Source organism: Stenotrophomonas sp. S39 (genome assembly GCF_016624665.1).
GTDB lineage: Bacteria > Pseudomonadota > Gammaproteobacteria > Xanthomonadales > Xanthomonadaceae > Stenotrophomonas.
Genome location: NZ_JACVTT010000005.1, coordinates 1 through 86,010 on the forward strand (window position 1 = coordinate 1; position 86,010 = coordinate 86,010).

The 86,010-nt window shown below is 68.2% G+C and carries 80 protein-coding genes and 2 pseudogenes; 49 read left to right on the forward strand and 33 right to left on the reverse strand.

Annotated elements, in window-relative coordinates; all coding sequences use genetic code 11:
* The first annotated feature begins 108 nt into the window (after window positions 1-108).
* Both IAE41_RS02960 and IAE41_RS02965 read left to right on the forward strand, forming a co-directional pair.
* Window positions 109-948: an OmpA family protein gene (locus IAE41_RS02960; protein ID WP_200732022.1), complete on the forward strand. Its 840-nt coding sequence runs from the start codon at window positions 109-111 to the stop codon at window positions 946-948.
* Between the two features lie 106 nt (window positions 949-1,054).
* The gene (locus IAE41_RS02965; protein WP_200732023.1) at window positions 1,055-1,357 is read left to right on the forward strand and encodes a hypothetical protein; all 303 of its coding nucleotides are present in this window, start codon (window positions 1,055-1,057) and stop codon (window positions 1,355-1,357) included.
* A gap of 90 nt (window positions 1,358-1,447) precedes the next feature.
* Here IAE41_RS02965 and IAE41_RS02970 read toward each other — a convergent pair whose 3' ends face one another.
* Window positions 1,448-3,220, reverse strand: coding sequence for a chloride channel protein (locus IAE41_RS02970; RefSeq protein WP_234458267.1), 1,773 nt, complete (start codon window positions 3,218-3,220; stop codon window positions 1,448-1,450).
* A gap of 62 nt (window positions 3,221-3,282) precedes the next feature.
* A complete protein-coding gene (locus tag IAE41_RS02975; RefSeq protein WP_200732025.1) occupies window positions 3,283-5,358 on the reverse strand; it encodes a TonB-dependent siderophore receptor in 2,076 nt (691 codons plus the stop codon).
* A 144-nt stretch (window positions 5,359-5,502) separates the two neighbouring features.
* Here IAE41_RS02975 and IAE41_RS02980 point away from each other — a divergent pair, with 144 nt between their 5' ends.
* Window positions 5,503-6,423, forward strand: coding sequence for a M14 family metallocarboxypeptidase (locus IAE41_RS02980; protein ID WP_200732026.1), 921 nt, complete (start codon window positions 5,503-5,505; stop codon window positions 6,421-6,423).
* Window positions 6,424-6,516: 93 nt separating this feature from the next.
* Here the strand turns inward: IAE41_RS02980 and IAE41_RS02985 are convergent, their stop codons facing one another.
* The gene (locus IAE41_RS02985) at window positions 6,517-7,368 is read right to left on the reverse strand and encodes a LysR family transcriptional regulator (RefSeq protein WP_200732027.1); all 852 of its coding nucleotides are present in this window, start codon (window positions 7,366-7,368) and stop codon (window positions 6,517-6,519) included.
* 157 nt (window positions 7,369-7,525) lie between these two features.
* Between IAE41_RS02985 and IAE41_RS22695 the strand changes: the two are divergent.
* From IAE41_RS22695 to betT, 4 genes and pseudogenes are all read left to right on the forward strand, one after another.
* Window positions 7,526-7,882, forward strand: a pseudogene (locus IAE41_RS22695) (SMR family transporter).
* A complete protein-coding gene (locus IAE41_RS02995) occupies window positions 7,879-8,199 on the forward strand; it encodes a multidrug efflux SMR transporter (protein ID WP_200732028.1) in 321 nt (106 codons plus the stop codon). The pseudogene IAE41_RS22695 and the gene IAE41_RS02995 overlap by 4 nt, the downstream one beginning before the upstream one ends.
* 67 nt (window positions 8,200-8,266) lie before the next feature.
* On the forward strand, window positions 8,267-8,647 hold the full coding sequence (locus tag IAE41_RS03000) for a VOC family protein (RefSeq protein ID WP_079222145.1): 381 nt from the start codon (window positions 8,267-8,269) through the stop codon (window positions 8,645-8,647).
* A gap of 135 nt (window positions 8,648-8,782) precedes the next feature.
* Complete coding sequence (gene betT / locus IAE41_RS03005; RefSeq protein WP_079222144.1) at window positions 8,783-10,762, forward strand: choline BCCT transporter BetT; 1,980 nt, start codon at window positions 8,783-8,785, stop codon at window positions 10,760-10,762.
* A 72-nt stretch (window positions 10,763-10,834) separates the two neighbouring features.
* Here betT and IAE41_RS03010 read toward each other — a convergent pair whose 3' ends face one another.
* On the reverse strand, window positions 10,835-11,812 hold the full coding sequence (locus IAE41_RS03010) for a zinc-binding dehydrogenase (RefSeq protein ID WP_200732029.1): 978 nt from the start codon (window positions 11,810-11,812) through the stop codon (window positions 10,835-10,837).
* 432 nt (window positions 11,813-12,244) lie between these two features.
* Here IAE41_RS03010 and IAE41_RS03015 point away from each other — a divergent pair, with 432 nt between their 5' ends.
* The 4 genes from IAE41_RS03015 (at window position 12,245) to IAE41_RS03030 (ending at window position 16,548) form a co-directional block, all read left to right on the forward strand.
* Complete coding sequence (locus IAE41_RS03015; RefSeq protein ID WP_200732030.1) at window positions 12,245-14,608, forward strand: ribonucleoside-diphosphate reductase subunit alpha; 2,364 nt, start codon at window positions 12,245-12,247, stop codon at window positions 14,606-14,608.
* A gap of 108 nt (window positions 14,609-14,716) precedes the next feature.
* Entirely contained in the window at window positions 14,717-15,757 is a 1,041-nt protein-coding gene (locus IAE41_RS03020; protein WP_200732031.1) for a ribonucleotide-diphosphate reductase subunit beta, read from the forward strand.
* Between the two features lie 13 nt (window positions 15,758-15,770).
* Complete coding sequence (locus tag IAE41_RS03025) at window positions 15,771-16,250, forward strand: flavodoxin (protein WP_234458272.1); 480 nt, start codon at window positions 15,771-15,773, stop codon at window positions 16,248-16,250.
* The gene (locus IAE41_RS03030; RefSeq protein WP_079222139.1) at window positions 16,222-16,548 is read left to right on the forward strand and encodes a thioredoxin family protein; all 327 of its coding nucleotides are present in this window, start codon (window positions 16,222-16,224) and stop codon (window positions 16,546-16,548) included. The genes IAE41_RS03025 and IAE41_RS03030 overlap by 29 nt, the downstream gene beginning before the upstream one ends.
* A 92-nt stretch (window positions 16,549-16,640) precedes the next feature.
* On the opposite strand, the gene IAE41_RS03035 is transcribed toward IAE41_RS03030, so the two are convergent.
* Window positions 16,641-17,972: an Nramp family divalent metal transporter gene (locus IAE41_RS03035; RefSeq protein ID WP_108759738.1), complete on the reverse strand. Its 1,332-nt coding sequence runs from the start codon at window positions 17,970-17,972 to the stop codon at window positions 16,641-16,643.
* 116 nt (window positions 17,973-18,088) lie between these two features.
* Here IAE41_RS03035 and mntR point away from each other — a divergent pair, with 116 nt between their 5' ends.
* Entirely contained in the window at window positions 18,089-18,559 is a 471-nt protein-coding gene (gene mntR, locus IAE41_RS03040; RefSeq protein ID WP_200732033.1) for a manganese-binding transcriptional regulator MntR, read from the forward strand.
* A 110-nt stretch (window positions 18,560-18,669) separates the two neighbouring features.
* Here mntR and fabR read toward each other — a convergent pair whose 3' ends face one another.
* A complete protein-coding gene (gene fabR, locus IAE41_RS03045; RefSeq protein ID WP_200732034.1) occupies window positions 18,670-19,329 on the reverse strand; it encodes an HTH-type transcriptional repressor FabR in 660 nt (219 codons plus the stop codon).
* Window positions 19,330-19,421: 92 nt separating this feature from the next.
* Between fabR and IAE41_RS03050 the strand changes: the two genes are divergently transcribed.
* Complete coding sequence (locus tag IAE41_RS03050) at window positions 19,422-20,492, forward strand: ferredoxin reductase (protein ID WP_234458271.1); 1,071 nt, start codon at window positions 19,422-19,424, stop codon at window positions 20,490-20,492.
* 12 nt (window positions 20,493-20,504) lie between these two features.
* The gene (locus IAE41_RS03055; protein WP_079222134.1) at window positions 20,505-21,653 is read left to right on the forward strand and encodes an acyl-CoA desaturase; all 1,149 of its coding nucleotides are present in this window, start codon (window positions 20,505-20,507) and stop codon (window positions 21,651-21,653) included.
* Between the two features lie 5 nt (window positions 21,654-21,658).
* Here the strand turns inward: IAE41_RS03055 and IAE41_RS03060 are convergent, their stop codons facing one another.
* The 5 genes and pseudogenes from IAE41_RS03060 to IAE41_RS03080 form a co-directional block, all read right to left on the reverse strand.
* Window positions 21,659-22,015, reverse strand: coding sequence for a tetratricopeptide repeat protein (locus IAE41_RS03060; RefSeq protein WP_200732036.1), 357 nt, complete (start codon window positions 22,013-22,015; stop codon window positions 21,659-21,661).
* A pseudogene (locus IAE41_RS03065) lies at window positions 22,012-22,589 on the reverse strand (flavin reductase family protein). The gene IAE41_RS03060 and the pseudogene IAE41_RS03065 overlap by 4 nt, the downstream one beginning before the upstream one ends.
* Complete coding sequence (locus tag IAE41_RS03070; protein WP_200732037.1) at window positions 22,589-23,215, reverse strand: superoxide dismutase; 627 nt, start codon at window positions 23,213-23,215, stop codon at window positions 22,589-22,591. Before IAE41_RS03070 ends, IAE41_RS03065 begins: the two are co-directional and overlap by 1 nt.
* Before the next feature lie 465 nt (window positions 23,216-23,680).
* On the reverse strand, window positions 23,681-25,204 hold the full coding sequence (locus tag IAE41_RS03075; protein WP_200732090.1) for a thioredoxin family protein: 1,524 nt from the start codon (window positions 25,202-25,204) through the stop codon (window positions 23,681-23,683).
* A gap of 99 nt (window positions 25,205-25,303) precedes the next feature.
* Window positions 25,304-26,278 carry a LysR family transcriptional regulator gene (locus IAE41_RS03080; protein ID WP_234458273.1) on the reverse strand — a complete coding sequence of 325 codons (975 nt, stop codon included), beginning with the start codon at window positions 26,276-26,278 and terminating at the stop codon, window positions 25,304-25,306.
* Between the two features lie 37 nt (window positions 26,279-26,315).
* Here IAE41_RS03080 and IAE41_RS03085 point away from each other — a divergent pair, with 37 nt between their 5' ends.
* Window positions 26,316-27,077 carry an SDR family oxidoreductase gene (locus IAE41_RS03085; RefSeq protein ID WP_200732039.1) on the forward strand — a complete coding sequence of 254 codons (762 nt, stop codon included), beginning with the start codon at window positions 26,316-26,318 and terminating at the stop codon, window positions 27,075-27,077.
* Between the two features lie 18 nt (window positions 27,078-27,095).
* Here IAE41_RS03085 and IAE41_RS03090 read toward each other — a convergent pair whose 3' ends face one another.
* On the reverse strand, window positions 27,096-27,545 hold the full coding sequence (locus IAE41_RS03090; RefSeq protein ID WP_200732040.1) for a GNAT family N-acetyltransferase: 450 nt from the start codon (window positions 27,543-27,545) through the stop codon (window positions 27,096-27,098).
* 55 nt (window positions 27,546-27,600) lie between these two features.
* On the opposite strand from IAE41_RS03090, the gene IAE41_RS03095 reads away from it, so the two are divergent.
* From IAE41_RS03095 to IAE41_RS03140, 10 genes are all read left to right on the forward strand, one after another.
* Window positions 27,601-28,542: a TIGR03571 family LLM class oxidoreductase gene (locus IAE41_RS03095; protein WP_200732041.1), complete on the forward strand. Its 942-nt coding sequence runs from the start codon at window positions 27,601-27,603 to the stop codon at window positions 28,540-28,542.
* Between the two features lie 107 nt (window positions 28,543-28,649).
* Window positions 28,650-28,961, forward strand: coding sequence for a DUF3817 domain-containing protein (locus tag IAE41_RS03100; protein WP_200732091.1), 312 nt, complete (start codon window positions 28,650-28,652; stop codon window positions 28,959-28,961).
* Between the two features lie 121 nt (window positions 28,962-29,082).
* Window positions 29,083-30,279, forward strand: coding sequence for an MFS transporter (locus IAE41_RS03105; RefSeq protein ID WP_200732042.1), 1,197 nt, complete (start codon window positions 29,083-29,085; stop codon window positions 30,277-30,279).
* Window positions 30,276-31,469 carry an isochorismate synthase gene (locus tag IAE41_RS03110; protein ID WP_200732043.1) on the forward strand — a complete coding sequence of 398 codons (1,194 nt, stop codon included), beginning with the start codon at window positions 30,276-30,278 and terminating at the stop codon, window positions 31,467-31,469. The genes IAE41_RS03105 and IAE41_RS03110 overlap by 4 nt, the downstream gene beginning before the upstream one ends.
* Entirely contained in the window at window positions 31,466-33,115 is a 1,650-nt protein-coding gene (locus tag IAE41_RS03115) for an AMP-binding protein (protein WP_200732044.1), read from the forward strand. Before IAE41_RS03110 ends, IAE41_RS03115 begins: the two co-directional genes overlap by 4 nt.
* Window positions 33,115-33,747, forward strand: a complete 633-nt coding sequence (locus tag IAE41_RS03120; protein ID WP_200732045.1) for an isochorismatase family protein — start codon at window positions 33,115-33,117, stop codon at window positions 33,745-33,747. The genes IAE41_RS03115 and IAE41_RS03120 overlap by 1 nt, the downstream gene beginning before the upstream one ends.
* A complete protein-coding gene (locus IAE41_RS03125; protein WP_200732046.1) occupies window positions 33,747-34,004 on the forward strand; it encodes a phosphopantetheine-binding protein in 258 nt (85 codons plus the stop codon). The genes IAE41_RS03120 and IAE41_RS03125 overlap by 1 nt, the downstream gene beginning before the upstream one ends.
* Window positions 34,001-37,888: a non-ribosomal peptide synthetase gene (locus IAE41_RS03130; protein WP_200732047.1), complete on the forward strand. Its 3,888-nt coding sequence runs from the start codon at window positions 34,001-34,003 to the stop codon at window positions 37,886-37,888. The genes IAE41_RS03125 and IAE41_RS03130 overlap by 4 nt, the downstream gene beginning before the upstream one ends.
* Complete coding sequence (locus IAE41_RS03135; RefSeq protein WP_200732048.1) at window positions 37,879-38,637, forward strand: 2,3-dihydro-2,3-dihydroxybenzoate dehydrogenase; 759 nt, start codon at window positions 37,879-37,881, stop codon at window positions 38,635-38,637. Before IAE41_RS03130 ends, IAE41_RS03135 begins: the two co-directional genes overlap by 10 nt.
* A gap of 148 nt (window positions 38,638-38,785) precedes the next feature.
* The gene (locus IAE41_RS03140; RefSeq protein ID WP_200732049.1) at window positions 38,786-39,232 is read left to right on the forward strand and encodes a transposase; all 447 of its coding nucleotides are present in this window, start codon (window positions 38,786-38,788) and stop codon (window positions 39,230-39,232) included.
* Window positions 39,233-39,376: 144 nt separating this feature from the next.
* Here the strand turns inward: IAE41_RS03140 and IAE41_RS03145 are convergent, their stop codons facing one another.
* The 4 genes from IAE41_RS03145 to IAE41_RS03160 are packed head-to-tail and all read right to left on the reverse strand — an operon-like array spanning window position 39,377 to window position 43,277.
* Window positions 39,377-39,757 (reverse strand): DUF2894 domain-containing protein, encoded by a 381-nt coding sequence (locus IAE41_RS03145; protein WP_200732050.1) that lies wholly within the window; start codon window positions 39,755-39,757, stop codon window positions 39,377-39,379.
* Window positions 39,747-40,385: an OmpA family protein gene (locus tag IAE41_RS03150; RefSeq protein ID WP_200732051.1), complete on the reverse strand. Its 639-nt coding sequence runs from the start codon at window positions 40,383-40,385 to the stop codon at window positions 39,747-39,749. Before IAE41_RS03150 ends, IAE41_RS03145 begins: the two co-directional genes overlap by 11 nt.
* Window positions 40,382-42,613 carry a DUF802 domain-containing protein gene (locus tag IAE41_RS03155; protein ID WP_200732052.1) on the reverse strand — a complete coding sequence of 744 codons (2,232 nt, stop codon included), beginning with the start codon at window positions 42,611-42,613 and terminating at the stop codon, window positions 40,382-40,384. The genes IAE41_RS03150 and IAE41_RS03155 overlap by 4 nt, the downstream gene beginning before the upstream one ends.
* Window positions 42,614-42,623: 10 nt before the next feature.
* A complete protein-coding gene (locus IAE41_RS03160) occupies window positions 42,624-43,277 on the reverse strand; it encodes a DUF3348 family protein (protein ID WP_200732053.1) in 654 nt (217 codons plus the stop codon).
* A 170-nt stretch (window positions 43,278-43,447) separates the two neighbouring features.
* Between IAE41_RS03160 and IAE41_RS03165 the strand changes: the two genes are divergently transcribed.
* Window positions 43,448-44,365, forward strand: a complete 918-nt coding sequence (locus IAE41_RS03165) for a M14 family metallocarboxypeptidase (RefSeq protein WP_108759760.1) — start codon at window positions 43,448-43,450, stop codon at window positions 44,363-44,365.
* A 91-nt stretch (window positions 44,366-44,456) separates the two neighbouring features.
* Here the strand turns inward: IAE41_RS03165 and IAE41_RS03170 are convergent, their stop codons facing one another.
* From IAE41_RS03170 to IAE41_RS03215, 10 genes are all read right to left on the reverse strand, one after another.
* On the reverse strand, window positions 44,457-45,083 hold the full coding sequence (locus IAE41_RS03170; RefSeq protein ID WP_200732054.1) for a hypothetical protein: 627 nt from the start codon (window positions 45,081-45,083) through the stop codon (window positions 44,457-44,459).
* A gap of 111 nt (window positions 45,084-45,194) precedes the next feature.
* Window positions 45,195-46,433: a hypothetical protein gene (locus tag IAE41_RS03175; RefSeq protein ID WP_200732055.1), complete on the reverse strand. Its 1,239-nt coding sequence runs from the start codon at window positions 46,431-46,433 to the stop codon at window positions 45,195-45,197.
* A 109-nt stretch (window positions 46,434-46,542) separates the two neighbouring features.
* On the reverse strand, window positions 46,543-46,929 hold the full coding sequence (pcaC, locus tag IAE41_RS03180; RefSeq protein WP_200732056.1) for a 4-carboxymuconolactone decarboxylase: 387 nt from the start codon (window positions 46,927-46,929) through the stop codon (window positions 46,543-46,545).
* Window positions 46,926-48,383, reverse strand: coding sequence for an NAD-dependent succinate-semialdehyde dehydrogenase (locus tag IAE41_RS03185; RefSeq protein WP_200732057.1), 1,458 nt, complete (start codon window positions 48,381-48,383; stop codon window positions 46,926-46,928). The genes pcaC and IAE41_RS03185 overlap by 4 nt, the downstream gene beginning before the upstream one ends.
* A gap of 57 nt (window positions 48,384-48,440) precedes the next feature.
* Entirely contained in the window at window positions 48,441-49,832 is a 1,392-nt protein-coding gene (locus IAE41_RS03190) for a cytosine permease (protein WP_200732058.1), read from the reverse strand.
* A 190-nt stretch (window positions 49,833-50,022) separates the two neighbouring features.
* A complete protein-coding gene (locus tag IAE41_RS03195; RefSeq protein WP_200732059.1) occupies window positions 50,023-51,492 on the reverse strand; it encodes an aldehyde dehydrogenase in 1,470 nt (489 codons plus the stop codon).
* 2 nt (window positions 51,493-51,494) lie between these two features.
* The gene (locus tag IAE41_RS03200; RefSeq protein WP_200732060.1) at window positions 51,495-52,538 is read right to left on the reverse strand and encodes an LLM class flavin-dependent oxidoreductase; all 1,044 of its coding nucleotides are present in this window, start codon (window positions 52,536-52,538) and stop codon (window positions 51,495-51,497) included.
* A 1-nt stretch (window position 52,539) separates the two neighbouring features.
* Window positions 52,540-53,457 (reverse strand): flavin reductase family protein, encoded by a 918-nt coding sequence (locus IAE41_RS03205; protein WP_200732061.1) that lies wholly within the window; start codon window positions 53,455-53,457, stop codon window positions 52,540-52,542.
* Window positions 53,458-53,493: 36 nt separating this feature from the next.
* Window positions 53,494-54,288: an alpha/beta fold hydrolase gene (locus tag IAE41_RS03210; protein WP_200732062.1), complete on the reverse strand. Its 795-nt coding sequence runs from the start codon at window positions 54,286-54,288 to the stop codon at window positions 53,494-53,496.
* Entirely contained in the window at window positions 54,257-54,859 is a 603-nt protein-coding gene (locus IAE41_RS03215; protein ID WP_200732063.1) for an amino acid synthesis family protein, read from the reverse strand. The genes IAE41_RS03210 and IAE41_RS03215 overlap by 32 nt, the downstream gene beginning before the upstream one ends.
* A gap of 285 nt (window positions 54,860-55,144) precedes the next feature.
* Between IAE41_RS03215 and IAE41_RS03220 the strand changes: the two genes are divergently transcribed.
* From IAE41_RS03220 to IAE41_RS03230, 3 genes are all read left to right on the forward strand, one after another.
* The gene (locus IAE41_RS03220) at window positions 55,145-55,816 is read left to right on the forward strand and encodes a GntR family transcriptional regulator (protein WP_200732064.1); all 672 of its coding nucleotides are present in this window, start codon (window positions 55,145-55,147) and stop codon (window positions 55,814-55,816) included.
* Window positions 55,816-56,097 (forward strand): DUF1330 domain-containing protein, encoded by a 282-nt coding sequence (locus IAE41_RS03225; RefSeq protein ID WP_200732065.1) that lies wholly within the window; start codon window positions 55,816-55,818, stop codon window positions 56,095-56,097. Before IAE41_RS03220 ends, IAE41_RS03225 begins: the two co-directional genes overlap by 1 nt.
* A 251-nt stretch (window positions 56,098-56,348) precedes the next feature.
* Window positions 56,349-56,993 (forward strand): hypothetical protein, encoded by a 645-nt coding sequence (locus tag IAE41_RS03230; protein ID WP_200732066.1) that lies wholly within the window; start codon window positions 56,349-56,351, stop codon window positions 56,991-56,993.
* 334 nt (window positions 56,994-57,327) lie between these two features.
* Here the strand turns inward: IAE41_RS03230 and IAE41_RS03235 are convergent, their stop codons facing one another.
* The 6 genes from IAE41_RS03235 to IAE41_RS03260 all read right to left on the reverse strand — a co-directional run bounded on the left by IAE41_RS03235 (window position 57,328) and on the right by IAE41_RS03260 (window position 64,361).
* Window positions 57,328-59,523: a TonB-dependent receptor gene (locus IAE41_RS03235; RefSeq protein ID WP_200732067.1), complete on the reverse strand. Its 2,196-nt coding sequence runs from the start codon at window positions 59,521-59,523 to the stop codon at window positions 57,328-57,330.
* 113 nt (window positions 59,524-59,636) lie between these two features.
* Window positions 59,637-61,106, reverse strand: coding sequence for a M23/M56 family metallopeptidase (locus IAE41_RS03240; RefSeq protein ID WP_200732068.1), 1,470 nt, complete (start codon window positions 61,104-61,106; stop codon window positions 59,637-59,639).
* Window positions 61,103-61,486, reverse strand: a complete 384-nt coding sequence (locus tag IAE41_RS03245; protein WP_200732069.1) for a BlaI/MecI/CopY family transcriptional regulator — start codon at window positions 61,484-61,486, stop codon at window positions 61,103-61,105. Before IAE41_RS03245 ends, IAE41_RS03240 begins: the two co-directional genes overlap by 4 nt.
* Window positions 61,487-61,558: 72 nt before the next feature.
* Window positions 61,559-62,368, reverse strand: coding sequence for a trypsin-like serine protease (locus IAE41_RS03250; protein ID WP_200732070.1), 810 nt, complete (start codon window positions 62,366-62,368; stop codon window positions 61,559-61,561).
* Window positions 62,369-62,495: 127 nt separating this feature from the next.
* On the reverse strand, window positions 62,496-63,749 hold the full coding sequence (locus tag IAE41_RS03255) for an ectonucleotide pyrophosphatase/phosphodiesterase (RefSeq protein ID WP_200732071.1): 1,254 nt from the start codon (window positions 63,747-63,749) through the stop codon (window positions 62,496-62,498).
* Window positions 63,750-63,797: 48 nt separating this feature from the next.
* Complete coding sequence (locus IAE41_RS03260) at window positions 63,798-64,361, reverse strand: hypothetical protein (RefSeq protein WP_200732072.1); 564 nt, start codon at window positions 64,359-64,361, stop codon at window positions 63,798-63,800.
* Window positions 64,362-64,584: 223 nt separating this feature from the next.
* Here IAE41_RS03260 and IAE41_RS03265 point away from each other — a divergent pair, with 223 nt between their 5' ends.
* Window positions 64,585-64,911 (forward strand): hypothetical protein, encoded by a 327-nt coding sequence (locus tag IAE41_RS03265; RefSeq protein ID WP_079222095.1) that lies wholly within the window; start codon window positions 64,585-64,587, stop codon window positions 64,909-64,911.
* On the opposite strand, the gene IAE41_RS03270 is transcribed toward IAE41_RS03265, so the two are convergent.
* Window positions 64,908-65,312: a ribonucleotide reductase subunit alpha gene (locus tag IAE41_RS03270; RefSeq protein ID WP_108746825.1), complete on the reverse strand. Its 405-nt coding sequence runs from the start codon at window positions 65,310-65,312 to the stop codon at window positions 64,908-64,910. The genes IAE41_RS03265 and IAE41_RS03270 overlap by 4 nt on opposite strands.
* Window positions 65,313-65,505: 193 nt before the next feature.
* Here IAE41_RS03270 and moaA point away from each other — a divergent pair, with 193 nt between their 5' ends.
* The 19 genes from moaA (at window position 65,506) to IAE41_RS03365 (ending at window position 85,453) form a co-directional block, all read left to right on the forward strand.
* Complete coding sequence (gene moaA / locus IAE41_RS03275; RefSeq protein WP_200732073.1) at window positions 65,506-66,486, forward strand: GTP 3',8-cyclase MoaA; 981 nt, start codon at window positions 65,506-65,508, stop codon at window positions 66,484-66,486.
* 8 nt (window positions 66,487-66,494) lie between these two features.
* Window positions 66,495-67,508, forward strand: coding sequence for a bifunctional molybdenum cofactor biosynthesis protein MoaC/MoaB (moaCB, locus tag IAE41_RS03280; RefSeq protein WP_200732092.1), 1,014 nt, complete (start codon window positions 66,495-66,497; stop codon window positions 67,506-67,508).
* Window positions 67,505-68,758: a gephyrin-like molybdotransferase Glp gene (gene glp / locus IAE41_RS03285; RefSeq protein WP_200732074.1), complete on the forward strand. Its 1,254-nt coding sequence runs from the start codon at window positions 67,505-67,507 to the stop codon at window positions 68,756-68,758. The genes moaCB and glp overlap by 4 nt, the downstream gene beginning before the upstream one ends.
* On the forward strand, window positions 68,758-69,018 hold the full coding sequence (locus tag IAE41_RS03290; protein WP_200732075.1) for a MoaD/ThiS family protein: 261 nt from the start codon (window positions 68,758-68,760) through the stop codon (window positions 69,016-69,018). Before glp ends, IAE41_RS03290 begins: the two co-directional genes overlap by 1 nt.
* Window position 69,019: 1 nt before the next feature.
* The gene (locus tag IAE41_RS03295; RefSeq protein WP_200732076.1) at window positions 69,020-69,514 is read left to right on the forward strand and encodes a molybdenum cofactor biosynthesis protein MoaE; all 495 of its coding nucleotides are present in this window, start codon (window positions 69,020-69,022) and stop codon (window positions 69,512-69,514) included.
* Window positions 69,515-69,676: 162 nt separating this feature from the next.
* Window positions 69,677-70,225 (forward strand): molybdenum cofactor guanylyltransferase, encoded by a 549-nt coding sequence (locus IAE41_RS03300; protein WP_200732077.1) that lies wholly within the window; start codon window positions 69,677-69,679, stop codon window positions 70,223-70,225.
* Window positions 70,222-70,587 (forward strand): hypothetical protein, encoded by a 366-nt coding sequence (locus IAE41_RS03305; RefSeq protein WP_200732078.1) that lies wholly within the window; start codon window positions 70,222-70,224, stop codon window positions 70,585-70,587. The genes IAE41_RS03300 and IAE41_RS03305 overlap by 4 nt, the downstream gene beginning before the upstream one ends.
* A gap of 144 nt (window positions 70,588-70,731) precedes the next feature.
* Window positions 70,732-72,150 (forward strand): NarK family nitrate/nitrite MFS transporter, encoded by a 1,419-nt coding sequence (locus tag IAE41_RS03310; protein WP_200732079.1) that lies wholly within the window; start codon window positions 70,732-70,734, stop codon window positions 72,148-72,150.
* A gap of 71 nt (window positions 72,151-72,221) precedes the next feature.
* Complete coding sequence (locus IAE41_RS03315) at window positions 72,222-76,016, forward strand: nitrate reductase subunit alpha (protein WP_200732080.1); 3,795 nt, start codon at window positions 72,222-72,224, stop codon at window positions 76,014-76,016.
* A complete protein-coding gene (narH, locus tag IAE41_RS03320) occupies window positions 76,016-77,566 on the forward strand; it encodes a nitrate reductase subunit beta (protein WP_200732081.1) in 1,551 nt (516 codons plus the stop codon). The genes IAE41_RS03315 and narH overlap by 1 nt, the downstream gene beginning before the upstream one ends.
* Complete coding sequence (gene narJ / locus IAE41_RS03325; protein ID WP_200732082.1) at window positions 77,563-78,243, forward strand: nitrate reductase molybdenum cofactor assembly chaperone; 681 nt, start codon at window positions 77,563-77,565, stop codon at window positions 78,241-78,243. Before narH ends, narJ begins: the two co-directional genes overlap by 4 nt.
* Window positions 78,240-78,947, forward strand: coding sequence for a respiratory nitrate reductase subunit gamma (gene narI / locus IAE41_RS03330; RefSeq protein ID WP_079222084.1), 708 nt, complete (start codon window positions 78,240-78,242; stop codon window positions 78,945-78,947). Before narJ ends, narI begins: the two co-directional genes overlap by 4 nt.
* Before the next feature lie 3 nt (window positions 78,948-78,950).
* Complete coding sequence (locus tag IAE41_RS03335) at window positions 78,951-79,856, forward strand: peptidylprolyl isomerase (protein ID WP_200732083.1); 906 nt, start codon at window positions 78,951-78,953, stop codon at window positions 79,854-79,856.
* 24 nt (window positions 79,857-79,880) lie between these two features.
* The gene (locus IAE41_RS03340) at window positions 79,881-81,212 is read left to right on the forward strand and encodes a nitrate/nitrite transporter (protein WP_200732084.1); all 1,332 of its coding nucleotides are present in this window, start codon (window positions 79,881-79,883) and stop codon (window positions 81,210-81,212) included.
* Window positions 81,213-81,342: 130 nt separating this feature from the next.
* Window positions 81,343-82,557, forward strand: coding sequence for a coproporphyrinogen III oxidase (locus IAE41_RS03345; protein WP_200732085.1), 1,215 nt, complete (start codon window positions 81,343-81,345; stop codon window positions 82,555-82,557).
* Window positions 82,558-82,568: 11 nt separating this feature from the next.
* Window positions 82,569-83,345 carry a helix-turn-helix domain-containing protein gene (locus IAE41_RS03350; RefSeq protein ID WP_200732086.1) on the forward strand — a complete coding sequence of 259 codons (777 nt, stop codon included), beginning with the start codon at window positions 82,569-82,571 and terminating at the stop codon, window positions 83,343-83,345.
* Between the two features lie 19 nt (window positions 83,346-83,364).
* The gene (gene modA / locus IAE41_RS03355) at window positions 83,365-84,108 is read left to right on the forward strand and encodes a molybdate ABC transporter substrate-binding protein (RefSeq protein ID WP_200732087.1); all 744 of its coding nucleotides are present in this window, start codon (window positions 83,365-83,367) and stop codon (window positions 84,106-84,108) included.
* 3 nt (window positions 84,109-84,111) lie between these two features.
* A complete protein-coding gene (modB, locus tag IAE41_RS03360; RefSeq protein ID WP_200732088.1) occupies window positions 84,112-84,795 on the forward strand; it encodes a molybdate ABC transporter permease subunit in 684 nt (227 codons plus the stop codon).
* Complete coding sequence (locus IAE41_RS03365) at window positions 84,785-85,453, forward strand: ATP-binding cassette domain-containing protein (protein WP_200732089.1); 669 nt, start codon at window positions 84,785-84,787, stop codon at window positions 85,451-85,453. The genes modB and IAE41_RS03365 overlap by 11 nt, the downstream gene beginning before the upstream one ends.
* The last annotated feature ends 557 nt before the right edge of the window (window positions 85,454-86,010 follow it).

An 86,010-nucleotide genomic window follows, 5' to 3' on the forward strand; every position in this document is an offset into this window, starting at 1 on the left:
CCCCCCCCCCCCCCCCCCCCCCCCCCCCCCCCCCCCCCCCCCCCCCCCGCGGGGGGGGGGGGGCCCCCCCCCCGGCCCCTGCCCACCACATCGACAGGGGGAATCCCAATGACGATCCAACGCACCTCGCGCCCCGGCCCGTTCGCCGCGTCGCTCAGCCTGGTCCTGGTCGCCGGCCTGCTGGCCGGTTGCCGCAGCACCGCACCCGCCGGGGAATCGCCGGCTGCGGACACCCTGGTCAGCTTCCCCGATGCCAGCAAGGCATCACTGAAGGAAGGCACCTATCCCGACGTGGCCGACCTGCGCCGCTTCGCCCCTGGCATGAGCAAGCGCCAGCTGTACGCACTGCTGGGCACGCCGCACTTCAACGAAGGCATGTGGGGCGTGCGCAGGTGGAATTACCTGTTCAACTTCCGCACCGCACAGGGCGCGGAATACTTCACGTGCCAGTTCCAGGTGGAATTCGACGGCAAGGGCATCGCCCAGGGCGGGCACTGGAAGCCGCAGGCCTGCGCGGCCGTGCTGGACCCACCGCCACCGCCGCCGGTTGCAGCCGCGCCTGCGCCGCTGCCGGCCCAGCCGCTGCGCCTGTCCGCCGATGCGTTGTTCGGCTTCGACAGCGACGTGCTGAGCCAGGAAGGCCAGACGGCGGTGCAGGGCGTGCTCGCGCAGGTGCATGAAGCCAGCCAGGTGCAGTCGATCCAGGTGGTCGGCTACACCGATCGTATCGGCGGCGCCGACTACAACCAGCGGCTGTCGCAGCGGCGTGCCGAGTCGGTGCGGGTGGCACTGGTGCAGGGCGGGGTACCTGCACAGGCCATCAGCGCGGAAGGACGCGGCGCCGCCGACCCCCTCGTGGAGTGCACGCAGCGAAGCCAGCGCGAGCTGATCGCCTGCCTGGCGCCGAACCGCCGCGTACAGATCGCCGGTACCGCCCGGCTCGACTGAGCGCCCCCGCCGGCCCTGTCGGCGCCCGTGTTTCCCCCCTGATCCGCCGGCCGGCGTGGATGCGTCTCCCCCGTCATCTCCGCTTGCCGGCGGGCCAGGTCTTTCCATGGTGCACGCGATGAACGCCCAAGTCCTGCCCTTGTCCATGAAGACGGAAACCACAGTCAGCGTGTATGGCCAGCTTGGCAACCATTCGGTGGTGCGCCTTCCCGGCCGGCGCCTTCCCGGCCTGATCCTGCAGGCCGACACCGTGGCCGGGTTCCTCACCCAGCTGCAGGACGCGCAGGCCTGCCTGCGCAGCGGGCGCGCGCAACGTGCCGATGCAGAGATGGACATGCTGATCGACACGCTGCAGCAGTGGTACGCGCTGATCGAATCACGCCTGGCCGACGCCGGCGAGGCGCTCTAACGGCCGCAGGTTCTGCCATCCACGCATGGCGTGGATCTACTGAATCAACCGGATCCGTGGCAGTAGATCCACGCCATGCGTGGATGAACGTCAATCGCTGTCTTCGACGCGCTCGCCCATCAACTCGCGCTGGCGCTTGTCCAGCTCTTCGGCGTAGCGCTTGCGCACGAACGCTTCGGAGACCACCCCCAGCACCTGGCCATCACTGGCCACCACCGCCAGTTCGTCGGCCTGGGTCTGGTCGAAGCGCTGCATCACCGCCACCACGTTGGCGTTGGCGGCCAGCGCAACGTCGCGGTTCTCGGCATAGTCGCCCACCACCGCATCCGGCTTCACGCCATCGCCGTACATGCGCGGAATCTGCACGATGCCGGCGTAGTGGCCTTCGCTGTCCACCAGGATCACGCGGCCGCCCGAACCCAGCGGGAAGCGCTGGCGGAACGAAGCCGTATCAAGATCGGCCGGTGCGGTGGCCACGCCCTTGCGCATCATCCGCCCGGCGTTGAGGTTCTGCACCCAGCCCACGTCGCGCGCACTCTTGATGGTTTCCCCGCGCAGATGCATGCGCCAGGTGGAGAACGAATAGCCGAACCACTGCCGCACCAGCGTGCTGGACACCAGCACGGCGCTCATCACCACGCTGGTCAGCAGGAAGTCGTGGGTGCCTTCCAGCACCAGCATGGCCATGGTCATCGGTGCGCCGACCACGGCGGCCGCCAGCGCGGCCATGCCAGCCAGTGCGGCCGAAGTGGCATCGATCACCGGCACGCCGGTGGCCATCGCTAGCAGGCCGGCAAAGAGCGCACCGACCAGCGTGCCCATGAACAGCGAGGCGAAGAACAGGCCACCGCGGAAGCCGAAGCCCAGCGAGATGCCCGAGGCCAGGCACTTGAGGGTCAGCAGCGCACCGATCCAGATCAGCGGCAGGTGGGTGGTCAGGTCCAGATGCAGCGCGCCGTGGCCGGAAGACAGCACCTGCGGGCTGGCCATCGCCAGCGGAATCAGCAGCAGGCCGCCGAGTACCGGGCGGCCCCACAGCGGCAGCGGGCTGCGCTTGACCGTGCCTTCGATCGAAGCGATCAGGCGCATCACCAGGATGCCGACCATGGCGCAGCAGCAGCCGAGCAGGCCGTAGATGGCGTAGTCGGCGGCGCGCACGTCGATGGTGGATGCGGCCGGCAGCAGATAGGCGTCGATGCCGGCCTGGTCGGCCACGAAGGCACCGGCCAGTGCAGCCACGGCCACCGGCGCCAGGGCGGCGGGCGTGTAGGCACCGATCACGATCTCGAAGGCGTAGAACGCGCCAGCCAGCGGCGCACCGAAGGCGGCGGCGATGGCACCGGCCGAACCGGCACCGACCAGGATGCGCACGTCATTGCGGCGCAGGCGCATCACCCGGCCCAGCTGCGAGCCGCTGCCGGCGCCCATCTGCGTGTACGACGCCTCCAGGCCCACCGATGCGCCGCAGCCGTTGGAGATCAGGGTCTGGGTCAGCACGATCAGGTTGTCGCGCATCGACATGCGGCCGCCGTGCAGGGCGTTGGCCTCCACCGCATCGAGCAGCGGGCGCTTGAGGCGGGTGGCGGCCAGCGCGACCAGGCCGACCAGCAGGCCGCCCAGCGGCAGCACCAGCAGAGCGGTCCACGGCAGCGAGGGCAGGGAGCTCAGGCGGATGCCTTCATCCAGGCCGTACAGCGCGGCCTGCAGCCAGCGCGCCATGCCCGATTGCAGCAGGGTCAGGCCGCCGGCGAGCAGGCCGACCACCAGGGCGAGGGCGATGAACCACAGGTCGCTGCCGCGCAGGCGCAGGCGCAGGCCCTGGAAGGCCAGATGCAGGCGGGATGGCGAAGCGTGGGAGGACATGGTGGCGGCATGATACGCCGCCACCGTGATCGCTGCCCTCACCGCATCGGGCGGCTACGGGCTCAGAAGCGGTAGCGCCCCTGCACGTAGAAGGTGCGCGGCGCGGCCACCATGCGCCCGGCGTTGCCGTCGACATTGCGGGTGTACCAGCGCTTGTCGGCCAGGTTGTTCACGCCCAGCGCGATCTCGCTGTCAGCCAGCCCCGGCGCCTGCCAGGCCACCTGCGCGTTCAACAGGCGTACGCCCGGCACCCGGCCCACGCGCGCATCGGCGCTCTCGGCCCAGGTGTTGGCGGCATCGGAGAACTGCCCGCTCTGGTGGGTGCTGGAGACGTTGAAGGTCCAGGCGGCGAGGGCGTAGCGGGCGCCGATGCTGTCGGTGTCACGCGAGTAGAAGGGCACGTCCAGGCCGCGGTTGTCGCCGGACTGCTGGATCGCCTTGGTCCAGGTGTAGTTCGCGTACAGCTCGAGCCCGGCCAGTGCGCTGTCCTCGGCGAAACGGTACTCCAGCGCGCTCTCCACGCCCTTGTGGTCGGTGGCGCCGATGTTCTGGAAGGTGGGCGGGGTGATGCCCGGCACCTGCTGGATCTGGTTGTCGAAGCGCATCTTGAACACGGTCACTTCCGCGCGCAGGGCGCCGTCCTGCCAGCGCGCGCCCAGCTCGGTGGTCTTGGCCACTTCCGGGTTCAGCGGGTTGCTGGCGGTCTGCGAGTTCAGCTGGATGTTCTGCACCGGCCCGAACGAGGTGGTGTAGTTGCCGAACACGGTCAGCTGCGGGGTCAGCAGGTAGGCGATGTTGATCGACGGCAGCGCCTTGTCGTTGCGGCTGCTGAAGGTGGTGCCGCCGCCGGCCTGGCGGCGGTCCATGTCGATCCACTCCATGCGCACGCCCGGGGTGATGCGCCACTGGCCCATGGCGATGCGGTCGTCGACGTAGAAGGCGTGCGCATCGGTGGCGTTGTCGAAGCGGGTGATGGCGCTTTCCACGCCGGTGCGGCGGACCACGGTGTAGCTGCGGTCGTTGCCGCGCTCGCGCAGGAAGCGGTAGCCGGCGGTGATGTCATGCACCGTGCTGCCCCAGCGCAGGCGCTGGGTGTAGCGCGGCTCGATGCCCAGCACGCGGTAGTCACGCGGCTGCACGGTCAGCTGGGTGTTGGCGGCATTGATCAGCGAGCTGGCGCGGTTGCTTTCGTTGTAATACGCCAGCACTTCGAATTCGCTGTTGGCCGACAGGGTATTGGTGTAGCCCAGGTCGATGCCGGTGCGGTGGCCCTTCCAGAAATCGGTGGGGCGGGTGTTCTGGAACGGATCGGCCTCGTACTGGGCGCGGGTCAGGCCGCCCGGGGTCAGCGAGCGCACATCGTAGTACGACAGTTTCGCGCGCAGCTCCTGCTGCTCATCGATGGCATAGGCGAACTTCAGCGCGAGGTCGTCGAAGCGGTCATCGCTGCCCTGGCGCCAGCCGCGGCCGTCCTGGCCCGAGTACAGCAGGGCCATGCCCAGGCCGTTGTCACTGGTGCCGCCGAGGAAGGCGTTGTACTGGGTGCTGTCGCCACCGCCGTGGTCGTAGGCGGTGTAGCGCACGCCGGCTTCGCCGTGCAGGCCGGCCTCGGTGGGGATGGCGCGGGTGCTGAAATTGATGATGCCGCCGACGTTCTGCGGCCCGTAGCGCACCGCGCCGCCGCCGCGCACCACGTCGATGGACTCGATGTTGGACAGGCTGGTCGGGGCAAACGAGAGCTGCGGCTGGCCGTAGGGCGCCACTGCCAGCGGCACGCCGTCCAGCAGCACGGTCGAGCGTGGCGAGTAGCGGCCGGTCAGGCCACGCACGCCGATGTTGAGCGAGACCGAGCTGCCGGCCGTGCCCGAGTTGTCGGTGACCTGCACGCCGGGAATGCGGCGCATGGCATCGCCGATGCTGGCCGCGCCGCTGGCGTCGATGCGCTGGCGGTCGACCACGGTGCGGGCACCGGCGAAGCTTTTCACGCTGTCGTGCAGGCCGGTGCCCAGCCAGCTGCCGGAGACCTGGATGCTGTCCAGGGTGGTGGCGCTGTCCTGCGCAAAGGCGGTGGCGGACAGGCACAGGGTCAGGGCGGCGGCCAGGGGCAGGCGGGCCGGGGGCAGGATTCGGAAGGGCATGGAGGCGGGCGCGGAAGGGTCGTAAATGAGAATTATTGCTGATTCCATTCGCCAATGGAATGCGTCTTTCGGGGGTGGCGTGGCCGTGGCCTGAATGGCCCGGTGGTAAAGTGGAAGATTGTTTCCTGACTGCCGAGATCTGCCATGTCCACTGCCGCTTTCTATCCCGTCGGAACCCCTGGCCAGCCGTGGGGCACGGCGGAACGGGAGCAGTGGCGCGGCCGCCAGCAGCGCCTGCGCCGCTATGACCAGGAAGTGCTGCCGCGCATCGAAGCGCTGGCCGGCCGCTTCGAGAAGGTGGCCTATGGCCAGCTCGACTATGCCGGTGAGACCTACACCCTGTTCGCCTTGCGCAGCCACGACTGGAACCCGGCCCTGCCGGCGGCGCTGGTCACCGGTGGCGTGCACGGCTACGAGACCAGCGGCGTGATGGGGGCGCTGGATTTCCTGGAACAGCACGCGGCCGACTACGCCGGCAAGGCCAACCTGCTGGTGGCGCCGTGCGTGAACCCGTGGGGCTTCGAGCGCATCAACCGCTGGAACTACGATGCGATCGACCCGAACCGCAATTTCCGCGCTGATGGCCCGGCCCGTGAATCGACCGCCGTCATCGCGCTGATCGCCCCGTACAAGGGGCAGTTCGTGCTGCACATCGACCTGCACGAGACCACCGACAGCGACGAGAGCGAGTTCCGCCCGGCGCTGGCTGCGCGCGATGGCAAGCCGTTCGAACCGGGCCTGATTCCCGATGGCTTCTATCTGGTCGATGACAGTGAGAACCCGCAGCCGGCGTTCCAGCAGGCGGTGATCGCCGCGGTCGAGCAGGTGACCCATATCGCTCCGGCCGACGAAAAGAACGAGATCATCGGTTCGCCGGTGGTCGCGCACGGCGTCATCGAGTACCCGCTGGTGAAGCTGGCGCTGTGCGCGGGCATTACCGGTGCGAAGTACACCACCACCACCGAGGTCTACCCGGACAGCCCGCGGGCGACGCCGGAGCAGTGCAACGACGCGCAGGTGGCGGCGGTGCGCTCGGCGCTGGATTACGCGCTGGCCCACCGTTGACCGGTTGAAATCCTTCGCATCCACGCATGGCGTGGATCTACTGATGGGGAGTGCCGGCCGCTGGCCGGCAATCGCGGGACAACCTCCTCGCGATCAGCCCAATGCGTCGGCCCACCACAACGCGGCCGGCCCCGGCGGGCTGTCGCGGCGGCGCACCAGGTCGCTGTGGATGCGCCGCGGCCAGCCGGGCAGGCGCAGCTCCAGCAGCCGCCCGCGGTCATAGCGCTGCACCAGTGCCCGCGGCAGTTCAGCCCAGCCGATGCCGTCCTCGGCCATCTCCATCACCATCAGGTAGTCCGAGGCCGTCCACACCCGGCCAGCGGCGGCGCGTGCGTGGTCGGCCTGCGCGCTCAGCCGCACCTGCCGGTGCCGGGCCAGCTGCTGCGAGGCGCGCGTGCCGGCCCGTGCCAGCGGATGCTCGAGGGCCACGTAGATCGCCAGCTCGCTGTGGTGGGCCAGCGGCTGCGGCAGCAGCGCATCGGGATAGCGGTCCTGTCGCGGCAGCAGGCCCAGGTCGGCGCGCGCGCTGGCGACGATCTCCAGCACATCGTGGCCTTCGGCATCCAGCCATTCCAGCTCCACCTCGGGAAACGCCTCAGCAAAACGCTGCAGCACGCGTTGCGCCGGGTCGAGCTGGTAGACATCGGAGAACACCACGGTCAGCCGCGGCTCGACGGGCGCGGCCAGGCGTACGCTCAACTGCTGCAGGCGCTGGTCGGCGGCAAGGATCTCGTGCGCGTGGCCGAGCACCTCGCGCCCGGCCTCGGTCAGCTGCGGGTAGCGCGCGCTGCGGTCGAACAGGGCCACGCCCAGGTCGGCTTCCAGATGGGCGATGGCGGTGCTGACGGTGGACTGGGTCTTGCGCAGGCGACGCGCCGCTGCGGAGAACGAGCCAAGCGCAGCGGCCTCGACGAAGGCCTGCAGGGATTCGGGAGAGTAGGGCATCGATCCATCGCTCCTGTCGATGGAATCCATCTTTGGGTCAACGTAAAAGGCGATGATACTGCCTCCCGTGCCTACCACCTTCCTGCGGCAGGCAGCGCGCTTCCACGCACGGCGTGGATCTACCCTCCGGCTCCGGCGCGTCCACAAGGAGTTCCCCATGTCCCGCATTGTTCCCGCCCGTGGCGCGCTGGTCGCCTGGGCCTGCCTGACCGTGGCGATCGTCGCCGAAGTGGTCGGCACGTCGTTCATGGCCCACGCCGCCCGCGATGGCGGCCGGGTCGGCTATGCGGTGATGGCGGCCGCACTGGCCCTGTCGTATTACTTCCTGGCGTTGTCGGTGCGCCGCATCGCGGTGGGCGTGGCCTATGCCGTGTAGGAAGGCCTGGGCCTGACCCTGCTGACCGTGGTTGGTGTGTGGGTGTTCGGCGAGCACCTGTCGCTGCAGCAGCTGGCCGGCCTGGGGCTGGCGGTGGTCGGCATCGTCTGCGTCACCCTGGGGGAGGCGCACGCATGAACATGACCGCACTGTTTTTCGTGATCTGCTCGGCCCTGATCGACGTGGCCGCCAACATGATGGTGGCCCGATCCGATGGCTTCCGCCGCTGGCACTGGGGTGCCGGGGCCATCGTGCTGGTCTGGATCGCCTTCGCGATGCTGGGCCAGGCAGTGCGCCACATCGACCTCGCCACAGCCTATGCGTTGTGGGGCGCCATCGGTGTGATCGGCACGGCCACCTGCGGCCGCCTGCTGTTCGGCAACCGGCTGCGCCCCATCGGCTGGGTGGGCATCGCCCTGGTCACCGCTGCGGTCCTGCTGCTCAGCACCGCCTGAGCGGCGGCGATTGCGGCGCGCGGTGGTGTAGCTGACACTGCAGGCATCCCGCAATCGAGTGCCCGCCATGTTCAGCCACATCACCGTCGGTTCCAACGATCTTGCGGTCTCGCGCCGCTTCTACGATGCCTTGTTCGCCGCCATGGGCGGGCGCCCGGGCATGACCGACGAAGACGGCAAGCTGGTCTACATCAAGGAGGGGCGGATGTTCATCGTCACCCCGCCCATCGATGGCCAGCCGGCCTGCCACGCCAACGGCGGCACCATTGGTTTCGCGCTGCAGTCCCCGCAGGCGGTGCACGCCTGGCAGGATGCCGGCGTGGCCCAGGGCGGCAGCGCCATTGAAGCGCCGGCCGGTGTGCGCCACAAGGCGGGGCGCCAGTTGTACCTGGCCTACCTGCGCGATCCGGATGGCAACAAGCTGTGCGGTGTACACGTGATGGGCTGAGCGGCGCGGCGCGCGCGCGATAACACGCCGCACCTGTCCGCGGGCTGTCGTTGCAACCCCGCACTTCATCCTGCGTCCACTGCCGTTCATGCAGACTCGGTCGGCTAATCCCTGATCGACCGGAGATGGCTGCCGATGGAAGCACTGGAGCCTCAACACACCCCGGTGCGCACTCTCCGGCCCGTCTTCGCCTTCGCGGCGATCGTTGTCGTTGCCTTCGCACTGTTCGTCAGCCTGTTCCCGCTGGGGGCCGGCCGCCTGCTGCTGAAGGCGCAGGACTGGGCCGCACTCAACGTCGGCTGGTACTACCTGCTGGCGATGACCCTCTACCTGGTGTTCGTGGTGGGCGTGGCGCTGTCCAAGTACGGCGGCATCAAGCTCGGCGCCGACCACGACGAGCCGGAATTCAGCTATCTCTCGTGGGCCGGCATGCTGTTCGCCGCCGGCATCAGCATCACCCTGTTCTTCTTCTGCGTTTCCGAGCCGCTCACCCATTACCTGCAGCCGCCGCAGGGCGATGCCGCTGCTGGCGAGGCAGGCGCGCGGCAGGCCATGCAGCTGCTGTTCCTGCACTGGGGCCTGCATGGCTGGGGCGTGTTCGCGCTGGCGGCCATGGCGATGGCCTACTTCGCCTACCGCCACAACCTGCCTCTGGCGCTGCGCTCGGCGCTGTACCCGCTCATCGGCAAGCGCATCAACGGCCCCATCGGCTACACCGTGGATGCACTGGGCATCGTCGCCACCGTGTTCGGCATCGGTGCCGACATGGGTTTCGGCGTGCTGCACCTCAACGCCGGCCTGACCCACCTGTTCAACGTGCCGCACTCCAACCTGGTGCAGATCCTGCTGGTGGCCAGCATGATGGGCGCCGCCGTGGCGGTGGCCGTGTCCGGGGTGGAGAAGGGCGTGCGCTGGATGGCCAACATCAACATGCTGCTGGCCATCGCGCTGGTGCTGTTCATGCTGTGCGCCGGCCCCACCCAGTACCTGCTCAGCACGCTCATGCAGAACCTGGGCGATTACCTGGGCAGCGTGGTCGGCAAGAGCTTCGACGTGTACGCCTATGGCGGCCGCCCGCAGTGGCTCGGTGGCTGGACGGTGTTCTACTGGGCCTGGTGGATCGGCTGGGCGCCGTTCGTGGGCCTGTTCATCGCGCGCATCTCGCGTGGCCGCACCATCCGCGAATTCGTGTTCGGCGTGCTGCTGATACCGCTCGGTTTCACCCTGGCGTGGCTGTCGATCTTCGGCAACAGTGCGCTGGACCAGGTGCTGCACCATGGCCAGCAGCAGCTGGCACAGCTGGCGGTGGATGATCCGCCCACGGTGCTGTACGCGCTGCTGGATGGCTACCCATGGAGCCGGGTGGTGATTGCGGTGACCGTGCTGGTGAGCTTCATCTTCTTCGTGACCTCGGCCGATTCGGGCGCGGTGGTGCTGTCCACGCTGTCCTCGCACGGCGGTGCGCCCGAGGACGACGGCCCGCGCTGGCTGCGCGTGTTCTGGGGCACGGTCATCGCGGTGCTCACCGCAGGCCTGCTGCTGGCCGGCAGCATCGATGCGCTGAAATCGGCGGTGGTGCTGGCATCGCTGCCGTTCTCGGCGGTGCTGCTGCTGATGATGTGGGGCCTGACCCGCGCCTTCAGTGACGAATCGCACCGCGAGCGCGCGCAGCAGTTCCGGCCATCACCGCTGATCGGCGATGACCGCCACCACCAGGGCTGGCGCCAGCGCCTGAGCCAGGCCATGCACTTCCCGGTGCGCGACCAGGTCTACCGCTTCATGGACGATACGGTGAAGCCGGCGATGGAAGCGGTGGCCGAGCAGCTGCGCGGGCAGGGCTGGGATGTGGCCACGCGCTTCGAGGCGGGCGACATGGAACTGTCGGTCAACCACGGCGAGCAGCAGGATTTCCTGTACCGGGTGATCCTCAGCGGCTACCTGACCCCGTCCTTCGCCGCCCAGCAGCTGCGCAACCAGCGCTATTACCGCGCCGAAGTGCATCTGTTCGAAGGCAGCCAGGATTACGACCTGGTGGGCTACAGCCGCAAGCAGATCATCAACGACATCATCAGCCAGTACGAACGGCACCTGCAGTTCCTGCATCTGAGCCGTTGATGGGTGGGTGCGGACCGTTGGTCCGCGCCTCCGTGTAGAGCCGAGCCCACGCTCGGCTCCACCCTCGAGCGATCAGACCCGCAGCAGCACCTTTCCGCCGCGCCCCGGCTGCGCGCTTGTGGTGGCCGCGGCCTGGATGTCGTCCAGCGCGAAGATGCCGTCCACCGGCAGGGTCAGCTCACCGCTGGCCGCGCGCTGCAGCAGTTCGCCCACCAGCCGGCGCTTGTCTTCCACCGGCATCGCCTGGCTGACCTTGCTGCCCCAGAAGCCCTTCACCGTGGCTTCCTTGTAGATCAGCCCGCTGGCGGGAATGCGCATCGCCTCGCCACTCATCACGCCGAACGAGACCAGGGTGCCGTGCAGGCCGAGCAGCTCGACCAGATCGGCGCTGGCATCGCCACCGATGGAGTCGACCGCAGCGGCCGCCTGTGCCTCGCCCGTGGCCGCGCGCACGCGGTCCTTCCAGCCGTCCTGCGAGGTATCGAACACATGGTCGATGTCGAGGGCCTGCAGCTGCGCGACCGCCTTGGCATTGCGCACCAGGTTGGCCACGTTGACCCCGCGCGCGCGCGCCAGCATCGCCAGCGACTTGCCGACGGCGCCGTTGGCGGTGTTCTGCACGATCCACTGGCCGGCCTCGACGTGCAGGAATTCCAGCAGCATCAGGGCGCTCAGCGGCATTGCGATCAACTGTGCTGCGGTTTCATCGGCGATGGCGTCCGGCATCGGGATGACCATGCGCGCCGGCGCGATGAACGCTTCGGCCCAGGTGGCATGCACCGACGCAGCGGCGACACGCTGGCCGACCTGCAGGCCCTGCACGCCTTCGCCGAGGGCATCGACCACGCCCAGGGCTTCGCTGCCGCCTACTGCCGGCAAGGTCGGCTTGTAGCCATACAGGCCGCGCACGGTCAGCAGGTCGTGGTTGTGGATGGAGGCAAGCGTGGTGCGGATGCGTACCTCGCCGGGGCCGGGCTCGGGCAGGGCGACATCGGCGATGGCAAGGACGGTGGCGGGATCGCCGAAGGCGGTGTACTGGGCAGCACGCATGGGGGACTTCCGGTTGAAAAGGAGGTTGTAACCAACTGGGGATGGCGGCGCCGTGGACAAGGCGCCGGTGGTGCAACACGGCATCCTGCGACGGATCGTCGCGGCATGTCGTGATTACCGCATCTTGTGTTGACGGCTCGATCCATCCCCACTATGTTGTGGCCGTCACCCCCGGTCAGCCGCCGCCGCCGGACATGCAGCAAACGTCCCGCGGCCCGCCCCTGAAGGCTTGCCGTGTCGACGCGGCCGCCATCGTGCGGACACAGGTCGCCCCCACGGCCCGGATACCGGCCGCAGGCGCAGGCTATCGCCGACGACCTCGTGTTCCCGCGCTTTGGCATGCATCCCCGATCGCCCCGTGCGCCGGTATCGCGTGCAGGGCCGCCATGGCATCGACCGCCACCGCGCGTGCGAGCCTGGAGTTCCACCACCATGACCGACAACACCTACCGCACGGCCGATCTGGCCGGCGCCGGCGACGCTTTGCGCGCTGCGGGCGAGCACGTGCCGACCTGGATCACCAAGGAAGCGGGCAACCGCCGGCTGCCGTTCGACGCCGGACGCCTGCAGCGCAGCATCGACAGCGTGCACGCCGAGTTCCCGCAGCTGGACGTGGGCGACTACCGCCGCGTGGTGCAGGCGATGGTCGAGCGCAAGCCCAGCATCAGCGCCGATGACCTGGTGGACCTGCTGATCCGCGAGGCCGAATCGCGCGTGGACCTGGTGGCGCCGGAGTGGGAGCAGTTTGCCGCGCGGCTGTACCTGCGCCGGCTGTACAAGCGCGCCAGCCGCAACCGCTTCTACGATGTCAGCCTGAAATACGGTTCCTACGTGGGCCTGCAGGAAAGCCTGGCCGACCGCGGCGTGTACAGCAACGACATTCTGCGCTGCTATTCGAAGGACGAACTGCAGCAGGCCGGCCAGATGATCGAGCCCGAGCGCGACCGCCTGTTCGCCTACAACGGCCTGTACCTGCTGGCCACGCGCTACCTGGCCAGCGACCGCAGCCGCGAGGTGTACGAACTGCCGCAGGAGCGCTGGCTGACCATCGCGCTGTACCTGATGCAGGACGAGAAGCCCAGGGAGCGTCGCATGCAGCTGGTGGGCGAGGCGTACTGGGCGCTGTCCAACCTGTACATGACGGTGGCCACGCCGACCCTGGCCAACGCCGGCAAGGTCGGCGGGCAGCTCTCCAGCTGCTTCATCGATACGGTGGATGACAGCCTGCAGGGCATCTATGACTCCAACACCGATATCGCCCGGGTGTCCAAGCACGGTGGCGGCGTGGGTGCCTACCTCGGCTATGTGCGCAGCAGCGGCGCGCCGATCCGCGGCGTGCCCAATTCCTCCGGCGGCGTGGTGCCGTGGATCAAGCAGCTCAACAACACCGCTGTGTCGGTCGACCAGCTGGGCCAGCGCAAGGGCGCGGTGGCGGTGTATCTGGACATCTGGCATCGCGACATCGAGGCCTTCCTCGATCTGCGCCTGAACAATGGCGACCAGCGGCTGCGCGCGCATGATGTGTTCACTGCGGTCTGCGTGCCTGATCTGTTCATGGAGGCGGTGGAGCGTCGGGCCGATTGGTACCTGTTCGACCCGCACGAGGTGAAGCAGGCCAAGGGCTGGTACCTGCAGGACTTCTACGACGAGACGCGGGGTGCCGGCAGCTTCCGCGACCGCTATGCCGAACTGGTGGGCGACGAACGCATCAGCCGCCGCACGGTGCGTGCCATCGATCTGTTCAAGCGGATCATGGTCAGCCAGCTGGAGACCGGCAACCCGTTCCTGTTCTACCGCGATGAAGTGAACCGCAAGAACCCGAACAAGCACGCGGGCATGGTCTATTCCAGCAACCTGTGCACCGAGATCCTGCAGAACATGAGCCCGACGCGGATGATCCAGGAGATCGTCAGCGGCGACCAGATCGTCACCACCCGGCGTGCCGGCGATTTCGTGGTCTGCAACCTGTCCTCGATCAACCTCGGGCGGGCCATCACCGCGCCGGATGATCTGCTGGCCAAGGATGTGCTGGAGCGCCTGATTCCCATCCAGGTGCGCATGCTCGACAACGTCATCGACCTCAATGCACTGCCGGTGCCGCAGGCCACCATCACCAACCGCAAGTACCGCGCCATCGGGCTGGGCACCTTCGGCTGGCATCACCTGCTCGCGCAGCAGGGCATCCAGTGGGAGACGGCAGAGGCCGAGACGCTGTCGGACACGCTGTTCGAGCGCATCAACTTCCTGACCATCCAGGCCAGCCTGCAGCTGGCGCGCGAAAAGGGCAGCTACCCGATGTTCGCTGGCAGCGACTGGCAGACCGGTGCCTATTTCCGTGACCGCCGCTACGAAGGCGCGGCCTGGGACAGCCTGGCCCGCGACGTGGCCACGCATGGCCTGCGCAACGGCTGGCTGCTGGCGGTGGCGCCGAACATGAGTACCGCGCAGATCGCCGGATCCACCGCGTCGATCGACCCGATCTACAGCGCGTTCTACTACGAGGAAAAGAAGGATTTCCGCCGGCCCGTGGCCGCACCGGGGTTGTCGCTGGACACGTGGCCCTACTACGAGAAGGGCGCCTACAAGGTCGACCAGTTCGCCAGCGTGCGGCAGAACGCCCGCCGCCAGCGCCACGTCGACCAGGCCATCAGCTTCAACCTGTACGTGCCCAGCACCATCCGCGCCAGCACGCTGCTGGAGCTGCACCTGAGCGCGTGGCGCGTGGGCCTGAAGACCACCTACTACGTGCGCTCCAACGACATCGACATCAGCGAATGCGAGTGGTGCTCCAGCTGATCGCTGGGACTGCTGTAGAGCCGAGCCCATGCTCGGCTCAAGCGCATCGCAGCCGAGCGTGGGCTCGGCTCTACACATGCAACGCATGCAATCCGAAGGCAGACGACCATGGCAACCCCCCTCGACCGCATCAAGATCCTCGAACCGCGCCATCCCAACCGCAGCACCGGCATCATCAACGGCCGCACCAGTGGCATCCTCAACTGGAACGACATTCCGTACCCGTCGTTCTATCGGGCCTACAAGGAGCTGTCGACCAACTTCTGGATCCCCGACGAGGTGGACATGAAGCTGGACGCGCGCCAGTACGGCGAGCTGTCCGGGCGCGAGAAGAATGCCTATGACTCGATCATCGGCCTGCTGGCCACGCTCGATTCGCCGCAGACCCGCTTCATCTACAACGTGGCCGAGTACATCACCGACCCGGCCGCCCATGCCAACGCGGCGATCATCGGCCAGCAGGAAGTGATCCACAACGAGAGCTACAGCTACGTACTGGCCTCGATCACCGACCTGCCCAACCAGAACCGCGTGTTCGAACTGGCGCGCACCCATCCGACCATCATCAAGCGCAACGCGCCGATCATGGGGGCGTATGACGATTTCATGCGCGAGAAGACCGCCGAGACCCTGCTGAAGTCGCTGATCCAGTCGTCGATCCTGGAAGGCATCAACTTCTATTCCGGCTTTGCGTACTTCTACAACATGGTGCGGCAGAACCGCATGACCGGCACCGGCAAGATCATCAGCTTCATCAACCGCGACGAGCTGGCCCACACCAAGTTCATCAGCGAGCTGATCCGCGCCATCATCGGCGAGAACCCGGAGCTGCAGACCAACGAACTGACGGCGTATGTGCACCAGGTCTTCGAGCACGCCATCGAGCTGGAAACCCAGTGGTCGTCGGAAGTGCTGGACGGCATCGACGGCATCGACGTCGAGGAGATGACCCGCTACGTGAAGTACCGCGCCAACAAGATGGCCGGCATGCTGGGCATCGAGCGCCTGTACAGCGACACCACCGACAACGTGATGCCGTGGATCAAGGCCTACGCCGACAACTTCACCGAAACCAAGACCGACTTCTTCGAGATGCGCAATGCAAGTTACAAGAAGACCAACGTCGACAACGGCTTCGACGACCTCTGAGCCGGGCGCGGCGCTGCGCATCCTGCTGGTGGTGGCCTCGTTGAGCGGCAACACCCGTGAGCTGGGCCGGCACATCCAGGCGCGCTGCCAGGCGGCCGGGCATGTGGTGCACTGGCAGGAGGCCGATGACCTGCGCGCAGCCGCGCCGCTGGCCGCCGATGAAGCCGACCTGGTGCTGCTGGGCTGCTGGACCGACAACGCCGGGCGGACGCCCTCGGAGATGAAGGCCTGGGTGGCCGGCATCGCCGAGCGCGGCCAGCGCCCACGCCAGCTGGCGGTGTTCGGGACCGGCGAAACGCAGTGGGGGCAGGAGTACTACTGCGGCGCCGTGCACCGGTTGATCCGTTACTTCAACAGCAGCTACCCGCCGCTGGAAATCGAACAGATGCCGCATGGGGAACGCCACGCCGCGGTCATCGACGCCTGGACCGATACGGTCCTGGCCCACTACAGGAGCACCTGCGATGCAGATCATCGACGCCACCACGCCTGAGCAGTTCCAGCAGCTGCTGGCCGAGCACCCGCGGGTGCTGGTGGATTTCCACAAGGACCAGTGCCCGGGGTGCCGGATGCTGGAGATGTCGCTGCACCGCGTGGCCAACAGCGTGGCAGGGCAGGGCACGACGCTGCTGCGCGTGCAGCTGGAGGTGCTGGGCGAAGCATTCTTTCGCGAACTGGGGCTGCGGCAGACGCCGACGCTGTCGTTGTTCCGCGATGGTGACGAGCGCCAGCGCCTGCCAGGATTCCAGTCGCCGCAGCAGATAGAAGCCGCGATCGCGATGCATCTGTAGAGCCGAGCCCATGCTCGGTTGCCTGTCGCGCGGTGCGTGATGAGGCGCCATCCACGCATGGCGTGGATCTACTGGGGCCACGCTCCCTTTCGCTACGCGCCGGCGAAGGTATCCACAAGCAGCTTGACGTTCAACGTGACGATCACCACGGCGATCACCCAGGCGATGCTGCCCAGCCAGCGCGGGGCCACCAGCGCGCCCATCGTGGCCTTGTCGGTCACGAGCCGTACCAGCGGAATGATTGCGAACGGCAGCTGCATCGACAGCACCACCTGGCTCAGCACCAGCAGCTTCACCGCGCCCTGGTCCCCGAACAGGAGGATCACCACCACCACCGGGATGATCGCCAGCGCCCGGGTGATCAACCGGCGCAGCCACGGGGGCAGGCGCAGGTGCAGGAACCCTTCCATCACGATCTGTCCAGCCAGGGTGGCGGTCACCGTGGAATTCAGGCCTGAAGCGAGCAGGGCCACCGCGAACAGGGTCGAGGCCAGGCCTACGCCCAGCATCGGTGCCAGCAGCTGATGCGCCTGCTCGATGTCCTCCACGTCGAACCGGCCGTTGGCATGGAAGACGGCAGCCGCCAGGATCAGGATGCTGGCATTGATGAACAGGGCCAGGGTCAGCGCGATGGTGCTGTCGGTCACCGCCCAGCGCAATGCGCTGCGACGCCCTTCATCGGTGCGTGGATACGCGCGTGTCTGCACGATGGACGAGTGCAGATAGAGGTTGTGCGGCATTACCGTGGCACCAATGATGCCGATGGCGATGTACAACGCATGAGGATCGGTAACCACCTGCGTGCGCGGGATGAAGCCGCCCAGCACCTCCATCACCGGCGGCGCCGCCAGTGCGATCTGCACCAGGAAGCAGCCGAAGATGATCATCAGCAGGGCGATGACGAAGGCTTCCAGGGCGCGGAAGCCGCGGTTCATCAGCAGCAGCACCAGCAGCGTGTCCAGTGCGGTGATCACCGCGCCCCACAGCAGCGGCAGGTCGAACAGCAGCTTCAGTGCGATGGCGGTGCCGATCACCTCGGCCAGGTCGCAGGCGATGATCGCTGCTTCGCACAGGCCCCACAGCGCGAGGTTTACTGGTTTGGGATAGCGCGCGCGGCAGGCCTGGGCCAGGTCCATGCCGGTGGCGATGCCCAGCCGCGCCGACAAGGCCTGCAGGATCACTGCCATCAGGTTGGAGATGAGGATGACCGACAGCAGCAGGTAGCCGAAGCGCGAGCCGCCGGCCAGGTCGGTGGCCCAGTTGCCCGGGTCCATGTAGCCGACCGAGACCATGTAGCCGGGGCCGATGAAGGCCAGCAGACGGAACCACCAGTGGCCCTTTTCGGGTACGGCCACCGAGGCGTTGAGCGCGCCGAGACTGGCTGCAGGGGCGGCCGGGGAGTCGGTGGGCGCGACGGTATTCATGGCTGCAATATAGCCACTGCTATATCCATTAGCAATGTGAAACAATCGTCTTTGCTGCGTCACTGGTCCAGAATTCAGGTTCAGATCCGGAATACCTCGGCAGGACAGGCACACGCGTGGGCAAGACAGGCGCTTCGACATCGGCAAAGAACCCCCCCTTGATCGAGGCCGAGCGCCAGGTCGAGAGCTTCCGGCAGGTGCGCGAGGCACACCGGATGGAGCTGGTCGAGGACTACGTGGAGCTGATCTCCGACCTGCTGGCCGATGGCGGCGAGGCGCGCCAGGTCGACATCGCTACCCGCCTGGGTGTGGCGCAGCCGACGGTAGCGAAGATGCTGCGGCGCCTGGCCCGTGATGGCTGGGTGGTGCAGCGGCCGTACCGGGGCGTGTTCCTGACCCCGGAAGGCGAGGCGCTGGCCCATGCCAGCCGCGAGCGGCACCAGACCGTGGAGCGCTTCCTGCTGGCGCTGGGCGTCGACCCGGACACGGCGCGACGCGATGCCGAGGGCATCGAACACCATGTGAGCGAGCAGACGCTGGCGCTGTTTGAAGCGTTCGTGCGCAAGGCCGAGGGCGGGGCGAGCTGAGGTTTTGGCAGGAGCGGTAGTGCCGGCCGCTGGCCGGCACAGTAGATCCACGCCTTGCGTGGATGAATTCATTCGGTATCTGACAGATTTCATCCACGCATGGCGTGGATCTACCTGCCGCGGCGGAACGCGGCCGGGCTGCGGGCGCCGACGATGATCATGCGGATCATCGTGGAAATCTGTTCGACCAGCTCCGGGTCTTTCTCCGGCGGCTGGTCCATCGCGGTGGCGCCCATGGCAAACACCAGGCGGGTGATGGCGGTGGCCACCAGTTCCGGCTTGTAGAGCTTGGCGCCGTCCAGCGCGGCCAGGCGCACCAGGTCGTGCTGCAGCTCTTCTTCGAAATAGTGCAGTTCGCGTTCAACCGCGTGCTTGAAATCATCCGAGCCCACCGCGCCTTCGCGCAGCAGCACGTGCAGCAGCTTGTCGTCTGCGCGCAGCTGCTCCATGAAGGTTTCCACCGATACGCGCACGACGCTGGCCGCACTGGACGTGGCGCGCTGGCGCGCTTCACCGATGATCGTGCGCAGTGAGCGGCCGGCCACGTCGATAAGCGCCACGGCCAGTTCGTCCATGTCGCGGAACTGCCGGTAGAAGCTGTTCGGGGCAATGCCCGCTTCGCGCGCGACTTCGCGCAGGCTCAGCGTGGACAGGCTGCGGTGCGGGCCGATCAGTTTCAGCGCGGCGGCCAACAGATCCTCGCGGCTCACCGTACGGCGGGCCGGGCTGTTGGCATCTTCGGGCGGCGACAGAACTGTGGCGGCGGCCATGGCACTTCCGGAGGGGCAAGGCTGAATCATACCCAATCCGGAGCAATATACACATGTATACACAGGTGTATGTGCGGCCGTATAGTGCGCCCATGAGCGCTGTGATCCGTCCCTCCCTGTTTTCCCCGTACCGCTGGCTGTCGCCGTCGCTGTTCGATTTCTGGGCGGGCCAGCTGAATCCGTTGTGGACCCTGCGCGAGCCCCTGGCCCGCCTGGTCCGGCGCGAGCCGGCCGGCGAGGGCGCCGCCACCCTGGTCCTGCGCTGCAACCGGCACTGGGCCGGCATGCGCGCCGGCCAGCACATCACCCTGGGCGTGGAGCTTGAAGGGCGCGTGTTGCGCCGCAGCTACAGCCCGACCGCGCTGGGTCGCCGTGAGTTGGCCATCACCGTCAAGGCGGTCGAGGGCGGCGCCATCAGCCAGCACCTGGTCCACCACGCCAAGCCGGGCGATCTGTTCCGCCTGGACGCGGCCTTTGGTGACTTCCACATGCCCGCCGCCGCCCCGGTGCTGCTGCTGGCCGCCGGCAGCGGCATCACGCCCATGCGCAGCCTGCTGCGCGAGGCCTGCCGCCGCCCGCTGGCCGCGCCAGTGGACCTGTTCTACTGGGAACGCAACGCCGCCGCGTTCCAGTTCCGTGAGGAACTGCAGGCGCTGGCCGCGGCCACCCCGAACCTGCGCGTGCACCTGCTGACCACCCGCGAAGGCGAGGTGCCGGCCGCGCGCGTCACCACCCATTCGCTGGCCGTGCCCGGCGACGACACCCCGCTGGCCCAGCGCCACGTGCTGGCGTGTGGCCCGGATGGTTTCGTGGCGGCTGCACGGCAACGCCTGGTGCACCAGGTGGCCGGTTTCCAGGCCGAGGCCTTCACCCCGCCGGCACCGCTCGGCGATGCCGACAGTGCCGGCGAGATCGCCCTGACCCTGGCCCGCAGTGGCCGCCAGCTGAAGGTCGCGCGCGGCCGTTCGCTGCTGGAAAGCCTGGAAGCGCAGGGCATCAAGCCCAAGCACGGCTGCCGCATGGGTATCTGCAACAGCTGCACCTGCGACCGCGTCAGTGGCACCACCCGCCACCTGCGCACCGGTGAAATGCAGTCCGAAGCGGCGCAGCCGGTGCGGATCTGCGTGAGCGCACCGACTACCGACCTGACTTTGGATCTCTGAGGACCTGCTGCCATGACCCGCGCTTCCGACCGTGCCCTGAGCCCCGCCGAGATGAACGCCTTCGGTGCCGAGCTCGACGCGATCCGTGACCGTATCCTGGGCAGCCTCGGCGCCTCCGACACCCGCTACATCCGCCGCGTGGCCGCCGCCGTGCGCTGGTCGGGCGTGCTGGGCCGTGGCCTGCTGTTCCTGGGCGCGTTCTCGCCGCTGTTCTGGGCGCCCCTGCTGTGGCCGGCCTGCATCGCCGGCACCCTGCTGCTGGCGCTGGCCAAGATCCTGGAGAACATGGAGCTGGGCCATAACGTGATGCACGGCCAGTACGACTGGACCGGCGACCCCAAGCTCAACGGCAACACCTATGAGTGGGACATCGTTGCCACCGGCGACAACTGGCGCAAGACCCACAATTTCCGCCACCACACCTACACCAACGTGCGTGGCATGGACGATGACATCGGCTACGGCCTGCTGCGCATCTTCCCGGAACAGCGATGGTCGCCGTTCTACCTGCTGCAGCCGATCATCGCGCCGATCTTCGCGCTGCTGTTCCAGTGGGGCGTGGCTGCACAGGACCTGCGCCTGGGCCGCTGGTTCAAGGGCCGCATCAGCAGCCGTGCGATGTGGCTGCAGACCCGCCCGGTGGCACGCAAGATGCTGCGCCAGGTGCTGAAGGACTACGTGTTCTTCCCGCTGCTGGCCGGCCCGTTCTTCCTGCCGGTGATGCTGGGCAACCTGGTCGCCAACGGCATGCGCAACGTCTGGACCTACGTGATCATCTTCTGCGGCCACTTCACCGCCGAATCGGAAACCTTCCCGAAGGAATGCCTGCGCAATGAGTCGCGCGGCCACTGGTACCTGCGCCAGCTGCGTGGTTCGTCCAACATCAGCGGTGGCTTCATCATCAACGTGCTGTCGGGCAACCTCAGCCATCAGATCGAACACCACTTCTACCCGGACCTGCCGGCCAACCGCTATGCGGCCATCGCCAAGGAAGTGAAGGACATCTGCCGCCGCTACGGCCAGCACTACAACAACGGCTCGCTGCCGCGCCAGTTCGCCCAGGTGGTCTGGCGCATCCTGCGCCACGCCTTCCCGAGCAAGCCGCGCCGCCTGCCGATGCCGGACATCATGCCGGCACCGGCGCCCGCCAACGCGGGCTGAGGCCTTCAGCTGGCCTTGGCCAGCGCTGCTGCCGGCAGGCCGCCGTCCTTCGGGGCGCGGTCCAGCCGGCGCAGGAACACCTGCATTTCCTTGCGCGCCTGCTGGTCGCCCTTGCTGCCGGCCACGCTGAGCCCGCGCTGCCACGCTTCGCGCGCCGCCTGCGGCTGGCCACTGGCCAGCCAGGCCTTGCCGAGCAGCTTCCACGCCGCCGAATAGTGCGGATCCAGCGCCACGCAACGCGCCAGGTGGGTGGCCGCATGCACCGGCTGTCCGGCATCCAGCCAGCTCTGGCCCAGGCCGAAACGCAGCAGCGCGCTGTCCTTGCCGCTGGCCAGCAGGGTCTCCAGTGCTTCGATGTTCATGGCTTTACCTCGTGCAGGTGCTCAAGCGGCCCGGGGAGGAAGCGGCCGCGGTGGAACAGCAGGGGGGCGCCGCCGGCGTCGTGTGTGCCGATGATGCGTCCAGCCAGCAGCAGGTGGTCACCCACCGGCCACTGCGCATGGCGGCTGCAGTGCAGGTGGGCGACCGCACCGGCGATGCGCGGGGGTCATCGTGTCCGCCATCGAGCAGTGCCACATCCGTGAAGCGATCACGCACGGCCGGATCGGCGAAGCGCCGGGCCAGGGCTTCCTGGTGTGCGCCGAGGATGCTGAGCGTGAAGCGCGTGGCACGCTGGAACACCCGCAGGCTCTGCGCGTGCAGGGCCAGGTTCCACAGCACCAGCGGTGGCTGAAGCGATACCGGCACGAACGAGTTGATGGTCAGTCCGTGCGGCGTGCCCCGTGCGTCGCGCGCGGTGACGATGGCCACGCCGGTCGGGTAGTGGCCCAGCAGCCGGCGCAGCGCGCGCGGCGGCAGGTGGACCGATGGGGCCGGCGCCGGGGCAGGGAAGACCCCTGCCCACGGCCCGGCGTAGGCAGCGCCATCGGCGTCCATCAGCCGTGTGCCTGGCGGTAGCGACGGCCGACCTCTGCCCAGTTGATGATGTTGAAGAACGCGCCGATGTAGTCGGGACGGCGGTTCTGGTAGTGCAGGTAGTAGGCGTGTTCCCAGACATCCAGGCCGAGGATGGGGGTGTTGCCGGACAGGCCCGCGGCGGCACCCATCAGCGGGCTGTCCTGGTTGGCGCTGCTCTCGACCTGCAGGTGACCTTCGCGATCGCTGGTCAGCCACGCCCAGCCGCTGCCGAAGCGGGTCTGTGCGGCTTTGCTGAAGGCATCCCTGAAGGCCTCGAAACCACCGAGATCGCGCCCGATGGCTGCCGCCAGCCCGGCGTCCGGCGTGCCGCCGCTGGGGCTGAGCACGGTCCAGAACAGGCTGTGGTTGGCATGGCCGCCGCCGTTGTTGCGCACCGCGCCGCGCACGGACTCGGGCAGCGCATCCAGGTCGGCAATCAGCGCTTCCACCGGCGTTTCGGCGATGCCGGCCTGTTCCAGTGCGGTGTTGAGGTTGTTGATGTAGGCCTGGTGATGCTTGCCGTGGTGGATCTCCATGGTGCGCGCATCGAAGTGCGGTTCCAGGGCGTCGTAGGCGTAGGGGAGGGCGGGAAGCGAGTACGGCATTGCAACAGTCTCCGTGGGGAAGGCCGGGGGCCTCGGGAGGACTGTTATCGCACCTCAACTTTGGTTGAGGTCAAGGGGGAATGGAAGGCGTGCGCTGTCAGCGCCTTGATTCCTTCCTTGGTGCAGGGGCGGATGGGTCAGCGCAGGACACGCCGTAATCCCCCCTCCGGGGTCCGGCCCAGCCGCTGGCGGCTGTGCGTTCGGGCGCTTGCGAAGCAGTGCTTCGCAGGCAAAGCGCCCTCACCCATGGGGGCTCCATGGCGCCAACGGTCCTGCGCTGACCCATCCGCCTCTGCCGGACAGTTTCATGCGCCGGCGCGGAGGCGGATTCAAAAGCAAAAGCAAAAGCAAAGCAGATTGGTAGTGCCGGCCGCTGGCCGGCAACTCAGCCATCCGTGACTGCCGGCCAGCGGCCGGCACTACCAACCGCTACGCTCGCCGGGCATGGCCCGGCGCTACCATTGATCAGCTCAACCAGCCCTTGCACGCGCTGTCGATCTGCTCGCCACAGGCCTGCTGCATGCGCTGCTGCAACCGCGCAAGTGTGTCCGCACCCTGGTGCTTGCTGCCCCAGGCCTTCAGCTGCACCGCCAGCCGTTCGAAACGCTGTTTGGTGCGCTGGTGGTAGCCCGACGGCTGTGCCTGCAGCTCGGCAATCAACGCGTCGGTGGCCTGCTCGATGCCCGGTGCATCGTCGGGGGCCAGGCGCAGCAGGCCCTCCACGTACAGCACGCCCCACTGCACGCGCGTGGCTGGGCCCTGTGCGCCTTCGTAGGCACGCTTCAACCACTCCAGTGCCCCCGCCGTGTCGCCGCGCTTCTCGGCCAGCTCAGCGAGTTCGGGCATGTAGTAGTAGGGTTGCTCGCTGCGCTTCAACTCGGCCAGCAGCAGGGTCTCGGCGCCGGCGTCGTCGCCGACTTCGCGCAGGGCATGGACCGCGCTGCTGATCGTTGCCTGCCGCGCGTGCGCATCGGTGGCCGCAGCATCGGCAGCAGCCACGCGCTGCTTCACGCGCTGCACCAGCGCTGCGGGCAGCGCGCCTTCGGGCTGCTGCTGGCGGGCCAGCGAGACTTCGGTCAACGCACGCGACAGTGCATCGTCCGCACGATTGCCACGCTCGGCATCGGCGCGGTCCAGCGCCAGCAGCAACTGCTGGCCCAGCGTGTTGCTGCTGGCCGGGCCTGCGCTCGCCTGCTTCACCAGCGCAGCGCCGGCATAGCCCAGCAGCTCGCGGTTGCGGCGCACTTCGGTGGGTTGTGCCAGCACCGCCTGCAGCAGCTCGCGCACTTCGGTCGGCGGCGTCGTCGGCTTCTCCGCGGTGGCCAGCGCCAATAGTGCGAAGCGACGCTGCAGGGCGGCATCGGGGGCGGCCTTGGCCAGCTGGCGCAGCACGTCGTCGGCCTTGCGCTGGCCGGCCAGGCGGTTGGCATCCACCTCCCAGCCGTAGTCACCCAGCACCTGCCAGTCCTCGGCGCCGAGCTTGCCCGGCGTGGACAAGGCGGTGGCCAGGGTCTCGGCCACCGCGCTGCGGCGGCTGGCGGCCACGGTGAGCGTACGGGTCAGTTCGGCCGCGTCGTTGCCGCCGGCCACGCGGGTGATCTCGTTGCGCTGCGGGTCCAGCACGATCAGGGTCGGGTAGCCGCGCACGCCGAAGCGCTCGCCCCAGGCCTGCGCACCTTCCTCGTCACCGTCCAGGTAGACCGGCACGAATTTGCCGGTCAGGGCGATGAAGGCGGGATCCTTGAACAGGCCGGCCTTCAGCTGGTTGCAGGGCGGGCACCACACTGCGCCCCAGTACAGCAGGACCGGCTTGCCGGTTTCGGCGGCCTCGTTGAACGCATCGTCGACATCGCCCTGGCGCCAGGCAATGGCCGTGGCCGGAGCGGCCTCGGCGGCCCTCGCGCTCGCTACCGGTGCCTGCGCGGGGGAACAGGCGCTCAGCGCGGTGGCCAGCAGCAACAAGGGAAGGGCAGCGCGCATCGGCAGCATCTCGAAGGAACGGGAGTGAAGCGCCATTGTAGGAACGCCGCCCGCCATCGCTGATGCAGTTTGCTTATGTCCGGCTTGCTGCGTGGTATATGCCGCCGCTCAGTGCGACGGGTGTACCTCCGCCGCGAGCAGCCCGGCCAGCCAGGTCATGAATGCCTCGACCCGCCGCGGCAGGTGGCGGCGTTGCGCATAGACCAGGTTCACAGGCATCGGTTCGGCCAGGTAGTCGGGCAGTACTTCCACCAGGCGACCGTCACGCAGCGCCTCGCGTGCACCCATTTCCGGCACCTGGATGATGCCGAGGCCGGCCAGGGCGGCGGCACTGTAGCCGTCGGCGCTGTTGACCGTGAGCGCGCCGCGCATCGGCCAGGTCTGGTAGCGCTGGCCATCGAAATACTCGAAGCCGGGCGACCGCTGGCCGAGCGTGCCCACGTAATGCACCAGCCGATGCTGGTCGAGGTCGGCCAGTTCGCGCGGGGTACCGTGGGCGGCGAGGTAGCCCGGGCTGGCCACGTTGAGGATGCGCATCTGCCCCAGGGGGCGCGCGATCAGGCTGCTGTCGTCCAGCGTGCCGACCCGCAGCACGCAGTCGAAGCCCTCGCGCACCACGTCCACGCGGCGGTCGGTGGCGCTCAGTTCGACCTCCAGCCCCGGGTGCAGGGCCAGGAAGGCCGGCAGCTGCGGGATGACCAGGTTGCGGGCCATGCCGCCGGGCATGTCCACCCGCAGGCGGCCGCTGAGCTCGCTGGTTTCGCGCCGGAACAGGCTCTGCAGTTCGTCCATGTCGTCGAGCAGGTGGTGCGCGCGCTGCTGCAGCTGGGCACCGTCGGCGGTGAGATGCACGCGGCGGGTGGTCCGGTGCAGCAGCTGCGTGCCCAGTTCGGCTTCGAGCCGGGCGATGGCCTGGGAGACGCTGGCCTTGGGCAGGCCCAGGCTGTCAGCGGCGCGGGTGAACGAACCCAGTTCGGTGACGCGCAGGAAAACGCGCAGGGTGTCGAGGCGGTCCATCGATTGTTCGCCTGGCTTGAACAGTAAAATCAGGATCGCGCGATGTATGCGCGCAGGCAATCCCAATAGTCTGGCCACACTTCCTCCCAGACAGGTGCCCGCCATGACTTCTCCTTCCCGCGTCGTCCTCATCACCGGTGGCAGCCGCGGCCTTGGCCGCAATGCGGCACTGGCCCTGGCGGCCGACGGTGCCGATATCGTGATCACCTATCGCTCGCAGGCCGACGCCGCTGCGCAGGTCGTGCAGCAGGTGCAGGCGCTGGGCCGCCGTGCGTTGGCGCTGCCGCTGGACATGGCCGACAGCTCGGTGTTCCCGGCCTTCGCCGCGCAGCTGCGTGACGCGTTGCAGGCGTGGGGTGTCACCGCACTGCAGGGCCTGCTCAACAATGCCGGTGAAGCGCTGTACGCACCGATCGCCGAGACCACTGAAGCGCAGTTCGACCACGCCGTGGCCGTGCACCTGAAGGGGCCGTACTTCCTGACCCAGGCACTGCTGCCGCTGATCGCCGATGGTGGCCGCATCCTCAACGTCTCCAGCGGCCTGGCCCGCTTCTCGCTGCCGGGCAGCTCGGCCTACGCGATGATGAAGGGCGGTATTGAAGTGTTCACCCGTTACCTGGCCAAGGAGCTGGGTGCGCGCGGCATCAGCGCCAACACGCTGGCGCCGGGCGCGATCGAAACCGATTTCGGTGGTGGCCACGTACGTGACAACGCGCAGGTGAACGCCATGGTCTCGTCGATCACCGCGCTGGGTCGCCCCGGCCTGCCCGACGACATCGGTCCGGTGGTGGTGGCGCTGCTGTCGCCGTCCACGGCCTGGGTCAACGGCCAGCGCGTGGAAGCCTCCGGCGGCATGTTCGTCTGACCGCTCGCGGGCGGCGTGTCATGGGGCGGCGAGGCTCAGCGGCTGGTAGACCAGTCCGTTGAACTCGCCGGCCTCGCCGTCGATCACGAAGCCGTAGCGCTGGTAGGTCGGCACCGCATTCAACGAGGCGCGCACGCTCATCGCCGGTGCGCGCAGCAGCGGCAGGACGGCGCGGAACAGGGCATGGCCGATGCCCTGGCCCTGGCAGGCAGGATCGACGAACAGCATTGCCAGGTGGCGGCCTTCCTTCAGTTCGACCACGCCGACCAGGGTGCCGTCCTGCTCGGCCACCAGGATGTGGTTGTCACCCTGCAGCCGCTCGGCGAATGCGCCGGTGGCAGCCACCTGCATGAAGGTCTGCACGCCCTGTGCGCTGAGCGACGGGGCGACGGCAGCGTCGAAGGCGGCGATGCAGATCGCGCTGATCGCGGGCAGATCGTCGGGGCGGGCCGGGCGGATGGCGTGCATGCAGTGTTCTTTCCATGATGACGTGCGGGTGCATTGCACACGATAAGCTCGCCGCATGAACCACTTCAATGCGGCCCATGCCCGGGTATTCCCACAGCGCGGCCTGAGCTTGGGGCTGATGACGCCGGTCGCCGCGAACGGCCTTGCCGACGTTGCGGAAGCGCAACGCATCGCACGCCTGGCCGACGATCTCGGTTTCGCCGCGCTGTGGACCCGCGATGTGCCGCTGATGGTGCCGCAGGGGCCTGATGCCACCGCAAGTGCGCTGGATGATCCGTTCCTCTGGCTTGCGCTGCTGGCCGGTGCCACCACGCGCATTGCGCTGGGCAGCGCGGCCATCGTGTTGCCGCTGCGGCATCCACTGCACGTGGCCAAGGCGGCGTTGAGCCTGGACCGGATCAGCGGTGGGCGCTTCGTGCTCGGCCTGGGTTCGGGTGATCGGCCGGAGGAGTTCGCGGCGTTCGGCGAAGACCTGGAGGGCAGGGCAGCCACGTTCCGCGAGCGCTGGGCAGTGCTGCGTGCGGCGTTGTCGCCGGACGACAGCGAGCGGGCGCGCGTGCGCGACGTGAGCGGTGGATTCGACGTGCTGCCAGCGCCGCACGCGCGCATCCCGATGCTGGTGGTCGGTACGGCACGGCAGAGCCTGCAGTGGATCGCCCGCGAAGCGGAGGGCTGGGCCACCTACCACCGCGAAGAAGCAGCGCAGGAAGGGCGCATCGGGCTGTGGCAGCAGGCGCTGGCGCAGGGCGGTGGTGCAGCCAAGCCGTTCGTGCAGTCGATGCTGCTGGACCTGCAGGCCGATCCGCGCGCCCCGGCAGAAGCGCTGCCGCTGGGCCTGAAGGTCGGCCGCGATGGCCTGCGGGCTTATCTGCAGCGCGTGCATGCCCAGGGCGTGGGCCATGTGATGTTCAACCTGGCCGGCAATGGGCGGCCGGTGGACGAGGTGCTGCGCGAGATCGCAGCGGTAGGTGTCGACGTTGGCGGACACGCTGTCTGATTGCGCATTCGCCGGGCATGGCCCGGCGCTACCGGTAAACGCCTGCATCTGCGTATCATTCGCGTTTGATCCTGCTGCCGGAGCTGCGCGTGACCCGACGTAATCCCATGCATCCGACCGGGCGTGTCTTCGCCGTGGTCGCCTTCATCGAAGCGCTCACCTGGGCCGGGCTGCTGGCCGGCATGTGGCTCAAGTACGGGCCCTATGAGAACGTCGCTCTGGTCAAGGTGTTCGGTCCGCTGCATGGCGCGGCCTTCCTGGTTTACGTGGCGGTGACGCTGTTTGCCGCCGTCCGCCTGCGCTGGCCGTGGTGGGCCAGTGCGCTGGCGCTGCTGGCGGCCATTCCGCCGCTGGTCACCCTGCCACTGGAATGGTGGTTCCGCCGCCGCGGCCTGCTGGAACTGCGCACACTGGGCTGAGACGCTGCGTTACCCATGCGTTCAAGCGAATGGGTATCAAATGCAAATACGAGCCGTTATCATTTAAGGATGCCATCACCCCTGCCGGGGCGGCGCCTTCTTTAGAAACGGCTGGTGTTCCATGCATGCACGTCCCGTCGTCGCCGGTCTGCCGGCCCTGGTCCTTGCCGCCCTGATCGGCACCATGGCGATGATGTCGTTCGTGGCGGTGATCGGTCCGGTGGTGCGCCTGCTCGGCCTGTCCGAATGGCACGCCGGCCTGTCGGTCACCGCCGCTGGCGTGCTGTGGATGCTGGCCGCCCGTCCCTGGGGACGGCTGAGTGACCGCATCGGCCGCAAGCGCGTGCTGCTGCTGGCCATGGCTGCCTACACGGTGATCTACATCGGCCTGGCGGTGTTCATCGACGTCGCCCTGCAGGTGGTTCCGCCCGTGCTGGTCTCGGTACTGGTGCTGGTCGGCGCGCGTGGCTTGATCGGGCTGTTCTATGCGGCTGTCCCGCCCACGGCGGCGGCGTTGATCGCCGACCAGGCCCCCACCGGCCAGCGTGCGCAGTTCATGGCGCGGCTGGGCAGCGCCAATGCGCTGGGCATGGTGCTGGGCCCGGCTGCTGCGGGTTGGCTGGCCTACCGCAACCTTTCCCTGGCGCTGTACGTGGCGGCGCTGCTGCCGCTGTTGTCGCTGGCGCTGATCGCCTGGCGGCTGCCGGCCACGCCGCCGGTGGCCGCTGCACAGGCGCGTGCGCGCGCACCGATGTCGCGGCTGGATGCACGCCTGCGCCTGCCGCAGCTGGCGGCCTTCCTGGCAATGGTCTCGGTGACCATCGCGCAGGTCACCGTGGGATTCTTCGCCATTGATCGTTTCGTGCTGGATGCCGCTGCGGGCGCGCGCATGGCCGGCATCGCACTCACCGCCGTCGGCGTGGGCCTGATCCTGGCGCAGGTGCTGGTAATGAAGCTGGAGGTGCATCCGCGGCGCTGGATCATCATCGGCGCCCTGATCGCCGGGCTGGGTTTTGCCGCAGTGGCGGCGGTGCAGCAGCCCTGGCAGCTGCCGGCCACCTACGCAGTGGCGGCGTTCGGCATGGGTTTCGTTTTCCCGTCCTTCCAGGCACTGGCCGCCGATGCGGTGGAGCCGCACGAACAGGGCGCGGCCGCCGGCACCGTCGCTGCCGCGCAGGGGCTGGGCATGGTGGCCGGCCCGATGCTGGGCACGGTGCTGTACCGCGCAGGCGCCAGCCTGCCGTATCTGCTGGTGGGCGTGCTGCTGTTGCTGCTGTGCGGCCTGGCCATGGCCCATCGCGCGAAGGAGACCGCATGAACGATTCGCTGATGCAGGGCGCGTGGCCGGACGCTGCGCCGACACCTGCCCACCACACCGACGAAGCCGCGCTGTTCCTGCTGCAGCACGCCGACCAGCAGATCCACGCACGCGGCTGCCGCGCCAGCCTGCCGACCGGCGCGCTGGCCAGCCTGGCCGAGCGCGTGCAGGCCTTCTTTGCCCAGCAGCGGGGTGGTCCGGGGCTGTTGGTGGGCGCCGTGCCGTTCGAGCCGCGTGCGGACGATGCGCTGTACCAGCCCGAACGCATGTTGCCGGGGCTGCACATGGCGCCTCTGCACGCGCCCGCCCTGCGCGGGGCATTGACCGCCGAGCCGACTGCGCAGGCCTACGCCGCTGCCGTGGCGACGGCCGTGGAGGCGATGCGCGCACCGTCGGCCACGCTGCGCAAAGTGGTGCTGGCGCGCAGCCTGGTGGCGCACACCGAGCAGCCACTGGCGCCGGACACGTTGCTGGCGCGCCTGGGTGCCGATCCGTCGGTGGCGACCTATGCCGTGCCGCTGCCGGTCGAACACGGCCACGCGCCGGCGTGGCTGGTCGGCGCGACGCCGGAACTGCTGCTGCGCAAGCGCGGCGCCCAGGTGCTGTCGCATCCGCTGGCCGGCTCTGCCCGCCGCAGCAGCGATCCGGCCGAGGACCAGCGCGTGGCCCAGGCGTTGCTGGCTTCGCGCAAGGACCACGATGAACACCGCCACGTGGTCGAGGCCATCGTTGACGGCCTGGCGCCCTGGTGCCGTCGCGTCGAGGCGCAGGCGCAGCCGGTGCTGCACGCTACCGCCAGCATGTGGCACCTGGGCACGCGCATCCATGCAACGCTGAAGGATGCATCGACGCCCGCCGCCACGCTGCTGGCCGAACTGCACCCGACGCCTGCGGTCTGCGGAAGCCCGCGGCAGGCCGCGCTGCAGCGCATCCGCGAACTGGAGCCGGTGCCACGCGGCTTCTATGCCGGCGCGGTCGGCTGGCTGGACGCGCAGGGTGACGGCGACTGGTACGTGGCCATCCGCTGCGCACGCCTGCAGGGCACGCAGCTGCGGCTGTTCGCCGGTGCCGGCATCGTCGCCGACTCGCAGCCGCAGGCTGAAGCAGCCGAGACCGGCGCGAAATTCACTGCCTTGTTGAACGCCCTGGGTGTGCACGACCCGGCGGCCCTGATCGAGCCCCAGCCATGAATCCCATTGAATCCGCTCGGCTGCCGCTGCAGCAGGCCTGGCCCGAAGCGCGCGTTGCACGCTATCGCGCTGCCGGCCACTGGCGCGGCGAGACCTTCCCGGCCTTCCTGCGCGAGCGGGCAGAGCAGTACGCCGATGACATCGCGGTGGTGGCCGGTGACGTACGCCTGAGCTACGCACAGCTGTGGCACGAAGCCGGGCGCATCGGCGCCGGCCTGCTGGGGCAGGGCCTGCAGCCGGGTGACCGGGTGCTGGTGCAGCTGGGCAACACCGCCGGTTTCATCACCACCGTATGTGGGCTGTTCCGTGCCGGACTGGTGCCGGTGTACGTACTGCCGGCCCACCGTCTCACCGAACTGGTCCACTTCGCCCGCAAGGCCGAAGCCAGCGCCTACATCACCACCGATGTGCACGAGGGCTTCGACCATCGTGGCCTGGCGCGCGCGCTGCAGGCGGAAGTGCCCGCCGTGGCGCGCGTGGTGATCGATGGCGAGGCGGACGGGTTCATCGCACTGGACGCGCTGCAGGGTGACCGCAGCCAGCTGCCGTCCGACCCGGACCCGCAATCGGTGGCGTTCCTGCAGATTTCCGGTGGCAGCACCGGGCTGTCCAAGCTGATCCCGCGCACCCACGACGACTACATCTATTCGTTCCGTGCCAGCAACGCGATCTGCGGCATCGACCGCGACAGCGTCTACCTGGTGGCACTGCCGGCGGCGCACAATTTCCCGATGAGCTCGCCGGGGTTCTTCGGCGCGCTGTACGCCGGCGCCCGCGTGGTGCTCAGCCCCGGCCCGGGCCCGGATGCGGCGTTTCCGCTGATCGCCCGCGAGCGCGTGACCTGCTGTGGCCTGGTGCCGCCGCTGGCGCTGCTGTGGGCGCAGGCGGCGGCGACCAGCGCGCACGATCTGTCCAGCCTGCAGGTGCTGCAGGTGGGCGGTGCCAAGCTGGTGCCTGAGGCGGCGCGAAGGGTGATCGATGGCCTGGGCTGCACCCTGCAGCAGGTGTTCGGCATGGCCGAGGGCCTGGTGAACTACACGCGGCTGGATGACCCTGAAGAACTGATCGTGGCCTGCCAGGGCCGGCCGATCAGCCCGGATGACGAGGTGCGCGTGGTCGATGACCACGACCAGCCCGTGGCCGAGGGCGAGGTGGGGCATCTGCTCACCCGCGGCCCGTACACCATCGGCGCGTACCACAACGATGAGGTGGCCAACGCACGGGCCTTCACCGACGATGGCTTCTATCGCACCGGTGACCGCGTGCAGCAGCTGCCGGGCGGCTACCTGGTGGTGCAGGGCCGGGCGGGTGACCACATCAACCGTGCCGGCGAGAAGATCTCCGCTGAGGAGATCGAGGACCACCTGCTGGCCCATCCCGCCGTATTCGACGCGGCTGTGGTGTCCATCCCCGATGACTACCTGGGCGAGCGCAGCTGCGCCTTCGTCATCCAGCAGGGCGAGCCGATCAAGGGTCCCGCGCTGAAGGCGTGGATGCGCGGCCGCGGCCTGGCGGCATTCAAGGTGCCCGACCAGGTGGTGTTCGTGGACAGTTTCGATACCACGGCGGTCGGCAAGATCAGCCGCCGTGAACTGCGCGCGCAGCTGCGCGCGCGTCATCTGCAACAGACAGGAGGAACGCGCTGATGGCGCTGCCCCGCATTACCCCGTACGCCCTGCCGACCGCCGCCGAACTGCCGGCACCACGCGGCCCGTGGCGCCCGCAGCGTGATCGCATCGCGCTGCTGGTGCATGACATGCAGCGCTACTTCCTCGCTGCGTTCGACGCCGGTGCCGAGCCGCTGCAGCCGGCGGTGGCCAACATCGCGCGCCTGCTGGCGCACTGCCGCGCACACGGAATTCCGGTGTTCTACACCGCCCAGCATGGCGACCAGGACCGGCGCGACCGCGGCCTGCAGGCGGACCTGTGGGGCCCGGGCATGCGCCGCAGCGACGAGCATGAGCCGATCATCGATGCGCTGGCCCCGCAGGCTGGCGAACACGTGCTGGTCAAGCACCGTTACAGCGCCTTCCAGCGCAGCAACCTGGAAACCCTGATGCGCGTGCGTGGCCGCGACCAGCTGCTGGTCACCGGTGTGTATGCGCATATCGGCTGCACGGCCACGGTGGCCGAAGCGTTCCAGCGCGACATCGAAGCCTTCATCGCCGCTGATGCGGTGGCCGACTTCTCGCGCGCCGACCATGACCAGGCCCTGCACTGGATCGCACGCACCAGTGGCGTGCCGATGACCACCGAACAGCTGCTGGAGGTGCTGTGATGACCACGACGAACGACGTGCTGGACCTGGAACGCATGCGGGCCGACGTGGCACGCGTGCTCGACTGTGCGCCGGCCGACATCGGCGACGACGACAACCTGATCGACCTGGACCTGGATTCGATGCGCATGCTTGGCCTGGTCCTGGCCTGGGGCAACACCGGGCTGCCGCTGGAGTTCTCGCAGCTGGCCGAGCACAGCACGCTGCGCCAGTGGTGGGCGGTGGTGCAGACGCTGCAGGCGGCGCAGCGGGCATGACCGCTGCGGGGCTGGCCACGCCGGTGGCGCTGACCGAGGCGCAGTCGGGCCTGTGGTTTGCCCAGCGCCTGGCACCGGACAATCCTTCGTTCAATACGGCCCATGCCGTGTGGATCGAGGGTGCGCTGGACGTGGCCGCCTTCGTGGCCGCCGCCAACCAGGCCGCCGCCGAAGCACAGGCCCTGGCGCTGCGCTTTGCCGAGGGCGAGGACGGGCAGCCCCTGCAGTGGCACGACGCGGCCCACGTACCGCTGCTGGCACTGCACGATCTGTCCGCGGACGCCGATCCCGCCGCCTCGGCGCGGGCGGCGATGCAGGCCGACCGGCTGGCGCCGGTGGATCCCACCCGCGACCGCATCAGCCAGCAGGTGCTGTTTGATCTAGGGGGACAGCGTTGGGTCTGGTATCTGCGCGTGCACCACCTGGCTGCCGATGGCTATGGCATGGCGTTGTTCAGTGATCGCGTGTGTGCGCTGCATGCAGGCCGCGGCGGCGAACCGTTGCCGCCGCTGGCGGGCGTACTGGCCGATGATGCCGCCTACCGTAGTGATGCGCGTCGCGAGCAGGCGGGCCAGTGGTGGCGCGAGCAGTTGCGGGGCGCACCGGCCGCTGCGGGCCTGGCCGGTACGGTGGCGGCGGGCAGCGATGCGCTGCGCTGGGTGCAGCCACTCGGTGCTGCGTTCCGCGACCTGCTGCTGCAGACCTCGGTGCGCTGGCTGCAACCGTGGCCGGACGTACTGGTCGCGCTGTCGGCCGAGTACCTGCGGCGGATGAGTGCCGTCGAGGAAGTCGTGCTGGGCGTGCCCTACATGGGGCGGCTGGGCAATGCTTCGGCGCGGGTGCCGTCCATGGTGATGAACGTGCTGCCGCTGCGGGTGGCGGCGGGCGAGGGCAGCGTCGAGGCATTCGCGCGCGGTATCGGCCGGCAATTGAGCCAGGGGCGCAGGCAGGGTCGCTACCGGGGCGAGCAGATGCGCCGCGATCTCGGTCTGGTGGGCGTGCAGCAGCGCCTGCACGGCCCGCTGGTGAACGTGCAGCCGTTCTACAAGCCTCTGGCGCTGCCCGGCGTTGAGGCCACGCTGGAGGTGCTGTGCACCGGCCCGGTCGATGACCTGACCCTGGGCTTCCGTGGCGACGGACAGGCGCTGCTGGATCTGGAGATCGAAGCCAATCCCGCGCTCTACAGCCTGGATGACGTGCAGGCGCACGCCGTGCGGCTGCAGCATTTCGTGTCAACGGCACTGCAGGCGAACGACATCCGCGAGGTGCCGCTGGCGACGCCGGACGAGGCGCAGCGCGCCGTACACGGCTTCAATGCCACCGACCACGCGTTGCCGGCGACCACCCTGGTGCAGCTGCTGCTGCAGGGCATGGATCGCGATCCGCAGGCAACGGCCCTGGTGTTCGGCGATACCACGATGGACCACGCCACGCTGGAAGCACGCAGCTTCGCATTGGCCGCGCAGCTGCACGCGATGGGCATACGCCCTGGCGACATTGTCGCGGTAGCGCTGCCGCGCTCGCTTGAGCTGGCCGTCGCGTTGATGGGCGTACTTCGCGCCGGTGCCGCCTACCTGCCGCTGGACCTTGCCCATCCGGATGAACGGCTGGCGCGCATCCTCGCATCGGCGCGGCCGGCCTGCGTGCTGGCCGAGGCCGACGTGCAGGCGCGGCTGGGCGATGTCACGCTGCTGCCGCCCTCGCAGTGGACCGCGCTGAGCTTCGCCGCGCCGTGGGCCGATCCGGCGCCGGGCGATGCGGCCTATGTCATCTACACCTCCGGCTCGACCGGTGAACCCAAGGGCGTGGTGATCGAACACCAGGCCATCGTCAACCGCCTGCTGTGGATGCGCGAGCACTACGGGTTCGCCGCGGATGATCGCGTGCTGCAGAAGACCCCGGCCACCTTCGACGTGTCGGTGTGGGAATTCTTCCTGCCGCTGCTCTGTGGTGCCACCCTGGTGCTGGCCGGGCCGGACGCGCATCGTGACCCGACCGAGCTGGCGCGGCTGATCCGCAGCCACGACATCACCACCGCGCACTTCGTGCCGTCGATGCTGGATGCCTTCCTCGCGGCACCGGCTTCAGAGGGCCTGCGCCTGCGCCGCGTGTTCACCAGCGGCGAGGCCTTGGACGCCACGCTGCGCGATCGTTTCCACGGCCGGGTGCATGCGGAACTGCACAATCTGTACGGGCCGACCGAGGCGGCGGTGGATGTGAGCTGGTGGCCGGCCAGTGCCGGCGATCGCTCGCGGCCGGTGCCGATCGGCTTCCCGGTATGGAACACGCGCCTGTACGTGCTGGATGCACGCATGCAGCCGCTGCCGGTCGGCGTGGCCGGTGATCTGTACCTGGGCGGTGTGCAGCTGGCGCGCGGCTATCTGGGCCGCGATGACCTGACCAACGAGCGCTTTCTGGCCGATCCGTTCCTGCCCGGGCAGCGCATCTATCGCACCGGTGACGTCGCGCGCTGGCGCGGCGATGGCGCGGTGGAATACCTGGGTCGCAGCGACCACCAGGTGAAGCTGCGCGGCCTGCGCATCGAGCTGGGCGAAATCGAGGCTGCGCTGCGCGAGCTGCCGGGCATGGACCGGGTGGAAGTGCTGCTGCGGCAGGATGCACCGGGCGACGCGCGGCTGGTTGCGTACGTGCCCTCTGCATCTGCCGACGCAGCGGTGCTGCGCAGCCATCTAGCCACGCGCGTGCCGGACTACATGCTGCCTTCTGCATTCGTCGGCGTGGATCATTGGCCGGTGACGGCCAACGGCAAGCTGGACCGCGGTGCATTGCCTAAGCCGCCGGACGAGCACGTCGGCGGACTGGCGCCGCGCACGCCGCTGGAGCATGAGCTGGCCGCGCTGTTTGCACAGGCGCTCGGCCGCGCGACGCCCGTTGCCGTGGACGCGGACTTCTTCAGCCTGGGCGGCGATTCGCTCTCGGCGGTGCATCTGCTGCTGGCCATTGAACAGCGCTGGCGCTGCGACCTGGGCCTGGGCGCGCTGTTCGCGCAGCCGACGGTGGCCGCATTGGCCGCGCGCATCGCCGAGCCACCCGCGTCGGCCGACCACGCGCTGGGGCCGGTGATCGCACTGGCGACGGCGGAAAGTGCATTGCCGCCGCTGTTCGTGGTGCATCCCGCCGGGGGCATCGCCTGGAACTACCGGACGTTGGCGCGTGCGCTGCAGCCGGCGCGCACGGTTCATGGCCTGCAGTCGCCGGCCTTGGACCCACGGCAGGCCATGCCGTCGAGCATCGAGGTGATGGCCAATGACTACGTGCAGCGCATCGCCACCCTGCAGCCGCAGGGGCCGGTACACCTGCTGGGCTGGTCGGTGGGTGGCATCCTCGCCCAGGCCATGGCCGTGCGCCTGCACGAGATCGGCCGCGAAGTGGGTGAGCTGGTGCTGCTCGATGCGTATCCGAGTGAATGCTGGCGGGCGGAGCCGGAGCCCGATGCCATGGCCGCGCTGCGTGCACTGCTGGCCATCGCCGGCCATGACCCCGACGCACATCCGGAACTGGACAGCCGCGAGCGCATCCTGGCCTTCCTGCGCCGTGGTGGCAGCGCGCTGGGCAGCCTGCCGGATGTGGTACTTGATGGCGTGGTGCGTGCGGTGACCGGCACCAATCGCTTGATCCGCGAGCATCAGCATCGGCCCTTCGACGGCACGCTGGTGCATGTGCGGGCAGGGCGCGACCACCAGGCACGGCCGCAGCTGCAGTCGGCGTTGTGGATGGCCCATGCACGCAGGGTGCAGGCGCTGGAGCTGCCGTTCCTGCACGCCGAACTGACCGGCCGCGATGCGGTGGCGCAGCTGGCGCCGTGGTTGTCGGCGCGGTTGCGGCAGTGGGATGAACAACAGGAGATCGCAGCATGCAGTTGACCGGTTTTGAAGGGCGCGTGGCGCTGGTGACCGGCGCCGCCGGTGGCATTGGCGCGGCCCTGGTACGGCTGCTGGCCGATGCGGGATGCACGGTGGTGGCGACGGACTACCAGCGTCCAGGGGTGCAGGCCGCGCGGGTACGGGCATTCGCGCTGGACGTGACCGACAGCGCGGCGGTGGATGCGCTGGTGGAGCAGGTGGAGTCGGGCGTGGGCCCAATCGCGCTGGCCGCCAGCGTGGCCGGCGTGTTGCATGTGGGCGAAGTGGCTACGACCGGCGATGAGGACTGGCGGCGCGTGTTCGCGGTCAACGCCGATGGCGTATTCCATGTCGGCCGCGCGCTGGCGCGGGTGATGTCACCGCGGCGCCAGGGGGCGATCGTCACCGTCAGTTCGAATGCGGCCGGCGTGCCGCGCCATGGCATGGCCGCCTACGCGGCATCGAAAGCCGCAGCGACCATGTTCACCCGCTGCCTGGGGCTGGAGCTGGCGCCGCTGGGCATCCGCTGCAACATCGTCGCGCCCGGATCGACACTGACGCCGATGCAGACCGGCATGTGGGAAGACGCGCACGGCGCCGAGCGGGTGATTGCAGGCAACCTGCACACCTACAAGGCCGGCATACCGCTGCGCAAGCTGGCCACCCCGGAGGACATCGCCCACTCGGTGATGTTCCTGCTGTCCGAACAGGCCGGTCACGTGGCGATGAGTGACCTGTACGTGGATGGCGGCGCCACCCTGCGCGGTTGAGCGCCTGTAGAGCCGGCCGCTGGCCGGCAACCGCGATCTGGTAGTGCCGGCCGCTGGCCGGCAACCCCGATCAGTTCCAGACAATTCCGAACCTCCGTCACGGCAGACCCCGACGTTCATCCCTCAACTGCCTGGCCCATGATGTGCCATGAGCAGCCATCGCCTCCGCCTCGGCCGCCGCTCGATCACTGGCCAGGCCTACGTTCTGACAACGACCACCCATCAGCGCCGCCGCCTCTTTGAAAGCGCGGCGGCGGCAGCCTGCGTCATCGAGCAGTTCCGATACATTGAAGAGAAGGGGCTGGTGCGGTCGTTCGCCTGGGTCGTCATGCCGGATCACGTGCACTGGATGTTCCAGCTGCAGGCGTCGGAGCTTGCTGACATCGCCCGCCGGCTGAAGTCATCCAGTGCGCTGGCGCTGAATCGACTGGCCGACCGGCGCAGTACGATATGGCAGTCAGGGTATTTCGATCACGCGGTGAGAGCCGAGGAGTCGCTGGTGAAGCAGGCGCTGTATATCCTGGGGAACCCGATCCGGGCCGGTCTCGCCAGGCAGATCGGCGAGTATCCGCACGCGTGGTCGATGTGGACGTAATGCCGGCCAGCGGCCGGCACTACCACGGCGCTAACTGTTGCATCGCGGGGCGGGAGGTAGTGCCGGACGCCGGCCGGCAACCGCAGCGAGGCGCGTGATAGTGAGCAGCTGCCGGCCAGCGGCCGGCACTACCGAGGCAAAGGCCTAGACGCCGGTGCGGGGCTTGCGCGTGCGCTTGGGCTTTGCGGCATCGCCGCCGCTGGCGGCACCGTCCTGCAGCGCCTGCAGCCAGGACAGCGTGTCGATGTAGTCGATGAAGTGGCGCAGGTAGCCGGGGCTGGTGGCCTGCATCGTGTCCAGCATGCGCTGCACCAGCACGGCCGAGTTCAACGGGCCGCCATCGGCGGGTGCCTCGGCACGCAGCGAGCGGCGCACCTGCAGTTCGCTGCGCAGCTCGGACCACTCGCGGCGCACCTGGTCCAGCATCGGCACCTGCGGGTAATGCGGCAGGCTGCGCGAGCCGGCGTCGAGGTCGCGCACCAGGCCGCGCAGATCTTCCAGCGGCGAGGATGGCTTACGTGCCATCAGCGGCCTTCGGCTTGGGAATCGGCGCGATTTCCACGCGGCGGTTGCGCGCGCGGCCTGCTTCATCGGCATTGGAACTGACCGGCTGCTCGCTGCCGAATGCGGCGGCAAACACGGCATCGGCCGGTACGCCGTCGGCGATCAACGTGCGGGTCACGGTCAGCGAACGTTGCGCGGACAATTCCCAGTTGTCGGCGAAGCGGCGGTTGCCATCGCGGATCGGCGCGTCATCGGTGAAGCCGCTGACCATCAGGATCTCTTCGCGCGTGCCCAGGTACGCCGCCAGCGGCGCCGCCAGGCTGCGCAGCAGCTCCTGGCCTTCCGGCTGCAGCTGGTCCGAGTTGAGGGCGAACAGCACGCTGCCGCTGATGCCGATGCGGCCGTCCACCAGGGTCACCCGGCCGGCGGCCAAGGGGCCGGCCAATGCCTGTTCCAGCGTCTGCAGGCGCTGGGCTTCGGCCTGGCGCTGCTTCACTTCCTGGTCCAGCCGCTGCGACAGCTCCAGCTGCACCGCCACCACGCCGACCAGGATCAGCACGAAGGCGCCCAGCAGCACCGACATCAGATCGCCGAATGCGGCCCAGATCGGGGCGTGCGAGCCGCCGTCGACCTCCAGTTCGTCACTCATGCGCTACCGGCCTTGCCACGGCGCGTGGCCAGCTGCTGCAGTTCTTCCATCACCTGCTTCTGCGACAGCAGGCTGAGGTCGACCACCTCGCGTGCCTGCGCCACGTAGTAGGCCAGCTGCTCGTCGCTGCGGGCCAGCGAGGCGTCCAGGGCGCCGCCAATCTGTTCCAGGCGCCCGGACAGTTCGGTCGATGCGGCGCCGAACTGTTCGACGGCGGCGCCGAAGGTGCCGGCCAGCTGGCCGACCTCCGCTGCGCTGCCACTGAGGTGGCCGGCGATGCCGTCGAGCTTGCCGGTCTCGGCAGCAATATGGTCGGTGAAGCGGCTGCCGACGCGTTCCAGCAGCTCGGCCGAGCCGCCCACCAGTGCGTCCACGGCGCTGCGCTGTTCGTGCGAAGCGTGGTTGATCGCTTCCAGCAGGGTCTGCACGGTGGCCAGCAGGTGGCCGCGCTCTTCCAGCATGGCATTGTCGCGCACCAGGCTTTCAGACAGGGTGCTGCGCAGTTCGTTGATGACCTCGGCTGCGGCCTTGGGGGCGTCGGCGGCGGTCTGCAGCAGGGTGGAGACCTCTGCCAGAGTGGCGCTGGCCTGTGCGCGGCCGTTCTCGCCGATCTGCTGCGCCGTGCTGGCCAGGGTCGCGCAGACCTGCTGCTGGCGCTCGGCCAGGCCCTGCGCGATGGCTTCCAGTGCGCTGCTCCACTGCTGCAGGCGCTGCTCATCACCGGCCTGCAACTGCGACTGCAGGGCCACGTGTGCCTGCTGCAGTTCCGTGGCGACCGCATCCCAGCGCGCCTGGCGCTGCTGCTCGCGCGCATCCAGGCCCGCCTGCAGTTCTGCATGAGCGCTGGCGGCCGCAGCCTGTGCCGCCTGCCAGTGCTGCGAACGCAGTGCTTCGTGGTCCTGCAGCAGCGACTGGCTGGCACTGTGGCGCTCGTCCAGGGCCTGCAGCAGTGCCTGTGCCTGCGTGTCCAGCTGTGCGCCCACTGCCTGCAGCGACTGTTGCTGGCGTTCCAGCAGCGTGGTGTTCAGTGCGTGCTGCTGCTCGGCAGCACTGCGCCATGCGTCGGCCGCGCCAGCGGCATCGGCCTGCAGGCGATCGCTGATGCGTGCGATCAGCGTTTCGGCCTGCGTGCCCTGGCCATCACTGAAGGCCTGCAGGTGCTGACGCAGATCGGCCACCAGCGCCTCCTGCGCCCGGGCCTGCTCGGCCACGACCTTGGCCCAGCTCGCCTCGGTGGCAACGCGGCTGCGCTCGAAGCCATCGTTGAGGCCGGCCAACTGCTGCTGCACGGCCTGCTCGACACGCGCATGCAGGGCCTGGCCATGGGTTGCCAGGCCGGTCAGCGTGGTTTCGGCCATCGGCTGCAGCGCGCCACCAATGGCGGCCGCACTGGCTTCGGCACCTTCGCGCAGCGACTGCTGCAGCGAAACCGCCAGGCGTTCCTGCAGGGCCTGGCTCTGGGTGAGGAACTCGGACTGTCCGGCCAGCAGCCGCTCGTTGGCGGCAGTGCTGTGCTGTTCGAAGGCGCTGGTCATCGCCTGCAGGCGGTCCACCAGCGCGGGCAGGGCGGCCGACTGCGCCTGCAGCAGGCGCAGCGATTCGGCGCGCTGCCAGGCCTGCGAATACGGATGCAGCTCACCGGCGATGGCGCGGTCCAGCTGCTGTACCACCTGCAGCCGGTCGCGGCGCAGCAGCGCCGACAGCAGGCCGAGCATGGCCGAGCTGGCCACGCCGGCAATGGAGGTGCCGAACGCTACGGCCAGGCCCTGCACGGGCGAGGCCAGCGAGCCGCGGATGGCGGCCATGTCGGTCGCGCTCTGCAGGGCAAGGCCGGTGCCGCGCAGCGTATCCATCATGCCCAGCAGGGTGCCGAGCATGCCCAGCAGCACCAGCAGGCCCACCAGGTAAGGGGTCAGCACCGGGCCGGGCAGGGCGATGCGCTCGCCTTCCACGCGCAGGCGCACGGCATTGCGCAGGCCCACCGGCACGCGCTCCAGCCACGGCGCCAGCGATTCCTTCGCCGTGCCCAGGTCGTTCAGTGCAGCGCGCAGCCCGTTGCTGGCCTGGCGGTAGCGGTACAGCTCCACGCCGCCGGCGATGTAGCAGGCCGCGATGATCGCCGCCACGGCCGCGCCCAGCGGGTGCACCGCCACGTAGCCGATGCCGATCCAGCACACGGCCAGCAGGCCGACAAGGAATACAACGACATGGAAAGCAGTTCTGGACATGGTGTTCCGGTCAGTGGGAGCGCAGGGCTGCAAGCAGCCCATGGATCGGGTGGAAACGCAGTTCGAGCTCGGCCAGCAGCAGGCTGCGCATGTCATTGCGGAATGCCGCGCGCCAGCCGGGCTGGCCGTGCACGCGTTCGAAACGGGCGCCCAGCACCGTGGGCACCGTCGCCAGCAGGCTGTGCTCGCGCGGGGTCAGGGTCTGTTCCATCACCGCATCGACCTCGGCCAGCCGTGCCAGTTCGGGCGAGGCCTGCACCAGCTGGTCGCGCAGGCGGCCGCGCAGGCGCCCGGTGGCGGTCTGGATGGCCTGCTGCAACACACGGTAGCGCTGGCGCAGCGAGGCGAAGTTGGCCTGTGCGGCGACCTCGGCCAGGTCCAGCAGGCGCTCGGCCTCGGCATCCTCGCCGATGGAGGCCAGCAGGCTGGCCTCGGCCTGTGCGCAGTCGGCCAGCAGGTCGTCCACCGCCTCGGCGGCCTCGCCCGCCTCGGGCAGGCGGCCGTCCAGCGCCCCGGAGAGGGCCACGGCACGGCTCCAGTCCACCCACTGGCCGAGGCGATCGGTCAGGGCGGGACTGCTGGCCGGCATCGCACCGTCGCTGAGACGGGCAAGCAGGCGGAGGAAGTCCGGTCCACCGAGGACCGGCTGCGCGGCGTTCGCCATCAAGTAGCCAGGGGCCAAAAACCGTTGATTTTACAACCAGATGACCGCCGCTGGATGAAGGGGCCGGGCCATCCCCCGTGGGCAGGCACGGGGAGGGTCTCGGCCCGCGCCGGCAGACGGCTTAGAATGGTCGGCTGCACTAACGCAACTGGACCCTCTGGAGCTTCTGCATGACCCTCGCGCCGTTCTATCCCATCGGTACCCCCGGCCAGCCCTGGGGCGATGCTGAACGCGCACAGTGGCGGGCCGCCCAGCAACGCCAGCGCAGCTACCACGACGACGTGGTGGCCGCGCTTGAGCGCCTGGACGACGGTTTCGACGTGATCCAGTACGGTCAGCTCGACTATGCCCCGGATCACTACCCGCTGTTTGCCGTGGTCAACCATGACTGGAACCCGGCGCTGCCGACCGCCCTGGTCACCGGCGGCGTGCACGGCTATGAAACCAGCGGCGTGCACGGTGCGCTGCAGTTCCTCGAACAGCAGGCCGAGCGCTACCTGGGCCGGATGAACCTGATCGTGGCGCCGTGCGTCAGCCCGTGGGGCTACGAGCGCATCCAGCGCTGGAACCCGAATGCGATCGACCCCAACCGCAGCTTCCGTGACGGGGGCCTGATCGAGGAAGCCGCCTCGCTGATGCGCTGGGTGGCCGAGCGCAAGGCGGACATCCGCGTGCACCTGGACCTGCACGAGACCACCGACAGCGACCTGCACGAGTTCGATCCGGCACGCTGTGCCCGCGATGGCAAGCCGTTCGAGCGTGACACCATCCCCGATGGCTTCTACGTGATCGGCAACAGCGAGGATCCGCAGCACGGCTTCCAGAAGGCACTGATCGAGGCCGTGGCCCCGATCACCCATATCGCCCCGGCCGATGCCGAGGGCAACCTGGTGGGCCTGCCGCTGCAGTCGCCGGGCGTGGTCTGGGGCGAGTCGCGCTCGATCGGCGCGTGCGCCGGCTTCACCGATGCGCGCTATGCCACCACCACCGAGGTATACCCGGACAGCCCGCGCACCAATCCGCAGGAATGCAACGACGCCCAGGTGGCGGCGGTGTGCGCGGGCCTGGATTACGCACTGGCCCAATGACGTAACGCCGGGCTCGCTCGACTGCTGTTGGAGAAGCAGTCGAGCAAGCTCGACTCTACCCAAGCAGAGCCATGCCCGGCGGCGCTGCGGATCATCCCTTCTGGCGCTGCTCCTGGATGGCCTTGTCCAGTGCATCCAGGTCATCGGTAGACGACTGCAGCCACTGCGCATACGCAGGGGTTTCGACGAAGCCTTCGCCGCGCAGCACGGTGTCCAGGTCCGGGTTGTCATTGCTGGCGTGCTGCAGGAAGCCCGCCATCAGGCCCGACAGGCGGTGCGCGGCTTGGAAAGCAGCCTGCGGCGATCCCGCCGGCTCCACGATGGTGCCGAGGAAAGCCGCGTAGGCGGCGTGATCGACGTCGAAGTCATCGCGGTTCTTGAACGCCTCTGCACTCAGCTGTGCTTCGCCCGAGCTGTGGCGGGCGAAGCCCCAGGTCCAGATATCGAGGAAATGCAGCGCTTCCAGCTTCTGGCGTTCTTCCGTGCTCAGATCGATCGCGCCGGACAGGGCGTACTCCATGGTGGCGGCCGAGAAGGCTTCGGTGCCGGAGTTGGCGTGGAAATCGCTGAGGCTGCGCAGCGCATCGGGTTCATGCGGGTCGAGCTGCAGCGCACGGTAGATCACGCGCGCGCCTTCGATGTGGCGGCCCTCGGCGATGAAGATGTTGAGGGCGTGGCTGGCCAGCTGGGCGGCGTTGAGTTCGGCGAAGGTCGTCATCGGGGTGGGAAAGGGAAAGGGCGGTCCGATGGTAGGTGCAGTGTTTCGCCGCAACAAGGGCCATACCCGGCCGCGCAGTAGATCCACGCCATGCGTGGATGTTCGATTGACTCAGAACCGGTAGCCGATGACCGTGAACAGCGAGGTCTTGTAGCGGTCATCACCGCCCTCCGCGGCGCCGCTGGTGTACTGCCCGGCACCCACGAACGGATCGTTGCGGCCAACCAGCAGCTCGCTGGATACGCGCAGGCGGCCATGCGTCCATGCGCCGCCCAGGGTCAGGCGCTGGCTGTCCTTGAAGTCGGCTTCGTCCTTGATGAAGCGTGACAGGCTGGCGTACAGATCGACGTCCTGCCCGCCCAATGTCACCGGGCGACCCACTTCGGCGAACACCACCGTGCCCTTCGTGGCGATGTTGTACGACGCATCGAAACCGCCCACGGTGATCACGTGCGTATCGCGCGCTGCCGGCAGGCTGATGTCCTGCCGTGCCACCAGCACCTTGCCGCGCCAGCTGCCGTTGCCCACCTTGATGCTCGCCGCCAGCGCGCGGCGCTCACCGTCACCCTGCGGCGTCCCGCTTTCATCCTGCAGCCGGGAGGAAAGGCCCGAGACGGCGGCCGAGACCGTGATGTCATCGTGCCTGTACAGATCCCAGTCGAGCGTGGCCGCCACCAGGTCGCGTTCCGAGGTGCGGGTGCCGTTGGGCACGTAGCTGTCGCCCTGCACGAAGGCCGTGGAGTAGCGCGCCCCATCGCGGCTGATGCCCTTGCCGTCCGGCGTGGAGGTGGGGTAATAGCCGGCGGCCAGGCGGTAGCCCTGGCCATCATGGCGATAGGTGATACCCGGTGCGTACACCTCTTCCAGGCCGACGACGAAGCCGATGCTGCCGAGCACCTGTGCGCCCCAGTACTGCTCATCCAGCACCACCGGCTGCAGGCCCACCGCCACCCGGTCACCATTGGCGAAGCGGCGCCCGGCGTACGCCTGCAGCGGGAAGCTCACTTCGCCGGGGTAGTTGCGGTAGCCGCCCGCATGCGAGTACAGCACGCTGCCGCCGTAGAAGCGGTACTGCGCCGAGGCGAAATAGTCCCTGCCGTCATAGTCGGCCTTCAGGATGAGCGTGTCGAAGGACAGATGGTTGGAGGTGCGGCGGGTGCCGTCGCCGTGTGCGTCGTTGAAGCGCACATCCCAGCGGCCGCGCAGGACACCGCCAAGTGTCCAGCCGGTGTGTGCCGGTGCAGGCGTATCGACGGCCTCGGCGGGGGTTTCGGCATGTGCAAGCGAGGCACACGCCAGACACAGGGCCAGGACAAGAGGCGAACGGACGAAACGGAACGCAGGATGCATGGCAGGTTCCCAGGCAGGAACAGCAGGAAAGTGGACCATCGGGCAACAGGGCGCCCACCGCGCCGCAAGGCACGGGCAGGGCGCAATGATGGAGAGGTGCGGTCGGGTGTTACGTCTCGGTAGCGTCGAACTCGCCGATGGCCTCGCGGGCCACGCGGAAACTGTCGACCGCAGCGGGCACGCCGCAGTAGATCGCCACCTGCAGCAGCACCTCGCGGATCTTCTCGCGGCTGACGCCGTTGCGCAGTGCGCCCTTGACGTGGATCTTCAGCTCGTGCGGCCGGTTCAACGCGGAAATCATCGCGAGGTTGATCAGGCTGCGCTCGGCCAGGGCGAGGTCGCTGCGCGCCCACACCGTGCCCCAGCAATACTCGGTCACCAGTTCCTGCAGCGGCTGGCTGAAGGCATCGGCCTGCGCCAGGGCGCGATCCACATACTCGTCACCCAGCACGTGGCGGCGGATCTGCAGGCCTTTCTCGAAGCGGGAATCGCTCATGCGCTGATGCCTCCGAACAGGGTGTACTTGATGTCCAGGAAATCCTCGATGCCGTAGCGCGAACCCTCGCGCCCCAGCCCGGACTGCTTGATGCCGCCAAACGGCGCCACTTCATTGGAGATCGCAGCGCGGTTGATGCCGACCATGCCGTAGTCCAGCCGTTCGCTCATGCGCCAGGCGCGGCCGAGGTCGCGGGTGTAGCAGTACGCGGCCAGCCCGGAATCGGTGGCGTTGGCCAGGCGCACGGCCTCGGCCTCATCGTGGAAGCGGAACACGGCGGCCAGCGGGCCGAAGGTTTCGTCGGTCGCCACCTGCATCTCGGCGGTGGCATCGACCAGCAGGGTCGGCTGGTAGAAGCACTCGCCCTGCGCGCCGACGGCGCCGCCCAGCAGCACGCGCCCGCCCTTGGCCACCGCATCGTCCACGTGCGACTGCACCTTGGCGACAGCGGCGGTGTTGATCAGCGGGCCGATCTGCGTGCCCTCGGCTTCGCCCGCGCCCACCTTCAACGCGGCGATGCGCGCACGCAGTGCCTCGACGAAGGCATCGTGGATGGCGTCGTGCACGAGGAAGCGGTTGACGCAGACGCAGGTCTGGCCGGCGTTGCGGAACTTGGCCAGCATCGCGCCATCAACCGCCGCTTCGAGATCGGCATCCTCGAACACGATGAACGGCGCGTTGCCGCCCAGCTCCAGCGACACCTTCTTCACTGTCTTCGCGGCCTTGCCGTACAGCATGCGGCCGACCGGCGTGGAGCCGGTGAAGGTGAATTTGCGTACCTCCTCGCTGTCGAAGAACGCATCACCGATGGACGCGGCATGGCCGGTGACCACGCTGAACATTGCCGCGGGCACGCCTGCCTGCAAGGCCAGGTCGGCCATCGCCAGCGCGGTGAACGGCGTTTCCGCCGCCGGCTTGACGATGCATGGGCAGCCGGCGGCCAATGCCGGGGCGACCTTGCGGGTGATCATCGCGGCGGGGAAATTCCACGGCGTCACCGCCGCCACGATGCCGATCGGCTGGCGCGTCACCATGATCCGCGCATCGGGGTAGGGGCTGGGAATGATGTCACCGTAGACGCGCTTGGCTTCCTCGGCGAACCATTCGACGAAGCTGGCGGCGTAGACGATCTCCGCGCGGGCCTCGGCCAGCGGCTTGCCCTGTTCGGCGGTCAGCAGGCGCGCAAGGGTTTCGGTGTTTTCGATCAGCAGGCGGTGCCAGGCCTTCAGCACGCGCGAGCGATGCTCGGCCGTGGTGGCACGCCAGTCGGCCCAGCCGGCGCTCGCTGCCGCGATCGCGCGCTCGGTTTCGGCACCGCCCAGGCGCGGCACCGTGCCCAGCGGCTGCTGGGTCGCCGGGTCGAGGATTTCATCCACCTCACCGCTGTCGGCGGTGATCCATTGCCCAGCCACCAGCGCACGCTGGTGGAACAGCGCGGACGTTTCAACGTTCATGCATACCTCGTGGTTCGTGTCGGGCGCGGGCACCGGGGTACCCGCGCCGGTGGGGGTTCAGGTGGCCGCGACACTGGCGCCCTGGGGCGCACGCACGGCCAGCAGGTAGTAGGCGAGGGCGCTGACCAGCAGGCCGATCACCCAGGACACATCGACGCCACCGAACAGCTGCGCCCACGCGCCTTGGAAGAACGCGTTGCTGATGAACGGCACCTGGGCGATGGCGCCCAGCAGGTAGGCCAGCAGGGCACGGCCATTGAACAGGCCATAGCGGCCCCCATCGCGGGCGAAGATCGAGGCGATGTCGTAGCGCCCGCCGTTCACCACGTAGAAGTCCAGCAGGTTGATCGACACCCACGGCGCCAGGATGAACAGCAGCGCGAACACCGCGTTGATGAAGATCTCGATGAAGTTGGCCGACGCCCACAGTGCGCACAGCGTGGACGCCGCCAGCAGGGCGCACGACAGGGTGATGCGGGCCAGCCGTGCCGGCGTCCACGCGGGCGAGAACGTCTGCAGCGAGGTGACGCAGGACAGCACCGCGCCGTACAGGTTCATCGCGTTGTGGCCGATGATGTTGACCAGGAACAGCACCATCAGCACATAACCGAACCAGCCGGTGTGCAGGCGTACCGCTTCCATCGCATCGGTCTGCTGGCCACCGCTGACCGCCAGCATGCCGAAGGTGAAGGCCAGGATGGGGCCCAGTGCAGCGCCCAGGTAGGTGTAGATGAAGGGCCGGAACACGCCGACGCTGCGCGGCAGCGCACGCGAATAGTCCGAGGTGTAGGGCGAGAAGCTGATCTGCCAGACGCAGCAGATGCCGAACATCGAGAACCAGCCGGCGGGCGAGAAGCTGCCATGGCTGAAGGCTTCGGTGCCCAGGCGCGGCACCATGATGGCCAGGCCGATGGCCAGCGCGCCGCCCATGAACCAGATGCCGATGCGGTTGAAGCCGTGGATGAAGTTGTAGCCGATGATGCCGATGGCCGTGGCCAGCGCCGCACCGATGATGGTGGCCAGCGGCAGCGGCACCGCCGGGATGACCGTGTGCAGGGTCTTGCCGGACAGGATGATGTTGGAGATGAAGTAGCCCAGGTAGATCAGCGTGGTGAAACCCACCACCAGCAGCGAGCCGAAGCGGCCGAACTGCGCGCGGCTCTGGATCATCTGCGGGATGCCGGCCAGCGGGCCCTGGGCCGAGGCAAGGGCGAGAATGGCGGCGCCGAACATATGGCCGGTGACGATGGCCAGCAGCGCACTGGCGATGTCCAGCTTGAAGGTCAGCACCGACATCGCGCCGGTGATGACCGCCAGCGGGGCGATGTTGGTACAGAACCACAGGGTGAACAGGTCACGGGGGTTGCCGTGGCGTTCCTGCTCGGGGATGTAGCCGATGGAGTGGCCCTCGATGGAGAAAGCGCCATCCTGCTTGCTTGCATTGCTCATGGGCGGATTTCCTTGGCCTGCCGGTCGCCCGGCAGGCGTGCATCGGGATCGGTCGCGCGCGCCCGGCTGTGCAGGGGCGCAGGAACGATCCGGTCATGGAACCGGGCTGCGCGACCTCGCCCATCGAGGGGGGGGAGGCGAGGGCGCGCGGGCCGGAGGCGGGAACGGGTGTGGGTGCCGGGCGCGGGGCCTAGCGCATCACGAACGGGTCATCCATGGGGACATCGGACGTACGCAGCCACACCGTCTTGGTCGTGGTGTATTCCAGGGCGGCCGCTGCGCCGCCCTCCCGTCCATGGCCCGAAAGACCGAATCCACCGAACGGCGCCAGCGGTGAAATCGCACGATAGGTGTTGATCCAGACCACGCCCGAACGGATTGCCCGGCTCAGCCGGTGCGCGCGCGTCAGGTTGCGGGTGAAGATGCCGGCAGCCAGGCCGAAGGCGGTGCTGTTGGCCTTGCTGATCGCTTGGGCTTCATCGTCGAACACATCCACCGACAGCACCGGGCCGAACAGTTCGGTGGTGATGCTGTCGGCCTGCGGGGACGCGCTGCAGTCGACGATGGTGGGCGGGAAGTAGATGCCGGCGCGGTCGCTGCGGGTACCGCCGCAGAGCACGCGGGCGCCCTGGGCGACCGATGCGGCCAGCACTGCTTCGATGTTCTGGCGCTGGCGCTCGGTGCACAGCGGGCCGAACTCGGTCGCCGCGTCATCGGGGGCGCCGATGCGGATGGCTGCCACTTTCTCCAGCAGCCTCGCAAGGAAGGCATCCTTGATGCCCGCCTGTACCAGCAGGCGCGAACCGGCCACGCAGCTCTGCCCGCTGGCCGCGAAGATCGCAGCCAGTTGTGCGTTCACCGCGCTATCCAGGTCGGCATCGTCGAACACGATGAACGGCGATTTCCCACCCAGTTCCAGCGAGACGCGGGCCAGGTTGCCGGTGGTGTTGGCCACGATGTGGCGCGCGGTGGCCGGGCCGCCGGTGAAGGCCACCTGCGCTACCTTCGGGTGGCTGCTCAGCACGGCGCCACACTCGGGACCGAAGCCGGTGATTACGTTGACCACGCCCGGCGGGAAACCGGCCTGGTGCAGCAGCCGGGCAAACGCCAGCAGCGGACCGGGCGCTTCCTCGGACGCCTTCAGCACCACGGTGCAGCCGGCCGCCAGGGCTGGGCCCAGCTTCACCGCCGACAGGAACAGCTGGCTGTTCCAGGGCACGATGGCGGCGACCACGCCGATCGGCTCACGGCTGATCCAGACCTGCATGTCCGGCTTGTCGACCGGCACGAAGCTGCCTTCGATCTTGTCGGCGATGCCGGCGTAATAGCGGTAGTACTCGGCGATATAGGCGATCTGGCCGCGGGTTTCGCGGATGATCTTGCCGGTGTCGCGGGTCTCGATGGCGGCCAGTTCCGGCGCCGCCTGCTCCAGCAGGTCGGCCAGCCGGTACAGCAGCTTGCCGCGCTGGGAGGCGGTCAGCGTTGCCCAGGCCGGATCGTGCAGGGCACGGTCGGCGGCCTCGACCGCGCGTTCCACCTGCTCGCGGCGCGCCTCGGGCATGGTCGCCCAGGGCGTGCCGGTGGCCGGGTCGATGCTTTCAAACGTACCGGCACCGGCTTCAAAACGGCCGTCGATGTAGAGCTCGAACGGGCTGTCCATGGTCATTCCTGGGCGAAGGCGGGCATGACGTCGTTGATCATACGCAACAGCGAGGCCTTCTTGCGCTCGAAGGACATGCCGGTGTCGATCCAGAACGAGTACTCATCAAAGCCCATGGCCTCGTAGGCCTTCAGGCGGGCGATGACTTCCTCGGCCGGACCGATCACATTGTTGCTGCGCATCGCCTGGGCCGAGTACATCGGGTGGGCGGCAATCTCCTCATCGCTCAGCTTGGCGATCAGGCCCTGGCTGATCGGGCGTTCGTTCTTGAACCACGCGCCGAAGTAGTTGTAGAACACGTTGATCTCATCGGCAGCGATCTGTGCATCGGCTTCCGAGTCAGCCACGTAGGTGTGGCGCAGCAGCATGATCTTCGGGCGCGGCACGTCGCTGAACTTCTCGCAGGCCGCGTTGAAGTGGCCGATCAGCTTCTGCACTTCGTCATCGCCGAAGTGCAGCGGGGTGACCTGCACGTTGCAGCCGTTCTGCACGGCGAATTCGTGACTGTTGGGGTCGCGCGCGGCCACCCAGATCGGCGGGTGCGGCTGCTGCAGCGGCAGCGGCGCGGAGGTGGTGCTGGGGAAGGACCAGAATTCGCCCTCATGGGCGTAGTCGCCCTTCCACAGGCCCTTGATGGCCGGGATCAGTTCGCGCATGCGCTGGCCGGCGCCCCAGGCATCCATGCCCGGCACCATGCGCTCGTACTCGAACGAGTAGGCGCCGCGGGCGATGCCCAGGTCGAGGCGGCCGTTGGAGATGATGTCGGTCATCGCCGCTTCGCCGGCCAGCTTGATCGGGTGCCAGAACGGGGCCACCACGGTGCCGGTGCCCAGGCGCACGTTCTTCGTCTTGTTGGCGATGTCGGCCAGGTTGAGCAGCGGGTTCGGCGCGATGGTGAAGTTCATGCCGTGGTGCTCGCCGGTCCAGATGGCGTGCATGCCACCCTCGTCGGCGATCTGGCACAGCTCGATCATCTCGTCGTACAGCTGCTTCTGCGACTGCTGGTCCGAGACGCGTTCCATATGGATGAACAAGGAAAACCGCATTTCAACTCTCCCTTCCAATCAGTTCTTTGACCACACCGCAGGTGTGGTTGCCGTAATAGGTGCCGTAGGTCTTCAGCGCGCTCTCGCGGCAGTAGCGCTGCAGCATGCTCTTGACCGCTGCATCGGCGATGTCCAGCGCAGGCACGTCGGCCAGCGCCACGTACCGCCCATCCCGCGCGCTCGCCTCGGGCGTGCTGCACAGGAACGTGACGAACTGCCGGTGTGTGTCGGTGTCCGTATAGACGGAGTACACGAAGCTCGGCGAGGCACCGGGCTGATGCCGGGCAAAGATGCGTTCCAATGCGTTGTCTGCACCCTCGTTGCCGATCTCGACGGTGGGCAAGGCCCAGCCGCCTTCCGGCGCTGGCACCAGCAGCAGGCTGTCGTCGTGGGCGATGATCGCGCTGATCAGACCCTTGGTATCGGCCATGACCTCGGTGGCCACCTTGGCGGGGGTGAAGTAGCCACCGCGGTAGTAGCCCAGCCCGGGCAGGCCGGCCGTATGGAAGTGCTCCACCTGCCCGATCAGGACGGCATGGTCACCCGCCTCCACCACCGTGTGCATGGTGCAGTCGAACCACGCACTGACCGCGTCCAGGATCGGGCTTCCGAGAGCGCTGTTGGTCCAGGACACCGCGGCAAACCGATCCGGATTGCGCCGGGCAAAGGTATTCGATGCGTCGGTCTGTGCCTCGGACAGAATGTTGATGGCAAAGCGCTTGGCGCCCACGAAGTTGTCGTAGTTGCCCGATGCATTGGCGATGCTGACCAGCAGCAGCGGCGGATCGAGCGACACCGAAGCGAACGAGTTCGCGGTGAAACCGATCGGTTCACCGTCTGCGGTGGTGGACGTCACGATGGTGACGCCGGTCATGAACGAGCCGAAGGCTTCCCTCAGCTCTTTTGGATCGATAGCCATATGTTCCCTCCAACCGATGGCCTGGAATGTGTGCTGCTAGTTCGTTGTGGTGCCCAGCCATTCCGCCAGCGCCGCGTTGACCTTGGCGGGGGCGGTCAGGTTGACCATGTGGCGTTCGTGCGGGATGACCACGGCCTTGCCGTTGCGCGCCAGCGCCGCCATCGACAGGGCCATGGCCGGCGTCGAGTTGGCATCTTCCGCGCCGGTCAGTGCCAGGGCAGGGCAGCCCACTTCCGACCAGCGTTCGGCGTAGGTCACATCGCCGCGGGCGAAGGCGCGGTAGGCATCGGCATAGCCCTGCACATCCACGTTCTCCAGCCACGAGCGCACGTCCTCCACCAGTGACGCCTCGGTGGTGCCTTCGTCGAACCAGCGCTGCAACGGGGTTTCCACGTCCACCCGGCCAGTGGCCAGTTCATCCGAACGGGTCACCACCGCGTGGCGTGCGGCATCGGTACGCAGGTGTACGCCATTGATGACCGCCAGGCGGCGCACCAGGTCCGGCCGCTCGATGGCCACGCCGGCGGCGATCAGGGCGCCCATCGAGTGCCCGGCCAGGTTGACCGGGCCCAGCTGCAGGGCGCTGATGAACTCCACCATCCACGCCACGTAGTCGGTCAGCCCGGGTTCGCCCGGCAGGCGCGTGCTCTGGCCGTGGCCGGGCATGTCCACCGCGATGACCCGGTACTGCTGGGCGAAGGCGGCGATCTGCGGACCCCAGGCGGCGGCCTGCATGCCGACGCCGTGGATCAGGACCAGGGGCTCTCCCGCCCCCTGGTCCAGGCAGTGCGCCTGTTGGTTACTTGACAGCCGCAGGGTTCGAGACGTCATGGCCGAGCTCTTTCAGGTCCTGGTAGCGGTCACCGATGCGGTGGTGCGGGCGGCCGGCGGTGGCCGCGCCCAGCACGACCACCAGCTCATCGGCAGCCGGGGCATCGGCAATGGCGAACTGCACGGTCAGGTAGTGCGAACGGCGGCCTTCGTCGTTCTTGTCCATCATCGGCAGCACGATCGGCGCATTGGCCGGGCCGCGGGTGTTGGTGAAGGCCAGGTAGGACTTGGCGCGCACCGCGTTGCGGTAGATGTTGCCGAAATGCAGGGTGTGGATCAGCGCCGAGGCGTGTTCCAGCTCGCCGTCCAGGCCGACCACCGCGCTCTTGCCGAAGGCCTCCACCGCATCGCCCGAACCGACCTCGCCCAGGATCAGGTCGGTCAGGTGCTGGCTCAGCTGCGGGCCCAGCGCCCGGATCTCCGGCGACAGGTCCTCGACGTAGCCACGGCCGGCCCACGGGTTACGGATCACGGCCGCGGCGGCCACCATCTTCAGCGGCGTGGCAGCGTCGCGGCCCCCGTCCACATGCACGGTCTCCACGTGGAGAACGGTCTTTCGTATCAGGCTCATCTGGTCCTTCCTCGCCGCCGCTGGCGGTCACAATGGTGGTGTACGGTATGTTGGTATACCATTGGCAGCGACGGTATCACGCTCCAAAATCGGCTTGCAATATGTCTATGCGCATTCATTTTTCGCCCGCGACCAAAGTCGCAGGCAAGGGTGGTGCGACGGGGACGAGGCGGCCTGCCGGGGTGCGCTATTCATGATCCGTGGTTGAATAGCGTGGACGTACATGAGCTTCCGGCAGCGCGCCCGCCACCGCGTGGCTGCCACCTAAAGGGATTGCGAAACACGATGAACCTGAGAATCGACCACTCGCCGGTCACCCTGCGCGAGAAGTGCCTGGAAAAGCTGCGCAACGCGATCATCACCGGCTATTTCCCGTCCGGTGCGCGCCTGGTCGAGCGCACCCTGTGCGAGCAGCTGGGTGTCAGCCGCACGGTGGTGCGCGAAGTGATCCGCTACCTGCAGGCCGAGGGCCTGGTGGAAGTGCTGCCGCAGAAGGGCCCGATCGTGGCCGTGCTGAACTGGGACGTGGCCAGCCAGGTCTACCGCATCCGCCTGGTACTGGAGCAGAGCGCCGTGGCCGACTGCGTGCGCAACCTCACCGACGACACCACCGCGCAGATCCAGAAGGCGCTGGAAACCCTGCGCACATCGTATGGCACCCCGGATATCGCGCCGGTGCTGGAAGCTTCTTCAACGCTGTACGAAACCATCTTCCGTGCCGGCAACAACCACATCGCCTGGGAAATCGTGCAGCGCCTCAATGGCCGCATCAGCCGCCTGCGGGCGATGACCCTGACCCACGTGGACCGCGAAAAAACCGGCTTTGAACGCATCAAGGCCATCTGCGATGCGATCTGCGTGCAGCGCGACGAAGCGCTGGCGCGGCAGCGCGTGGCCGAACACATCGGCGAGGCCGAGGCGATTGCCCATGCCTTGCTCGAACAGGAGCAGAAGTAATGGCCGCCTATTGGATTGCCCACGTGCAGGTACTGGATGCGGAGAAGTACAGCGGCTACACCGCGCTGGCACCGGCCGCCTTTGCGAAGTACGGCGCGAAGTTCCTGGCCCGTGGTGGCCGCTCGGTGGTGCTGGAAGGCGATCTGCCCGACCGCCACGTGGTGATCGAATTTGCCGACCTGGAAACCGCCCAGGCGTGCTATGCCTCGCCCGAGTACCAGCAGGCCAAGGCCAGGCGCGAAGGGCACTGCATCGCCAGCGTGGTGATCGTCGAAGGCTGACCACGCTTTTGTAGAGTCGAGCCATGCTCGACTGCTGTTGGTGACCCAGCCGAGCATGGCTCGGCTCTACAACATCCACGCCGCGCGTGGATGGCCGCGGACGCAGCCGAGCATGGCTCGGCTCCACCAGGTTCAGTAGATCCACGCCATGCGTGGATGCCCACGAATCCCGTGGCCGCCGACCACTTCACAACCCACAAGCACCGCAACCGCGACCATGGGCCATCCCACGCCCACGAGTTCCACCGAGGATGCTGCAGAACCTGCTCCATTTCGCACCGCTGCTGACTGCGGTGATGACCTGCGTGACCGCCCTGATCTGGGTGGTCTACCTCAACTTCTTCCTGCGCAGCTACCGCCGCCAGCAGCGGCCGTCGATCCTCATCACCTCCGGCGCCGGCCGGCACCTGGATGCGCACTGTTTCGTGACCAACCTCGGCCTCGAGCCGGTGTACCTGCTGGACGTGGTGATCGACCTCATCGAGCCCGACGGCAAGGTCGTACGCGCGGTCATCCCTGAGCGCACCGAGCACTGGAGCAAGGGCGCGCCCGGCGAGGACGAGGACATCCGCCGCGCCACCAACGTCGGCCCGCTCAGCAGCGGCGGTGAGCGCGACCTGGGGCGGTTCCGCACGCTCATCGACCGCGCCGGTACCGAGAACCCGGACATCAAGACCGGCAACGCCTTCACGAGTCTGGAAATCACGGTAGTGATTGTCACCGCCAGCCAGGCCGAGCTGTGTGGTGCCTCGCGCTGCTACCGCATTGAATATGGTGACGATGGCGCGCCGAAGTTGAAGGCACGGACCATCAAGGCTGCACAGCTGCAGGGGTATTTCGCGCGGCGGAACCTGACCCGGTTGTTGACCACGCAGTTGGAAGGCTCGCGCCGGTAACGTCGGGCCATGCTCGACGGCTCCGCTTTTGTAGAGCCGAGCCATGCTCGGCTGGTTCGCGCAGACCGCAGCCGAGCATGGCTCGGCTCTACAGAGGAGCGGAAGGCAGCCGAGCATGGCTCGGCTCTACAGAAGAGCGAGGAGCAGCCGACTGCCTGCAGATCGCGTCGCTTTCGCAATTCTTGCATTGCTGCTGCGCCGCTCGAACGCATGCCGCCGCAGGGCCCCCACTATGCGTGCAAATTGCGACACGGATCGGTGTTTCGCAGTGTCCCTCCACCGCATCGCCAAGGCATTCGCGACAGCGCATTACCCGTCAGCACAGCGGCCCGCGTTACAGCGGCAGCTCCCACTGCAGCCGTACGCTGGGGACCGACTGCCGCGCGCTGCGAACCACCTGGGTGCCGCCATCGTCGAAGCGCAATTGGCCGCTCTCGCTGTCCCGGCCGAGCAGGGTGCTGCCGGTCAGCCGTAGCTTGCCACGCCCGTGGGTGCTGTACTGCACCCACGCCTCAAGCTCGCGCCGGTAAGCGGCGATGTCGATTTCGCCCAGACTGTAGCGGATGCGCCCGCCGCTGCGGTAGGTAAATGCCAGACCGCTGCTCCAGCGCGGGGTGATCCGGTAGTCCAGGGCCGCGCTGGCAGTGAACGGCACCTGGTCCTGGATGCGGTTGTCGGGCCCGGGGACACCGCGCACCCGTGACTGGTTCCACGTGGCGTTGCCGCGCAGTTCGATTTCAGGTGCATCGGGCAGCACGCGGGCCAATGGCATCTGTCCGTCGAGTTCGATACCCCAGGCAATGGCGCGGCTGCCGTTGACCGGGGTGGCGACCCAGCGCCCATCACGCAGCAGGGTTTCGGTGCGGATGGGTGAATCGATGCGGCGCAGGTAGCCGCCGATGCTGCCTTGTGTGCCTTCGCGGCCGTGCAGCTCCCAGGCAGTGTCCAGGCCCCAGGCCAGTTCCGGGCGCAGCGCCGGGTTGCCGATCTCGTCCGGGTTCAGTGCGCGGTTGTTGGTGGAGGTGTAGGGCCGTGGCACCAGCAGACGCAGCTCCGGCGCGCGGAAGGTGCGGCTGACGGAGACGCGCAGCTGGTCCTTGCCCTTGGCCCGCTTCCACAGCCCCTGCAGCACCGGGGTGAACACGCTGGCGCGATTGCGCACGGGGGCAAAGTCACGCCCTTCGCTGGTGGTCTGCAGCCGCTCCCAGCGGCCGCCGAGGTAGAAGGCGCTGTGCTCGCCCAGGGCGAACTCATCCTGCGCGTATACCGCAACACGCTGCAGGCGTGCATTGAAGGAGAGATCGCTCGTTGAACCGGCTGCGCCATCGAAGCCCTGCAGCTGCTGCAGGCGCGATTCGCGACGGTCGTCCAGGCTGCCTTCGGCGCCGACCTGCAGGGTATGGCGGCCGCGCGCAGGCAGGGTCCATTGCGCGCGGCTGCTGCTGCCCAGGACATGCAGTCGCGCATCGGTGTGATCGATCAGGTTGTCCTGCCCATCCTGTGCCTGGCCCTGCTCGCGGAAGCGATAGTTTTCGCGGTTGCCGTCCACGGCGCCGCGCACCGTGAGGGTGCCGCCGCGCTGCAGCTGGCGGGTCCATTCCGCGCTGGCCTGCCCTTGGTCCAGGCGCAGGCGCGTGCGCTGGCGGTAGTGCGGCGTGCGCAGGGCGGGTCCACGCAGGGTGTCCCAGTCGATCACCATGTCGCGACGGAAGTCGGACGCATCCAGCAGTGCCTGCAGCGAAACCGTATCGTCCGCCGTGGCATTGAGGGTCATCGAGGGTGACAGCGAAACGTTGTCGCGGCGACCGGTGGCGCGCAGCTGGCTGTGCCGCAGCAGCAGTGGCTGCCCATCGGCGTCCCAGGCCTGTTCGCTGCCGTGCTCTTCCACCAGGAACGCGCGTCCGGTGGCGGTTGCCGTAAGTGCATGGTCGACCCGCGCGCCTTGGTGCGTCTGCCGCCAGCTGGCCGTGGGCGTGCTGCGTGACTGGCTCCCGGCCCAGGACAGGGTCAGGCGTTGGCTGTCCTTGGGTGCGGTGGCGCGGGTGACGATGTTGAGGGTGCCGGCGATGGCGCCTGTTCCGTGATCGACGGTGGGCGCACGCAGGATCTCGATGCGTTCGATCTGATCGGTGGCCAGCGAATCGAGGCTGAACCCGGCGGGGGCGCGCTGGCCATCCAGCAGTATCTGGGTGTAGCCGCTGCCCAGCCCGCGCAGCGATACCGCGCCCGGGCGTCCCGGTGCGCCGCTGGAGACGCTCAGGCCGGGCAGGCGCTTGAGCGCCTCCAGCAGATCGGTATCACCGTGGCGCCTAAGGGTTTCGTGATCGACGACGATGCGGCTGGCCAAATCATCACGCCGCGCGTCATAGCGCTGCGTCTGCACCTGCACGGCCTCCAGTTCGGTGGTGGCCGGCGCCGATGGTGCGGTCTGCGCAGCAGCGGTGGCGGCGGGCCAGAGCAGGCAGCCGATGGCGAGGCGGGTGCTGGCTTGCAGGCGGCGTGGCGGTCGCTGCGTGGAAGAGCCTTGCATTCTCGTTGGATTCCTTTCTGATGGCGAAGCGGCGGGCAGCAGCGGAGCCTCCCGCGGCCGGGCATCGAGTCACTTCGCTTCGGGTGGCAACGCGCGGCGGGCGCGTCAGCGGGTTACTGCAGCCAGGCCTGCGGATCGACGCGCGTGCCGCTGCGCAGCAGTTCCATGTGCAGATGGGGGCCGGTGGTGCGGCCAGTGTTGCCGGTGCGGGCGATGACCTCGCCCTTGCGCACGCGTTGACCGACAACCACCTCGTAGTCCTGCAGGTGGGCAAGCAACGTCTGCCAGCCACCTCCGTGGTCGATGACCACCACCGTGCCGTAGTTGGGGCCATCAGGGTAAGTGCGAGTGGCGGCGATGATCGTGCCATCGGCCGGCGCCTGCACGGCTGTGCCGCGTCGCGCTGCAAAGTCCACGCCACGGTGGGCGCGTTGGCGGAAGTCCGACGCATGGCCGAACACGCTGGTGACCCGCGCTTGGGCAACAGGCGCGGCAAAAGCGGGGGCCAGCGGCACAGTGGCTTCCAGCAGCTTGACCGATGCGGCCTGCAGCGGTACGGCCAGCGATGGCGGGACAGCGGTGGCCGCCGCCTGCACGGCAGCCAGGCAAAGGGTGGCGGTCACACCGGACGCGGCCAGCAGCAGCGTGATGGCCTTGCCGGGGCGGCGGCCTGCATCGCCCTGCAGCATGTGCCGCAGGCGCAGCTGGTGGCCGCCGGGATCGCGGTGTGACAGTGCGCTGGCAGGCCGCAGTGCAGTGGCATGGCGCAGCGTTTCCACGTAGGCCTGCGCCAGCAGGCGGCCATCGCCAGCGGCGGGCGCTTCGGCCAGCGCACGGGCATCGCACTGCAGTTCGGCTGCGAGCTGTACGCGCGCGGCAATGCGTTGCACGAAGGGATTGAACCAATACAGCGCGGCTACCAGACGCATGATGCCGGCGCGCAGTGGATCACGGCGGTGCAGGTGCGCGGCCTCGTGGCCGATGACCAGGCGCAGTGCGCGGTCCGGCAGGGTGAGGCTGGCTGCAGGCAGGAGGATGCGTGCATGGGGCCAGCCGACGGCGAACGGCGTGCCGCCGCCTTCCGTGCAGCGGACAGCGATGCCTGTGGCCTGCAGCTGCCGTACCGCCTGCCGTGATTCTGGGCCCGGCAATTGCGACGTCTGCACGGGGTGACTGCTGCGCAGCACCGCCTGCAGCCGGCGCGTGGCCAGCGCCCAACGTGCCAGCCAAAGCAGCACGCCGCCGCCATACACCGCCCATAGCAGGGCCGGCAGGCCTGCCGCCAGTGACATGCCGAGCGCAGACGCGGGCTCGGCTGCGGGCAGCATGCGGTCCGGCAGCGAGTGCAGTGCGACCGGCAATGCGCCGGTCAGCTGCGGCAATGGTGCGTGCTGAAGCGGCAACAGCAATGCCAGCACGGGCGGCAGCACTGCACACAGCCACGCACCCAGCCAGTAATGCGACGACGCGTGGGAGAGCCGCAGCCTGCGCTGCAGTGTGTGTGCTGCGTACCAGGCCAGGCCAGCGCTGAGCAGGCTGGTTGCAAGCGCGGCCCCCCAGGTGGCGGCTGCCGGCAGGCTCATGGCTGGCCCTCGTCATGTGCACGCAGCAGGGCCTGCAACTGCTCGATCTCCTGGCTGGTGAGCAGCCGGCTGTCAGCGAAGGCCTGGCTGGGCAGCGGCCCATCGATTTCCAGCACGCGGCGCGCGAAATCCGTGCTGAGGGCTGCCAGGGTGGCCACTTTGCCGACCCTGGCGCTGTACACGTTGAGTCCGTGCTGGCTGCCTTCCTTCACCAGGCCCTTGTCGACCATGCGCTCCAGCGTCTTGCGGGTAGAGGAGTACGACCAGTCCAGCGTGGCGACAGCGGCGTTGTGCAGTTCACGTGCGCTGCAGGCGCCGTCGCGCCAGAGGCACTTCAACAGTTTTAGTTCGGCATTGGAGGGGGTGGGTGCGGAGGACATCATCTGGCCTGGCGTTTGATCGATGTCGCAAGTCTGCGACACATGTCGCACGCAACGCAAGTCGGTCGGGCATCACGGCGCGGCGCGAATTGTGCTGACGATCCACTCCGCATAGCGCGAGATGCGTACGTTTTGGACCACCTGGCCGTAGAACCCTGCGTCCAGCGCGTGTTCCGGCACGGCGGTTATCCACGACGCCAAGCCGATGACGTGCCAGCCTGTCTGATCCTGGAGCAGCAACGGGCCGCCACTGTCGCCGTTGCCGATCACGCCTTCCAGCGGGAGGCCGCCCTGCGGGCCATCAAAGCGGTACCAGAGGTAGCGTTCGTTGCCACCAGTCACCGCATTTTCCCCGCGACGCAGCATGCCACGGTGCGATGCGCCAGGTGCCAGCCCGGTGCTGCCGGTGCCGGTCGCACCCTTGCCGACCAGAGTGGCGACCCTTCCGGCTTCGTCCTGCCCGCGGTACAGTCGAACCGGCGGGACATCGCTGACGGGCGTGGCCAACTGGATCAACGCAATGTCATCGGAGGCGGCGAGGAACGCGTGGATCGGGCCTGGATTGCCGGAGGCCAGAGCCGCCTGGCCCAGTTCATCGGGCATGCGCCGGTAGCCCGGATGCACGACCACGCGTTCGACGCGGTAGGCCTGGCCGTTGATCTCCACCTCGGCATCCATGCCCTCCATCGGCGCGGCGTGTGCGGCGGTCACCACCCAGCGCGGCGCGATGAGCACGCCGTGCCCTTCGCCCGGCATGTCGGCCAGGGCCGGGAAGGCGGAGGCCGGAACGCGGTAGGCGCTGTCATCCACATCGCTGCGGATGACGATGGCGCCGGCGGTGAAAGGCAGGGTGGCGAGGGCGAGCAGAAGCCAGCGGTGCATGGGTCGGTGCAGTCCTGTGCGGGGCAATCCGCACCGTAGCCCGGTTCGGGCTTACGGAACACCTGCGTGCGACGAAGCGCCCTGCACACCCGACGAACACAGGTAGATCCGCGACGGAGCTGTCGCCTCAACGCGGGCGCAACACCGCGTCAAACGTATCCGGGTTGCCGTCATTGGCGGCCGCCGGCACATTCAGCAGGCGGGCGAGCAGCGGATAGACATCCACGTTGTCCAAGCCATCGAGGATCCTGCCCGCCTCGAACGAAGGCCCGCTGGCCACGAACACCGCGCGCATCGACGGCAGGGTGTTGTCGTAGCCGTGGGTGCCGCGATACGCATGGGCGTGGCGGGCCAGCATGTCGGGCGTCAGTGCATCCCAGCCTTCTTCCATCTCGCAGATGATCGGCGGCGTGCGCGGGTGCTGGCCGTACTGCCAGCGCGGCGGCAGGTCGGCGCGCTTCCAGCACTGGTAGTGGTCGTGGCGGCCGAGCAGCGCCCGCTCGGCCTCGCGTTCGCGCCCAGGCATGGCCTGGAAGCCGACCGGCTGGCCCACGCTGGTGGCCACCGCAATGGCCGGGTCGACCATGCGCTCGGTGTCCAGTACCTGGCCCTCCGGCAGCTCGGCCATGCCGTGGTCGGACACCAGCACGATGTTGGTACCGGTGGCCAGGCCTCGTGCGTCCAGCCCTTCCAGCACCTGGCCGACGATGGCATCGGCGCGCTGGATCGCCTGGCGGTACTCGGCCGAATCCGGCCCGTAGGTGTGGCCGGCCTTGTCGACGTTTTCCATGTACAGCGTGGCCAGGCGCGGGGCCTGCGGGCCGGTCTGCGCCAGCCAGCCCAGCACGGTCTGCACACGGTCCTCCAGTGCGATGGAGCGGTCATAGACCTGCCACTGGCTTGGCCGCACGCCCTGGATGGCGGCCTCGCTGCCGGGCCACGACCAGGTGGCCGTGCGTACGCCGGCCTTCTCGGCGCTCACCCAGATCGGCTCACCGCCCCACCAGCGCGCGTCGGTGACGGCGGCCGGGTTGCTGATCTCGAAGCCGCCCAGCTGCGGGTCGTGCATGCTGTTGTGGATGATGCCGTGGTGGCCGGGACGCAGGCCGGTGACCAGGGTGTAGTGGTTGGGGAAGGTCAGCGATGGATAGGACGGCGTCATCCAGCGTGCGCGCACGCCACCGTCGATCATCCGCTGGATGTTGGGGGTCAGGCCGCGATCAAGGGCATCGGCGCGCAGGCCGTCGATGGAGACCAGCAGCAGGCGCGGTGACGGCTGAACCGTGGTCGGGGGCGTTGCAGAGGCCTGGCGGGGCGATGGCGTGCTGCACGCCATCAAGCAGAGGGCGGCGATCGAGCCGCAGACAAGGCGCATGTTCATGGCCCATCCTAGCCCCGTGCGATGACAGGTCTAGGACGGATGTGGCCTCTACCGGGCCAGGGCCTGCCAATCGCGTTCCGGCTGCATGCCGAGGCTTTCGATGAAGGGCTCCAGGCCCGCGTAGAACGCCTGCGGCACCGGATTCCTGGTGCCATCCCACTGCAGTTCGCCGCACTGGAAGCAGACCTCCAGCGTGTGGGTGCGCTTCTTCCCCTTGTAGAACTCGAAGCGATGATGGGGCTCGAAGACGCAGGCGGTGACCCAGTCGCTCACATAAGGGTCGATGCCCTCCAGCGTGGCCAGGAACGGCTGCTTGCGAGTGCCGGTCAGCACCGCTTCGCGGTACCTGCGCTCCGCGGGCGGCGTGGCACTGTTGCTGCTGTTGTTGGTGTCATACGGGGAGGAATGTTCAACGACCACGATGCGGTCGGCGTCGCGGGCCACGCGGGCAAGATCATCCAGCATGGGTTGGCCCTCGGCGTTGGGTGGCTTGTCTTCGATGGCCAGTGGGTCTTCGCTGGCGGCGGCCGGTGGTGGCACTGGCGCGGACGGGGTGCAGCCACAGGCAAGGCCCAACAGGCCCAGCGCTGTCATTCGTTGCAGCAGGTGCATCAGCGGTCACTCCTTGATTGGGCTGGAAGGCCGTGTTCGACGCCGGGCAGCAGGCAGTCCGTTGCGGGTGCTGGGCATGGTCGTGGTCTGGAAGGTGGGCGTGGAGTCGGGGGAGTCGAGGCAGTCGGGCAGGCTCGACTCTACCGGAGGGCAGCGGCGGTTGACGCTGGCCGCGGCGGGGCGCAGGCTGGACGGGCCTGCTTCCTGGACAGAAGGGAGACTTATGACCGCAAGCGCGTCCCTCCACCCCTCGCCTGGCACGCACGGCCACACGCGCCTGTGGAGCGTGTTCTGGCTGCAGGGGGTCATTCCCAGCAATCTGCTGTGGGCGGCAGCCCTCTGGGCCCTGGCCAACCAGCGCACCACGCTGCTGCTGGCCCTGTTTGCCGCGCTGCTGCTCTATACCGGCTGGATCATCCCGGCGGTGTGGCGGGCCGCGCCCACCGCGCGCACCCCCAACCTGGGCGTGGCCGCACGCGGGCTGACCGTGGCCTGGGGGTTGAACACCGTGCTGGTGATCTTCTTCCTGACCCTGCAGCTGCTGGCCTAGTAGAACTGGATCGGCTCGCCAGCGCGGTCGAAGGCGGCAAAGCGGCCGATCTGGCCGTCATGGATGGCATTGACCATCAGCTGCAGCGGGCGGGCGGCTTCATCGCTGTTGGGCGCAAAGCCGGCGCGCCCGTCCATGGCGGCCACGAACACCAGGTCCCAGTTGATGCCGGTGGTGGTCGATTCGGCGGCCAGGGCCTGGAAGCTGGGTACCTCCGCAGGCAGCTTGTCCACGCACAGCACCGGTGACAGGGTGCCGCCCTCGCGGCGGTCGTGCCGGTCGCGCTGGTCGGTGGTGGGCGACTCGGGCAGGTCGGCACGCACGAACACGAACAGCAGGCGCTGTGGCTCGGCCTGTTCAGCGGCGGCGTGCAGGAGTTGCTGGAAATCGTTCATCATCATGAGGGTTGTCACACATCCGCTGCACGGAAAGCCGCATGCTGCCACAACACGTGCGCGGCCGGGCCAGCGGCGATTGATTTAAGTCATGCCCAAGGAACTGAAGGCCGCGTACTCTGGCAATCGTTCCAGCAGGCGAGGTATCCGGACCATTCCGGGCATAGGCAGGACGGTGGAGCAACAAGGTGGACCAGCCATGAGCCAACTCACCGACGGTTTCGGGCGCAGCTTTCCATACCTGCGCCTGTCGCTGACCGAAGCCTGCAACTTCCGTTGCAGCTATTGCCTGCCCGATGGCTACCAGGGTGAGGGCCGGCCGCGCTTCCTGCAGGTGGACGAGATTGCGCGGCTGGTGCGCGCGTTTGCGGCGCTGGGCATGAGCAAGATCCGTCTGACCGGTGGCGAGCCGAGCCTGCGCAAGGACCTGGAGCAGATCATCGGCACCGTGGCTGCGGTGCCCGGCATCCGCAAGGTGGCCATCACCACCAACGGCACCTTGCTGCCGCGGCGCCTGCCGGGCTGGCATCGCGCCGGCCTCACGGCCTTGAACGTGAGCATGGACAGCCTGCAGCGCGAGCGCTTCCACGCCATTACCGGGCATGACCGGTTGCCGGAGATCGAGCAGGGCCTGGCCCTGGCCCAGGCGCTGGGCCTGCAGTCGATCAAGCTCAACGCGGTGCTGCTGCGCGGGCTGAACGACGACGAGCTGCCGCAGTGGATGGAGTACCTGCGCGACCGGCCCTTCAGCGTGCGCTTCATCGAACTGATGCGCACCGGCGACAACGAAGCCTATTTCCAGCGCCACCACCTGCGCGCTGACGTGGTGATCGAACAGCTGCTGGCGGCTGGCTGGCAGGAGCGCCCGCGTGCGGCCGATGCCGGCCCGGCCCGCGAGTTCGGCCACCCGCAGCACCGCGGCACGGTGGGCATCATCGCGCCGTACTCGCGCGATTTCTGCAAGGGCTGCAACCGCCTGCGGGTGACCGCCAAGGGCGACCTGCGGCTGTGCCTGTTCGGCGAATTCGGCGTGCCGCTGCGCCCGTTGCTGCAGAGCGACGACGACCACGACGCACTGCTGGCACGCATCACCACCCAGCTCGGCCTGAAAGCGGCCGGGCACGGATTGCACCAGGGCCAGACCGGGCTGACCCCGCACCTGGCCTCGATCGGAGGATGAGCAACACCATGACCGGGGAATTGAACGCGGCCTTCCACATGGCCGATGTCCGCGACAAACGCATCACCCGCCGCCGCGCGGTGGCCGTGGGCGAACTGCATGCCGGGCCGGTGGCCTATCCGCTGATCGTCGAGCGCCGCCTGCCCAAGGGCGATGCGCTGGTGATGGCTGAGATTGCCGGCCTGCAGGGCGCGAAGATGGCGTCGATGCTGATGCCGCTGTGCCACCCGCTGCCGCTGGAACTGGTGCAGGTGTTCTGCGCACCGGTGCCGGAACGGCAGGCGATCCGCGTCTGGTGCGAGTGCGCCAGCGAGGCGCGCACCGGCGTGGAGATGGAGGCGCTGGCAGGGGTGAACGCGGCCCTGCTGACCCTGTACGACCTGAGCAAGCCGGTGGAACCGGCGCTGCGCATCGAAGGCATCCGCCTGCTGTTCAAGGAAGGCGGCAAGCGCGGCGTCTGGCTGCACCCCGATGGCATGGACGAGGCCGAGCGCGCCCGTTTCAAGCCACGTGCGCCGAAGGGCCTGGAAGGCGCGGCGTGCGCGGTGATCACCTTAAGCGACCGGGCCAGTGATGGCACCTATGCCGATGCATCCGGGCCGAAGCTGGTGGCGGGCCTGCAGGCGCTGGGTGGCGAGGTGGTGGCGGCCGAGGTGCTGGCCGATGGCATCGAACCGCTGGCCAGCCGCCTGCGCGCGCTGGCCGACAGTGGCGTGCGCCTGTGCCTGTGCACCGGCGGAACGGGCCTGGGCCCGCGCGACCTGACCCCGGAGGCGCTGCGTTCGCTGGACGCGCGCCCGGTGCATGGGCTGGCGCAGATGGTGCGTGCGCTGAGTGCGCAGCACACGCCGATGGCCTGGCTGAGCCGGGCCGAAGTGGTACAGCTGGGCGACCTGCTGGTGTTTGCCCTGCCGGGCAGCCCGCGCGCCGCCGCGCAGTGCCTGGACATCCTCGCGCCGGTACTTGGACACGCCCTGGCGATGGTCGATGGCGGTGGCCACGGCCAGGGGGGCGCCGCATGATCGCCTACAGCGAAGCACTACAGCACCTGCTTGAGGCAGCCTCGGCGCTGCCGGCCGAACGCCTGCGCCTGCACGATGCGGGCGGGCGCACCCTGGCCAGCGACATCATCAGCGCACAGTCGCTGCCGCCGTTCGACAACTCGGCGATGGATGGATTCGCGCTGCGGGCCGATGGCACGGCCTTCGCCAGTGGTACCGGATTTGCGGTGCAGGGCTGGCAGGCCGCAGGCGATGACGGCACCGTGGGTGGCGAGGGCGCCTGGGAAATCATGACCGGTGCGCGCATGCCGACCGGCCTGGATACGGTGGTGCCGGTGGAGCAGGTTGAGATCCTGCAGCGCCACGAAGGCCGCCCGACCCGGATCGCGCTGCGCGCGGACGTCAGCCCCGGCCAGCATGTGCGCCTGCGCGGCCAGGACGTCAGCGAGGGCGAGCGCGTGCTGCGTGCCGGCGACGTGCTGGATGTCAACGCCCGCACCCTGCTGCACGCCATCGGCGTCGGCGAGGTGGCGGTGGTCGCGCGGCCGAAGGCTGCGGTGATCGCCACCGGCAAGGAACTGGTGACCGAGGCCGAGCAGTCGCTGCAGTCCGGGCAGATCCGTGACAGCAACCGGCCCTATCTGGTGGGGCGCCTGCAGGCAGCCGGCGCCGAGGTGGTCTGGCAGGGCACGGTGGGCGACGAGGTCGCCGCCTTCAATGCCGTGCTCGACCAGGCACTGGACGCCGGGGCGCAGCTGCTGATCAGCACCGGTGCGGTGTCGGCCGGGCGCTACGATTTCGTGCCGGACGCCCTGCGTGAGCGCGGCGCCCGCATCATCTTCCACAAGGTGGCGATCCGCCCGGGCAAGCCGCTGCTGTTTGCGGTACTGCCGGGCGGCGCGCTGTATTTCGGCCTGCCGGGCAACCCGGTGTCGGCGGCGGTGGGCCAGCGCTTCTTCGTTGAGCCGGTGCTGCGCCGGTTGCTGGGGCTGGCCCCGGAAACGCCGCTGCAGCTGCCGTTGCAGGCCGACGTGCGCAAGCCCGAGGGCCTGCGCTTCCATGCCCGTGCGCGGGTGGAGGTGGACGCGCAGGGACGCCTGAGCGCGCGCGTGCTGTCCGGCCAGGAGTCGTTCCGTTTGATGTCCATGCTGCGGGCCAACGCCTGGGTGGTGCTGGAGGCCGAGGGCAACCTGGCCGCAGCCGGTACGTATGTGCGGGTGCAGGGCTGGGGTCACCACGAACCGGTGCAGCTGGTAAGCGAGGAATCATGATGAAACAGGTGAACCTGCAGTTGTTTGGTGCGTTTTCCGACCTGGATGCGAGCCGCGAGATCGCGGTGGACGTTGCCGGGGCGACCATTGCCGATCTGCGCCAGGCGCTGCGCGAGCTGCTGCCGGTGCGATGGCCGGATTTCCGTGCCGGCCTGCTGGACTACTCGGCGTTCGCCGACCAGCAACGGGTGCTGCGCGACCACGATACGCTGCCGGCCGATGGCCGCGTGGCGATCCTGCCGCCGGTCAGTGGGGGTTGAGATGAGCCATCCCACGATCGCGAAGGTGGTCGACCGCGCACAGGCGGCGATTGATCCGGGCGAAGGCATTGCGGCGGTATCCGATCCCGGTTTCGGCGGCATCGACGTATTCATCGGCAAGGTGCGCGACCTCAACCAGGGCCGGCCGGTGCTTGGCATCAGCTATGACCTGTTCGAGCCGCTGGTGCTGAACGAGGTGCAGCGGCTGGCCGCCGAGGTGCAGGCCGCCTACGGGCCGAAGCTGAAGCTGTACGTGGCCCACGCCAAGGGCCGCCTGTCGGTGGGCGAGGTGGCGGTGGTGGTGGCCGCAGGCAGCCCGCACCGCGACGAAGCCTTCCGTGCATGCCGGCAGCTGATCGAGGCGGTCAAGCACCAGTGCCCGATCTGGAAGCAGGAGCACTACCAGGACGGCGACAGCGAGTGGACCGAGGGCTGCAGCCTGTGCCACGCCGACGACACCCCGGTGCATGACCATGACCACGCCCACCACCGGTAGATCCACGCCATGCGTGGATAGGGCCTTCCCGGTACCGCCGGCCGGCGCAGCCACGCATGGCGTGGCTCTACTGACTGCGGGTTTCAGTAGATCCACGCCACGCGTGGATGATGCCTTACCGGTACCGCCGGCCGGCGCAGCCACGCATGGCGTGGCTCCCCCATGAACGCGCCGATGGCCGGCATCGTGCTGGCCGGCGGCCTGTCCAGCCGCATGGGCCGCGACAAGGCCATGCTGCCGTGGCAGGGGCGCACGCTGCTGGAACACATGCGCGGCCTGCTGATGCTGGCAGGCGCGGACCGGGTCTGGGTGAGTGGCCATTACCCGGCGTTTGATGGCATCCCCGACCGGGTGGCCCGTTGCGGCCCGCTGGGCGGGCTGTACAGCGTGGCCCTGCAGATGCCTGACGGCCCGGCGTGGGTGGTGCCGGTGGATACGCCACGCCTCACCCCCCGGCTGCTCCAGCAGTTGCGTGATGCACATCCTGGCCGCTGCACGATCTATGACGGCCATCCGCTCCCAATGCTGTTTAATGTGGACAATGAAAGCCGTACAGTCCTTGAAAGCATGATCCACGATCCCCTTGGCCCGCGTTCCCTGCAGGCCCTGCAACATCGGCTGGGCGCACACACCGTGCGCCTGGCCCACGCCGACGAAAGCGCCCTGGTCAACTGCAACACCCCCGCCCAATGGGAGGATGTCGCCTCATGAAGGTGCAGCTGCAGGATCAAGCCATGCGACTACGCCTGGACGAGGCCGAACTGGCCCAGCTGCTGGCCGGCGAATCGGTCGAGAACCTGACCCGGTTCGGCGGCAATGGGGGCTGGGGCACGGCAGTGTCCCTGCACGGCGGCGACCAGGCCGTGCTGCTCGACGGGGGCACCTACTGCCGGCTGGTACTGCCGCGCGAGGCGGTCGAAGCGCTGGCCGGGCGCCTGCCGTGCCGTGACGGGCTGGCCTTCCCGCTGTACCTTGATGACGGCACCACGCTGCAACTGCAGTTCGATGTGGATGTGCGCGACAGCGTGCGCCAGCGCGGCGTAAGCCGCCGCGGTTCCGTTTCACCGGTTTGACATTTGTCAGGGGCAGGGTGGATACCGGCCCCTGATTGATCCAGATCAACCCCGTCGAGGGCAATGCACGGCCTAATGGCTGCGTGACGACGGGTTACAACTTGAAAGCAGTACCCACGTCATTCCACAGCCTTGGAGCCATGTATGACCGTCGGTAGCGATCCTGTTGTCCCCAGCACTGCCCGATCCGGCCGCGTCATCAGCGACTGGACGCCGGAGGACCCCGCCTATTGGAAGCGCACCGGCAAGCGGGTCGCCACCCGCAACCTGGTCATCTCGATCCCCTCGCTGCTGCTGGCGTTCTCGGTCTGGGTCCTGTTCTCGGCGGTGTCGATCAGCCTGCCGAAGATCGGCTTCAACTTCAGCACTGACCAGCTGTTCTGGCTGGTGGCGCTGCCCAGCCTGTCCGGCGCAACCCTGCGCATCTTCTATTCGTTCGTGATTCCGATCTTCGGAGGCCGCCGCTGGACGGCGCTGTCCACCGCCTCGCTGCTGGCGCCGACGATCTGGTTGGGCTTTGCCGTGCAGGACCCGGCCACCCCGTACTGGGTGTTCGTGGCCATCGCGATCCTGTGCGGCTTCGGTGGCGCGAACTTCTCGTCGTCGATGTCCAACATCTCCTTCTTCTACCCCAAGCAGAAGCAGGGCCTGGCGCTGGGCCTGAACGCCGGCCTGGGCAACGTGGGCGTGTCGGTGGCGCAGGCGGTGATCCCGCTGGTCATCACCGTGGGCGTGTTCGGTGCGATGGGTGGTGCGCCGCAGCCCACGGTGGAAGGCGCGGCACCGTTGTTCGTGCAGAACGCGGGCTTCATCTGGGTGCCGGCGATCGCGATCTGCGCCATCGCGGCGTGGTTCGGGATGAACGACCTGACCAGTGCCCGCTCGTCGTTCTCCGAACAGGCGGTGATCTTCCGCCGCAAGCACAACTGGCTGATGTGCTGGTTGTATATCGGCACCTTCGGCTCCTACATCGGCTTCTCGGCCGGCTTCCCGATGCTGGTGAAGAGCCAGTTCCCGGAGGTGAATCCGCTGGCCTACGCCTTCATCGGCCCGCTGCTGGGCGCACTGATGCGCTCGGTGGGCGGCAGCATGGCCGACCGCTGGGGCGGTGCACGCCTGACCTTCTGGGTGTTCGCGCTGATGATCGCCGCCGTGTTCGGCGTCCTGCACTTCCTGCCCAGCGACGGCCAGGGCGGCCACTTCTACGGTTTCCTGCTCAGCTTCATGGCGCTGTTCGTGCTCAGCGGCATCGGTAACGGCACCACCTTCCGCATGATTCCGGTGATCTTCCGCACCCTGCATGAGCGCTGGTCGGCCAACGACAGCGCCGAGGGCAAGGCCGCGGCCGCGCACCAGGCCAGCATCGAATCGGCCGCGGTGGTCGGCTTCTCCGGTGCGATTGGCGCCTATGGCGGTTTCTTCATCCCCAAGAGCTACGGCTCGTCCATCACCTTGACCGGCAGCCCCGACATGGCGCTGTACGGATTCGTTGTTTTCTACGTCACCTGCCTGGCCGTGACCTGGTGGTGGTACTACCGGCGCGGTGCCGAGACACCCTGCTGACGACATGAAAACGCACCGCAGCCAATGAACACCTCAGCCACGATGCAGATGTCCGCAAAGGGAGACCCCCGATGAGCTATTTCCTCGATCGCTTGCAGTTCTTCAAGCGTGACCCCCAGTCCTTTGCCGATGGCCACGGATTTGCCAAGAGCGAAGGCCGCGACTGGGAAAACAGTTACCGCGCGCGCTGGCAGTACGACAAGGTCGTACGCTCCACCCACGGCGTGAACTGCACCGGCTCGTGCAGCTGGAAGATCTACGTCAAGAACGGCCTGGTCACCTGGGAAACCCAGCAGACCGACTACCCGCGCACGCGCCCGGACCTGCCCAACCATGAACCGCGTGGCTGCCCGCGTGGCGCCAGCTACTCGTGGTACCTGTACAGCGCCAACCGCCTGAAGTACCCGCTGATCCGCGGCACGCTGCTGCGCCTGTGGCGCGAAGCCCGCAGGAGCAAGGCCCCGGTCGATGCCTGGGCCAGCATCGTCGAGGACAAGGAAAAGGCGCGCTCGTACAAGACCCGCCGTGGCATGGGCGGCTTCGTGCGCCTGCAGTGGGAAGAGGCCAACGAGATCATCGCCGCCTCCAATCTGTACACGGTGAAGCAGTATGGGCCGGACCGCGTCGTCGGCTTCTCGCCCATTCCGGCGATGTCGATGGTGTCCTATGCGGCCGGCGCGCGTTACCTGTCCTTGCTGGGCGGCGCCTGCCTGTCCTTCTATGACTGGTACTGCGATCTGCCGCCGGCCTCGCCGCAGATCTGGGGCGAGCAGACCGACGTGCCCGAATCGGCCGACTGGTACAACAGCCGCTACATCATCGCCTGGGGCTCGAACGTGCCGCAGACGCGCACGCCCGATGCGCACTTCTTCACCGAGGCGCGCTACAACGGCACCAAGACGGTAGCGATCTGCCCGGACTACTCCGAGCTGGCCAAGCTGACCGACCACTGGCTGCACCCCAAGCAGGGCACCGATGCAGCGCTGGCGTTCGCCTTCGGCCACGTGATCCTGCGCGAGTTCCATGTCGATTCGCCCTCGCAGTATTTCCAGGACTACTGCCGCCAGTACTCGGACATGCCGATGCTGGTGCGCCTGGAGCGCCGCGAGGATGGCCGGCTGGTGCCGGGCCGCTTCCTGCGCGCCAGCGAACTGGGTGGCCTGGGTGAGGCCAACAATCCCGACTGGAAGACCCTGGCCTACGACGAGAGCAGCGGCCAGATCGTGGTGCCCAACGGCTCGATCGGCTTCCGCTGGGGAGAGAAGGGCAAGTGGAACATCGAGGAAAAGGAAAGCAACGGCAGCGATACGCACCTGCGGCTGAGCCTGGCCGAGGGCCACGAGGGTATCGAAGCGGTCAGCTTCCCGTACTTCGGCGGCATCGAGACCGACGGCTGGACGGCGGCCCCGGCCGAGGAGGTGCTTGAACGCAACATCCCGGTGCGTCGCCTGGCCCTGGCCGATGGTGGCGACACCCTGGTGGCCACGGTCTACGACCTGCTGCTGGCCCAGTATGGCGTGGACCGTGGCTTCGGCGGCGGCAACGTGGCCACCAGCTTCGACGACATGGTGCCGGGTACGCCGGCCTGGCAGGAGCGCATCACCGGCGTGTCGCGTGCCGAGGTGATCGAGATCGCCCGTGAGTTCGCCCGCACCGCCGACAAGACCCACGGCCGTTCGATGATCATCGTCGGCGCGGGCATGAACCACTGGTTCCACAACGACATGAACTACCGCGGCCTGATCAACATGCTGATCATGTGCGGCTGCGTGGGCCAGACCGGTGGCGGCTGGGCGCATTACGTGGGGCAGGAAAAGCTGCGCCCGCAGACCGGCTGGCAGCCGCTGGCCTTCGGCCTGGACTGGAGCCGCCCGCCGCGGCACATGAACGGCACCTCGTTCTTCTACTTCAACACCGGGCAGTGGCGCTACGAAAAGCTGCAGGTGGACGAGCTGCTGTCACCGCTGGCCGATGCAAGCAAGTACAGCGGCAGCCTGGCCGACCTCAACCTGCGTGCGGTGCGCATGGGCTGGCTGCCCAGCACCCCGCAGCTGGACCGCAACCCGCTGCAGCTGGTGCGCGAGGCCGAGGCGGCCGGCGTGGCCCCGGCGGACTACGCGCTGGGCAAATTCAAGGATGGCTCGCTGGACTTCGCCTTCGCCGACCCGGATGCGCAGCAGAACCACCCACGGATGATGTTCATCTGGCGCTCGAACCTGCTCGGTTCCTCGGGCAAGGGCCATGAATACATGCTGCGCCACCTGCTGGGCACACGCCATGGCCTGCAGGGCAAGGACCTGGGCGAAATGGGCGCGATCAAGCCGCAGGAAGTGAAGTGGCATGACGAGGCGCCGGAGGGCAAGCTCGACCTGCTGGTCACGCTCGACTTCCGCATGTGCACCACCGCGCTGTACTCGGACATCGTGCTGCCGACGGCGACGTGGTACGAGAAGGACGACCTCAATACCTCGGACATGCACCCGTTCATCCACCCGCTGTCCAAGGCGGTGGACCCGGCCTGGGAATCGCGCAGCGACTGGGACATCTTCAAGGGCGTGGCACGTACCCTCAGCGACATGGCACCGGGCGTGCTGGGCGTTGAAAAGGACCTGGTGCTGGTGCCGACCCTGCACGACACGCCCAACGAACTGGGCATGCCGTTCGGCGTGGCCGACTGGAAGAAGGGCGAGTGCGAGGCCATCCCGGGGCAGACCATGCCGTCGATGACCGTGGTCGAGCGTGACTACCCCAACCTGTACCGCAAGTTCACCTCGCTGGGCCCACTGCTGGACAAGCTGGGCAACGGCGGCAAGGGCATGAACTGGGATACGAAGCACGAGATCGACTTCCTCGGCAAGCTCAACCATACCGTGCTCGACGAGGGCGTCAGCCAGGGCCGTCCGGCCATTTCCACCGCCATCGACGCAGCCGAAGTCATCCTGCACCTGGCGCCTGAAACCAACGGCCACGTGGCAGTGAAGGCCTGGGAATCGCTGGGCAGCTTCACCGGCCGCGAGCACACCCACCTGGCGGTCGGCAAGGAACACGAGGCGATCCGCTTCCGTGACATCCAGGCGCAGCCGCGCAAGATCATCTCCTCGCCGATCTGGTCGGGCCTGGAGGACGACAACGTCAGCTACAACGCGGGCTACACCAACGTGCACGAGCTGATCCCGTGGCGCACGGTGACCGGCCGCCAGCAGTTCTACCAGGACCATGAGTGGATGATCGACTTCGGGGAGGCCTTCATGAGCTATCGCCCGCCGGTCAACACGCGCACGGTGGAGCCGCTGCTGAACCAGCGCCCGAACGGCAACAAGGAGATCGTGCTGAACTGGATCACCCCGCACCAGAAGTGGGGCATCCACAGCACCTACAGCGACAACCTGATCATGCAGACGCTGTCGCGCGGCGGCCCGATCGTGTGGCTGAGCGAGGATGACGCGCGCAGTGCCGGCATCGTCGACAACGACTGGATCGAGCTGTTCAACGTCAATGGTGCGATTGCGGCGCGCGCGGTGGTCAGCCAGCGCGTGATGCCGGGCATGGCGATGATGTATCACGCCCAGGAACGCATCATCAACGTGCCGGGTTCGCAGATCACCGGCACTCGTGGCGGCATCCACAACTCGGTGACCCGCATCGTGCTCAAGCCCACCCACATGATCGGCGGCTACGCGCAGCTGGCCTATGGCTTCAATTATTACGGCACCTGCGGCACCAACCGCGATGAGTTCGTGATCGTCCGCAAGATGGACAAGATTGATTGGCTGGACGATGAACAAGGAAGTTCGAGTGTCGCGAGCGCAGGACGCGCAGGAGCGACCGGCGAGGCCGTTCCGGCTGCCGCCAAGGAGGTGGTGTGATGAAGGTCCGTGCACAGATCGCGATGGTGCTGAACCTGGACAAGTGCATCGGCTGCCATACCTGCTCGATCACCTGCAAGAACGTCTGGACCTCGCGCGAGGGCGTCGAGTACGCCTGGTTCAACAACGTGGAAACCAAGCCGGGCATCGGCTACCCGAAGGAGTGGGAAAACCAGGACAAGTGGAATGGTGGCTGGGTGCGGACGCGCGCCGGCAAGCTGGTACCCCGTGCCGGTGGGCGCTGGCGGATGCTGGCCAAGATCTTCGCCAACCCGGACCTGCCGCAGATCGACGACTACTACGAGCCGTTCGATTTCGACTACCAGAACCTGCACACCGCCAAGGACAGCCAGCACCAGCCCACCGCGCGGCCGCGTTCGCTGATCAGCGGCGAGCGCATGCAGAAGATCGAGTGGGGCCCGAACTGGGAGGAGATCCTCGGCTCGGAATTCAGCAAGCGCTCGCGCGACTACAACTTCAACGAAGTGCAGAAGGAGATCTACGGCGCCTTCGAGAAGACCTTCATGATGTACCTGCCGCGCCTGTGCGAGCACTGCCTGAACCCGGCGTGCGTGTCGGCGTGCCCGTCGGGCGCGATCTACAAGCGCGAGGAAGACGGCATCGTGCTGATCGACCAGGACAAGTGCCGTGGCTGGCGCATGTGCGTGTCGGCCTGCCCGTACAAGAAGATCTACTACAACTGGAAGAGCGGCAAATCCGAGAAGTGCATCTTCTGCTACCCGCGCATCGAGATGGGTGAGCCGACGGTGTGCTCGGAAACCTGCGTGGGCCGCATCCGCTACCTGGGCGTGATGCTGTACGACGCCGACCGCATCGCCGAGGCCGCTTCGGTGGCTGCCGAAAAGGACCTGTACCAGGCCCACCTGGACATCTTCCTGGACCCCGAAGACCCGGCGGTGGTCGCCGCTGCGCGCAAGGAAGGCATCCCGGACAGCTGGCTGGAAGCGGCCAGGCAGTCGCCGGTGTACAAGCTGGCCATCGACTGGAAGCTGGCACTGCCGCTGCACCCGGAATACCGCACGCTGCCGATGGTCTGGTACGTGCCACCGCTGTCGCCCATCCAGTCCGCCGCCGAGCGCGGCCGCATCGGCATGAGCGGCGAGCTGCCGGACGTGGCGTCGCTGCGCATTCCGGTGCGCTACCTGGCCAACATGCTCACGGCAGGCGACGAAGCCCCGGTGGTGCGCGCGCTGGAACGGCTGATGGCGATGCGCGCCTGGCGCCGGGCCAAGAACGTGGACGGCGTGGAGGACACCGCCGTGCTGGACCAGGCGGGGCTGAGCATCGCCCAGGTGGAGGAGATGTACCGCTACCTGGCCATCGCCAACTACGAGGATCGTTTCGTGATTCCCACCGGCCACCGCGAGTATGCCAACGACGCCTTTGGTGAGCGCGGTGGCTGCGGCTTCACCTTCGGCAACGGCTGCAACGGTGACAGCCCGGCCGACCTGTTCGGGCAGCGCAAGGCCACCACCTTCGTGGTCAACAACGGGCCCAACCACCGGCGCCGCAAGGAGGTGGTGGAATGAGCGTCCTCAAGCTGGTCGGGGTGCTGCTGGACTACCCCCGTGATGAACTCTGGCAGCATGGCGATGAACTGCTGGCTGCCTGCGACCAGGCGGCACTCCCCGCCGCCCGCCGCCAGCAGCTGCGCGGCTTCGTGCAGCAGCTGCTGGACAGTGACCCGCTGGACGCGCAGGCGGCCTGGCTGGCGACCTTCGACCGGGGTCGTTCGATGAGCCTGCTGCTGTTCGAACACATCCACGGCGAATCGCGCGACCGCGGCCAGGCCATGGTCGATCTGGTGGAAACCTACCGCCGTGCAGGCTTCGAGCTCGATGCGCGCGAGCTGCCGGATTACCTGCCGCTGCTGCTGGAATTCCTGGCCCACCGGCCACAGGAGGAGGGCCGCGAATGGCTGCACCATATCGGCCACATCGCCGGCATGCTGGCCGCGCGTGCGGCCGAACGCACGCTGCCGCACGTACCGCTGCTGGAGATCCTGGTGGAGGCCGGCGACGGCAAGGTCAACCTGGAGGCGCTGCGGCAACGCGCCAGCGAAGAACCCCGCGACGACACGGCCGAGGCGATGGACCGGTTGTGGGAAGAGGAGGCGGTGCGCTTCGGCGCCGAAGCCCCTGCCGAAGACTGCAAGCCACCGACGCGCTCGCCCGGGCGTCCCGTGCACCGTGAGGTCCAGCCATGAACTACTACCTTCATCAATTCGCCTTCCAGTACTACCCGTACATTGCCGTGGCGGTGCTGCTGATCGGCAGCTGGGCCCGCTACGACAAGGCCATGTACACCTGGCGCACCGGTTCCAGCCAGATGCTGTCGGACAAGGGCATGCGGATCGGCAGCAACTGCTTCCACATCGGCATCCTGGCCATCCTCGGTGGCCACCTGGTGGGCCTGCTGACCCCGCATGCGGTGTACGAGCACTTCATCACCTCCTCGCAGAAGCAGATGCTGGCGATGGTGGTGGGCGGCGTGTTCGGTGCGCTGTGCTTCATCGGCATCAGCATCCTGCTGGTGCGCCGCCTGTTCAACGCGCGCGTGCGGGCCACCGGCAGCTTCGGTGACACACTGGTGCTGGTGCTGCTGTTCGCCCAGCTGTGCCTGGGCCTGTACAGCATCCGCATCTCGTCCGGCCACCTGGACGGCGGCGTGATGGTGCAGCTGGCCGAATGGGCACAGCACATCGTCACCTTCCGTGCCGGCGCCGCCGATTACATCGAGGGCGTCAGCTGGGTCTACAAGATGCACATCTTCCTGGGCCTGACCCTGTTCCTGATCGCGCCGTTCACCCGCCTGGTGCACGTGTGGAGCATTCCGATCAGCTACCTGTGGCGGCCATACCAGGTGGTGCGCCGCCGCCAGGCCCCGCTGCGCTACGGTCCGCGGGAGTAAGCCATGGGCAGCCTGCCGAAGTTTCTGCCGATCACCGTGATCGACTCCAATGCCCCGGTTCCGGCCGAGGCCCATTCGCACCACCACGACGCGGCGGAGCAGGGGCCGCGCTCGCTCGGGCAGCCGGCGCCGTGCCGGTTGTACGTGGACGAGACCGCGATCAGCGAGGCCGACATCGCCCGCGAGATGCAGCACCACCGGGCGATGCGCCCGGAGCAGTCGCGGGCCGAGGCGGCGCGTGCGCTGGTGGTGCGCGAGCTGCTGCGCCTGGAGGTGCAGCGGCTGGGCCTGCAGGCGCAGGAGGGCGGCCGGGTGAGTGACGAGGAGGTGCTGATCCAGCAGCTGATCGAGGACGTGATCGAAGACCGCGTACCCACCGACGAGGACTGCCGGCGCTATTTCGAACAGAACCCAGAGCGCTTCCGCTCGCCCGACCGCGTGCGCCTGCGCCATATCCTGCTGGCGGCACCGGCCGATGACGTGGCCGGGCGGCTGGACGCGCGCAACGAAGGCGAGCGGCTGGTGGCCGAGTTGAAGCAGGCCCCGCACCTGTTTGCTGATTTCGCCCTGCGCCACTCGCGGTGCCCCTCCAGCAGCGATGGTGGCGACCTCGGTTGGCTGCAGCGCGGGCAGACCACGCCGGAGTTCGACCGCCAGGTGTTCCGCCTGCGCGAGGGCCTGGCGGGGTTCCCGGTGGAATCACGCTGGGGCTACCACGTGGTCTGCATCGACGCCCGCGAGGACGGCCAGCCACAGCCTTTCGAGGCGGTGCTGCCGCAGATCCGCGACTACCTGGAACTGCAGGTGCGCCAGCGCGAGGTGCAGGCCTACCTGCTGCAGCTGCAGGAACGTTATCCGGTGCGCGGGCTGGACGAGATCGAAGCCGAAGCCGAAGCCGGGAACGGCTGACCGACCCTTGAGAAAGGAGATTGCATGAACCAGATCCTTGCCCCCGCCAGTGCCGGGCAGCAGCAGCGTGCGCTATGGCTGAGCACGTTCGCCTTCACGGTGTGTTTCGCGGTATGGATGATCTTCTCCATCATCGGCATCCAGATCAGCGAGCAGCTGGGCCTGAGCGACACCCAGTTCGGCCTGCTGATCGCCACCCCGGTGCTGACCGGTTCCATCAGCCGGGTCTTCCTCGGCATCTGGTCCGACCAGTTCGGCGGTCGCAAGGTGATGGTGCTGGTGATGCTGTGTGGCGCGGTGGCGACATGGATGCTGACCTACGCCCACACCTACACCCAGTTCCTGTTCGCGGCGCTGTGCGTGGGCATCGCCGGCGGCAACTTCTCGGTGGGCGTGGCCTATGTCTCGCGCTTCTTCCCGGCCAGCAAGCAGGGTACGGCGCTGGGCATCTTCGGCGCCGGCAACATCGGCGCTGCGGTGACCAAGCTGCTGGCGCCGCTGGTGATGGTGGCCGCCGGCTGGACCATGGTGGCCAAGGTCTGGGCGGTGGCCCTGGCGGTGACGGCCATTCTGTTCTTCCTGTTCAGCAAGGAAGATCCTTCGCTCGAGCAGCGCCGCCGCGACGGCGTCAAGCCGGTGCCGTTCGCCGAACAGATGGCCCCGCTGAAGAACCTGCAGGTCTGGCGGTTCTCGCTGTACTACTTCTTCGTGTTCGGCGGCTTCGTGGCGCTGGCGTTGTGGCTGCCGCACTACCTCGTGGGTGCCTACGGCATGGACGTGGGCCATGCGGGCATGCTGGCGGCCTGCTATTCCATCCCGGCCAGCCTGTTCCGCGTGGTCGGTGGCTGGATGTCGGACCGGATCGGCGCACGGCGGGTGATGTACTGGACCTTCGGCGTGTCGGCGATCTGCACCTTCCTGCTGGCCTACCCGGATACCGAATACGTGGTGAAGGGCATCCATGGCCCGATCCATTTCCACCTGGCCATCGGCGTGGTGATGTTCACCGTGCTGGTGTTCGTGCTGGGCTTCTTCATGTCGCTGGGCAAGGCGGCGGTCTACAAGCACATTCCGGTGTACTACCCGCATCACGTGGGCGCGGTGGGCGGTGTGGTGGGCATGATCGGTGGGCTGGGTGGCTTCATCCTGCCGATCGTGTTCGGCGCGCTCAACGATGCGCTGGGCATCTGGAGCAGCTGCTTCATGCTGCTGTTCGTGCTGGTGGCTACGGCGCTGGCATGGATGCACTTCGCGATCCGCCGGATGGAGCGTCGCCACTTCCCGCAGATCGACCGCGAGACCGATCTGCCCGAAGCGATCGATGCGGCTGCGGCCGATCGTGCACGCGGCAGGTAGCCGGGTTTGCCGGCCAGCGGCCGGCACTGCCGGGTGCGCATGCCGGCTGCTGGCCGGCATGTATCCACCGATGCACCACGCTTGATTTCAATCAGGGCAACGCGAAGAGGGACGCCCGAAGATGTCTGCCATGAGCTTCCACGTCGACCCGAGTGAGGACACCGCGCTGCAGGCAGCATTGCTGCGGCAACCCCGCCACGTGCTGTTCCCGGCGGCCGACCAGTTCAGTGCCGGCTTCGGCGAAAGTGGATGGCGCGGCGCCCTGCGCGCCAGCAACGAGCACCTGATCCCGCGCGGGCTGACCCTGGGCTTCCAGGCCGGCCGGGCAGGGCAGGCGGCAGCCGCGTCCGGTTATCTGGATACCCTGCTGACCGCCTTGCGGCGCCAGGCCGATGCGCTGGCCGACGATCGCGAGGTGGGGGCCATGGTGCTGCAGCTCGGCCTGGCCGAGGTGCTGGCGCCGGTGGCGGTGGGCCAGTTGCTGGATGCGGTGCCACAGCAGCTGCGCACCGTGGCACGGCCGCAGGTGGAGGTCCGGGTGGATGCCGGCAGCACGCTGCCACCGTCGCAGCTCCGCGCCGTGGGCTGCACCCGTTTCAATGTGATCGACCGTGCTGATGCGCCGGGCCCGACCCTGCTGGCGCAATCGCGCCAGGTCGGGTTCACTGCACGCTACTACCAGTTCCGCGTGCCGTCGGCGGAGGATCGTGGCTACATCGAGCGCGTGCATGAAGTCCTGGCCGAGGCACCGGAACGCATCCTGTTGCCGGCACCGTGTGCCGTGCCCGAAAGGCCCGCTGCCGATGCGTGGCTGCAGACCTGGCGGCTGCTGCGCGACGCCGGTTACGTGGCCATCGGCGGTGACCACTACCAGCGCGGCGATCTGCCGGACCCGAACGGGCCGGGCGATGGGCAGCGCCACTGCGACCTGGCCGGCGTGCCACGCCGTGACCGCAGCGACTTCGTCGGCCTGGGCATGGCGGCCTGCAGCCAGATCGGCGAGGTGTTCTACCGGCTGGAAGACGACCTGCAGGCCTGGCAGGCGCGCCTGCAGTCCGGCCAGATCGGAGTGACGGCTGGCCTGATCCTGTCTGAACAGGAGCGACTGTCATCCGAGGTGGCGCAGAGCATCGCCTGCGACCATTCCGTCGATGCCGCGGCGTTTGAATGGCGCAATGGCGTCGCGTTTGATGCGTGCTTCACCGATGCACTGCCGGCCCTGGATCCGCTGCTGGCGCGCGGCTGGGCCCATTGGGACGGGCGCGTGCTGCGCCTGGCCGAAGAAGGGCACCTGCTGTGGCGTATGATGGCGGCATGTTTCCGGCCGGCGGCCGCCATCGCTTGAGTGTCGCTTCGATGTCCTTGACTCCGCCTTCCCGCGGCCGCCTCGGCCAGGCCACGCCGAACCCCGCCGCCGCCGATGATGGCGACGCCCTGCATTTCTGCAGCACCTGCGCGTTTTCCGATGCCTGCATGTCGCAGGGCTACGACAAGACCGCGCTGGGTGACCTGCACGTGCTGGTGGATCATGTCGGCCCGTTCCATGCCGGCGATTACATCTTCCGTGCCGGTGAACAGTTCGATTCGATCGCCGCGGTGCGCGCGGGCATGGTCAAGACCTTCGTCGATGACAGCCAGGGCAACGAGCAGGTGCTCGGTTTCAGCCTGCCCGGCGAAGTGATCGGCCTCAATGCCATCCATGGTTCGCGCTTCCCCTGCAATGCGGTAGCGCTGGACACGGTGCACCTGTGCCGCATCTCCTTCCCGAAGCTGAGCCTGCTGGCCACGCGCATGCCCGGGCTGCAGGCCAAGCTGTTCAGCCTGCTCAGCGCGGAGATCGGCAAGGTCGCCACGCTGGCCGCCAACCACCGCACCGAGGAGCGCATGGCCGCGTTCCTGCTGGACATGTCCGAGCGTTACGCGCGCCGTGGTTTCTCCGCCACGCGCTTCAACCTGACCATGGCCCGCACCGAGATCGCCAACTACCTGCGCATGGCGCCGGAGACCGCCAGCCGCGTGCTGCGTCGCCTGAGCGATGATGGTGTGATCGCGGTCAAGCAGCGTGAGATCCTGCTGCTGCAACCTGAGCGTCTGGCTGCCCTGGCGGTGGCCGGTGAATCCGAACCAGACTGAATCCTGACGGGAGCCGATGATGAAACGTGCTGGACTGTTGTTGCTAGGCCTGCTGGCCGCACTGCCGGCATGGGCCGCTGACCTGACGGTGTCGGCGGCGTCGAGCCTGACCGAGAGTTTCCGCGAACTGGGCGCGGCCTACGAGAAGGCGCACCCGGGCACCAAGATTGATTTCAACTTCGCTGCTTCCGGGGTGCTGCTGCAGCAGATCAGCCGCGGTGCACCGGTGGATGTGTTTGCGTCGGCCGACGAGACCACGATGGGCCAGGCCGAACAGCAGAAGCTGCTGGCGCCCGGCACCCGCGAGGTGTTCGCGGTGAACGCGCTGTGGGTGGTGGTGCCGCCGCAGGCCAAGGCTGCCCCGCGTGCCCTGAAGGATCTGGCGGGCGGCAGCGTGCAGCGCATCGCGCTGGGCAACCCGGACAGCGTGCCGGTGGGCCGCTATGCCAAGGGGGCGCTGGAAAAGGCGGGGCTGTGGCCGGCGGTGCAGGGCAAGGCCATTACCACCCAGAACGTGCGCCAGTCGCTGGATTACGTGGCGCGCGGTGAAGTGGATGCGGGCTTCGTCTACGCCACTGATGCGCAGGCCATGCCCGACCGCGTGCGCCGCGCGTTTGAAGTGCCGGTCGCCGGTCGCATCGCCTATCCGCTGGCGGTGGTCCAGGCCAGCACGCAGCCGGCCGAAGCCAAGCGCTTCACGGCCTTCGTGCGCTCGCCGCAGGGCCAGGCGATCCTGGTCAAGCACGGATTCGGCAAGCCCTGAGGCATGGATCTGGATTGGAGCGCCCTGGGCCTGTCGCTGAAGGTGGCCGGCTGGGCCACTGCGATCAACCTGGTGCTGGGCGTTGCGCTGGGTGCGCTGCTGGCGCGCAGGCGCTTCCCTGGCCGTGAGCTGCTGGATTCGATACTGACCCTGCCGATGGTGCTGCCGCCCACGGTGCTGGGCTACTACCTGCTGGTGCTGATCGGCCGCAACGGTCCGATAGGCGTGTGGCTGCAGTCGTGGTTCGGCATCAACCTGGTGTTTACCTGGCAGGCGGCGGTGATTGCCTCAGCGGTGGCCTCGCTGCCGCTGGTGTTCAAGCCGGCCCGCGCCGCGTTCGAAGGCGTGGATGGCCAGCTCGAGAATGCGGCACGCACGCTGGGCGTGTCCGAGGCCGCGGTGTTCTTCCGCATCACCCTGCCGCTGGCCTGGCGCGGCATCCTGGCCGGCCTGCTGCTGGCGTTCGCGCGGGCGATGGGCGAGTTCGGTGCGACGTTGATGGTGGCGGGCAGCATTCCTGGCCGCACGCAGACGCTCTCGATTGCGATCTATGAAGCGGTGCAGGCCGGGCAGGATGGCAAGGCCAATGCGCTGGTGATCCTGACCTCGGTGGTGTGCATCGTGATCCTGCTGCTGGCCGCGCGCCTGGTAGGCGGGCGCCGGCAGGAGCTGCGCGATGTGGCTTGATCTGCAGGTTCACCGGCCGATGCAGGCGGGCAGCACGCAGTTCGTGCTGGACGTGGCGCTGCAGTGCCGGCAGCGGCAGGTGGTGCTGTTCGGCCCCTCCGGTGCGGGCAAGAGCCTGACCCTGAAGGCCGTGGCAGGCCTGCTGCGGCCTTGGCACGGCCACGTGCGGCTGCAGGGCCAGGTGTTGTTCGACAGTGCCGCGGGGGTGAACCTGCCACCGCAGCAACGCCGCCTGGGCTATGTATTCCAGGACTACGCGCTGTTTCCGCACCTGAGCGTGCGGCAGAACGTGGCGTTCGGGCTGCAGCGCGGCTGGTTCAATCCCCGCCGCGCCGTGCGCAATGATGCGGTGGAGCGCTGGCTGCAGGCCTTCCGCATCGACCACGTGGCCGATCTGCTGCCGTCGCAGGTGTCTGGCGGCCAGCGCCAGCGTACGGCGCTGGCACGGGCGCTGGTGACCCAGCCGCAGGCGCTGCTGCTGGACGAACCCTTCGCTGCACTGGACCACGATCTGCGCCAGCACCTGCGCCAGGAGCTGGAAGCGGTGCTGGATGAGACGGGCATCCCGCTGCTGCTGATCAGCCATGACCCGCGCGATGTCGAAGTATTCGGCCAGCAGGTGGCCCCCGTCGTTGACGGCCGCATCGTCAGTGATTGACCCGCGTCTGTAGAGCCGAGCCCATGCTCGGCTGCTCTTCGCGTTGCCGCCAACGGCAGCCAAGCATGGGCTCGGCTCTACAGAAACGGTAGCGCGGTGGATGCCCGTCCAGCGCCGTGTCGGTGCCATGCCAAACCGATCCGGTGGCCCGCGTCGTGGACGGCCGCATCGTCAGCGATTGAACGGCGTCTGTAGAGCCGAGCCCATGCTCGGCTGCTCTCCGCGTTGCCGCCAACGGCAGCCGAGCGTGGGCTCGGCTCTACAGAAACGTTGGCGCGGTGGATGCCCGTCCAGCGCCGTGTCGGTGCCATGCCAAACCGATCAGGTGGCCCGCGTCGTGGACGGCCGCATCGTCAGCGATTGAACGGCGTCTGTAGAGCCGAGCCCATGCTCGGCTGCTCTTCGCGTTGCCGCCAACGGCAGCCGAGCGTGGGCTCAGCTCTACAGAAACGTTGGCGCGGTGGATGCCCGTCCAGCGCCGTGTCGGTGCCATGCCAAACCGATCAGGTGGCCCGCGTCGTGGACGGCCGCATCGTCAGCGATTGAACGGCGTCTGT

Excerpts from the sequence above, each read along its gene's own strand:
- IAE41_RS02960 (WP_200732022.1), top strand. The coding sequence starts at position 109 with ATGACGATCCAACGCACCTCGCGCCCCGGCCCGTTCGCCGCGTCGCTC.
- IAE41_RS02965 (WP_200732023.1), top strand. The coding sequence starts at position 1,055 with ATGGTGCACGCGATGAACGCCCAAGTCCTGCCCTTGTCCATGAAGACG.
- IAE41_RS02970 (WP_234458267.1), bottom strand. The coding sequence starts at position 3,220 with ATGTCCTCCCACGCTTCGCCATCCCGCCTGCATCTGGCCTTCCAGGGC.
- IAE41_RS02975 (WP_200732025.1), bottom strand. The coding sequence starts at position 5,358 with ATGCCCTTCCGAATCCTGCCCCCGGCCCGCCTGCCCCTGGCCGCCGCC.
- IAE41_RS02980 (WP_200732026.1), top strand. The coding sequence starts at position 5,503 with ATGTCCACTGCCGCTTTCTATCCCGTCGGAACCCCTGGCCAGCCGTGG.
- IAE41_RS02985 (WP_200732027.1), bottom strand. The coding sequence starts at position 7,368 with ATGCCCTACTCTCCCGAATCCCTGCAGGCCTTCGTCGAGGCCGCTGCG.
- IAE41_RS02995 (WP_200732028.1), top strand. The coding sequence starts at position 7,879 with ATGAACATGACCGCACTGTTTTTCGTGATCTGCTCGGCCCTGATCGAC.
- IAE41_RS03000 (WP_079222145.1), top strand. The coding sequence starts at position 8,267 with ATGTTCAGCCACATCACCGTCGGTTCCAACGATCTTGCGGTCTCGCGC.
- betT (WP_079222144.1), top strand. The coding sequence starts at position 8,783 with ATGGAAGCACTGGAGCCTCAACACACCCCGGTGCGCACTCTCCGGCCC.
- IAE41_RS03010 (WP_200732029.1), bottom strand. The coding sequence starts at position 11,812 with ATGCGTGCTGCCCAGTACACCGCCTTCGGCGATCCCGCCACCGTCCTT.
- IAE41_RS03015 (WP_200732030.1), top strand. The coding sequence starts at position 12,245 with ATGACCGACAACACCTACCGCACGGCCGATCTGGCCGGCGCCGGCGAC.
- IAE41_RS03020 (WP_200732031.1), top strand. The coding sequence starts at position 14,717 with ATGGCAACCCCCCTCGACCGCATCAAGATCCTCGAACCGCGCCATCCC.
- IAE41_RS03030 (WP_079222139.1), top strand. The coding sequence starts at position 16,222 with ATGCAGATCATCGACGCCACCACGCCTGAGCAGTTCCAGCAGCTGCTG.
- IAE41_RS03035 (WP_108759738.1), bottom strand. The coding sequence starts at position 17,972 with ATGAATACCGTCGCGCCCACCGACTCCCCGGCCGCCCCTGCAGCCAGT.
- fabR (WP_200732034.1), bottom strand. The coding sequence starts at position 19,329 with ATGGCCGCCGCCACAGTTCTGTCGCCGCCCGAAGATGCCAACAGCCCG.
- IAE41_RS03050 (WP_234458271.1), top strand. The coding sequence starts at position 19,422 with ATGAGCGCTGTGATCCGTCCCTCCCTGTTTTCCCCGTACCGCTGGCTG.
- IAE41_RS03055 (WP_079222134.1), top strand. The coding sequence starts at position 20,505 with ATGACCCGCGCTTCCGACCGTGCCCTGAGCCCCGCCGAGATGAACGCC.
- IAE41_RS03060 (WP_200732036.1), bottom strand. The coding sequence starts at position 22,015 with ATGAACATCGAAGCACTGGAGACCCTGCTGGCCAGCGGCAAGGACAGC.
- IAE41_RS03070 (WP_200732037.1), bottom strand. The coding sequence starts at position 23,215 with ATGCCGTACTCGCTTCCCGCCCTCCCCTACGCCTACGACGCCCTGGAA.
- IAE41_RS03075 (WP_200732090.1), bottom strand. The coding sequence starts at position 25,204 with ATGCTGCCGATGCGCGCTGCCCTTCCCTTGTTGCTGCTGGCCACCGCG.
- IAE41_RS03085 (WP_200732039.1), top strand. The coding sequence starts at position 26,316 with ATGACTTCTCCTTCCCGCGTCGTCCTCATCACCGGTGGCAGCCGCGGC.
- IAE41_RS03090 (WP_200732040.1), bottom strand. The coding sequence starts at position 27,545 with ATGCACGCCATCCGCCCGGCCCGCCCCGACGATCTGCCCGCGATCAGC.
- IAE41_RS03095 (WP_200732041.1), top strand. The coding sequence starts at position 27,601 with ATGAACCACTTCAATGCGGCCCATGCCCGGGTATTCCCACAGCGCGGC.
- IAE41_RS03100 (WP_200732091.1), top strand. The coding sequence starts at position 28,650 with ATGCATCCGACCGGGCGTGTCTTCGCCGTGGTCGCCTTCATCGAAGCG.
- IAE41_RS03105 (WP_200732042.1), top strand. The coding sequence starts at position 29,083 with ATGCATGCACGTCCCGTCGTCGCCGGTCTGCCGGCCCTGGTCCTTGCC.
- IAE41_RS03110 (WP_200732043.1), top strand. The coding sequence starts at position 30,276 with ATGAACGATTCGCTGATGCAGGGCGCGTGGCCGGACGCTGCGCCGACA.
- IAE41_RS03115 (WP_200732044.1), top strand. The coding sequence starts at position 31,466 with ATGAATCCCATTGAATCCGCTCGGCTGCCGCTGCAGCAGGCCTGGCCC.
- IAE41_RS03120 (WP_200732045.1), top strand. The coding sequence starts at position 33,115 with ATGGCGCTGCCCCGCATTACCCCGTACGCCCTGCCGACCGCCGCCGAA.
- IAE41_RS03125 (WP_200732046.1), top strand. The coding sequence starts at position 33,747 with ATGACCACGACGAACGACGTGCTGGACCTGGAACGCATGCGGGCCGAC.
- IAE41_RS03130 (WP_200732047.1), top strand. The coding sequence starts at position 34,001 with ATGACCGCTGCGGGGCTGGCCACGCCGGTGGCGCTGACCGAGGCGCAG.
- IAE41_RS03135 (WP_200732048.1), top strand. The coding sequence starts at position 37,879 with ATGCAGTTGACCGGTTTTGAAGGGCGCGTGGCGCTGGTGACCGGCGCC.
- IAE41_RS03140 (WP_200732049.1), top strand. The coding sequence starts at position 38,786 with ATGAGCAGCCATCGCCTCCGCCTCGGCCGCCGCTCGATCACTGGCCAG.
- IAE41_RS03145 (WP_200732050.1), bottom strand. The coding sequence starts at position 39,757 with ATGGCACGTAAGCCATCCTCGCCGCTGGAAGATCTGCGCGGCCTGGTG.
- IAE41_RS03150 (WP_200732051.1), bottom strand. The coding sequence starts at position 40,385 with ATGAGTGACGAACTGGAGGTCGACGGCGGCTCGCACGCCCCGATCTGG.
- IAE41_RS03155 (WP_200732052.1), bottom strand. The coding sequence starts at position 42,613 with ATGTCCAGAACTGCTTTCCATGTCGTTGTATTCCTTGTCGGCCTGCTG.
- IAE41_RS03160 (WP_200732053.1), bottom strand. The coding sequence starts at position 43,277 with ATGGCGAACGCCGCGCAGCCGGTCCTCGGTGGACCGGACTTCCTCCGC.
- IAE41_RS03165 (WP_108759760.1), top strand. The coding sequence starts at position 43,448 with ATGACCCTCGCGCCGTTCTATCCCATCGGTACCCCCGGCCAGCCCTGG.
- IAE41_RS03170 (WP_200732054.1), bottom strand. The coding sequence starts at position 45,083 with ATGACGACCTTCGCCGAACTCAACGCCGCCCAGCTGGCCAGCCACGCC.
- IAE41_RS03175 (WP_200732055.1), bottom strand. The coding sequence starts at position 46,433 with ATGCATCCTGCGTTCCGTTTCGTCCGTTCGCCTCTTGTCCTGGCCCTG.
- pcaC (WP_200732056.1), bottom strand. The coding sequence starts at position 46,929 with ATGAGCGATTCCCGCTTCGAGAAAGGCCTGCAGATCCGCCGCCACGTG.
- IAE41_RS03185 (WP_200732057.1), bottom strand. The coding sequence starts at position 48,383 with ATGAACGTTGAAACGTCCGCGCTGTTCCACCAGCGTGCGCTGGTGGCT.
- IAE41_RS03190 (WP_200732058.1), bottom strand. The coding sequence starts at position 49,832 with ATGAGCAATGCAAGCAAGCAGGATGGCGCTTTCTCCATCGAGGGCCAC.
- IAE41_RS03195 (WP_200732059.1), bottom strand. The coding sequence starts at position 51,492 with ATGGACAGCCCGTTCGAGCTCTACATCGACGGCCGTTTTGAAGCCGGT.
- IAE41_RS03200 (WP_200732060.1), bottom strand. The coding sequence starts at position 52,538 with ATGCGGTTTTCCTTGTTCATCCATATGGAACGCGTCTCGGACCAGCAG.
- IAE41_RS03205 (WP_200732061.1), bottom strand. The coding sequence starts at position 53,457 with ATGGCTATCGATCCAAAAGAGCTGAGGGAAGCCTTCGGCTCGTTCATG.
- IAE41_RS03210 (WP_200732062.1), bottom strand. The coding sequence starts at position 54,288 with ATGACGTCTCGAACCCTGCGGCTGTCAAGTAACCAACAGGCGCACTGC.
- IAE41_RS03215 (WP_200732063.1), bottom strand. The coding sequence starts at position 54,859 with ATGAGCCTGATACGAAAGACCGTTCTCCACGTGGAGACCGTGCATGTG.
- IAE41_RS03220 (WP_200732064.1), top strand. The coding sequence starts at position 55,145 with ATGAACCTGAGAATCGACCACTCGCCGGTCACCCTGCGCGAGAAGTGC.
- IAE41_RS03225 (WP_200732065.1), top strand. The coding sequence starts at position 55,816 with ATGGCCGCCTATTGGATTGCCCACGTGCAGGTACTGGATGCGGAGAAG.
- IAE41_RS03230 (WP_200732066.1), top strand. The coding sequence starts at position 56,349 with ATGCTGCAGAACCTGCTCCATTTCGCACCGCTGCTGACTGCGGTGATG.
- IAE41_RS03235 (WP_200732067.1), bottom strand. The coding sequence starts at position 59,523 with ATGCAAGGCTCTTCCACGCAGCGACCGCCACGCCGCCTGCAAGCCAGC.
- IAE41_RS03240 (WP_200732068.1), bottom strand. The coding sequence starts at position 61,106 with ATGAGCCTGCCGGCAGCCGCCACCTGGGGGGCCGCGCTTGCAACCAGC.
- IAE41_RS03245 (WP_200732069.1), bottom strand. The coding sequence starts at position 61,486 with ATGTCCTCCGCACCCACCCCCTCCAATGCCGAACTAAAACTGTTGAAG.
- IAE41_RS03250 (WP_200732070.1), bottom strand. The coding sequence starts at position 62,368 with ATGCACCGCTGGCTTCTGCTCGCCCTCGCCACCCTGCCTTTCACCGCC.
- IAE41_RS03255 (WP_200732071.1), bottom strand. The coding sequence starts at position 63,749 with ATGAACATGCGCCTTGTCTGCGGCTCGATCGCCGCCCTCTGCTTGATG.
- IAE41_RS03260 (WP_200732072.1), bottom strand. The coding sequence starts at position 64,361 with ATGCACCTGCTGCAACGAATGACAGCGCTGGGCCTGTTGGGCCTTGCC.
- IAE41_RS03265 (WP_079222095.1), top strand. The coding sequence starts at position 64,585 with ATGACCGCAAGCGCGTCCCTCCACCCCTCGCCTGGCACGCACGGCCAC.
- IAE41_RS03270 (WP_108746825.1), bottom strand. The coding sequence starts at position 65,312 with ATGATGATGAACGATTTCCAGCAACTCCTGCACGCCGCCGCTGAACAG.
- moaA (WP_200732073.1), top strand. The coding sequence starts at position 65,506 with ATGAGCCAACTCACCGACGGTTTCGGGCGCAGCTTTCCATACCTGCGC.
- moaCB (WP_200732092.1), top strand. The coding sequence starts at position 66,495 with ATGACCGGGGAATTGAACGCGGCCTTCCACATGGCCGATGTCCGCGAC.
- glp (WP_200732074.1), top strand. The coding sequence starts at position 67,505 with ATGATCGCCTACAGCGAAGCACTACAGCACCTGCTTGAGGCAGCCTCG.
- IAE41_RS03290 (WP_200732075.1), top strand. The coding sequence starts at position 68,758 with ATGAAACAGGTGAACCTGCAGTTGTTTGGTGCGTTTTCCGACCTGGAT.
- IAE41_RS03295 (WP_200732076.1), top strand. The coding sequence starts at position 69,020 with ATGAGCCATCCCACGATCGCGAAGGTGGTCGACCGCGCACAGGCGGCG.
- IAE41_RS03300 (WP_200732077.1), top strand. The coding sequence starts at position 69,677 with ATGAACGCGCCGATGGCCGGCATCGTGCTGGCCGGCGGCCTGTCCAGC.
- IAE41_RS03305 (WP_200732078.1), top strand. The coding sequence starts at position 70,222 with ATGAAGGTGCAGCTGCAGGATCAAGCCATGCGACTACGCCTGGACGAG.
- IAE41_RS03310 (WP_200732079.1), top strand. The coding sequence starts at position 70,732 with ATGACCGTCGGTAGCGATCCTGTTGTCCCCAGCACTGCCCGATCCGGC.
- IAE41_RS03315 (WP_200732080.1), top strand. The coding sequence starts at position 72,222 with ATGAGCTATTTCCTCGATCGCTTGCAGTTCTTCAAGCGTGACCCCCAG.
- narH (WP_200732081.1), top strand. The coding sequence starts at position 76,016 with ATGAAGGTCCGTGCACAGATCGCGATGGTGCTGAACCTGGACAAGTGC.
- narJ (WP_200732082.1), top strand. The coding sequence starts at position 77,563 with ATGAGCGTCCTCAAGCTGGTCGGGGTGCTGCTGGACTACCCCCGTGAT.
- narI (WP_079222084.1), top strand. The coding sequence starts at position 78,240 with ATGAACTACTACCTTCATCAATTCGCCTTCCAGTACTACCCGTACATT.
- IAE41_RS03335 (WP_200732083.1), top strand. The coding sequence starts at position 78,951 with ATGGGCAGCCTGCCGAAGTTTCTGCCGATCACCGTGATCGACTCCAAT.
- IAE41_RS03340 (WP_200732084.1), top strand. The coding sequence starts at position 79,881 with ATGAACCAGATCCTTGCCCCCGCCAGTGCCGGGCAGCAGCAGCGTGCG.
- IAE41_RS03345 (WP_200732085.1), top strand. The coding sequence starts at position 81,343 with ATGAGCTTCCACGTCGACCCGAGTGAGGACACCGCGCTGCAGGCAGCA.
- IAE41_RS03350 (WP_200732086.1), top strand. The coding sequence starts at position 82,569 with ATGTCCTTGACTCCGCCTTCCCGCGGCCGCCTCGGCCAGGCCACGCCG.
- modA (WP_200732087.1), top strand. The coding sequence starts at position 83,365 with ATGAAACGTGCTGGACTGTTGTTGCTAGGCCTGCTGGCCGCACTGCCG.
- modB (WP_200732088.1), top strand. The coding sequence starts at position 84,112 with ATGGATCTGGATTGGAGCGCCCTGGGCCTGTCGCTGAAGGTGGCCGGC.
- IAE41_RS03365 (WP_200732089.1), top strand. The coding sequence starts at position 84,785 with ATGTGGCTTGATCTGCAGGTTCACCGGCCGATGCAGGCGGGCAGCACG.